The sequence below is a fragment of the Haladaptatus sp. R4 genome (assembly GCF_001625445.1).
Classification (GTDB): domain Archaea; phylum Halobacteriota; class Halobacteria; order Halobacteriales; family Haladaptataceae; genus Haladaptatus.
Window position 1 is genome coordinate 227,969 of record NZ_LWHG01000011.1, and the last position, 112,345, is coordinate 340,313.

Here is a 112,345-nt window from a genome sequence, read left to right on the forward strand (position 1 = left end):
CCGAGGTTTTGCCCGACCACGGTCTCGACGGACATCCCCATCGCCACAGTCGGAAGCCAAACGAGGGAGATGAATCGGGTGCCGATACCGTACGCCGCGACGGCGTCGGTGCTGACGGTAGCGAGGAGCGCCGTCATGACGATGACCGCGATGGATTGGGTGCTCTGGTCGATAGCTCCGGGAACCCCGATTCGAAGTATCTTCCCGACGGTCTCGGATTTCAACCGGAGGTCGTCCAGCGCGAGATGCAGACCGACGCGGCCGCCGAACAACAACCAGAATCCGATGACGGCCGCGATTCCCCGCGAGAGAACGGTCGCTACCGCGGCGCCTGCGACTCCAAACCCGCCGAAGCCAGTGGTGGTAAACAGCGAACGCTGGAGTCCACCGAGACCGAACCATCCGAACAGCGGATTGCCAGTAAATCCGAGGACGAAAAACGGGTCGAGTACGATGTTGAGGCCGACGCTGAGGACCATCAGATACATTGGCGTCTTCGTGTCTCCCCAGCCACGGAGTAGGGCCATGAACACGTAAAAGCCGAAGGTGAACGGCATGCCGAGGACGACGATTCGCGTGTAGGTGACGGCCAATTCGTGGACCTTCGTTCCCGGCGTGGTCCCGATGGCGTGGAGCAATTCCGGGGCGAAGACGACGCCAAGCATCGAAACGGCAACCGAGAGCAATCCGACGAAGCCGACCGTTTGTCCGGCGACGTGCCCGAGTCGATCGTCGTTGCCTGCGCCCGTGTTCTGCGCGATGAGGATGGTTCCCGCGTTCGTCATCCCGCCGCCGACGCTTACGAGCAGGAATATCGGCGGCCACGAGAACGACAGCGCCGCCACCGCATCGGCACCAAGCCGTCCGACCCAGAACGTGTCCGTCAGATTGTACGCCACTTGCAGCAACTGCGTGGCGGTGAGCGGGAGAGCCAACGCGAGAAGCGGCCACAGTATCGACCCGTGGGTGAACCGTGTGGACTTCCCGTTCGAAGCGTCGCTCATGCTCGAATTTTGTATGGTGTACCCACCCGAATAATTCCTCGCGATAGCTGTTAACGTATGACATGAACGATACGACTTGTCAATTCGAATCGTCGTTCCGACCAGCGAACTTTTCACCTCACTCGCGGAGGAACGGGTATGACCGACGAGCGAGAACGACCGTTGGCCCTTCCCACGTACGAGAAACTGGCCGACGAGTACGCCAAACGGGCACCGACGAAGCCGTTCAACGCCGACCTCGAACGCCCGACGACGCTGGGATTGCTCCCCGACATCGAGGGCTTCGACGTACTGGACGCTGGTTGTGGTCCGGGTATCACGGCGGAGCATCTGCTCGAACGGGGAGCGAGCGTCACCGGAATCGACGTGAGTGCCAAAATGCTCGCTCACGCACGGGAGCGTGCCCCCGCGGGGCGATTTCTCCGAGCGGATTTCGGCGAACCCCTTCCCTTCGAGTCGAACCACTTCGACCTCGTGTACAGTTCGTTGGCGTTCGACTACGTCGGGGATTGGGAGTCGCTGTTTTCCGAACTGGGTCGCGTCCTCCGACCCCACGGAATTCTCGTGTTCTCGTGTGGGCATCCGGTCGCGGACACGCTGTACTTCGACCCGGACGATTACTTCGAGACCGAGATGGTGAGCGACGAGTGGACGAGTTTCGGCGACCCGGTGGAGGTTTCCACGTACCGCAGACCGTTAGCGGCGATACTGAACCCCCTGCTGAACGCCCGCTTTCGTCTCGACGGTATCGCGGAGAGTCAACCGACGGAGAAATTCCGTGAGAAATCCCCCGAAACGTTCGAACGGGTGTCCCGCGAACCGACGTTTTTGTCGATCCGTGCCGTGATGACAGCCGACTGAACCCGTCACGTATTTGCGTCCCCCGTCCTGAAGCACAGATGAATGGAGTACCTGATGGCCCGCAGGACGCTCGTCGAAGACCGGTTGGAGGAGGTCGTAGAGCGGGTCGAACCACGTGAACTGTCGGAGCAATTGGCCCACACGGCACTCTCGGGGGGAAAACGGGTCCGGCCGACCGTCGCCATGCTCGTCTGTGAAGCGGCGGGTGGCGACGCCGAGGACGCCGTCGATTTCGGTGTCGGTATCGAACTCGTCCACGACGCGTCGCTCGTCGTGGAGACATCATCGACCGCTCGGACGTGCGCCGCGGCACCGAAAGCGCATGGGCGGAGTACGGCTACGGCCCGGCCATCATCGCCAGTGACGGGATGCTCGGCGAAGCGTTCGAGTTGTTCTCCTCCGATCCACGCGCCATGGAGGTCGTCGCCGAATCGATGATCGAACTCGGCATGGGCGAAGCCTCGGAACTCGTCGCCACGCCGTCGAACCAGCCCGAATACATGGAACTCGCCCGCCGAAAGACCGGTGCGTTGTTCCGCGCCGCCGCCGCGCTCGGAGCCTTGGCGGCCGACACCGACCCCGAAACGGTCGATGCGTTCGGCGAATACGCGGAACGCGTCGGTATCGCCTTCCAGATCCGCGATGACGTGCTCGACGCGACGGCCGACCCCGACGACCTCGGCAAGCCGACCGGACAGGACGAGGAAATCGGTCGCCCGTCCATCGTGCAGGTGACCGACCTCAGCGCCGACGAGGCGAACGAACTCGCCCACGAGCAGTCCGAAGCCGCATTGGCCGCCCTCGACAGGGTCGACGCGCCCGATTCTGCCGCGCTGGACTACCTCCGCGATTTCGCGCAGTTCGTCGTCACACGGGAACACTGAGACGGCTTTTCTCTCCGAGTCGAATGTACGCACCCGCTTTCAGGATGCGCGACGAGTGTGCCCGAGCCATTTCGGCGAGGACACACGAGCATCGGGGAGGGATGGGGGCGTCAAGGAGCGTCGTGCCAGCGGTCGGCACGACGCTCCGCATGCGGTCGCGGTCATTTTCCCTAGCAACTGTCGTCGTCTTCGTCGTTGTAGTTGTCCACTCCTGAACTCACAGACACCCATAAACGAATTGTTGGCACTGTTCGAACTGACGGATATGAAGTCAGTATCGATCGACGAAGCGGATGAATCGGGTGATTCCGAAATTTCACGTCACGAACTGACCGAACCGCTCGGAACGACCCACGTTGCAATCAACTACTATCGCCTTGCTCCTGAAGAAGGACTCCCCGGAGGTCTCCACACGCACATGGACCAAGAGGAGGTATTCGTCGTAATCGAAGGAAAAGCGGCCTTCGAGATGTACCCGTCAATCGACGCTGAAAACGAGGAGGGCAAAACCGTGACCATCAATGCAGGTGAAGCGATCAGATTCGCGCCCGGCGAATTCCGGTCGGGAAAGAACGAATCCGATGACGAACTCGTGATACTCGCGTTGGGCGCACCGCGCGACAGCAATGAGGTGCGTTTCCCCGTGGACTGTCCCGACTGCGGTCTCGGTGAGTTGGGATTCGAGATGACCGACGACGGACCGCTGTTCGTCTGTCCCGAATGTGATACCGAGCGTCTCCCTGACCCGTGTCCCGATTGCGGCGAAGACGGCTTACACGTCGAACTCAGCGATGAAAACCGATCAATCGTCGTCTGTGGCGAATGTGGTGCCGAGTTCGACACGCCCCCGACGACACGCTTATCCGGCGGAACCGAATAGTTCCCGACAAGCGTGGCTATCACGGACAAAATCTACGTCAAAAATCACCGCCAGATCTCCTCGCAGTTGGACACGAACATCCCGAAAGGGGCGTTCAAGGGCGCGACCCTCGATATTCTGTTCCAGGGCGAGGGCCTCCAGAAACTCGACGAGGCGACGCGGGACCGTGTGCTCGACTTCGCCGAGGACTTCCTGGACTGTGACTGCCAGAGCAATCCGTACTGTGGCTGTCCGGAGCGGAAGTTCATGCAGTACCTGCTCGAACTGCGCGAGGGTGGCCTCGGACCGGACGCCATCGTTGACGTGATGACCGACGATTATCTGGTGTACGCGTATCCGGGCGACGTGCTGTCCTTCTTGGACGATTCGGTCCGGACACTCGAAGCCATCGAGGAACTCGCCAACGTGGAGGGCGACGGCTCGATGTCGGAGCGCTCGCGCCAGAAGAAACGGTCGCTGTCGGGCTAATCCCGGTTATCCCAATCGAAACGGTTCGTCGTTCTCCATCTCGTCGTCCAACTCTTCGAGTTGAATGACCTCCTCTTCCTCGACGTCCACCATCGTCTGGAGATGGCGGACGTACTCCTTGTGTTCCTGAAGTTGCTCGCGGAGGTGTTCCGCCTCCAGTTCGAGGCGTTCGTGTTCCCGAACGAAGCTCTTCGGGACCTCGATTTTCGGCGGGAACGACTCCTCGTTGGTCGTCTCGCCGATCTGGTTTTCGGGAACGACTTTGACTTTTCCGTCATGGGCGACCAGCAGGTCCACGTAATCACGGAACACTGCCGACAGCGAGATGTCGCGCTTTTCGGCGATTTCCCGCAGGGTCTCGAACGCGTCCTCGTTGACCCTGAAGGAAATCGTCTTGTTTTTGTTGCCCATCTCAGTGTAGATTAGTGTTGTAAGGGTATTTAACCTTTTGTCAGACATCCACACGGCCGTAACCATGAGATAAGCGCCGTTCCTCATGACCCGATATGCCGGAACATCCCGTCGGTCAATTGGGTGGACCAGTGGGGAAGACCCTCGATAACGCGGCCTTACTGGATAGACTTCCGCAGTACTTCTGGGGTGCCGTGATTTTCTCCATCTCGCTCGCCATCTTTTACCTCGTCGGTCGGTTCGTGTTGGAACCGGCCGTCGAACGAGCGCTCCGAATTCGGAGCGTCAATCGCACCATCCGTGGTGCGATACTGCGCGTCGTTCGTGCGGTGATCTGGTTCGCAGGGATACTCCTCGCGCTCGACCTCGCGGGTGTGGACGTTTTCGGTGCATCCGCGACGCTCGCGGCCGCACTGACCATCGCGGTCGGGTTTGCAACCCGCGATATCGCCGCGAACTTCGTCGGTGGCGTCTTCATCGTCACTGACCCACGATTCAACATCGGTGATTGGATAGCGTGGTCCGAAAACGAAGGCGTTATCGAGGATATCACCTTTCGAGTGACCCGCGTGCGTACCTTCGACAACGAACTCATCACGGTGCCGAACTCCGTCCTCACGACCAACGCCGTGAAGAACCCCGTCGCGGGTGACACGCTTCGCGTTCACCACGAGTTCCCCCTCGCCTACGACGTGGACGTCGATGCGGTGGATGCCATTCTCTTGGAGGAAGCCGACCGTCACGACGACATCATGGACGACCCGGCACCCTCCGTCCACGTCACGGATATGAACGACTCACGGCTCACCGTCGAAGTCTCGTTCTGGATAGACGACCCGACACACGCGGAGTTCGTGGCGGCCCGTTCGAAGTTTTTCCGTCGGGTCAATCGGCGGTTCGACGAGGCGGGAATCGCGCTGGCGGGGTGAGAACTCAGTAGAACGACGCCATTCCGCCGATGAGTTTGTTTTCCGCCCGTCGAAGGTGCTCCTCCAGCGTCCGCCGTTCCACGCCCATCTCGTCCGCGATTTCGGCCGTCGTCGTTTCGCGTGGAATCCGGTAGTATCCCATTTCGACCGCCAGTATCAGTGCCTCCTGCTGACGGGTTGAGAGGCTCGGAAGCGACGTTTCGGGCGTGAGAAGCGGCCGCTCGGCCGACACCGCCGTGATTTCGCGCTTGGCTTCGATGGTCACGGAAAACTCGGTCACGAGGTCACGATACAGCGCGGTCAGGTTCGACGAATCGAGCGACAGGATCCGACACCACTTCTCGCCGTCGAGGTACCGAAGCGGCGGGACGAGCAGGCAGTTGTGGCGAGCGAGAAACGATTCGACGGTATCCCGCTCGCGGTCTTTCAGACACGTCTCGGTCATCGCCAGTCGTTCGTCACCTTCGACCAGTAGCTCTTGGACCTCGACGAGTCGCTCGATGTGATCCAACGTGGCTTCTCCGTCGGGACCGCTGACGTGCAACAGGTCGCAGTGGTCGTTGCACCACAACTCGACGGTCGTCTCGGTTCCGGCGGTGGCTTCCGCCGGAACGCTCGGTTGTTCGATCCGCATCGTCACCTCGTGCATCACCGCCAATTTTCGCCGAATATACTTAAAGAACCCTCCGTAAGCGGGGGCTTGGGTATTTGCGCCTCGCGTGCATACTACAATACATAATGAACGAAGGAACGGAAGCCGACCACGACATCGGCGAACCGAGCGCACAGTGGCGCGAGTATCAGGGCGCGCCGACCGGAACGGACATCGAATGCAGGGGATGGCGACAGGAGGCGGCCCTCCGCATGCTGAACAACAACCTCGACCCGGACGTCGGCGAGAAACCGGAGGAACTCGTCGTCTACGGCGGGACGGGGCGGGCGGCCCGGTCGTGGGACGCCTACGACGCCATCATGGCCGAACTGCGCGAACTGGACGACGACGAAACCCTGCTGGTTCAGTCGGGCAAACCCGTCGGACGGTTCACGACGCACGAACGCGCGCCGCGCGTTCTCATCGCCAACTCCAACATCGTCGGCAAGTGGGACGACTGGGAGCACTTCCACGAACTCGAAGCCAAGGGCCTCATCATGTACGGCCAGATGACCGCCGGGTCGTGGGCGTACATCGGCACGCAGGGCATCATTCAGGGCACCTACGAGACGTTGGCCGCGCTCGCGGACGAACACTACGACGGCGACCTCACCGGTAAAATCGTCGTCACGGGCGGACTCGGCGGCATGGGCGGTGCCCAACCGCTCGCCGTGACGATGAACCACGGCGTCTGCATCGCCGCCGAAGTGGACGAGAGACGAATCGACCGTCGCATCGAGACCGGCTATTGCATGGAGAAGACGGACGATTTGGACGAAGCCATCGAGAAAGCAAAGGAGGCCGCGGAGGCCGGGGAACCGTACTCCATCGGCGTTCACATCAACGCGGCCGACATGCTGGAGGGAATGTTGGAACGGGAGTTCGTCCCCGACGTCATCACCGACCAGACGAGCGCACACGACGAACTGGAGGGCTACTACCCGTCCGGATACACCGTCGCGGAGGCCGACGAACTCCGCGAGGAGGATGCCGAAAAGTACGTCGAGGAGAGTCTCGACACGATGGCCCGTCACGTGCAGGGTATCCTCGACATTCAGGACGCGGGTGCGGTCGCCTTCGAGTACGGCAACAACATCCGCGGCCAGGTGAAAGAACACCGGAACATGCAGCACGCGTTCGACTTCCCTGGCTTCGTTCCGGCGTACATCCGTCCCTTGTTCTGCCAGGGCAAGGGGCCGTTCCGTTGGGCCGCGCTCTCGGGCAATCCGGACGACATCCACCGAACCGACGAGGCCGTCGTGGAACTGTTCCCCGAGAAGGAGCAACTCCACCGCTGGATCGACCTCGCACAGGAGCAGGTCGAGTTTCAGGGGCTTCCCTCGCGGGTTTGTTGGCTCGGATATTCTACTGATGACGACGGCCTTACCGAGCGCGCCCGCTTCGCGCTCCGCATCAACGAACTCGTCGCGGACGGTGAAATCGAGGCCCCCATCGTCGTCACCCGCGACCACCTCGACGCGGGGTCGGTCGCCAGTCCCAACCGCGAAACCGAGGCCATGCGCGACGGCTCCGACGCCGTCGCCGACTGGCCGATTCTGAACGCCCTCCTGAACTGCGCGGCGGGCGCTGACATCGTCTCCGTCCACGACGGCGGCGGCGTCGGCATCGGCAACGCGCTCCACGCGAACAACCACGTCGTGCTCGACGGCACGGACCTCGCGGCCGAAAAGGCCCGTCGCGTCTTCACGACCGACCCCGGAATGGGCGTCATTCGCCACGCCGACGCGGGCTACGACGAAGCGCTCGAACAGGCCGAGAAATCGAACGTCGCGGTTCCGATGCGTGATCGGACATGACCGGATTGAATCCACCGTCCGAATGGCGCGGGACTTCCGGCGACCCGAACGACGAGCAGTTCGGCGACATCGTGGAACCCATCGAAGAACTGGACGACGACGTGCTCGCCCAGTTCGACGCGGTACTGCTCGGCGAACCGTTCGACCACGCCGTCATCGGTCGCAAAGGCGCGGTGGACGGCCCGGCGGCGCTCCGCGAGACTCTCGCGGGCGTGAAAACCCACCACTTCGATGCCGGACCGGTCGAGTCGGTCGGCGACGTTGGCGACGTGATGCTCATGCTCGACGACGAGGGTGAGAAAGTCACCACCGAGTTGCTTCAGCGAAAGGCTGGCGTCCTCGCGAAGCGACTCCACGACGCCGATACGTTGCCCGTCTTCCTCGGCGGGGACAACTCGTTCACGTATCCGAACGCCGCACCGCTCCTCGAAGACTGCTCGCTCGGCGTCATCAACTTCGACGCGCACCTCGACGTGCGCGAGGTGCGCGACGACCCGACCAGCGGCACTCCGTACCGCCAGTTGTTCGAGGCAGGTCTCGATTCCTACGCCTGTGTCGGCGCGCGGCATTTCGAGACGAGTTCGGCGTACGCCGATTACGTCCGCGAAAACGAGGGAGCAATCGTCACGGCCGAAGAGGTCGGCGACGATTCGGTTTCCGCCATCGACACCGCACTGGATTCGATGAGCGACGTGGACGCCATCTACGTCAGCGTCGATGTGGACGTGCTCGACGCCGCGTTCGCACCCGGCGTCAGCGCCCCGACGCCCGGCGGGATTTCCACCCGAGAACTGTTCCGGATGCTCCGCCTCGTCGCGGCCGACGACCGGGTCGCCGGATTCGAAGTCGTGGAATGTGCCCCGTCGCTCGACCACGACGAACTGACGGTGAAGGCCGGTGCACGAGCGATCGCACACTTCCTTTCAACGTACGGAGGTGGCAAATGACCGACTCATCACGATCCGACGAAAACGAGGTAACAGCGGTCGTCCACGACGCGAAACAGATAGTCACCGTCGAGGAGGACGGTTCCCTCGGGATTTACGAGGACGCCGCACTCGCCGCGATAGACGGCGAAGTCGCACGCATCGGTGCGAACGGGCCGGTCACCCGCGAATACCCGCCGGAGAACGCGACCCATTCCGTCGATGGGAGCGGCAAAACCGTGATTCCGGGATTCGTCGACCCCCACACACACGCGCTGTTTGCCGGTGACCGCTCCGACGAATTCGAGGCGAAACTACAGGGCAAGACGTATCAAGAAATCCTCGCGGACGGCGGCGGTATCCTGCGAACCGTCCGAGCCACGCGCGAGGCCAGCGACGAGCGACTGCTGTCGAACCTGCTCTCGCATCTCGACACGATGCTCGCCCACGGGACGACGACCGTCGAGGTGAAATCCGGGTACGGACTCGACACGAAAACCGAACTTCGAATGCTCGACGTCATCGCACAGGCCGACGACCGCCACCCCGTCGACGTCGTCCCGACGTTCATGGGCGCACACGCGATTCCGGAAGGCCGGGACGCGGACGACTACGTGGACGAAGTCGTGGACGAACAGATTCCGGCCGTCGTGGAACAGGGCATCGCGGAGTTCTGCGACGTGTTCTGCGAGGAAGGCGTCTTCACCGTCCCGCAGTCCCGCCGCGTGCTGAAAACCGGCGAGGAATACGGCCTGACGCCGAAAATCCACGCCGAGGAACTCGCGCACATCGGCGGGTCGCAACTCGGCGCGAAACTCGGCGCGACGAGCGCGGACCACCTCCTGTACGCGACGCAGGAGGACATCGACGCGCTGACGGCAGCGGGCGTGGTTCCCGTCCTGCTTCCCGGTACCGCGTTCGGTCTCGGTGCCGAGTTCGCCGACGCGAGGGCATTCCTCGATGCGGGCGCACCCGTCGCAATCGCGACCGACTTCAACCCGAACTGCCACTCCCAGAGCATGGGCTTTGCAACCTCGCTGGCCTGCGTCGAGATGGGCATGACGCCCGCCGAAGCGTTGGTGGCGGGGACGAAACACGCCGCGATGGCGCTCGACATGCAGGACGGAGCGGGCACGCTCCAACCCGGAACGCCCGCCGACATCGCCGTTATCGACGCGCCGAGCTACGTACACGTCCCTTACAACTACGGCGTGAACACCGTCGAAACGGTGCTGAAGGGCGGCGAGGTGGTCCATCGTGAGTAAAATCGAAATCGACGGCGAATCGCTGACGCCCGAGGACGTGGAACGTGTCGCACGCGACGACGCGACCGTACTCGTCCCCGAAGACGCGAGAGAACGAGTTCGAACCGCACGAAAACGAGTCGAAGAGGTCGTCGAGAGCGGCGAAGCCGTCTACGGCGTCAACACCGGTTTCGGCGAACTCGTGGACGAGCGGATTCCCCCGGAAGACATCGAAACGCTCCAGACGAACCTCATTCGAAGCCACGCCGCCGGAGCGGGCCGCGAACTGACCCGCGAGGAAGTCCGCGCCATGATGCTCGGACGGGTCAACGCGCTCGTCAAGGGCTACTCCGGCATCCGTGAAGTCGTCGTGGACCAACTCGTCACGATGTTGAACGAGGGGATTCACCCGGTCGTCAAATCCCGCGGAAGCCTCGGCGCGAGCGCGACCTAGCGCCGCTCGCGCACCTCGCGTTGGTCATCATGGGCGAGGGAACTGCGACCATCGATGGCGAGAAACTGGACGGCGCGGACGCGCTCGAAACCGCCGAACTGGAGCCCATAACTCTCGCGGCGAAGGAAGGGTTGGCGCTCATCAACGGTACCCAGCTTTCGGTCGGCCTCGCCGCGCTCGCCGTGCTCGACACCGAACGGGCGATTCGTGCGGCGGACGTCGCCGGGGCACTCACGACCGAGGTGACGATGGGAACGACCGCCTCCGCGGACCACGTCATCGCCGACGTTCGCCCGCACGACGGCCACGCGAAGACGGCACGGAACATCAAGCGCCTCACCGAGGATTCCGAAATCGTCGAATCCCACCGAAACTGCGACCGGGTGCAGGACGCCTACTCGATTCGCTGTATGCCGCAGGTTCACGGCGCGGTTCGGGACGCTGTCGCCCATCTGCGGTCGGCCGTCGAAGTCGAACTCAACAGCGCGACGGACAACCCGCTCATCTTCCCGGCCGACAGCGTGCACAGTCGCGCGAGCGGTGCGGGCGACGCCGCGGTCCTCTCGGGTGGGAACTTCCACGGCGACCCACTCGCGCTCCCGCTCGACTACCTGACGAACGCCGTCACGGAACTCGCGGCCATCTCGGAGCGGCGGGTGGACCGCATGCTCAATCCGAACGTTCAGGAACCGCACCTCCCGCCGTTCCTCACCGAACACAGCGGCCTGCGTTCGGGCTACATGATCGCCCAGTACACCGCCGCCGCGCTGTTGAACGAGAACCGCTCCATCGGCCGCGCGTCGATGGACAACACGCCCGTCAGCGGCAATCAGGAGGACCACGTCAGCATGAGCGCCCAGAGCGCGTACAACGCGCGCCGCGCCGTGGCGAACACGCTCTCCATCGTCGGCATCGAACTCGTCTGCGGCGCGCAGGCGTCGGAATTCGTCTCGGACGACCTCTCCCACGGCGTCGGAACCGGCGCGGCCTACGATGCCGTTCGTGAAGTCGTGCCGCCGCTCACCGAAGACCGACCCATCCACGAGGATATTGCCGCCGCCGAGACGCTGATCTGGTCCGGGTTGCTCGACGAGCGCGTGGACGACGCGCTCCCCGACCCGCTGGATTAATCGGCCGTCGTTCCGCCCGAATCTCTTTCCGTCCCTTCCGCTCGATTCGGGCTTCCGTCTTGGTCCCGTGACGGGGATTCCCCTCCTTATCGAGCGTCCAGACTCCGTGTTCCTCACATTCGAACACGCGACGAAAGACGGGCGTCGATTCTCGCCGACAGTTGGGGCACGGGTGGACCGGTCCCTCCGCCGAGGTGTCCGCTCCCATCTCCGCGTACACCTCCTGCCAATCCCCGCTGGGTGAAGTTCGCTCGTCAGGCATGATTTGATTCCGTGTGCGTGTCGCCAATATCGATACCCGGCGCTGTTCGACTGTATCTGCACGACCGACGACCGCTGAAATATTGATACTGTCCGCGTTGTTTCGATGAGGGTTCCCCGCCGCGCTACTGCATCGGCGGTTCGTTGTCGTCCGCCACCTCACCGGCGTCATCGCTGGTGCTTCCATCGTTGGCACCGTCGTCGTTTCCGCCACTCGCGCCGCCGGTATCCAGGCTTTCGAGCGCCTGAATCGCGTTGTCGCGGTACGTGTCGATGGGTCGCTCGTACTGCTCTTTCGCCATCGTCGCGTAGCGGTTCGTCTCGTCGTCGAACGTTTCGATGCGTTCGAGCGTCCGCTCGGCGGTTTCGACCACCCAGCGGTCCCGCGTCGATTCGTCCACCACGGTGATGGATTCGGGGCGAAGCGAGACGTTCACCGTTCCGTCGTCCATCTCGAACGTCCGGGGCTTCCCGGCGATGGCGACGTAGGCCGGTGCTTCGAGTTCTCGAAGCATGGCCGCGGCGTCGGGTTGGTACTGCCCTGCGTAGACGAAGAATGTGTCCCCGTTCGGGTCCACGACTCGTCCACGCCAGTATTCGCTGTCCTCGCCGACGTCCTCTTTTTCGGTGAGGGTCCCGACGACGAAGACTCGGTTCGCTCGCTCGCCCGTGGGGAGGAGCAAGTAGACCGGTGCGCGCTCGTCGTCCGATTCCTTGAACGTGTAATTCGCGTCGTTGAACTCCGCCGCGAAGGTGCGGCGTGCGACTTCTCGTGTTGGTGCGCCACTCATGTTACATCGACCTCGCTTTGGTAAGCGCCGCTTCCGCATCCACTGGTCCGGAGAGCAGTTCGACGTCGTTCGCCAACAGGTACCGACCCATCGTCGGTCCCGTCACGCGGTAGTAGTGGCCGAGCGTCATCTCACGCATTTCGTCGGCCACGACGGTCGTGTCGAGTGCGTCCATCGCCATCTGCTTGGCTTCCTCCAGTTCGATGCCGGTCAGGTTCTCGGTCGCCTCCTCGTTGAAGATGACCTCGTGAACGTCGAGGCCATCGTCCAAGACGCCCTTGATTCGGAGGTCGAACTCGCCGTCCTGTTCGCCGTGTTCCGAACAACGGCCGTTCTGGAGGACGCGCGTGCAGTCCTCTTTGGGACAGCGCTTGATGAGGCCACTGCCGGACTGGATGTCCACCAGTGCACCCTCCATCTCGGTGCTGTTGTCGCCGACTTCGATGTCGGTGTCGAGTTCCTCGATGGTGGTCGTACGGTTGAGTTTCACCGAGTAACGGCCCTGGTACTCGTCCGTGACCATGTTGCCGAGTTTGTAGACCTTTCCCTCTTCGAGTTCGGGGAGGTCGGATTTAGCCCACTTGGTGAACTTGATGGTGCCCGTCTCGTCGCCGAGGAGTCCGACTTGGCCCACGGAATCGCTCCGGGGGTCCCAGAGGTCGACGACCTTCGCGGTGAGGTCCACCCACTGCTCGTCGGTTTCGATGTCCTCGACGTGCACGTCGCTGGTGCCGCCGGTTCGAATCTCGTCGCGTTCGAGGCCAGCCTCGTCCAGATAGTGGCTGGTGACGCTTCGCCGTGCCTCTTCCATGGGCACTTTGTACTCGTTGACGAGGCTGTCGAGACGCGAGGCTACGTCGTCAACGGTTACGTCCAGATGGTCGGAGAACTGTTCGTGAATTTCTTCTGCGTGCTGTCGCACATCGGTCATGGTTGCTCCGTCTCCACTTCTTTTTCTATGGGAGACATACCGTGGTTGGTGCGGGATGATATAAAAGGTTACGCGGGCAGAGCGGAAGTGAAAATGGACACCCAAACGACCTTATTTCGTGTCGCCAATTCTGAACGTATGGACGACGTTATCGTGAAGCGACTCCCACGGGAGGAAGCGTTCGAAGTGCTGGCTCACGAGACGAGACTCGGTGTTCTCGATGCGCTGAACGAAGCGGACGAACCGCTTCCGTTCGAGGAACTCCGGACGCGCGTCGGCGTCGATGACCCCGGCCAGTTCAACTACCATCTCGGAAAACTCGTCGGACACTTCGTCGAAAAAGGCGACGACGGCTACGAACTGTCGGAGGCCGGTCTCCGTGTCGTCGGTGCTGTATTGTCCGGCGGCTATACGAGCACGCTCGACGCCGAACCGATTCCCATGGATACCGCCTGCATGAACTGTGGTGCACCGATGGAGGCCCGTTTTCGCGATGCCGGTATCACCATCGGGTGTACCGACTGCACGATGGATTTCATGAACGCCAATGTTCCAGCAGGTGCGCTTGAAGGATGGTCTCGGGAGGACGTTCCGTCCGTCGTTGACCGGTGGATGAAACGATATCTCGCCGCCCTCGATCACGGTTTCTGTGACTTCTGTGATGGTCGTATCGAACGGAACGTCTACACGCCGGACGACGAAATCGCGCCGGAATGGGTCCAAGGTAATAGATTCGAAGCGCGAGTAATATTCTCCTGCCATCGATGCACCCATCAGGCTGATTCGATGATTCCCTATCTAATTCCCATCCATCCCGCCATCGATAGCTTTCATTTCGAACACGGAATCAACGTTCGAGAGACGCCGATGTGGGAACTCGACTGGCTTCATCCCGGTATCACGACTCTCACGAGCGAGGACCCAATTCGTCTCGAAATACCGGTAACGCTCGATTCGGAAACGAGAACGTTCGTCTTCGACGCCGACCTCGATTTCGTCACGACGCGCGAAAAATGACAACTTTCCTTTAGAACTCCGTTTCTGCAACTCACTTCACAGAAATGTATTTCTAATAACAATTAATGGCGGGGAGCGGCTGTTCTCATCCATGTCGAAACTCCGCTCGAACAGGTCGTTCGTGTTGCTGTTTCTCGGTCGGTTCGTGACGAACGCCGGGGACAGCCTCTACTTCATCGGTGCGATGTGGCTCGTCTACTCACTCACTGGATCGTCGTTTTACAGCGGTCTCGCCGGATTTCTCGTTCATTTGCCGAGCGTGTTCCGATTCCTCATCGGGCCGCTCGTCGACCGATGGAAACTACGGCCCATCCTCGTGAGGACGCAGTTCCTCCAATGTATTTGCGTCCTCATCGTTCCGCTCGCCGCCGCGACTGGACATCTTTCGGTTTGGCTCGTCCTCCTCGTCATGCCGCTGTTGACGCTCATCAATCAATTCGTCTATCCGGCACAGACCGCGATACTTCCTCGAATCGTCGAAGGGGAACAACTCGTTCGCGCGAACTCGCTGTTCTCGACCGTTTATCAGGGAACCGAAGTCGTTCTCAACGCCGCAAGTGGAATCGTACTCGCAGTTATCGGTGCGACTACGTTGTTCGTCGTGGACTCGGCGACGTTCGCCATCACTACCGTCCTTTTCCTCGGCGTATCGGTTCCGTCCACGGATTCGGAATCGGACGAGGATGATACGAACGACGCGGACGACGCGAATAACGCAAACGACGACGGTACGTACGTCGTCGAACTCCGGGAAGGAATCGAGTATCTGCGTGGATCGGTTCTCATATCGATGCTCCTCGGCGCGATGGTCGTCAACGTTGGTGGCGGCGCGATGACTGCTGTTCTACCCGCATTCGCCGATTCGATGGGCGGTCCGGAAACGTACGGCCTCCTCATGGCAACCATCGCCGGTGGATCGTTGGCCGGAACGGGCGTCGTGTCGTTGATCGAAGACCGTCCGTACGGTCGCCTCTCGATGGTCATATTCCCCGTATCGGCTCTCGGTTTGGCTGCGGCCTCGGTTGTCCCCGGCTTGCCCGCGACTCTCGCTTTCCTCTTCGTCGCGTTCGTTCCCATGGGCGTTTTCAACGTGTTGTTCTCGTCGCTGCTCCAATCGTCGGTCGACCCGGCGTTTCTCGGCCGCGTTAGTTCCGTCGTCTCCAGCATCAGCATGGGGATGCTCCCACTCGGTACCCTTCTCGGTGGTGTCGCGGGTGACGTGTATGGTCCCGTGTCGATGTTGTATCTCCTCTCGGGACTGCTCGTACTGCTCGCCCTCTACTTCCTTTCCCACCCACGAATACGGTCGCTTCCGTCCGTTAGTGAAACCGACGAGGCGACGCTTGGACTACGGTCATCGGTTAACCGAGCTTCAATTTCGAACGTCAATACTGACTAATGACGAACGACCGTTGTCGAGACGACGAAAGCGCCCATGGTCGGTCGTCCACTCCACCAATCAACATTTGAACCCGCTTGTCCAAATGGAATATATGGACGACCGCTTCGACCGTTTCCTCCGAAACGTCGGCAAGAAGTACGCCGAGGCCCGCCAATCCGCGGACCACCAACTGAGCCAGGCCAAGGAAGCGTACCGAAACGCCCACGATACCGTTCTCGCCGACCTGCCGCGGGACGAACACGGGCGAGCGAAAATCGTCTGCCGACGACACGTCGATAAACGGGCCACACCGATCGACAAGGAGGGACGACCGAAGTGCTTCGACCCCGACCACCCCGCGTGTCGGGGTTGTCTTGAGGACATCCGCGAAGGAACCGTCGAAACGTGGTGATGGTGTCGGAACGTGGTGACGGTCGAACGTCAAATTTCTCGCTCTTTTACACTATCCTGACGGAAATCTAGCCTGTTAGTCCGAAAAAACGGCCAGTCCGAGGCTCAGTACAATGGGATGATTGTCGTACAAATATGATGTCTGTTATGTTCTCCAAAATCCGACTTCGCCTTCTGAACGGCTCTAACTCTTTAAATCTCGGAAAAACGGTCTGACTCTTGGAATTTCCTTCAAATAACCAACACAACTTATATCCTTGGCTGACGAATACGTGATTGGTGAAAATCAAATGAGCACAGAAGTACAAAGCGGTGGGGAGATAGTTTCGGACACCACCAAGCGATCGTGGCGTGCTTCGATGGGGGCAGGGGCGATTATTGCTGTAATCGGTGTCCTCGCCATCTTAGCGCCGTTCGCGGCTGGGGTTTCGTTGTCGATTCTGCTCGGGGCGTTGCTGGTTGTCGGAGCGCTCGTGCACGTCGCTCACGCCTTCTCGGGAGGGTGGAGACGGTTCTTCGTGCAGGGAGTCCTCGCGGTCATCTACGCCGTTGCGGGCATTTCGCTCTTAGCGAATCCGCTCATCGGACTGACGACGCTGACCATCCTGCTGGCCGCGTTCCTGGTCGTCGATGGCGTCCTCGAAATCGTCATGGCGTTCCAGTCCCGCGGTGACCGCGGATGGGGAGCACTCGTCGTGAGCGGCATCTGCGCCCTGATCATCGCCGCGATCATCTGGGTTGGATGGCCTGCTACCGCGGCGTGGGCGCTCGGCCTCCTCTTCGGCGTGAACCTGCTCATCACCGGCATCTCGATGATGTTCATGGCGCAGGGAACCCGAACCGAGACGCGCGAGGGAGCGTCTCCGGAGACCGAACCCCGCGGCGCGGCCTGAACACACTCTTTTAACCACGCGTTTTCGATAGGACGATTTTAGACACAAGCGAGCGATGCTCGGAACATGGACCGCCCGCTCGTCGCGCTCATCATGGCCGGAGGAACCGGGACGCGACTGTACCCCGCGAGTCGAAGTGATCGACCGAAACAGTTTCTCCCCCTTCTCGGAGACGATTCACTCCTCTCTCAAACCGTGAGTAGGGCAGGCTTCGCCGACGAAATCTTCGTTTGCACCGCCGAGGAACACGCCAACCTCGTGCGAAAACACGCACCCGAAGCCGGGATTTTGATCGAACCGGAACCGAAGGATACTGGGCCAGCACTCGTCTATGCCGCACATCGAATCCGCGAACAGGTCGGCGACTGCGTTCTTCTCTGCTTGCCGAGCGACCACCACATCACCGGTGACTTCGAGACGACCGCTCGTCGTGCCGCGTCGGTTGCAGTCGAAACGGAGGGGGTAGTTACGGTCGGAATCGAACCTACTCGCCCGGCAACAGGCTACGGCTACATCGAACCCGGGAACGATCACGACGGGTATTTCGACGTCGCTCAATTTCGTGAGAAACCCGACGAATCGACGGCGAATCGGTTCGTCGATGACGGTTTCTACTGGAACGCGGGTCTGTTCGCGTGGACCCCGGACACCTTTCTCCAAGCCGCACGTGACTCGCCGCTCGAACCCCTGGTCACCGCACTCGAAGACGGTAACCCGGCGGGTGGATTCGACCGTATCGAATCCACGAGCGTCGATTACGCCGTGATGGAACGAACCGACGAGGCGTACGTCGTCCCCGCCGGATTCGAGTGGGACGACCTCGGGTCGTGGGACGCGTTCGACCGGTTCGGCGACGGGGACAACGTCGTTCTCGGCGACGCGCTCACCATCGACGCGACGGGGAACGTCGTCGCCGGGGACAAGCACGTTAGCCTCGTCGGCGTGGACGACCTCGTCGTCGCGGCATACGACGACCGCGTGTTGGTCGTCCCGAAGTCGGATGCCCAACGCGTCCGCGAAGTCGTGGCGAAACTGCGGGAAGAAGACCGATTTTAAACCGGCCGTCAGGTTTCTGCCGGTCCGTCTCGTACCCGGGACGCTATGGCTGACGTACCATCGATCAAGTCGGTCGAAACGGCGGACGAGTACATCCACGTCCGATTCCGCGACCCGGACGTGTTCGATACGATTCGCACGCCCGACTGGGCCGCCAACGCCGCACGGGACATCTCCGAGGGAGCGGAGGTCCGCACCGGAAAACGAAGCGGAAGCGACGACTGGGAGATCCAAAGCGTCCTCATCAAAAAGCAAGCGGGGAAGGAGAAAGCCCGCGACGAAGCGAAGGAAATCGCCGAGAAGATCGAATCCTAACGCGGGTTCGAGTCGGCGCCCTCGCTTGACCAATCCATCGCTTAACTCCGCAGTTTTCCGCCGTCTATCGGCAACGCGACGCCGTTCACGAAACTCGCCCGGTCGCTGGAGAGGAAGGCCACGACGTCCCCGAGTTCCTTCGGGTCTCCCACTCTCTCCATCGGAATACCGTCCGCCCAGTCGGCGAGTCCCTCCTCGTAGTTGTCGTACTCGCCACGTTCGAGGGATTGTTCCACGAGTTCCCGAATCCGCGGGGTTTCGTGCGAACCGGGAAGCACCGCGTTGACCCGAATATCCGGCGCGAACTCGCGCGCTTGCGTTTGCATCAACCCGATAACCCCGCGTCGAACCGCGTTCGAAAGCACGAGGCCGTCTATCGCTTCCCGTACGCTCGTGGACGTGATGTTGACGACGGTTCCCGCGTCGCTGTCCACGAGATACGGATGTGCTTGCTTCGTCAACCAGACGACGCTCATGACCAGCAAGTCGTAGGCGGCGTACCAGTCGCGCTCCGTTATGTCGAGAAACGGTCCGCTCGGCGGCCCTCCAGCCGACGTGACGAGGTGATCGAGACCGCCGAACTCGTCCACGGTCAGTTCGATCAGCGCCTCGATTTCGTCTGGATCGGTGATATCCGTCGGAACCGCGAGCACGTCTCCGCCTCCGAGTTCCTCGATTTCGGCTTTCGCCTCCTCCAGTCCCTCTTCACTTCGAGCGCAGATGACGACGTTGGCTCCTTCCCGCGCTAACGCCTTCGCGCTCGCCAAGCCGAGGCCGCTCGAACTCGCCGTTACCAGTGCCGTGTTTTCCTCCAGTCCGAGGTCCATATTTTCGAATCCGCACGAACCGCTAAAACTCCTCGGGAGCGGATTTCCGAACCGTCACTTCCCCGTCGTGTGTCACGCCGATGAGGAGGGCCGTTCGAACCGTCCGACCCTTGACCGCTTCCCCCGCTTCGTCGCTCACCCGTTTCATGAGTTCCGGGGCCGCCTGGTTCACCTTCACTCCCGCTTCGTCGCAAGCCTCGTACACCCACGACGGAACGTCGTACAGGTCGCTCTCCGGTTCGACTTCGATCCGGACCGGCGCGCGGAGCGCTTCGGCGAACGCCACCGTCTCGCGTGCCTTGCTGATGTTCTCCCGTGCACTCCCCTCGATGCTCGAAACGTTCGCACGCGAGGTACCGAGTCGCTCAGCGATGGTCGATTGTGCCGTGCCCCGCTCACGGAACGCCAGCACTTCCGCTTGTCGTCGTGTCAGGACACTCGTCTCCGCGTCGAATCCCGCCCGTCGGAGAATCTCATCGACGTCCAGTCGCTCACTCATTGTTCCCCCGACATGGTACGGCGTACGCCCCCCACCCGCAAAGGACTGTCCACCCGTGGGTTATCCGCCGCCCCAGAAGTTGTCCCGACTTCCAAGGCGTTCCCGCTCACGTCGACTCTTCCGACGGTCGTCTTTGGCGCTCGGTCTTTCCTCCTCGTCCCCTTCTTCTTCCTCTTCCGGGTCCATCGGCAACCGTTCGATCGGGTCCGCGAGCGCGTGGTTCCCCTTCACGTTCGTGATCTTCACCTTGGCGCGTGCATCGGGGAGGATGCCATCGACGAGAACGATGAAGCCATCCTCCGTTCGACCCACACCCGACCCGCTCTCGTGAATGTCGTCGATTTCCACGACGACTTCCTCGCCCGGTTGCACGGGCGCGGTTTTCAGTTCCCGAATCGGTTGGTTGTAGTGATTGCACCACTCCGCGCCCCCGCGGTCCCCGTAATGGTGGCACCCCATTCCGTTGATTCGCTCTTCGAAACTGGGGCAGTGGTCGGCGAGTGGACAGTCCGGCATGCTTCAGGCTATAGCGGCGCGTGCCTAAACACTTCCGCAACCTTTTGCCGCGGTCGGTAGGCCGAAGGCGCGCGATTTGCGCGCCTTCGGCCAGCCTCCCTGGCAAAAGGTTGATCGAAAGCCTTCTTCCTCCCACCGGAAGACCTCCGGTCTTCCGTGCTCCCACTCGCTTCGCTCGCGGGAACGATGGTCGGTCGTCGGCCCGGAAAATCTTCGATTTTCCGGAGAAACACCGGCGACTGGCGGCTCTGTCACCGGTCGATTTAATGTGGGTGTAGCCCAGTGAAGAGCATGTGAACCCGTCCATTCGAAGCGCAAGGGAGGGTGATGCCCCGCAGTTGGTCGAACTGTATCGCCGGTCGTACGCGGAGAACGCGAAGATTGGTTTTCCGTCGAGTATCCTCGATTGTGACGAGGGAACCATCGAACAGTGGATTCGGAACCGAACGGTGTTCGTCGCCACTCACGACGAGGAATTCATCGGCGCTGTCCAACTGATTCCCCGTCCCGAGTGGGAACTTCCCGAAATCGGTCGCCTCGCCGTCAACCCCGACTGGCAGGAGCAGGGAATCGGCAGGACCCTGCTCGAATCGGCGGAAGAACACGTGAAGTCGGAGGGATGGGGAACGGTTCGTCTTCGAACGCTCTCGGACCACCCCTTCCTCGAAGACTGGTATCGTCGATGTGGCTACGAACGAGTCGGCGTGCAACGACTCGATAACCGTCCGTACGACGCTCCGATACTGGAGAAGAAACTGTAACACCTTCTGGCGAAATCACGCCAACGGCGTCCGCTCCACGACCTGCCACATCCACCTTTTTACTTCGTCGGGTCAGCAAAGCTGACCACTCCTCGCAAAAATCTGCGCCTGGAGAGCTTTGCTCTCCCGAGCCATCCGTTCGCTCCTTCGTCGCTCACGGAGAGACCAAAAACTCCCCGCTCGCTCACGACTCACTGCGTTCGCCGTTCGTCTTGCGAGGCGCTTTGCGCCTCGCGTCGCTCGCGGGAAACTCAGGCCAACGGCGTCCGTTCCACGACTTGACCATCGTACGTCGGATACTGCTCCACGATTTCGCCCTTCTCCACGTCGCCTTCCTCTATCATCTCTTCGAGCAACCACCACGCGACTTCGATGTGCTCGGATTTGACGGTGTAGAACTCCTCGGGGACGCCGAGTGCTGCGAACTCTCCTTCGTCCGCCCACGTCTTTCCGTAAATCAGGGTACCGTCGTCGGTCACGTCGTCGAACTCGCGGCGAATCTGACGGGCCATTCGCTTGAGGCGGTTGCGGTGCTGAGCGGCGTCCTTGAACACCGAAGTGCAAAAGTACGTCCGCGGGTGGTCACCCATCACGTCGAGGATTTTCTCCTTGGAGCCATCGACGGCGGACATGTGGCCCTCCTGCAGTTCGAACCCTTCGGCCTGCATTCTGCGGTAGTTGCCTTGGGACATCTCGAACTCGTTGACGTTGCAGAACTCCGCCGCGCCCTCGTCGAGGAAGTCGAGGAACTCCTCCTCGGCGCGGATTCCCGGAATCTCGAACGCGGGGGTGAGTCCCTCCTCACGGGCGATGTAGAGGATGTCCTCCCATTCCGTTCCGTGCAGTTCTCCCCACTGTTCGTACGGCGGGTGGAATCGAATCTCGTCCAATCCGGCCTCCGACAGTCGACGCATGTTTTCCCGCCCGCCCGTGATTCCGGTGTAGAGGTGCGTGTGGTGGTCCTCGCCGAACTCGTCCTTCAACAGCGAGAGGTACCGACAGGTCTTGTTCATCGCCTCCTGTGGTTCGCCACCAGTGATGGACGTGCCGAGCGCGTTCATGCGCTTTGCCTCCGTAATCACGTCCTCGTCGTCCTCGACGAGTCGCTCGTTGGCGTACACGTCGGTGACGTTCTTCCGGTTTTCACCGAGGGGGCAGTAAAAACAGTCGCGCTGGTCGCAGTAGCCGTAGACGAAGAGAACCATCTTGCCACCTTTGGCACACTGTTCACAGCCCTTGGAAATCATTCGTTGTACCGTTTTGCCCGTCGAGCCTCAAAAAGCGTGCGAATTACGCTACTCTCAGCCACAGACAGTCATGAGCAGGCTGTTCACCATCGACATCACCGCGTTTTCGTTCTCCTCGAAGACGTGCTGACCGTGTGCGCTCCCATCGACCATTTGGTAGCGTTTCGGATTCGACGCGGCCTTCTGCATCTTCTTCGTCGTCTGTACGTACCGCTGGTCGTCGCCCTTGGCCACGACGAACAGCTTCCAGCCCTGCATTTCGCCCGCGGAATCCACGCCGCTCCCGGGAGCGAGTGCGAGCGTCCCGGCGACCGGCACCGACTTCGCCCGTGCGTTCGCCCGAACGACCGCATCCGCACCGGCACCGGCACCGACGAGGACGACGTTTTTCACGCCGACCCGTTTGCGGAGGTACTGACTTGCGGCGAGGACGTACCCCGGTGCCGTGCTGGTGTCGTCCAAGTTCAGACCGATGAGCAGGCACGTGTAGCCCCTGTTCGCCAGTTCCTTCGCCTCCGGGAGCCAGTCCTTCCTGTCGAAGCCGGTGTCGTGTGCGAACACGATGCCACAGTTACCATCGCCCACCAACGTCCCGTGAACCGTCGCTCCGCTTTGGGTGGTGAACTGAACGTCGCCACCGCCCTTCGGTGGCGCCGTTCCGGTCGTCGTTTCCTCGCCCGTTTCCTGAGTGGTGGTTTCCGACGTCGTTTCCTCGTCCGTCGCGGAGTTCGTACTCGTCTCCGTTCCGGATCCTGTCTCCGTCGTTCCCGTTCCCGTTCCCGTTCCAGTTCCTGGCTTCGTCGTTTCGGTCGTTCGCTTACCGTCGGTCGTTCCGGTGCTCTTCGTTTCCTTTTCACCGCCGGACGAACAGCCAGCGAGTGTCGCCGTCGCTGCGACTCCGACCGCTCGGAGGAGACGGCGCCGTGTCGGCGTTTCGCTCATTGGTCGAACACTCCTTCCGGGGGGGTTAATTATACGCGAGCTAATGTCGGTCGCCCAACGAGCGAACTACCGTTTACACCGTTTTCGGACGCTCTCGAACTGTTTCTGTCACTTCGATTTCCGTCGATTTTGAGACTTCGATCGTCGTTTTCTCGCCGTTCCCGAAAACAGTTAACCGTCGGACGCGTACGCACCGCCAATGCTGCTGGTGTTGTGTGTGGATCTCGACGACGACCTCGGCCGAAAGACTGGCTTCGATACGCCGGTCGTCGGTCGGGACGAAGTCGAGGCCGCCGCCGTCGCGCTCGCCACCGCAGACCCCGAGGACAGCGACGTGAACGTCATGTTCGAGGGCGTCCACCTCTACGACCGAATCCAATCCGACGAGAGCGTCGAAGTCGCAATCGTCACCGGCAACGAGGGGAGCGACATCAGCGCCAACCGGAAAGTCGGCGAGGAAGTGGACACCGTGTTGGCGAGCATCAACACCAGCGAGGAGATCACGACCGTCATCGTCACCGACGGGGCACAGGACGAGAGCGTCATCCCGGTCATCCGTTCGCGTATTCCCGTGGACGCGTCCGCCGCGTCGTCGTCCGACAGGCACAGGATTTGGAGTCGATGTACTACACCATCAAGCAGGTGCTGGACGACCCCGAAACCCGCGGGACGATCCTCGTCCCGCTTGGCATCCTGATGCTCATCTACCCCCTCGCGCTCGCGGCCGACCGACTCGGCATGCCCGGCGGGGCCGTGTTCGGCGGGACGTCCGCCCTCCTCGGACTCTACATCCTCTTCCGTGGTCTGGGCCTCGAACGGTTGGTCGACCGCTTCGCCGAGAAAACCCGGGCGAGCCTCTACTCCGGTCGCGTGACGCTCATCACCTACGTCGTCGCCGCCGCGCTGCTCGTCATCGGTGGCGTCAGCGGCGTCAACACCCTCGATTCCATTCAACACCAGAACGGCGGTCACAGCCTAGGCGCGCTTCGCGTCCTCGCGGCGCTCATCTACGGCGCAGTCGTCTGGTTCTCGGCCGCCGGAATCACCTCCAGCCTCGGCCAGATCACCGACGAATACCTCGCCGACGATTTCAAGTGGCGCTACCTCAACGCGCCGTTCTACGTCCTCGCGATCGGCGGCGTCCTCTACGCCGTCAGCGCGTACTTCCTCAGCCGCGCCTCGCTCGAATTCCTCGCCGGGATGCTCACCGCCGGAACCCTGCTCGGCCTGACGAGCACCCTCATCTTCGCCATCGCCGAATCGCGCTATTCGAGGTCAGGACGGGCGCGAGCGAGTTAGGATTTCGGTTTCTGCAACCGCGTCCAGACTGTTTCTACGATTTCGCCCATCCAAGTGGCGCGCGCTGCCGCGGTGGCGAGGTCAGCGAGGTTTCGAAAAACCTCTGGGTGAACGGTGTAATTGCCGAGCAACGCTCGGCAGTCAGCCGGACGAAGTCCGGCGAAATTGCCAAGCGTTGCTTGGCGGTCAACCGGACGGAGTCCGGTGAAACCGCGAACCAGCGGTCCAGCCGAATCGTCGCGGAAAATACGTGCGAGGTCTTCGCGAGCGGTAGCGAGCGAACGGCTCATCAGAGCGAAGCTCTGACGGTGGATGAGTGAGCGACCGGAGGGAGCGAAGGAATCGGCTGGGGAGGCGTGTGGCCTGTTGCGGTGTGGTTTCATTGCCCCCGCTATTTGTAGTCACAGTAAAATCAGCACTCTCTCGTAACGACTGGCCGTTTAAAACCACTAAAGCGCGAAAACCCAACTACCGATCTCTACATGAAGTCCGCGATTCCGGACTGTTTGTTCTTGTCGTTCTCGAACACGCTCTCCAGCGAGCGCTCCAGGATCCGCAACCGTTGTTTGGTGTACTCGCGGCAGTCGTACTCCTCGGCGACCTGAATCGCGGTGTCCATGTACTTGTTCACCGAGCCTTGGTGCACCGTCAGGTTCACCCGGCCGCCGCACTCCCGGCAGTCGCCGGAGAGGGGCATTCGCCGATACTTCACGCCGCAGTCGAGACACCGGGTTTCCTGCCGCGAGAACGCACGAAGGTTCCCGATGAGGTCCGGCAGGAAGTGCCCCTCGATGACCCGCTCGGCCACGTCCGTCTCATCGACTGCACGCGTCTTCCGGGCCAGTTCCAACTGGGCATTCATCTTGTCCATCATCGACCCGAGCGTCTTGTACGCCGAGAGGTCCGGCCCGAGCGCGATGTTCGAGGTGTCGTGCGTGTGCCGGAAGCCGGTGTACTCGCGGTCGGTGCCCAGATACTCCTCCGCGATGGTGATGTCCACGTCCTCCGGGTCCGCCATCTCCAGCGTCGCCTCGTAGAACTCGCGGGGATACCGGTCCACGATGTCCATGTTGTGCGCCTCGTCGTCGATCTCCGAGGGGTCGATGCGCGAGGACATCACCAGCGGCGCGTCCATCTGCCCCCCGCGCTTGTCCGGCAGGAACTCCTTCGAGAAGTTGAGCAGGCCGTCCATCAGGAGCATTACGCAGTCCTCGTCGCCGTCGCACTGCTTCGTCGCAATTCCGTTTGCGACGAGATTATGCGTATCCCGGACGGTGACGCAGTAGGTGTTCGAAACCTCCGACTGGACGATTTCGACTCGCGTTACTTCGTCACGTTCGAAGGAACCCCCGTCCGCCACTGCTCCTGTATTTGCCCTTCCTGCCGAGAAACCGGAATTCACACCGCCGAGGAATCCAGGAACTGAAGTACCGACCTCCAACTCTCGTGCTTCGATTTCTTCGAGATCGTTCCCGTTCCACTGAACCATCGAATGGTCGGGAGTCACCGTAATTTCCCGTCCGCTTCGAGTTTCGATTTCGACTAGATGGTTCGGTGCTGGATGTTTCGAAACCGCTTCGATGGGCTTCCGAACGACGTTCCCATCCTCGTCTATCGACGGCACCAACACCTCACAATCCAGTTCTTGGACGAGAGTGCCGAAATCATCCGTTCGCGGCTCTTCCAACCGCTTCTCGACCAACTGTCGAATTTCGTCGTATCGCCACTCCTCGTCCTCATCTCGATACCAGACCTTGGTTTTCGGATGGAAGCAGTTGCGCCGCTTCGCCGCGTGGAAGTACGGATGTGCGTACCCCACCGCCGCGCTGGTGAAGCCGATGACGCGGCCGACGACGGCGGCGGAGGTGTGGGGTGCCATCCCGAAGACGAGTTCGCCGACCAAGTCTTCCCGTTCGTCCATCTCGTAGAACGGTTCGAGTCCGTAGTAGTCTTCGAGGAGTTGGTCCACGAACTCGGCGGTCTTGAGCAGGTGGACGGCCGCGCCGTCCGAGAGGACGATGTCCTGTACACGCAACTCGACCAGTTGGTCGTCGTGTTGGAGCGGTTCGCCGTGGATGTCCTCCTCGTAGCCGAGCGCGCGGAGTTGGTCGGCTTCCACGTCCAGTTCGGACGGCCTGACGGACGTGACCGGCAGGTCGGTCATGTCGTAGCGAATCGTTCCGTCCTTGAACGCGCTCACGTCGTGTTTCGCCCGGAGAACGCCTTTCTCGATGGGTTCGGGCGTTTTGTGCGCCGAGGTGAGTCCCTTGACGCCTTTGAGCGTATCGAAGACGTTCGAGCGCTCGCCGACCGATTCGAGCGCGTTTCGGAACTCGTCGTTCATCTCGATGGGTTGCCATTCGACGCTGGTCGCCTCGACTTCACACCGCGGGCACTCTGCCCGACCCGCTTGGTCGGGTTCGACCCTCGTTTCACAGTCGGGACATCTGTACACCGGATACGTGTTGCCGCCACACTCCGGGCACTGGCATTTGAACGTCTCCTCGCCGCAGTCCTCACACTCGCGTTGTCCGATTTGGACTTCGATTCGTCCGCGCTTCCCGGACATCCCTTCCGTGTGGGTCGCGGCTTTCGCCACGTCGCGCTGGTCGCCGCCAGCCTCGCCGAGCGGGAAGAGCGTGTGGACCGCGGGACTCATCTCGCGTTTTTCGGACTTCTCGGGGCGGCCCATTCGGTTCCCGATGCGAGTGGGTGCGCGCTCACGGACCTCGAACGGGGCGACTTCGCTGACCGCTTGGATGGCGTTGTCCCCCGGTTCGTCCTCGCCCCACTTGCGAGCGTCCTGTGTTAGTGTATCCCACGCACGCGTAAGGTCATCAATATCGATCCCCAGCGACCGAACGAACGGTTTCCACACCGGTATCTCGATATCCTCGCCCTGTCTGTGCTGAACGAGGAGGTGTTCGAGCGCCGTTCGAACCGTTTCGGTGTTCGAAACGACGAGGGTTCCGTCCCGTATTCCTCCCGCTTCGACGGCCTCCGCCAGTGCCTCGAACTCGGCGACCGAGATGTCGTGCCAGAGATGGGTGTACTTCGGGTGGAGCGGCGCGTCGTATTCGGTCGCCCAGTCGAGCGCTTCCTCGGGAGATGGGTCTTCGAGGTCGATACGTGGGTTATCACGCATCGCCTGCACGTTCGCACCGGCGTGTTCGAAATCCTGTACCCACCACTCGAAGACGTAGGACGCGGGGGGGAGCGGGTGGTTGTTCTCGACGAACTCGCCGTAGTTGACCAGATACTCCCCGAGATCGATGATCTCCACGACGCCGTTACGAACTTCGAGGGCTTCGTCGGTGTCGTCGATTCGGCGCACGTCACCGTTCGCCAACTTGACTGTCGGTCCTTCGATGGTATCGACGGGGATGACGCCGCCCGCCTTCCCGGGGCGTTCGGTCTTTATCTGCGTTCCCGTCGCGAGGAAGTCGTCCACGAGGTGCATCGTCGCGGGTTGCACACCCGCCGTCGCGAACCCGTGGTTCCGCGCCCGACCGTATCGAAGGCGGAAACCACCGGGGCGGCAGGGGTGTGTAAAGACGGGCCGTCCGGCGATGAGGTCGCGGAGAAACTTCGTGGCTTCATCGACGCGCGGTGGACCGTGCAACTCCTGCGGTTCCTCATCTCCCCCTTCTTCCTCGGCTTTTTCGTCGTCCGTTTCGTCTTCTCCCTCCACGCTCTCGTCCGTCTCCTCTTTCCCGTCGTCCTTTCCGATGGTGCCGTCGATGAGGTCCTGCAACCACGGCCAGTCGATCTCGTCCAGATTTCGGGTGTAGCGCTGTATCTTCGGCGCTTTGAGCGCGATACCTTCCGCCATGACGAGACACATTCCGCCACGGGCGCTGTTGGTATCGACGCGGTCCAAGTCGCGGAATCCGGATACCTCCTCGTCCCCTGTCGCCTCCCCGTCCAGCATGACGGGCATGTGTTTGGCGATGAACTTCGACTCCTTGTCCTTCGGCGAGTACTGCAATCCCGTCTCCGAGTCGTAGAGGTTGATCTCCTCGGCGTAGCGTTCGATCTCGTCGTCGCGGGCCTGATACTCACCCACCCCGAGGAGTGCCCGCGTGTAATCCGCAACGAGAACCGACAGCGCCTGTGCGGTCCCACCTGCCGAGCGAATCGGCCCGGCGTAGTAGACGTTGACGAACTCCGTGCCGTCGTCGTTGTCGAGGAGTTCCACTCGGTCGATTCCCTCGATAGGTGCGGCGACGACACCTTCGGTCAACAGCGCGACGGCAGTCCGAACCGCACCCTCGATCTTTCCGGCACGGGTTTCGTAATCACCGACGTTCCCGTCCGCGAAGTCCTTTGCCAGTTCCAGGGCGCCTCCTCGCGGGACATCTGGCCTTCGAGTTCGCGTACGCGTTCGGCGACGTTCTCGATGCCGAGGATGTTCTCCACACGGTCGGCCATGTCCTTTGCGACTGGAATCTCGACCTCCGGTTGCGGGTCGCCGCTGTGCTCCTTGGCCGCCTCCGCCACGTCGAACGCCTCGTCGAGGCGCGATTCCAGCCGTTCGAAGTACTGTCGGTCTTCGTCCCGCATGCTACAGCCAGAGGTCCAAATCGGTCGGTTGGTCGCGTTCCCGAACGAGCGGTTCCTCGAACGTTCGCATGTACAGTTCCCCGGCGAACACCGTCGCGGAATCGAGGTGTCCGGCAAGCGTCTGTCCCGAACGCCGCGAAAGGACGGCGTGCGTGTGTGCGAACCGCTCGCCGTCGAGTAGCGAGATGTTGCCGACACAGGATGCGACTTCGAGCGGTTCGTCGAACTGTACCTCCCGGTACTCCTTCTCGTCTTGGTCGTAGTACCAGATGTCCGCGTCCTGCACCGCGCCCATCGCGATGAACCACGCAGCGTCGACGTCCTCGTCGTCGGCAAGCGATTCTATTTCGGCGCGCCAGTCCGCACCGTGCCCGAGCCGGGCGACGAACTCCTGTTCACTGGCAACCTCCCGATAGTCCATGTCTGCATGAAACCGCGTGGGGAACAAAAAAGGTTCAGTCTCGTCCCCTCACCCTACGGGTCGTCGGTACGGTTAGCTTTCCGACGTACGGTTCCATTTCCTGTCGAATTCCTACCACTTTCTGCAGCTGTTCAGTAGGAACGAAAAGGGGAATCGCGGAAAGAGGGCTGTTTGAGGGTCGAAACTGTTGGGGGAACTACTGCCAATCGGGGAGGGATGCAGTGTCCGTTACTCGCATGCAAATCCATGCATCCTCGCGGGATACATCTGCGATGACGAGTCGCTCCGCCTCTCCGTCATCGTCCACCGAGGCCATAACCTCGGAGTCGTTTGCAACCGACACCGACACTGCTGCCGTATCCGGCGTCATACTTTGAGAGTGTGTACCAAGGAATATAAGCGCACCGAAACGCTGATACGCAATACTATTTCTGATACGAATTTCCGAAAGAATGACTGGTCTATCTGGGTGTAGTGTTTGTAACGAAAATAATAGTACGTTACTCGGCCGATTTCACCGCTGCCTTTCATTTCTCAATGATCTCTTCTATGACAAAAATGGCGAAAAAATCCGGGTTGAATATAATCCCGAATCTGGCGAACTGTGCAATAAACCCGCCGTTTACCGCCGTAATGGTGGCAATCTCAAACGGTAAGTTTATCCACTATGATACACAAGCCGTTGATGGATGACAGATACTGACAACCTAACCCGTCGGCGATTCCTACAGGCAACCGGTGGTGCGGCATCCGCTGCCGCACTTGCTGGCTGTACTGGTGGCGGTGACGGTAACGGTGACGGCGACAACACGAGCAACAACGGCGGCGGTGACGGCACCAGCAACGGTGGAGGAAACAACGGGAACGGTAACACGCTCCAGTTGCTCAACTCCACGATGACCACGCTCGACCCGGTCAAGGCGACTGATACGGCGTCCGGGACGGTCATTCAGCAGGTCTTCGACGGCCTGACGAACTATCCGAACGGCGAGATTGCGGTCGAAAATCTGATCGCTGACTCGCACGAGGTCTCCGACGACCAGAAGACCTACACGTTCAAACTCAAGAAGGGCGTGAAGTTCCACAACGGCAAAGAAGTCACAGCGAAGGACTTCAAATACTCCTGGCGTCGCCTCGCCGAATCGAAGAACTCCCGTCGTCAGTACTTCGTGCTCGACTCCATCGGCATCAAGCACGAGGAGACGACGAAGACCTACAAGGACGACGACGGCAAACACGAGCTGACCGTCGCAAAGGCGGACTCCCTCGCGATCGAGCGCCGGACGACTACACGCTCGAAATCACGCTCGAAAAGCCGTTCCACGCCACGCTCGAAATGCTCGCTTACACGTCCTTCGCAGCGATTCCGGAAGGCATGATCGGCGACATCGACGGCTACGATGGCAAGGTGAAACAGACGAAGTTTGCGACGAAGAAACCCGTCGGTGCCGGTCCGTTCGAGTTCGACCACTGGCAGACGGACGTCGAAGCCGCAGTCTCCAAGTTTGATGACTACTACGGCGACAAAGCGAAAGTCGACGGTATCCACTGGAATATCACATCCGACCCGGACACGAGTTACACCTACGGTATCGTCAACAAGAACGCCGACATGGGGTACGGCAGCGGTATCATCCCGACATCGAAATACGATCCGGAAAAGGTCAAAAACACGAAAGAAGACGACCTCGGTCGAACTGTCGGGAAGTACGGTCCCGTCGAAGGCAGCACGATGGACTACCTCGGCGTCTCCACGATCAACACCTACTACATGGGCTTCAACACGGAGAACGTCCCGAAGCCTGTCCGACAGGCGATCGCCTACGTCACTAATCAGGAGAAAATGGTCGAGGAGATCTTCAAAGGCCGCGGAAAGGCCGCGTATCACTTCACGCCGCCGATGATCTACCCCGGTGGTGCGAAGGCCTACACGAAGCACGCGAAGAGCAAGTACCCGTACGGCTACAACGAGCGCAATATCGAAAAGGCGAAGCAGATCATGAAGGACGCTGGCTACAGCCAGAGCAATAAGTTCAGCTTCACCTTCACCGTTTACCAGAGTTCCAGCACGTGGCCCGCGCTGGGTAAGCGTCTCCGCGACTTGCTCCAAACGGCGCACATCAACATGGAGATCAAGAAGACGCCGTTCAGTACGCTACTCCAGCAGGGTCGCCAGGGCAAGCTCGAAGGCTACTCGCTCGGGTGGGTCATGGACTGGCCAGCCCCGGACAACTTCCTCGGACTGCTCTACCCGCCACTGACGGACACGTCCCAGGATTCGCCACAGTCCTATACCAACTGGTCGGGTACCCCTGCCGCGAAGAAAGCGACCAACGCGTGGGAGACGGTGCAGGACAACACCGGTCCGACGAAGAAAGAAGGGAAGACTCGCGACGAAGCGTACATCAAGATGGAGGAAGCCAACTGGGAGGACGTCACCTTCCTGCCGATGTACCACGGTCTGTCCGAGCGCTTCTCCTACGAGTGGGTCGACGCGCCAAAGTTCGGCGGTGCTGGCTACAGCCGTCAGATGTACAACAACGTCGAACTCAGCAGCCGGAAATAAATAACAAACTTCGGCGTTTATTTTTCTCCCAAACGTCCAGATAGCTGCGGCACTACTAGTGATTTTCCGTGAAATACTATCGCAAGACATAATGAGTGGAACGCGAAATACGTATCCGTATCAGCCATGAACGCGGTTACCATTGGGTGCAACCTACCGCACGACAAGATAACGTTTGACTGGGAGGTGGACTGGACAAAATGAGTCGATGGCACTACTTCGCTCGCCGTCTACTACTGTCCATCCCTATTCTCATCTTCGGAACGACGATCACGTTCGTCGTCCTCCGAATGGGACCGGTCGACCCCGTGGGGGCGATTCTCGGTCCGACGGGAGATCCGCAAGCGTACAACAAGATATCGAATCAACTCGGCCTTAACAAGCCGTTATGGGAACAGTACGTCGACTACATGACCAACATGGTAACGTTCCATTTGGGTCGTTCGTGGGTTCTCCATCCGGATCAAACCGCCTACGACCTCATCGTATCGTATGCCCCCCGAACCCTCTGGTTGGGTTTCTGGTCGGTTCTCATCGCCGTCTTCGTGGGAATCCCCCTCGGATTCTACGCCGGACTCAACCCGAACTCGGGAAGCGACTACTTCGCTTCGTTCGGTGGTATCGTATGGCGTGCGATGCCGAACTTCTGGCTCGCGCTGATCCTGATGGCAGTCCTTTCCCATTCACAAGACGTGCTGTTCGGGTTCAACTGGCAGAACTGGCTCGTTCATACGACCGTTACCGGTGTTCCGTTCCACGACTATCACGAGTTGACCAATCCGCATAACCTGCTAGCCGCCATCAAGAAGATCGCACCGGCAGCCATCGTTCTCGGTTCCGCATCGATGGGGAACGAGATGCGTATTGGGCGAACGGCAGTGCTGGAGACGGCGAACTCCAACTTCATCGAAACGGCGCGTGCGAAAGGCGTTCCGCCGCGCTCGCTCGTCTGGAAGCACATCTTCCGGAACGCCCTCATCCCGCTCGTTCCCATCATCACGGGCGAGGCGTTCCTGCTCATCGGTGGTTCAGTCATCGTCGAAACCGTGTTCAACATCAGCGGTATCGGCCGCCTGTTCTTCCAAGCAGTCATTCAGGGCGACTTACCACTCGTCGGTTCGATGATGTTCATCTTCATCCTCATCGTCGTACTGATAAACATCCTACAGGACTTCCTGTACACAATAATCGACCCCCGTGTCGGTTACGACGGAGGTGCATAACATGAGTACCAATTCCGCTATTCGAGAGGAAAAATCCCTCCGCGAACGTATCGCAGACAACCCACGACCGGCGGCCCTCTGGCTCGCCGGATTCCTCGTGCTCCTCGCACTCGAATTCGGTGCGCTGTGGGGCATGATAATGGCAGTTCCGTGGGGAACGTTTGTCGATAAACTGGCGTTCCTCAAACCCATCGCCGCACCGTTTGCGACCTTCGGTGACGCACTGTCGGACTTGCCGACGCTGCTATCGAGGAGCATCTTCGACAACACCGGCTGGCAATCGCCGTCCGGTGGGTGGAAAGGGACGTTCCTCGGATTGTCCCCGGCAGTCGTCTGGGCCATCCGCGTCGTCCTCGTCTATGCCTACACGCTCGCATTCCTGTACTGGCTCTGGCGCGGCTATCTCACGTTCCGAGAGCACTATCGATACGCCGACTGGACGCCCCGTGACGACATGGTCAACCGGTTCCGCAACCACACGTGGGGACTGTTCGGGTTCGTCGTCGTCTTCATGTTCGTCGTGATGGCGATTTTCGCGCCCGCACTCGGGCCGACGACCCTCGAACGTAATATCCAGGATCCGTACTCCCACCAGATTAAATACCTCGACAAGGATTCCAATCAGGTCAAGGAAGCTCTCATCGGTGACGCCAACTCGGACTCCCAATCGGAAGGTTCAAGCGGAAACGTCGGTCCGATGACCTACGACGACTACGGTCGATATCATCCGTTCGGCACGTTACCGACCGGTAAGGACTTATTTACCTTCATGATGCACGGCGCTCGCGTCTCGCTGTTCATCGGCCTCACGTCCATCATCGTGAGCGGTCTCATCGCGACGGCGTTCGCGCTCCTGACGGCGTACTACAAGGGTGCAGTCGATCTCTTGGTCGTCGTCGTCGGTGACTCTGTGATGTCGATTCCGCGCCTGCTACTCCTCATCCTGCTCTCGTACGTGTTAAAGAGTACGTGGCTCGGGAAGATTTACAACGGCGGTCTGTTGTTCGCACTGCTGTTCGCCGCAACTGGTTGGCCGTTCCTCTGGCGTGCAGTGCGCGGCCCCGCGATGCAGGTATCCGAACAGGAGTGGATCGACGCCGCAAAGAGCTTCGGGCAGAGCCCGGTTACGACCATGAAGAAGCACATGGCTCCGTACATCCTCGGCTATCTGCTCGTCTACTCCTCGATGACGCTCGGCGGTATCATCATCTCCGTCGCAGCGCTGTCATTCCTCGGTCTCGGTATCAACGCACCGACGCCGGAATGGGGTCGTGCAATAAGCGTCGGGCAGACCTACACGACGACCGCCTCGTGGCACATCTCGCTCATTCCGGGCGTACTCATCGTGCTCATCGTCACCGCGTTCAACGCGCTCGGTGACGGTATCCGAGACGCGGTCGACCCACAGAGCGAAACGGGTGACGACGGCGGTGCTGAAGTCGCCGCGACAGGAGGGAGTGGTGCATAATGGCGTCGAGCCAACAACCCACGTCCATCGCCGACAGGGAGCCGATTCTGTCGGTCGAAAACCTTCAGACGGCCTTCTTCACCGACAAAGAGGTCATCCGTGCCTGTGACGGCGTTTCGTTCGACATCAGACCCGGAGAGACGGTCGGTATCGTCGGCGAATCCGGGTCCGGAAAGAGCGTCACTGCACGCTCCATCATGGGCCTCATCAAATCGCCCGGACGCATCCTCGACGGTAGCATCCGTTTCAAGGACGAGGAACTGACGGATAAATCCGAAAAGGAGTACCGACAGATCCGCGGCGGTGACATCGCGATGGTGTTCCAGGACCCACTGACGAGCCTGAACCCCGTCTACAGCGTCGGGAACCAGATCAAGGAGGCACTCCGTCTCCATCAAGATATGACCGGAACCGCGGCGACAAAGGAGGCTATCAATCTCCTCGAAGCGGTCGGTATCCCCGACGCCGGTCGCCGCATCAAGGAGTACCCACACGAGTTCTCCGGCGGCATGCGTCAGCGGGCGGTCATCGCCATGGCGCTCGCGTGTGACCCCGAACTGCTCATCTGTGACGAGCCGACGACGGCGCTCGACGTGACGATTCAGGCCCAGATCCTCGAACTGCTGGATGAACTCCAGGAGGAACGCGACCTCGCGATCATGTTCATCACGCACGACATGGGCGTCATCGCGGAAATCGCCGACCGCGTGAACGTCATGTACGCGGGCGAAATCATCGAAAGTGCGCCCGTCGTGGAACTGTTCGAGAATCCACGACACCCGTACACCCGTGGTCTGCTGCGAAGCATTCCGGGCAACGCCCCCGAGTCGGACCGCCTCGTCACCATTGAGGGTGACGTTCCGACGCCGAACGAACCCGCCACGTACTGTCGATTCGCGCCTCGATGTCCCGAGGCGTTCGACTCGTGCGATTCGGTTCACCCGGTCCCGGTCGAGGTCAACGAAAACGCGGACAGGCACACTGCGGCGTGTCTCCTGTATCCCGAAGACGTGTCACAATCAGAAGCCATCGACGTGCATCGCAATATGGCAACCGAAAGTGAGGACAAACTATGAGCGAAGTACAGAAGAGCAAATCCCCGTCGGTCGAGACAGGCGAAACGCTCGTGGAAATCAACGAGCTGAAAACCTACTACGGCGAGGGTGGTCTCATCGACTCGACCCCCGTCAAAGCTGTTGACGGTGTCTCCGTCGATATTCAACGCGGCGAAACGCTCGGGTTGGTCGGCGAATCCGGCTGTGGAAAATCGACGCTCGGCCGGACGCTCATCCAACTGGAGGAAGCGACGTCCGGCGAAGTGCTGTTCGACGGCACCGACATCACCCAACTGTCGGGCAAAGATCTCAAAAACTGGCGACGAAACAGCCAGATGGTCTTTCAGGACCCCGAATCCAGCCTCAACGACCGGATGACGGTCGGCGAAATCATCCGCGAACCGCTCGACGTTCACGACTGGAAGACGCCGCGGGAGCGTCGTGAACACGTCCGTGAACTACTGGACGTCGTCGGACTCCAACCCGAACACTACTACCGTTACCCGCACCAGTTCTCGGGTGGCCAGCGCCAGCGTGTCGGTATCGCCCGCGCGCTCGCGCTCGAACCGGAGTTCATCGTGCTGGACGAACCGGTCTCGGCGCTGGACGTCTCCGTGCAGGCCCAGATTCTCAACCTGCTCGAAGACCTGCAGAACGAGTTCGGCCTGACGTACCTGTTCATCGCCCACGACCTCTCCGTGGTTCGGCACATCTGTGACCGTGTCGCCGTGATGTATCTGGGTCACATAATGGAACTCGGTCCGACGGAGGAACTGTTCGAGAACCCGAAAAACCCGTACACGATTTCGCTCCTCTCGGCGATTCCGGACCCGGACCCGACGGCCCGCGGTGAGCGAGTCACGCTTCGCGGGACTCCACCGAGTCCACGTGACCCACCGAAAGGCTGTCCGTTCAGTACACGCTGTCCGATGAAGATTCGACCGGAGGAGTTCCAAGACATGGACGACGACCTCTGGGTCAACATCGAAATCTTCCGCGAAGTCGTTCGCGAACGTTCCCGCGCCGAACGTTCGATGACCGATCAGGTGAAGGAGATGCTCGGCATGGATACTCGGTTCTCCGACATCAGTGAGATCCAACAGGAGTTGTTCACCGATGTGGAAGTGCCGCAGAAAGTCCAACAGCACATCGACGAAGCGTCGGGCTACATCGAGAACAACGACGAAGAGCAAGCGCGCGAGTATCTTCGTGACGTGTTCGGAAGCGTCTGTGACTCGGACTCGCCCAGCGACAACGTCGTGAGCGACTCCGGTCGCTTCAGCCACTGTCACCGTCACCTCGAATCGTACGAGGAGCCGGACGAATTCACGCCCTACACGATGCGGTAATGGTCGAACCAGACCAGTCCCCTCGGCGGTTTCGACAGGCGATAGACGCGCTCGTCTACGCTATCGTGGTGACTGGGTTGGTCTTCTTTATCGGCGCTGTCATCTGTTTCGCGCTCGGTAGCGATCTCGTCGGCGTGAAGTACTTCCTGTTTCTCGTCGGTATCTTGTTGTTCGGATACGGTACGTTCGCGCTCTATCCCTCCCGTCGGTGGAAGGTAGACCGGTCGGAGGGACGCGTCGACGTCGATCGGAACACGGAGACCGGTGAGGCCATCGGTGCGCGTGAGGAGACCCGATTTCAGTCGGCGGTACAGCGGGTCCCGCCGCTCCCGCAGTACTCCATCCCGCCCGAGGAACGCCTCTCACCCGGTGCGAAGTTGTTCATCGCCAGCCTTTTCGTTCTCCTCGCGTCGTTTCTCATGGAAGCCGTCTTCGGCGTTGGCGTGTAACAACAGTTTTTACCGTTTCGGAACCTGACATGGCTGTATGCCAGAGACCGGTGACGAAGGCGGAAACTATGCCGAGCGTATCGCGGCCAACGCCGATGCGGAGAAGGACGCGTGGGGGATGACGCTCGAAGACATGAACGCGATGGCGGACGAACTCGAATCCGACGGGTGGAACGTCGTCAAAGTGGCTGCAACTCATACGGCCCCGGAAAACAAGGACGCCGGCGACACCGACCGGTTCGGGTTCGTCTACGTCATCCCGGACAACCACGCCGACGACCTCCGCGAGGCGGTCGAAGCGGGGACGTTCCCACAATATCGGGTCTTCCGAAAGGAGGTCAGTTCGCGTGTGTTCATGCTCACGCAGTTCCTCGACCCCGACACCGAAACGGTGATCCTTCTCGCCGGAACCTACGAGATGATGCACGCGCCAGGCTTGGTGAAAAACGCCATGAACGAGGACGAGATGTTCAGCTACGTCCAGACGTTGGACGGTACCGTCCACGGGACGTTCCGTCACGACGATTACACCAAGTTCTTCCCGAACCCGGAGAAGTACGAGAACTACGTCGTCGAGTCGCCGGTCGGCGATCACCACGAAGAATAGCTCCCGCCTTTTTTCCGATGTCGAAGTCCCGGTTTCGGAGTCTCAGTCCGATTTCACCCCTCACGCTTCGTAGGGTACAAGAAGGGTGAAACCGTATCCGGCGCGTATGAACGTTGCCGAAGCGATGACACCCAGGTCTGATGTGGTCACTGTCGAGCTTCCGGGCACGCGCGACGACGTGCTCGATTACTTGCAGGAACTGTCGTTTTCCTCCGTCCCTGTCGTTAAACAGACGGATGACGGCGAACAGTACCGTGGCCTCATATCGCGCGATGACCTCATCGAAAACCCCGACGAAGACCAACTCGCCATCCTGATGCGGGATGTCGCGACGACGACGCAGGACGCGTCCATCGAGGACGTTGCCGTCCTGATGTTGGAGGAACAAACCCGACGTGTCCCGGTCGTGGACGGTGAACTCGAAGGAATCGTCACCGTCACTGACGTCGTCCGAGCCATCGCCGAGAGCGAAGCGAACGGCGATACGGAAGTCGGCGAACTGGCGAGCCTCGACGTGAACACCTGCTACGTCGAGACGCCGCTGACGGTCGCCGAACGCGAAATCTACTACGCGAACGTGCCGTACGCGGTCACGCTCAACGAAGAGGGTGATATGGACGGAATCCTCACCGAAGTCGACATCATCGAAGTCGTGCGCGTGGTCGAAGGCGAGGACGACACCGGCGGCAGTATCGCGAACGAGGACGACGCGTGGATGTGGGAAGGAATCAAATCGGTCGGAAACAGTTACATCCCGACGCGAAACGTCCAAATCCCGTCCGCACCCGTCAGCGAGTTCATGACGGAGGACGTGGTGACGGTCTCGAAGCACAAGAAAGCGCGCGAGGTCGCCCAGACGATGCTCACGAACGATATCGAACAGGTCCCGCTCGTCAGCGGCGACCAACTCGTCGGCATCGTCCGAGACGTGAACTTGCTGGAGGCGCTAAAATGACGGATCTGGTAGAACTCGCCAAACGACGTGGGTTCTTCTTCCAGTCGTCGGAAGCCTACGGCGGTGTCTCGGGATTCTACGTCTACGGTCCGCAGGGCGCGGCACTCAAACGAAACATCGAGGACTCGTGGCGTGACCGCTTTCAGGTACAGGAGGGCCACCGCGAAATCGAAGCGCCGACCATCATGCCCGAACCCGTCTTCGAGGCGTCGGGCCATCTCGACGGCTTCGACGACATGCTGGTCGAGTGCCCGGAATGTGGCGAGAGCCACCGCGCCGACCACCTCATCGAGGACAACACGGACATCGAGGACGCGGAAGCCCTGCCGCTCGAAGAGGTCGGCGAACTCATCGCCGACAACGACCTCCACTGTCCGACCTGTGATACCCCGCTCGCAGGCGAACCGGTCGAGGATTTCAACCTCATGTTCGAGACGGACATCGGCCCCGGTTCGGGCCAACCCGGCTACCTGCGTCCGGAGACGGCACAGGGCATCTTCGTGGAATTTCCGCGGCTCAAGGAGTACGCCCGCAATAGCCTCCCGTTCGGTATCACCCAGGTCGGGAAGGCGTACCGGAACGAAATCAGCCCCCGGAAATCCATCATTCGCGTCCGTGAGTTCACGCAAGCCGAACTCGAACACTTCATCGACCCCGAAACCGACGAACCGCCGCTCCATCTGGTCGAGGACATCGAGGTGATGCTGTACTCCGCCGTCGAGCAGAACGCCGACGAAGGCGAGTACATCTACACGACCATCGGCGAGGCGGTCGAAGAGGGTATCATCGCCAGCGACTGGATCGCCTACTACCTCGGCGTCGGCCAGGAGTGGTACGAGCGAATCGGCGTGGACATGGACCGCTTCCGGTTCCGCCAACACCTCGAAGGCGAGCGGGCTCACTATTCGAGCGACTGTTGGGACGCCGAAGCGGAAATCGACGGCGACTGGGTGGAGATAACCGGTTACTCCTACCGGAGCGACTACGACCTCTCGAAACACGACACCTACTCCGACGAGGACTTCACCCTCTTCCGGCAGTACGACGAGCCGAAAGTGGTCGAACGTGCGACCGTCGACCCCGACATGAGCTATCTCGGTCCCGAATTCGGCGGGGCGGCCGCCGACATCTCCGAGGCGCTCCAGACGCTCGCGGAACGCGACCGCACCGCGTTCGACGGCGACGCGGTAACCGTCGAAGCCGACGGCGACTCCTACACGGTTCCGGTCGAGAAAACCGGGTTCAGCGTCGACGAAGTCAAGGAATCCGGCGAGCACATCACGCCGCACGTCGTCGAACCGTCCATCGGTATCGGTCGCGTGCTCTACACCGTCCTCGACCACGCGTACGAGACGGACGAAATCGAAGGCGAGACGCGAACGCGGTTGGCACTCGAACCCGAACTCGCGCCGACGACGGTCGGCGTCTTCCCGCTCATGGACAAGGACGGTATGGGCGAGCAGGCTCGGGAAATCGCGGCCGAACTCAGAACGCACGGCTTCGACGCCACCTACGACGATTCGGGTAACATCGGCCGTCGGTATCGCCGACAGGACGAAGTCGGCACGCCGTTCTGCGTGACGGTCGATTACGAAGGGTTGGAAGACGGCACCGTGACCCTCCGTGAACGGGATTCGACCGACCAGGTCCGCGTTGCCGTCTCCGACCTTCCGGATTTCCTCTCCGAACTCCGGAGCGGTGACCGCGCCTTCTCGGACCTCTAACCGTGTCGGGCGAAGTCAAGCGCAGACTGGTACACGTCAGCGGAACCGGACTCCCGGCGCTGTACCTGTTGGGCCTGCTGAAGTGGCAGCAACTGCGCTGGCTTCTCCTCGTCGGTTCGGCTGTCGCGCTCGTCCTCGAAATCCTTCGCCTGTTCGTCGGTCTCGACTGGCGGATTTACGACGAGCTCACGCGTTCGTACGAACAGGACAACCTCGCGGGGTACGCGCTGTACTTCTTCGGAATGACGGCGACTGCGTGGGTGTTCGAACCGCGAATCGCCATCCCGGCGATGCTCATGCTGACCATCGCCGACCCCATCAGTGGTCTCATCGGATCCGGGGAACTGGGAATCAAAGCGGCTCACACCCTTCTCGTCACGTTTGCCGTCTGTCTCCTCATCGCGTCCGTCCTCGGACTGCCGTTCCCCGCCGCAGTTCTCGGCGCAATCGCGGCGACCCTCGCGGACGGCATGAAACCCGTCATCGCGGGCTACGTCATCGACGACAACCTCACGATTCCTCTCGGTGCCGCCGTGGCGATGTTCGTCGCGCTTCGGTATCTGCCGATGCTGTTCTGATCCTCTCACCTCTCAGGTCGTCGTGGTTCCGTCTTCCCGTATAAACCTTTGCCGACCACTTTCACCTCGCTACACGAACCCTTTAACCGAATGACGACCAAACTCACGACGAATGGCGACCACGGACACGGAACAGAACTACGTGGAACACCCCTATCTCGCTCCCTCGTTCATCGAGCGGCGACTCTACCAGATTCAACTCGCCGGAACCGCACGCAACGATCACACGCTCGTCTGTCTCCCGACTGGGTTGGGAAAGACGACCGTTAGCTTACTCGTCACGGCGGAGCGGTTCAACGAGGTGGGTGGCAAGTCCCTCTTCCTCGCGCCGACGAAACCGCTGGTGAATCAGCACGCGGATTTCTATCGGCAAGCCCTCTCGATACCCGACGAGGACATCGTCGTGTTCACCGGCGAGGTCCGCCCGGACGAGCGTTCGAAGCTGTGGAAGTCGGCGAAAGTCATCATCGCCACGCCACAGGTCGTGGAAAACGACATCGTCGGCGGGCGAATCGACCTCGGCCCGGTGACCCACATCACCTTCGACGAGTGTCATCGCGCGACCGGTGACTACGCGTACAACTACATCGCCGAACGGTACCATTCGGACGCACACGACCCGCTCGTTACCGGGATGAGCGCGTCGCCGGGCGGCGACAAGGAGTCGATCATGGAGGTGTGTGAAAACCTCGGCCTGCACGAAGTCGAGGTGATGACCGAGGACGACAGCGACGTTTCGACGTACACCCACGACACGGACGTGGAGTGGGTCCGCGTACAACTCCCCGACAACATCATCGAAATCCGGGATGCGCTGAACGAGGTCATCAAGGACCGGTTGGAACGCCTGAAAACCCTCGGCGTCATCAACACCACGCGACCTGACGTGTCCCAGAAGGACCTGAACAAGGTTCGCGGCGAGTTGCAGAAACTCATCAATAACGACCAGTCGGAGGGGTACAAGGGTATGTCCGCCCACGCGGAGGTGATGAAACTCCGCCGTGCGGTCGAACTCGCGGAGACCCAGAGCGTCGAATCCCTCCGTCGGTATTTCGAACGCCAACGCAACGCCGCCCGCTCGTCGGGTGCGTCGAAGGCGAGCCAACGGTTCGTCTCCGACCCCAAGGTACAGGAGGCGATGCGGAAGGCGACCCAATACGACGACCGACACCCCAAGTTCCGCAAGGCACACACCTACCTCGCCCAGACGCTCGTGGACGGCGGCCAGCGAATCATCGTCTTCACCGAATCGCGCGATACGGCCGAGACGCTGACGGAATTCTTCAACGAAAACTTCGACGCCCGACGGTTCGTCGGACAGGGAGACAAGGACGGGAGCGACGGAATGACCCAGAAGGAACAGCAGGAGGCGCTCGACAACTTTCGGGCCGGCGAGTTCGAAGTGCTCGTCTCGACATCCGTTGCGGAGGAAGGCCTGGACGTGCCGGAAGTGGATTTGGTGCTGTTTTACGAACCCGTTCCGACCGCGGTGCGATCTATTCAGCGCAAAGGACGGACAGGTCGGCAGGCACAGGGCCAGGTTGTCGTCCTGCTCGCCGAGGACACCCGCGACGAGGCGTACTTCTGGATCTCCAAGCGTCGGGAGGACGAAATGGAAGCCGAGTTGCGGAAACTCAAGGGCGTCGCCAAGGAAGTCGAGGAGGAACTGGACGACTCACAGCAGACGCTCGGGTCGTTCGGCGGCGACGGGAACGGGGCGAACGAAGTGAGCCACGGACTACAGGAGTTCGATACGAAGTCGGCGGACGACACGGGTGAGAAAAACGCCGACAGTGACGCTAGCGCGGACGACGAAACCGCCCCCGACGGCGTCGTGGCGACGGCGCGCAAACGCGACAACTCCGACAACGTCGAAATCGTCGCCGACCAGCGTGAACTCGACGCGAACATCGCCCGCGACCTCTCCGCGCGGGACGGCGTGGACGTTCGCCTCGAAACGCTCGCCGTCGGCGACTACGTTCTGAGCGACCGGGTCGCAGTCGAGCGCAAATCGGTGAGCGACTTCCTCGATACGCTCGTCGGAAGCGACCGATCGATGTTCGAGCAAGTCGGGGACATGAACCGCCACTACGCCCGCCCCGTCGTCATCATCGAAGGCGAGGATCTCTACGAACAGCGTAACGTCCACCCGAACGCGGTTCGCGGTGCAATCGCTTCGCTTGCAGTCGATTTCGGCGCGAGCGTCCTCCGAACGGAAGACGAGAAGGACACGACGGATTTGCTCGAAGTCATCGCCACGCGGGAACAGGAGGTCGCACAGCGTGAGGTTTCGGTGCACGGTGACAAACACTCGAAGACGCGTTCCGAACAACAGGAGTACGTCGTCGCCTCCATCGCGGACATCGGTCCAGTCACTGCTCGTGCTTTATTGGAAGCGTTCGGGTCCGTACAAGCGGTCATGACCGCTTCGAAAGACGAGCTTATGGAGACACAGGGCGTCGGCGAGATAACCGCCGACCGAATCCGCGAGGTCGTGGCCGAGGCGTACGACCCGTAACCGGTGGTTACTGCCCGACAGCAGTGGTGTTTACCGACCACATCCGTACAGTCGGTCAGCACAGCCTAAATCCGGTCATTTCCCGCTCGTATGGGACGAATGAACGTGGGTAAACGTCGTGAACAGTCACTACGCTTTAATCCGTCACCCTCATTTACCCGATAGAGAGTAAACTATGTTACCCCGTCCCATGAGGGAGTATGACGAGGAGGAGTGGGAGGTCGAAAAGCGGTACGGAAAACCGCAACACGAGGTTAGCCGCTCGACGAGCGAGCAGGAACTGTACGGCGACCCACAGCACGCCGTAGCGGACGAGCACTCGCACGGCAACTCGGATTTCGACCTCGACCTCGGATACGCCTTGGACGTCACGCGACTCGACTTCGTGCAGGAAGTCAGTAGCACGGAGCACCAACTCCTGTTCGCTGTTGAACGATAGTCGCGAGAATCGTTCGCCTCGACGCTTTTTGATTCGACTTATCGATTCGCCCGGTCGAGCGCAGCGAGCGCTTCCGCCGCTTCTCGCGTTGCGGCCAGCAGTTCACGCGAATAGCCCACATCGTTCGTGCTTTCGGCCTCCCTCGTGAGGGTCGTCAGTTTTCGAACCAGTGCGTTCCGTGCCTCGGTGAGGTCACCCGCTTCACCTGTCGTCTGCGTTCGTCCTGATGTTCGTGGCTCGGGTTGCCGTGGCCGTTCGTCCGCCTCGTTTCCGCTCGTTTGACTCGGCGGCGCACGTCGCGCTCGATGCGTCGGCGGTTGCTGAGACGGTGGGCGCTGTGGGGTCGGATGCGGCGGTTGATTCTCCGGTTGACTCCGCTGTTGTGGCTGGTCCGGTTCCGCCGGTTCGGTCTCGATTTCGCTCACGTTCTGATTCGTGGCCTCAACGGCCGATTCATCCGCGGTCGCTTCCTCGTTTTCCCCCGCCGATTCGGACGCTTCCTGCTGGCACGTCGAACAGAACTCGTTTCCGTCGTAGCGAAAAATGGGGTCACCGCAGGTGTCGCAGTGCTTTCCCGTCATCGTCGCACCTTGCAACAGCAGTTCGCTCATCCGCTGGGTCGACTTTCGCTCCTTCCTATCGTCTTCGTACTGCTGGCGGAGTTTCTCTCGCTCCGCTTCCTTATCGAAGTCACTCATGAGCGAACCAAGACCCTCCAAACTCTTGCCCCTTTCCCTCACCCCGAGGTTTATATACGAAACCGGGGCCAGAACCGCCGTGTCGAAGATTCCATTCAGCGACCTCGAAGCCGCTACGTACTGCCCGCGAAAACTCTACTATCGACGGACGGACGACATCACCGTCCCGGACACCGTCACCGAACGACGCGAACTCGCGTATCAGTACGACCGATTGATCGATGCGCCCACCTCCGAACTCGCGGACCTCCCGTTAGAAGTCTCACCCGACCGATTCCGGGAGAATCTCGAACGCGCAACACACCTTGAAGACTGGGAAACCCTCGCCGACCCATCGGAACGCGACCGACTCGTCGAGGGAAAGGATTGTCGCGGAATCGTTCACAAAGTCCTCGACGGCGACCCGCCAGTTCCGTCGATGATCTTTACCGGAACGCCACCCGAAACGGGTATCTGGGAGCCACAGAGCGTCCGAGTCATCGCCGCAGCGAAGGCGCTCTCGTGGGAGTACGAACGGATGATCGAACGCGCGTTCGTGGAGTATCCGGCACACGGTATCGTGCGTAAAATCGCCCTCTCGACGCGCCGGAAGGCGGCGTATCGGCGCGTTCTTCGCACCGCCCGCGCCATCGACGGCCCACCGCCACGACTGACGAACACGTCGAAATGCGACGCCTGTGAGTATCGAACCGAATGCGGGGTGAAAACCAGAACGCTTCGCTCACTCCTCGGCGGCTAGCCACGCTTCGATCGCGTCGGCGTTTTCGCCGCGGCGGAGGATCTCCCCCCGTTCGATGTTCACCACGGTGCTTCCGGTCCCGCCGGTTTCACCGCCGTCGATGACGACTGCGGCGGCATCCCGAATCTCGTCGTCGAGTTCGTCGAGCAGCGTGACGCTTCCCCGGCCGCTCACGTTGGCACTCGTGCTGGTGATGGGTGAGACTCGCCGGAGCAGTTCCAGCGCGAGCGGTTGGTCCGGAATCCGAATCCCGACGTGGGAGCGCCCGCCCGTGAGGAGGTCCGGAACGACGTCCCGCTTCTCACAGAGCACGGTCACCGGTCCGGGAAGGAATTCGTCCATGAACGCCGTTTCGCGTGTCGTCGGGCGGACGTACTCCCGTGCGGTCTCCACGTTCGGAACCGCGAGCGAAATCGGTTTCTCGCGCGCTCGTCGCTTCGCGTCGAACACACGCTCGATGGCTGTGGAGTCCACCGCGTCGGCAGCGAGGCCGTACACCGTTTCGGTGGGATAGACCACGAGTTCCCCATTTCGGATGGCACGCGCCGCCCTGTCGAGTTCGTCTTCGTGCGTGTCGTCTCGTTCGTCGTTCATACCTGACGTTGTGGGTTCCACGAAAAAAGCGTAGCGTCGTCCGTTCTCGATTCAGCCTTCGATGGCACTTTCGACTTCGTCGTAGTCCGGGAAGTCGGGCCACTCGGTCGCGACCCACGCGTACTCCACGGTGCGGTCCTCGTCCAAGAGGAACATCGCCGGTCGCGGTTCGCTGATGCCTTCCATCCCGTCCAGGTCGTTCACGATGCCGTAGTCTTCCGCGACGTCGTTCGCGGGGTCGCTGAACAGGCTATACTCGATTTCGCGCTCCTCGATGAGGGTCTTGTGCTCGTACGGCGACGAGATCGACAGGCCGACGATTTGCACGTCGTACGTGTCGTCCCACGCGCGGTCACGCAGTTCGTTCCACACGTAGGTCGCCGGGAACGCGCCGTCCATGCTGTGGAAGACGAGCAGGGTCCGTCCGTCGGCCGTGATATCCGACAGGGAGGCGTTCTCCCAGAACTCCGTGTTGACCAGCGGGCGAGTGAAATCGGGGACCGTCTCGCCGATTTCCGGGTGGTCCGCTTCACCGAGTTCGACCACGTCGAAGTCAGGCATTATTCGGCCCCTCCGTAGGTATTTTCGAGGTACTGGACGATGTTCGCGCTCTCGCTCATCGTTACGCCCGTGTTCCCGTCCACGATGGCCGGGACGGTTCGTTTGCCGCTGATGCGTTTGACGACGTTTCGATCCGAGTGCATGGGTTCGATGAATCGCGACTGGTACGGGAGGTCGTACTCCTGTAGTTTTCGAACCACGCGCTCGCAGTACGGACACGCCTGCAGTCGGTACAGCGTGATGGCCGGATTTGTCGCCTCGGTGCTCATACACCCTGATTGGGCCGAAACACGTGTAAGGTCTTCGTTCTCGGCAGTTTCGCTCGATATTTAGCAGGGAAAAGGATAAAGAGTTAATCCCGCTGACGGTCAAGATGGGTTATCAAATGGGACTCTCTCCGACACTCATCGCCCTCTCACAGACTGCGCCACTGAATAGTATGCTGGACGTTCAGCCCAACGGACCGATCGTCCGGTGGGGCGGGATCGTCCTCATTTTCGTGCTTCTCTTACTGTCTGCGTTCTTCTCCTCCTCGGAAATTGCTATGTTTTCGCTCGCGAAGCATCGCATCGACGCGCTCGTCGAAGACGGCGTTCCGGGGGCGAAAATAGTCAAATCGCTGAAAAGCGACCCCCACCGACTGCTCGTGACGATTCTCGTCGGTAACAATATCGTCAACATCGCGATGTCGTCCATCGCGACGGTCATCGTCGGCTACTACTTCGACCCCGGTGTGGCCGTCCTCGTCTCCACGTTCGGCATTACGACGCTCGTCCTGTTGTTCGGAGAGATCGCGCCGAAATCGTACGCGGTCGAGAACACGGAGTCATGGTCGCTCAGAATCGCCCGACCGCTCAAGTACTCCGAGACGCTTCTCATGCCGCTCGTCATCCTCTTCGACCATCTCACGCGAGCGATAAACAGCGTCACGGGCGGCCAATCGGCCATCGAGACGTCGTACGTGACCCGCGACGAGATTCAGAACATGATTCAGACCGGCGAGCGCGAGGGTGTCATCGAGGAGGACGAACGCGAGATGCTTCAACGGATCTTCCGGTTCAACAACACCATCGCCAAGGAGGTGATGACGCCCCGCCTCGACATGACCGCCGTTCCCCAGGATTCGAGCGTTGACGAGGCCATCGAGACGCTCGTCCAGTCGGGTCACGAGCGCGTTCCGGTGTACGAGGGGAGTCTTGACAACGTCATCGGCATCGTCACCGTTCGTGACCTCGTTCGAGAGAAGAACTACGGCGAAACGACGCCGGACGGACTGAAACTCAGCAACCTGATTCAGCCGACCCTCCACGTCCCCGAGAGCAAGAACGTGGACGAACTGCTGACGGAGATGCGCGAAAACCGGATGCAGATGGTCATCGTCATCGACGAGTTCGGAACGACGGAGGGACTGGTCACCATGGAGGACATGGTCGAAGAAATCGTCGGCGAAATCCTCGACGGCGAGGAAGAAGAACCGATAGAGCGCATCGACGAGGACACCGTCATCGTCCGCGGCGAGGTCAACATCGACGAAGTGAACGAGGCGATGGAAATCGAACTGCCGGAGGGAGAGGAGTTCGAGACCATCGCCGGATTCATCTTCAACCGGGCGGGCAGACTCGTGGAGGAAGGAGAGGACATCGACTACGACGGGGTTCGCCTCCACGTCGAACAGGTCGAAAACACCCGTATCATGAAAGCCCGCATCTCGCGCTTGGATGACGATACAATCGACGAAACCATCGAGGAAGGCGTCGAATCCGGCGCGGAATAGCGGTCGCTGATGGCCGTTTACTGATCGCCCGAAAAATGGATGTCGCCCGTCCGAACAACGGGGCGATTTATTCGACCGGCGTTACTTCTTCCTCTTCTCGCACATGCTCTTCCCGCAACTGCTCTTCCTGTGCGTGGTCGAACTGGCCTTCACCGAGCGCGATGAGGAACGTCCCCATGAGGTCGAGCGGCAACGTGAAGAACGTCACCAACCCCAGCACGCCTGCGGTCATGCTACCGTACCAGTTGTGACCGCGATAGGGCCGACGCGCCACCCGCGAACTCGATGACCGAGAACACGAGGACGACCCCACCGGCAGTCGCAGCACCAAGCCCACTCAACCCGAGGAGCGAAATACCCGCACTCGTGATGAGGAGTCCAAGTCCAACGATTGCGCCGATAACCCCCGCTAACATCAGCAGGAAGCCACCTGCTTTGTACGTTCGTGGCGTATACGTTGTTTCTCTCTCAACTACTCGGTCTGTTGTTGCCATACTATTTCCCCCGGGTAGACGGAGGGGAGTTTCGCATTTAGCGCCGTCGTCCGTTTAAGAAATTGGATTCCTTTCCGACTCGCTCTGTCCCCCATTACTTCCATCTGACACAGTACGATTTCGTAAACGAACGTCGTACTTTTGCTGACCAAGCGTCTACAGGAGAAGGTGGTGAATCGATGGTGAATATTCCGCATCTCCGATTTCTGGACGACGACGAACAGGAAGAGCAAGCACATCCACTCGGTATACGAACCCTCCGAAAATCGGGCGGTTCGATAGTCGTCACGATTCCGCCGGACGTAATGGAACTCGTCAATATGAGCGTGGACGACGACGTCGTCATACACGCGGCTTCCGACTCGATTACACTGACGAAGCTTCCAGAACAGGAGTAGCGATTTTGTCGGGGTGGTAATCGACCGTTGAACTGGAACGCGAAATGGCAACTGTTAATAGTCGGGCGTCGCCATTCAATGCAATGAATCTAATTCATATGATGTTGGCGTGCTGGATCGTGCTCTCGCTCGTCGGCGCGACGTTTTTGTACTGGCACAACTCCACGGAACAGCTCACACAGTGGTAACTCTCGGTTCGTGAAGCGTACCGAACAACCACTGCAATCGAGTTAAAACGAAACGTTCGTTTCCATGCCGTCGGTCGCGTCGTCCAAACCGTCCTGCTGGATGTCTCCTGTCATTCTATCCGATATCTCTCGATCCTGTAGGATGTTCTCGAACTCGTTTGTATACTGTTGGTTCATCGCTCTTGCCTCGTCTTTGGCTTCGAGGACGCGTTGATAGTGTCGCACGGTTGCCTCGCTGACGTCGAGTTCCGCCGCGCAATCAGCCGTCGAAACGCCGTCGTTGACGAGCATTCGGAGGCGCTCGATCTCGAACGGAGCCTCGGTATCCGAGAGCGTGAACAGATGGAGATCGATTCGGGAACGGGCCACCGACTCTTCTCGCTCGCCGAGCTCGGCGGCGATTTCGTCGTCGTCTTCACCCGCGTAGAATCGCCGAACGACCGCCGTCAACTGCTCGTCGTCGAGCGTCGTGTCGAACTCGTATCGGTCCCTCATTTCCGTCACGACGGCGAGCAGCTGCTCTTGGATTTTCTCCTCCGTGCTGAGTGAGCCGTGCGTCTCTTCCTGCCGCTCCGTGACTGTCGCCTCGTCCGTCATATTCAGGAACATGTCACGGAGTTCCTCGGTCTTCTTATCCATAGCGCGTAGCTGATGCTTGGATCGTATAAAAACCTGTTGGGCAGTGTGTGATATTTCTCCCTGCCGTCTGAAACAAGCGCTCGTCAACCGAAGTTCTAATACTGGTTGACGGGAGATGGTCTTCCATGTCAACCGAAACCGAGTCCGTCGAACTCGTCGGCGAACAGACCGTCGGGAACATCGCCCGTACCGCGATGTTCGCCGCTATCATCGGTGCGTTCGCGTACGTTTCGTTTCCGAACCCACTGGCACCAAACATTCCCATCACCCTGCAAGTGCTCGGCGTTTTCCTCGCCGGAATCTTTCTCGGCCCACTTTGGGGGTCCGCATCGCTCGTCCTTTACCTCGTCGCGGGTGTCGTCGGTGCGCCCGTCTTCGCCAATGGCTCCGCCGGATTGGCCGAACTCCAGGGTTTGACCGGTGGCTACCTCATCTCGTACCCTTTCGCTGCCTTCGCCATCGGCGCAATCGTTCATAACGGGTTGACGCTCCGCGACCCCAAGTCCGCGAGCATCGTTCGCCTTGTCGGCGGGATGGTCGTCGGAACTGCCATCATCTACGCTTTCGGGACCATCGGGTTCTCCTACTACGGCAACTACGGACTCGCCGATGCGTTCATGCTTTCGGCGGTCGCGTTCATCCCCTTCGAAGCGTTCAAAATCGCCGCCGCGGTCGGCATCGTCCGGAGCGACCGCGTCACGGCCGAATGAAACTCGAACAACGGCGCAATGATAACCACGCAAAATCTCGTCCATCGGTTCGGGGATGCGACGGCACTCGACGGTATCTCGCTCACGATTCCCGACGGGGAGTTCGTCGTGATATCCGGCCCGAACGGGAGCGGCAAGACGACGCTCGTCCGGCATTTCAACGGCCTCCTCACGTCCGACGACGGGGACGTACTGGTGGACGACACGCCGGTCGAGGACGACCTCGTGGCCGCCCGAACCCGCGTCGGCATGGTGTTCCAGCATCCGCGGGACACCTTCGTCTCCGCGACCGTCGGCGCGGACGTGGCGTTCGGTCCGGAGAATTTGGGTTGCTCCCACGAGGAAATCGACCGCCGAGTCGATGAGTCCCTGTCCGCGGTCGGGATGGCCGACCGCCGGGACGCGCGTATCGACACGCTCTCCGGCGGGGAGTGCCAGCGCGTCGCCATCGCTGGCGCGCTGGCGATGGAACCCGACCACCTCGTGCTGGACGAACCGTTCACGGGACTGGACGGTCCCGCACGCGAGTCGGTCGTCTCCCACCTCGCTACCCTCTCGGAACGCGGCACCGGAATCATCGTCGTCACCCACGACCTGCGTGACGTCTGGTCGCTCGCCGACCGGGCAATCGCGCTTCGGGACGGAGAAATCGCGGTCGATGGCCCGCCCGAAAAAATCGCGGACGACCTCTCCCGTCTCGGGATCAACACGCCACACGCTGCAGACACACCACACGCGGAAACACCATGACGCTGGCATTCCGCTCGAACGGAGCGTTCGCCGAGGGAGTCGATGCCCGCGTGAAACTCCTGTTCCAGACGATATTCGCCCTCGCGGCGCTCGCGCACACGACGCCGCTCGGACTTGCAATCCTGACAGGCGTCGTCGCAGTCGTTCTCCTCGGAAGTTCCACGTCGCCGCTGTGGGTCCTCCGCGAGTTTCGGTACGTGTTTCCGTTCCTCCTCGGCGGGCCAGCGTTCGCGGCGCTCACGCTCGGCCCGCCGTGGGTCGTTCCGGCGGACGCCGTCGCGCCCGCATTGGCGAGTTATCGCGTCGTGCTCGTCCTCTGTGTGAGCGCGGCCTTCGTCCGAACCACGCCCGTCCGGGAATCGCGCGCGGCGGTCCAGTGGTTACTCCCCGGTCGCGTCGGCCAGTTTTTGGGAATGGGAGTCGCTTTCGTCTTCCGGTTTCTCCCCGTTCTGCAGTCCGACCTGCGCGCCATTCGGGATGCGATGGCCGCTCGCCTCGGCACCGAACGCTCGCTCGTCGAGCGGATGGAACTCGTCGGGTCGGCGGGACTGGCGCGGGCGTTCGACCGTGCCGACACGTTTTCGCTCGCGCTCCGCGCTCGCTGTTTCGCGTGGAACCCGACGCTTCCCCGTCTGGCGATTTCGCGGCGCGACCTACCGGTCTTCCTGATGACAATATCGCTTCTCGCGTGGACGTTCGTATAAACTCACAACACGTTTTCCATTCTCGCATGACGGCGTGGAGACGGTTGGGTGGCAAGATTTAAGCAAGTAGTCTCCTCCTGATAAAACATGGAAATCTTCGCGCTTTCGGAGGCAGGTCCGACGCGCCCAACGTTCTGGCGAATCGGTCCCATGGGCGAGGCGGTGTTTTACTTCCTCGCTATCGTGACCGTCGTCTACTTCCTCTACGGCGTCTACAACCGTTTCGCGCGGTACACGGACGGCGAAGAGGACTGGTTCGACCGGTTGGACGACCTCCCGGGACGGGTGACCCGTGCGGCGAAAACCGTCATCACGAACGAGAAGCAGTTCAACCGCGACCTGTACGGCGGACTGATGCACTCGTTCATCCTGTGGGGCTTTCTGACCCTGTTCATCGGGACGACTATCCTCGCCATCGACATGGACGGCTACCGAAAATTCACCCACTACTTCCTCGGCGGCGAGAAATCCTTCTTCGTCGGTAGCTTCTATCTGGCCTACTCGCTCGTAATGGACGCCATGGGGCTGCTGTTCGTCGTCGGTATCTCGATGGCGCTCTACCGGCGCTACTGGGTCCACAAGGAACGCCTCTGGGGCAAACACACGGGGCGAGAGGACGACCTGTTCATCTGGACGCTGTTCCTGCTCGGCGTCGGCGGCTACCTGACCGAAGGCGTCCGTATCCTCGGAACCAGTGCCACCAGAAACGTGGACTTCGAGACGGTGAGTTTCGTCGGTTGGTTCGTCAAGGACGTGCTCTCGGCGGCGGGTGTCACCCCGCAGGCGGCCACGACGTGGTATCCGGTCGCGTGGTGGTCCCACGCGCTCATCGCGCTCGTGTTCATCGCCGCGATTCCCTACGCCAAACCGTTCCACATGCTGTCGTCGTTCGCCAACGTCGTCACGCGCGACGAGAAGGCGGGCAAGCGACTCCCGGGCGTTCCCTCCGACGCCAGCCCGGACGAAATCGGTGCGAGTTCCATCGACGACTTCTCGTGGAAACAGATCCTCGACCAGGACGCCTGTACGAAGTGTGGCCGCTGTTCGTCGGTCTGTCCCGCCAAGGCATCCGGCCGCCCGCTCGATCCGCGCGACGTGATTCTCGATTTGAAGCAGTACCGTGAGAACCTCGACGCCGGTCTGACCGACGAAAAGCCCATCATCGCCGACGGGGGTACGAGCGTCATCGACAGCAGCACGATGGAGTCCTGTATGGCCTGCATGGCTTGCATGGACGCCTGCCCGGTCGAAATCGAACATCTCAACTCTTTCACGGAGATGAACCGTCGCCTGACCGAGTCCGGTCAGATGGACGCCAACGTGCAGGACGCGATGATGAACGTCTTCCAGAACGGCAACGCGTTCGGCGACCCCGAGCGCCGCCGTCCCGAGTGGACCGAGGAACTCGACTTCGAGATTCCCGACGCCCGCGACGAGGACGTGGAGTTCCTCTGGTACGTCGGCGACTACCCGTCCTACGACGAGCGCAACCGCCGCGTCGCCCGCTCGCTCGCCACCATCTTCCACGAGACCGGCATCTCCTACGGTATCCTCTACGAGGACGAACAGAACGATGGCAACGACGTGCGTCGCGTCGGCGAGGAGGGCCTGTATGAAATGCTGGTCGAGGACAACGTCGCCGCGTTCGAGGAGTGCGAGTTCGACAAAATCGTCTGTACCGATCCGCACAGCTACAACACGTTCAAAAACGAGTATCCGGAGATGGCTGACGACTTCGACGCGCCGGTCTACCACTACACGCAGGTCGTCGAGGAACTGTTCCGCTCGGACCGACTGGGACTCGCCGGAAACGAACTCGACTACACGGTCACCTACCACGACCCGTGTCACCTCGGACGCTACAACGACGAGTACGAGGCACCGCGCGAAATCGTCAAAGGCACCGGTTGTACGCTGGACGAGATGCCGCGCAACCGCTCCAACTCGTTCTGCTGCGGCGGCGGCGGTGGCGGACTCTGGATGGATTTGGAGGAGACCTCCAAACCGAGCGAGGAGCGCATCCGCGAAGCGCTCGAAGACACCGACGCCGGAGCGGGTGTCGAGAAGTTCGTCGTCGCCTGCCCGATGTGCATGACGATGTACGAGGACGGGAGAAAAACGGGCGGCTACGAGGACGACATCGAAATCATCGACGTGGCCGAACTCGTCGTGGAAGCGCTCGGCGCTGAAGAGAAGATTCAGGTCTCGGCCTGAACTCGTCGATTTTGGTTTCTGGTTTTTACTCGGGCGAGCGACGCCGCCAGTTCGAGCGATGGAGACCCCCACCGACCAGCAGCGCGACGGCGAGTGCTGTCGCTGCCGCGAGCAGTCCCGTCGGATTCGAGACGAACAGCGGTTCGAGTACCGCACCCGCAGAGAGACCGATCAACGCACAAACAACTGTTCGAATCCCGTTTATGTCTATGTCATGATAATACTGGGGTGAAGAAAATCGCTTTCGAACGTTCCGCACTCCGACCGTAACCAGGTTACTCATCTTCCCTCCGAAAATGGTTGGAATCATAATAATTATGCGGAACGAGGCCCACCGAACGGACGATGAACTCCCTCCTCTTCGACCTCGCAGCGTTTAGTTTCATCACGCAACTTGTCGCACTCTACATCCAGTACCGCCAAGAAAAACCCCGAATCGTCCTCGTCACGTGGTCCGGTTACACGCTTTTCTGGGCATACCTCGCTGTGACGCAGTTCTTCGAACTTCGTTTCGCTACCATCGGACTCAGGGTTCTACTGGTGGCTATCCTCGCTCTCACCGCCGTTACCGTTCATCGCCAGTGGTGGAACGACCGAACGCAGTCCGCCTGATTCCTTCCTCTTCGAACTCACTCCCTTTTTTCCTACTCCTCCCGCGCTCCTCCGACCGCACGGGCGATGAGACCGGCCTGTGCGCCCGCTACGAAGCCAGCATCGATGTTTACGGTGGAGAGGACGGTACAGGACTGCAACATCCCCGAGAGCGCCGCCTCGCCGCCGCTAGCGTGGCCGTAGCCGTTCGAAACGGGGAGTCCGATGACGGGCGTGTTTACGAGTCCGGCGACGACCGTTGGGAGGGCACCCTCGCGGCCAGCGGCGACGACGAGCGCGTCCACCGCGCGGAGGGTGTCCACCTCGTCCAGCATCCGGGCGATGGACGCCACGCCGACGTCGTGCAGTTCCTCGACGGTCGCACCCATCTCCGCCGCGATGACGGCCGCTTCCCCGGCGGGAATCGCGTCGCTCGTACCGGCACTGACAATGCCGACCGTCGCGTCGATGTTCGGCAACTCGAACTCCGGCCCGTGCGCGACGAGCAGGTTCGCCCGCTCGTGAATCGTTACGATAGCTTCGGGATGGTTGGCGTCGAGGCGGCGGCGGACGGCATCGACGTGCTCCTCGTCCGCTCGCGTGACGAGTGCTCTGCCCGCCGTTTCGACGGCCGTCGCGGCGAGTTCGGCCACTTCGTTCGGCGTCTTTCCATCGCAGAGAACCGCCTCCGGTACGCCACGACGCGTCTCGCGGGCGGCATCGAACCTCCCGGCACCGTTCGTCGCGTATCCGGTCAACTTCGCTTCCGCTTCGGCGACGCTGACTTCTCCGTCCGCGACCGATTCGAGTAGTTCGCGCATATTCGGGCCTTTGTGGCCCTCCTACTCCGTTCTATCGTCTCCGGCTACTCGATACTACTTCACTTAAAGCTTTTGGCTATCTCGACAGAGTAGGTCACATTCTTCGACTCGTGGCTGTTCACCGCATAATTTGGGAAGCTTTATTAACTGGGCTACGGAACGTGAATCCTGTATGGCAGACCTTATTGTCAAAGCGGCTGTGAAGGAAGCGCTCGACGACAAAAACGTTGCCTCGGACTTCTACGACGCACTCGACGAGGAAGTCGCAGGACTTCTCGAGGACGCCGCACGACGTGCTGAGGAGAACGACCGAAAGACGGTCCAGCCCCGCGACCTGTAAATCGGAAACATCCTTTCATTCATTTTTTGACCGCCGACCAGCGACGGCGTTCCTCGAAATGGCGACTTCGATGCTGCAATCGACGAACTTCGACGCTAGGATCGCCGTACTTCGACGCCATCGTCCGTTCCGACGTGTATCTCGTCGGCCATCCCGACGAACAGTCCGTGTTCGACCACGCCCGGAATCGCCGAGAGTTCACACGCGAGTTCGGCCGGTGAGTCGATGGCTCCGAACTCGCAGTCGAGGACGAGGTTCCCGTTGTCCGTCACGACCGGTCCGTCCTTGTGCGCCGCTTCGCGCAGACTCGGCTCGCCACCCAGGCGGCGAACCTCGTCGCCGACGGTCGTCCGCGCGGCGGGGAGCACTTCGAGCGGGACGGGATGGGTTAATCGCTCGCCAGCCTTGCTCGGATCCGCGACGACGAGGAATCGCTCCGCCGTACCGTCCACGATTTTCTCCCGAGCGTGTGCTCCGCCGCCGCCCTTGATCAGGTCGTCCCCGGCGAACTGGTCGGCACCGTCGATGGCGACGTCGACGGTTTCGACCGAATCGAGATCGGTGAGTGGAATCCCTTCCTCCTGTGCGAGTTGCCGCGATTGGAACGACGTCGGGATTCCTCGTATGTCGAGTCCGGCATCCACCATCCGTCCGAGTGCCCGAATCGCGTGGGCGGCCGTACTGCCCGTCCCCAGTCCGACTACCATTCCATCCTCGACTGCTTCCGCCGCGCTCTCGCCCGCGTTCCGCTTTGCTTCGTCGCTTCCACCCGTCGTTTTCATATTCGTGGAAATCGGTGCACGGCGGAAAAAGGTTGCTAGCCCGAAGGGGAGACGTTTCCCCCGATAAATAAACTGGATTTTCGAAGGGTCAGCTACAGGTTCGTATCTCACGTACGACTATCCGGATGTGGTTCCCCACATTCGGAAGGAGGGAACTCGGTTCCTCTTGTGTTGCGCCCGAGTCGCTCTTCGAACGGGAACGCGCCCGGTTGTACCGACATCTGTCGTCACTCGGATCGAAACGTCGCCCGACCGCGTTCCCGTGACTCATTGCTCCGCGTCGTTCATACCCTGCTTGCGTCAGTCTTCGAACGGTAGAACGCCGGGTTCCTCGACGACGACCCACCAGTGGAAGTCCGCTTTGGGATGTCGGCGCTCCACGTGTTCACGTAGCGTCTCTCCCTGCTCGAAGTCACGCCCGCAGAGGTTACAGCGGTGATGTCGCTTTCGCGCCATGAAACGAGAACGCCGTTGAAACGCTAAAACTCGTCGCCCACTCGTGTACTGTCCCCCTGTTTCCATCGTCTCTCCGCCCGACTCGTCGCGTCATAGATTCCGTCAGCTATCGCCGTCCCCCATAGCACTATTGTTCCCGCTCGCGTACGCTCCCGCATGCCACGCGAAGAACTGGTACACGCAGCAGAGGAACTGAAACACGCCAGTGCCGACGCCTCCGGCGAGGTCAAAGAACGCCTCGAATCACAGGCCGACACGCTTCAGTCGCTCGCTCAGGCCGACAAGGGTCCGGACCACGGCCGACTCGCCCGAATCATGCACGCCCTCTCGGAACTCAAGGAGGACGCGGACGGGGACATAGCCGAGCGTATCCAGAGCGCGTACGACCACGTCGAAGCATATCGCGGGACCGTCAGCGGCGTTTGAAAAGATCTATTTTCCCACTCAGCAGACCGGCTTCGGATTCACGCCCATCGACTCCAGCGACTCGGTGTACTCGTCGTAGGCCGCGGTAATCGCACCTTTTGCAGCCTCTTTCGCTGTTTCCCACTCCTCGTCCGAATCACAGTGTTCGTCTAACAGCGCGAGCGTGTCGTCCAACTGCTCGTCGAGGTCACCGTTCAAATCGCGGAACAACTGGGCCGTCTTCGGGTCGGCCTTTCCGGTAAAGAAGCCGGTCAGCTGTTTTTTCGATTTCTCGCTCGCCAGCGTGCGCCCGACGAATCCGCCGAGGCGCTCGGTAGTGCCGTCCAATCCACGGAGGTACTCGTGCAACGCGGGCGTCTCGTCCGGTTCGTGGTCGTCTACCTTTCCGGAAACGCGCTCGTAGTGGCCGTTCTCGACCTCCGCGATGCCAGCGAACAGTTCGCTCGCGTCCTCGTCTCCCTCGTCGTCGGCCCATCCGTCGAACGTTTGAGCGGCGGCGTACTCGGCGTCGGCGGCGGCGTCGAACACTTCGTCAGCGAATCTCCCCGCCGGTCGCGGCGTAGAGCGACTTCGACGATCCCAGGCGGGAGAGGGCGGTTTCGTTTTCCTTTCGCACGGCGTCGAGGAATTCCTCGGAATTCATACGCCACGGTACGAAGGCGCGCGGCTTGTAATCACCGACCCCGGAAACCGGTTAGTCCATATCGTCCAACGAGACGAACACGTCCGCGTCGGCGGTTATCCAACTCGCCATCCGTTCGAGGCGGGTCGCCTCTTTCGGATAAATCGTACATCTGTCCGGTTGTCCGTCGTACTCCACAACGACGGATGCGAGTTCGAACGACCGTTCGTCGGCGGCGTTCCGTTTCGATTCGGACCGTGTATCGACAGTATGGAAATGTCCTGTCATTTTGTCCTCGGGGGGCGTCCCGGCGACGCCGTACTATTGAGATTCGGCCCGTTCTCAATAACCCCTGCTAGTTGCTCTCAATAGCGCTCGGGAGCGATGGGGAGTTATCGACCGCCTGAGACGTGACTGTCGGGCGTGGGTCGTCCGAAGAAAACGTGCGTCGTTGGTCGCTGACTCAGTTGCCGGTCTCGATGGGCGCATCCACGAGGTTGCCCCACTCCGTCCACGACCCGTCGTAGTTGACGACGTTGTCGTAGCCGAGCAGTTCCGAGAGTGCGAACCACGCGATGGACGAGCGCTCGCCGATACGGCAGTAGGCGACGACCTCTTGGTCGTTCGTGACGCCTTCGCTCTCGTATAGGTCACTGAGTTCGTCGGCGGATTTGAACGTCCCGTCGTCGTTCACGGTGGCCGCCCACGAGATGTTCGATGCGCCGGGGACGTGGCCGCCGCGCTGGGCCGTCTCCTGCAGTCCTGGAGGCGCGAGGATTTCGCCGCTGTACTCCTCGGGCGAGCGAACGTCCACGAGCGGAACGCCGCGGTCGATGGCCTTCTCCACGTCGTCGCGGTAGGCGCGGATGCCTTCGAACGGGCCACGGGCGTCGTACTCGACTTCCGGGAACGACGGGACCTCGTCCGTCGTCGGGTAGTCGTTTTCGAGCCAGTAGTCGCGTCCGCCGTCGAGGAGTTTCACGTTCTCGTGGCCGTAGTACTTGAACTGCCAGTAGGTGTAGGCCGCGAACCAGTTGGAGTTGTCCCCGTAGAGGACGACGGTGGTGTCGTCGTCGATGCCGTGACTGCCGAGGAGGTCCTCGAAATCGTCCTTTTCGAGGATGTCACGCGTGGTCTGGTCCTGGAGCTGTGTCTCCCAGTTGAAGCCGACTGCGCCCGGCGCGTGGGCGTCGTCGTAGGCTTCCGTGTCAACGTCGACCTCTACGAGTCGGTAATCGGTATCGTCGCTCTGGAACTCGTCGAGGTGGTCTTCCACCCAGTCCGCGCTGACGAGTACGTCCTTGGCGTAGTCACTGTTGCTCATGCACGTTCCCCTTTCTACGCTCGGGTTATATTCTTGTTACTGCCGGAAGGTTCCGCCTTCTGTCGAGCTTCCCGGCAAGAATCCCCGGTATCTCGCGGGGGAATCCCCGTTTTGCCGCTATCCGTGGCTCATCGCGCATGAACGACACCTGACAACCGGCAAAATATTCCGGCACCTCCAGTCGAATGCCGGTTTCGACGGAACCCGGAGGGCTAAGACGCTGGCGTCGGTATCGAGGGATAATGAACGAGAACGTCGTCGTCTCCGCCGATTGGCTCGCCGAGCGACTGGACGATATCCACATCGTGGACGTCCGCGACGCGTGGGAATACGAGGGAATCGGTCACCTGCCCGGTGCGGTGAACATCCCGTTCGACGAATTCCGCTCGGCCGATGCGGACGATGCGGGGATGCTCCCCGGTGTCGAGACGTGGTCCGAACTCCTCGGCAACGTCGGTATCAGCGAGGACGATACCGTCGTCGCGTACGACGACATGCACGGCGTGTTCGCGGCGCGGTTCCTCGTCACCGCCGAACTGTACGGCCACGAAGCGCTCCACCTCCTCGACGGCGATTTTAGCGCGTGGCAACGCGACCACGAAACGACGAACAACGTTCCCTCCCCTACTCCCGTTTCCTACGACGTACGGGAACCGGAATCCTCTCCGCTCGTCGCTCGTGAGGAGGTCGAAGCCGCAATCGACGACCCGGATGCCGTTCTCGTCGATACACGCGACCCGGACGAGTTCGCCGAGGGCCATCTCCCGAGCGCCATCAACGTCGATTGGCTCGACCTCGTTGACGACGAATCCCGCGGCCTGAAATCACCGGACGAACTCCGTTCGATTCTCGAATCCAACGGCGTCACCCCCGACAAGCGGGTGATCCTCTACTGCAACACCGCCCGTCGAATCAGCCACACCTACGTCGTCCTCTCCTCGCTCGGCTACGACGACCTCGGCTTTTACGAGGGCAGTCTCACCGAGTGGATGGAGGCCGATGGGGAACTCGAACGGGACTGATTCTTTCTATTTATCCTATATCTGATGGCTGACGAAGAGCGAAATGCGTGTCAGTTTCCATCCCAGTAACGCCCGTTGCCGTCGTTGTAACGCCCAATACGGCTCGGTATCGGTGACGCCCGTATAGTGAGGGGTGCTTGCTCGTGAGAACCTAACCGGGATAGTTTTCCATTGGCACCCGAAACGGTCGCTCCCATTTATCTTCGGCTCCGGCCTATAGCCTGTCACCCCGGGAGGGGGGAAAAGGGATGACTGAGAGAGAACAACAAGACGCAGAAAACGTCGAATCGGAAGAACGTCGCTCGTTCATGAAGAAAGGCGCGCTCGCGACAGGCGCGCTCGCGTTGGGGTTAGGCAGTGCCGGGAGCGCCTCGGCACAGGGCCGAAACGTGTTGGTGTACACCTACGACTACCACCCGAACGTGCAGTTCCGCGTCGTCAACGCGCTGGAGAAATCGACGACCGTTCGACTGCTCGAAAAACCGGGTGGCGGCAACGTCTCCGAGATCAGCCAGCCGGACAACTACAACGGCTACGTCATCCGCTACCTGCTTGGCAGCGGTGGCGGCGGCCAAGGACAGATCACCACGTTCATGTTCGCAGAAGGTGTCTCGCTGAGCCAAGGCGACACCCGACAGTTCAGTGGTGACGCGTCCGTCTTCAGCAGCACGCTCAACCTGCTTAGCACCAACCTGCGGTGAGACGAACCGATTCGAGTCGTATCGGGGGGTAACAAAGCGGTTCAGTACCCATTTTTCGGTGACGTAATTCACGGGAAGAGCCGTAGCGGTACCGACATCACGGGCGGATTTCAGTACACTGGACGAATACATGGACAACGAACACGAAGCGGAGATGCCGCGGTGGAACGCCCGAGTTGACGATTCGGTTCGACCTTCACGACGAACCAAACCGCTGGGAGACGTATTGGTGTTCACCCGGGACTTTTTCCCGCACGTCCCGTTTCGAATCGTCGCTCAGCTTCCGGCACTCATCACGGTGACGATCCTCGATGAACCACCGGACGGGGCTCAGGTGATCTCACAACCCGACGAGTACAACGGCTACGTCATCACCTACGATTTCCATCGGACACCCATCTTCGTCTTTCTGTTTTCCCGACGCTATCTGCCGACGAGCGATCGATACCGATTCGGCGACGATGCGACCTACTTCAGCAGCAACTTGGATCTGCTCGAAGTGTCCGTGGGGGTCGATTGAGGACCGTTTCATTCGCGTCCGTCCGTGCGGACGATCATTCCTTCTTACCTGTTCGTCCAAATTATCTCTATCAAAGCGCTAGAATACATAATACTCCTTGCAGACGTCTGCTCTGCATTCAGGAATATTGATTTTTGCTATGTGTATGTCCATTATCCTTATTATGTGGGCGTTTGTCCGAAATTAGCAGATGAAATCGAATGTCGTGCGATACTCCGATGTACAGGTAGACGATTTCAGGGTGATCGACGAATATGGTTCATAAAAAGGAAGAATGGAAAGGTGAGTTGTACGGCGACGCGGTAAGGGACAAAATTCTCGAATTCGCCAAGAACGGTTGGCAGTCGATTCCGGAAGACGAGCGTGATGCGTGGTTCTCGCGGTTCAAATTCTGGGGCCTGTTTCACCAGCGAACCGGGCAAGAAAGCTACTTCATGATGCGTCTGACCAACTGCGGCGGCATCCTCGAACCAGGGCAACTGCGCGCCATCGGGGAAGTCGCACGTGAGTATGCGACCGGTCCAGCCGAGAACCCCGAGTTCGGGAACGGGTTCGTGGATTTCACGACGCGCCAATCGATTCAGCTCCACTGGATAAAGTTGGAGCACATCCCCGAAATCTGGAATAAGCTAGAAGCCGTCGGCGTCTCGTCTCGCTCCTCCGGTGGGGATACGATGCGAAACATCTCCGGATGTCCCGTCGCGGGTAAAGACGAACACGAGTACGTCGAGACCCGGGAGTTGCTCGACCGAATCCAGTCACAGTTGCGCGACGATGACGTGCTATGTAACATGCCGCGGAAGTTCAACATCTCCGTGACGGGTTGTCGGGAGGGTTGTGCACAGGATTCCATCAACGATGTCGCTTTGGAACCCGCACGAAAGCTCATCGACGGGACGCGAGTGAAGGGATTCAACATGCGCGCTGGCGGCGGTCTCGGTGGACGCGAACCCCGCCGTGCACGGTCGCTCGACGTCTTCGTCACGCCGGATAACGCCTACGAAATCATCCGTGCGTTCGTCGAACTGTATCACGAGGAGGGCAACCGACAGAACCGACGCAAAAATCGTGGCCGCTTCTTCGTCGACGACTGGGGAACCGACGACATCCGCGAGGAACTCACCGAGCGGGTCGACTTTCCGCTCCACCACGCTGGAACGGACCTACGTGACCAGTACACGTACAACGCCGGAAAGCAGGACAAACGAGGAAAACACGATCACGTCGGCGTCCACGAACAAGCCGACGGTGACTACTACGTCGGCCTCAACGTCCCGGTCGGACGCGTCACCGCCGACGAGGCCCTCGACCTCGCCGACCTCGCCGACGAGTACGGGAGCGGCGAAATCAGACTCACTCGACGACAGAACCCGATCATCGTGGACGTAGACGGCGCACGACTCGACGACCTGCTCGCCGAACCCCTGCTGCAAACGCATACGCCCGAACCCACGCCGTTCACTCGCGGGGCGATGGCGTGTACAGGAACGGAGTTCTGCTCGCTCGCGCTCACCGAGACGAAGGCACGGACGGCCGAGATGCTTCGATGGCTCCGGACGAACGTCGAGCTTCCCGACGACGTTTCACAGCTGAAGATCCACTTTTCGGGCTGTACCGCGGATTGCGGGCAAGCCATGACAGCGGATATCGGCTTGCAGGGGATGCGCGCTCGAAAGGACGGAGAAATGGTCGAGGCGATGGATGTCGGCGTCGGCGGCGGAATCGGCGACGAACCGTCGTTCATCGAGTGGGTCCACCAGCGTGTCCCGGCCGACGAGGTGCCCGGACTCATCGCGAACCTCGTCGAAGCGTTCGTCGCACTCCGGGAGGAAGAACAGACCTTCCGCGAGTGGGTCGATGCGACCGGCCACGAGACCATCATCGAACTCGCCGAACCCGAAGAGACGAGCTACGAGGACCCCTGTCTTCACGACGCAAAGCAGGCCTGGTACCCGTTCTCGAACGGCGAAAGTCCGGCTCCGACCGCACCGGACGGCACACCGATCTCCAGTAATGACTGAGCGTAGTCACCGCTTTCGACCCGCCGTTCGGTCGAACTCGAATTTCAACGAGGTAACGCTCACATGAGAAACACTGTCCCGACGACGTGTATGCGGTGTGCGGTCGGCTGTGGTCACGTCAACCAAAGCGTCGACGTTGGCTATGGCATCGACATCGTTCGCGGTGACGTTGCCCATCCGGTTAATCAGGGACTCGCCTGTCAACGCGGTATCCGCGAGAGCAAGGAGCCAGAGGGCAGGTGGCTGACGCGCCCGCTGATTCGGGAGGGTGACGAACTCCTCCCCACGACGTGGGACGTCGCCCTCGGTCGCGTGGTGGAACGATTCGCATCCACCATCGGACGCGACCGGGACGGCCTCGCCGTTCTCGGGAGCGGACAACAGACCAACGAAGCCGCGTACGCCCTCGGAAAGTTGGCCCGCGGCGGGTTCGGCACCCGGTACTACGACGCCAACACGACCCTCTGTATGGCCAGTGCGGTGACGGCCTACTACGACGCCTTCGGGAGCGACGCGCCGCCATGCACCTACGACGACATCCCGGACGCCCGCAGTCACGTCGTCTGGGGAGCGAACCCCGCCGTCGCCCACCCGGTCATGTTCCGCTGGATTCAGGAAAGTGCCAACGACGACGACAGCAGGCTGATCGTCGTCGATCCGGTCGAATCCGAGACGGGAACCGTCGCGGACACACACGTTTCACCCGACCCCGGCGGGGACCTCGCCCTCGCGCGCGCCGTGTTGGCCCGCCTGGTCGAACGGGACGCGATAGACGACGCGTTCATCGACGCCGCGACTACCGGTTTCGACGCACTCCGCGCCAACCTCCCGACGGCAGAGGAGGGGGCGGCGACCGCTGGCGTCGCCCTCGATGTCGTAGACCAACTTGCCGACGCGTTCGCGGACTCGACGCTTCTCTACTGGGGGATGGGCGTCAATCAGAGCACGCAGGGAACCGCGACGGCGGGTGCCCTGATAGACCTCTGTTTGGCGACCGGTAATCTCGGCCCCGGAACGGGACCGTTCTCGCTGACCGGGCAAGCGAACTCCATGGGGACACGCGTCTGTTCGTCCAAGGGAACGTGGCCCGGCCACAGGTCGTTCGACGACCCCGACGAACGGGCCGTCGTCGCCGACACGTGGGATATCTCCCCGGAGCGACTCCCGGACGACGCCGGACCCGGTCCAGTCGGAATCGTCGAAGCCATCGACGACGGGCCGGTCGAAACGGTTTGGACCGTTGCGACGAACCCCGTCGCCGGGTTGCCCGATGCGGGGACCGTCCGCGAGCGACTAGACGAGGCGTTCCTCGTCGTGCAGGATGCCTTCCGAACCGAGACCGTCGAACTGGCCGACGTCGTCCTCCCCGCCGCAACCTGGGGCGAGACGGACGGAACGACCACGAACATGGAGCGACGCGTCTCCCGCGTTCGGTCCGTAACGGGGACGCCGACGGGTGTCCGCACCGACCTCGACATCATCATCGCCATCGCCGAAGGCGTCGTCCCCGGGCTGATGGGTCGCTCGAACCCGAGGGACGTGTTCGAGGAACTGACCACGCTCACGGAGGGCACGTCGGCGGACCTCTCGGGAATCAGCTACCCCCGTCTCGAAGAGGAGAAGGCCGTCCGTTGGCCCGCGCCCGACCCGACATCGAGTGGTGGTTACCGCTATTACGACGACGGGGACTGGTCGTTCCCAACCGCGACCGGTCGCGCCCGATTCTCGGCCGCCACCCATCGAGGCCTCCCGGAACCGGCCAACGAGGAATTCCCGCTCACGTTGACGACGGCACGGACCGCTGACGGGTACAACACCGGCGTCCGCTCTCGACCGCCGGAAGCGGACGCCCCGCCGCTCGTGCGTGTGCATCCGGACACGCTCGACTCCCTCGATATACACGGAGAAACCGCGGTCGTCACCTCCCGACGAGCCGAAATTCCCGTCCGAACCGATCCGGATTCGGCGGTTCCACGGGGTGTCGTTTGGCTCCCGATTCACCATCCGCGGACGAACGAACTGACGCTTCCCGCCACCGACCCTCGATCCGACGAACCGAACTACAAACAGTGTGCGGTACGGCTTGCACCGCGACCGGACGAGCGTACCGCGGCGAACCGAGCGGAGGTGACGGGAGGTGACTAACAAGGTCGAGCAGTTGATAATCGCCACCGTCGGGTTCTTCTGGGCGTTTCTGATGTGGTTCTCCACTGCCGCGTTCAGTACGAGTATCGGGACGTTCTACGGTCTCACGACCGGTCAACTCGCCCTGCTCGCGAGTTCGGCCATCTGGCTCGCGCCGCCCGGACGCGTCATCGCGGGTTGGTTGGCGGACCGCCTCGGCGCGCACAACACGTTCGCGATGATTCTCGCGTACTCCGGTGTGGTGAGTATCGCGTCCTCGTTCGCCGCGAGCTATCAAGTGCTGTTCGTGGAGCGTCTCGTCGTCGCCTCGGCGGGAATCAGCTTCGTCGTTGGCATCCAGCACGTCGCACAGTGGTTCGACGAGCACGAAATCGGGACGGCAGAGGGACTGTACGCCGGAACCGGAAACGTCGGTGCTGGTGTCGGCGCGCTGGTACTCCCACGACTCTACGGCATCCACTTCGGCGATGCCTTCCTCCACCTCGGAATCGGTGCGCTCGTCATCGCGGCCGTCTACAAGTGGCGCGGCCAACCCGCGAAGGACCGTGCGACCGCCGAAGCCGCACGACAGAACACGTCCTTCAGCGACACGATGTACGTCTGGACGCGGTACGCCGCGATTGGACTCATGCTGGCCTACGCGATGTCGTTCGGCTTGGAAATCTCGATGAACTCGTGGTTGCCGACCTACTACGCGGATGGCTTTGCGGCGTCCATTCGGAACTTGGGATTCACCGATACGTCGTCCATTCAGGTCGCCGCGGGAACGTTCGCCGCCGTTCAGTCGTTCAACGCGTCGTTGTGGCGACCGTTCTCGGGCTACATGTCCGACCTCTGGCAGCGAAAGGGATGGACGCCGTATCCGATTCTCGCCACCGACAAGCCGTACTCGCCGCGCATTCACTGGCTGTTGACCGCCCTCATACTCATCACGGTTTTGATGATCGTGCTCACCGTCGTGGGTCTCCTCGGCGTCCTTCCGCTGTCGGTGGTCGTTCTAGCCTTCTCCGGAATCGCGGTGAGCTTCGGTACCGGCGGTGTGTTCGCCATCGTGCCCCTCGTTTTCCCGGACCGTCCGGGGACGGCATCGGGGTTCATCGGAGGCATCTCCACGACCGGTGGTATCGTCTACCCGCTCATGTTCGGCCTCATGCCGAACGTTCACATGGGATACGCTTTCGTCGGCGTCGTGTTCTTCGTTCCCATCATACTGTTTTTCCTGTGGGCGATGCGCTCACAGTCGGGAATCGGTGACCACGGTATCGGCTCCCGAGAACGGTGGCTCGGCGACGGACCGGCACCGAATGCGTCTACGGGAGGTGATGACTGATGACGGAATACGACTCGTGGTACAAGTGGGGAAAAGCAACGCTGTACGTCGAGATGCTGATCGCAGTGCTCGTGACGGTCTTCTCGCTGTACATGGCCTTTAACGGCATGGCGGGATGGTTGGTCTAAAATGACTGTCAACAGAACACCATCGGTGGGTTCCGAACCATGAGCACGACCACGGGTACCGTTTATCTCGTCGGCGCTGGACCGGGCGATCCGGAACTCCTCACGGTCAAGGCCCGGCGGTTGCTCGACGAAGCGGACGTTATCCTTCACGATTCGCTCGTCGGCGACGAGGTCGTCGAATCGCTCCCCGACCATGCGACCGTCGTTCACACGGGAAAACGCGCCGACGGCGAACGAACGTCGCAGGCGGAAATCAACGACACAATGGTCCGGGAGAGTCGTACCGGAAACGATGTCGTTCGATTGAAAGGCGGTGATCCGACCGTCTTCGGGCGCGGCGGTGAGGAGGCGGAATATCTCGCACGCCACGGGATACGGTTCGAAATCGTTCCCGGCGTGACGAGCGCTATCGCCGCCGGTGAAGTTGCCGGTATCCCAGCTACCCATCGCAACTGTTCGTCCACTCTTACCGTCGTTACCGGACACGAGGACCCCACCAAGGACGACACCTCCCTCGACTGGGAGGCGCTCGCCGCGAATATCGAGGCGGGCGGAACGCTCGTGATTCTGATGGGGGTCGGCCGTCTCTCCGACAATGTCGCCGCGCTCAGTTCGCACGAACTCGACACCGGGACACCTGTCGCGATGGTGGAGCGCGCGACTCTGCCCGACGAACGAGTCGTTACTGGGACGTTGGACACGGTCGTCGAACGCGCGAGAACTGCCGACGTGAGGCCTCCGGCGGTCACTATCGTTGGCGACGTGGTCCGCGTCCGCGAAACCGTCGAACACTGTTTGGCCAGTTCCTCCGGGTCGTTTCTTGCATCGTGGACATCATCGCCGTTAGCGGTCGATGAAATCGAAAGCGCGAACCGCGGCGAATAGTTCAACTGGTTCGAAACTACCATCAGCAAGCGAACGAGGAATCGTTCGTCTCGTCCGTCGGTTGTCGACTCGTCTATTTGATATAGCGTTATGGGATTCATTATAGCGCTCACGACTCTCGAACTGACGTTCGTTCGCTCGTTGTATCACGTCCGTTAAGTACCACCGACTGTAACAACCGAGTAATGAAACGACGAACCTATCTCACGGCGACTGGGACGGCATTTGCCGGTCTGGCTGGCTGTCTCGGGAATTCCGACGACTCCGGCAGTTCCGGGGATTCCGGTTCCACGAGTTCGACCGGCGGTAAGTCCGCGAAGACGACGTCACAGACCCAACTCAGCGGCACGCTGAACGTCGCAACGTACAGCGCGCTCGTGGACGCGCCGAGTACATCGCCCGGCGCGTGGCTGAAAAAGGAGTTCGAAAAGAAGTATCCCAAGGCGACGCTCAAGTGGCAAACTCCGGACAGCGAGGTCAACTACTACATCCAGCGAAAGGCACAGCACGTCGATATCGACGCGGACGTGTACGTCGGTCTCAACGTGGACCAACTCATCACCATCGACCAGAAACTGGGCGGGACAAAGTTGTTCACCCCCGTCACCGACTCGCTCTCGAACTACGGTCACGTCAAAAAGGGCCTGAACTTCGACCCGAAAGGACGGGCGTCCCGTACGATACCGGCTACGTCAGCCTCGTCTACGACGAGACGAAAGTCGAGAATCCCGGTTCGTTCGAGGCGCTGACGAAGCCGAAATTCAAGGGTACGCTGCTGACCGAGAACGCCCAACAGGCCGCGACGGGGCGGGCGTTCCTGCTCTGGACGATCCACGAGATGGGCGAGAAGAAGTATCTCGACTACTGGAGTCGGCTCTCGAACAACGACACCCAAATCCTCGGGTCGTGGGACGCGGCCTACACCGCCTACTCGAACGGCGAACGCCCCATCGTCGTCTCTTACTCCACTGACCAGGTGTACGCCCATCGTGAAGGCGAGAACATGAAGAAACACCAGATCGGCTTCCTGAACGGACAGGGCTACGCCAACCCCGAGGGGATGGCGAAGTTCGCCGACACGGACTCCCCGAAACTGGCCGACGCGTTCCTCGACTTCATGCTCTCCAAGAAAGCCCAGTCGAAGGTTGCAACCCTCAACGTCGCGTTCCCATCGACCGACTGGCCGACCTCGGCAAGGAGTTCGACAAGTACGCCAAGGAACCCGACGAACCGGTCACCTACTCCTACGATCAACTCAAGGGCAACCTCGAAGGATGGGTTGATGAGTGGGCGCGCCAGATTGCGAGCAAGTAGATGGATACCGGGCGCTGGCTCGAACGACACGCACTCGCCCTTCTCGGGATCGCGACCAGCGCCCTGCTCGTCGTTCTGTTCTACTATCCCGTCGCCATCGTTTTCGCCGACGCGGGCGGCATTTCTGCGTTTCTCGACGTACTGACCGACCACTTCTACGTCTTCGACATCTTCGGGTTCACGGCGTATCAGGCGCTCCTTTCCACGATTGCGAGCGTCGCCGTCGGCCTCCCGGGTGCGTACATCCTCTCGCGTTACGAGTTCCCGGGTCGGCGGACGATTCGCTCGTTGACCATCCTCCCGTTCGTCATGCCGTCCATCCTCGTCGCCATCGGCTTCGTGGCGATGTTCGGTCAGAACGGGTTGTTCAACGATATCGTCGGCGTCGTGGGTCTCGGACCGTACTCCCTCCTGTACAATCTACCCGCAATCGTCGCCGCACACGCCTTCTACAACGCGCCGCTCGTCGCCCGCGTGACGAACGCGGCGTGGGAGAGCGTCGATGCCCGCGAAGTCGAAACCGCCCGGAGCCTCGGCGCTGGCCGCTTCCGCGCGTTTCGTGACGTGCTCATCCCACAGCTCCTTCCGGCGATTCTCACTGGAGCGCTTCTCACGTTCATCTTCACGTTCATGTCGTTCCCCATCGTCCTCGCGCTGGGCGGGTTCCAGTACCAGACTGTGGAAGTCTGGGTGTACACGCTCGTCCAGCGTCTCGACTACTCGCAGGCCGCCGTCCTCGCCATCCTCGAAACCTCTCTCTCGCTCGCACTGACCTACGCCTACCTTCGCTACGAGGCTCGGCAAGCCGCCGCCTCGCGCGCCAGCAGGCCGCTCGCCCGAAAACATCTCCTCTCGGGCGATACCGGTTTCGTCGAAACGCTCGAACGGACCGGCGTCGCGCTGTATCTCGTCGTCGTCCTCGTGCTGTTTCTCGGGCCGCTCGTCAGCACGGTTCTGGAAAGCGTCACCGGCCCGTCTGGTTTCACCCTGCGCTACTACCAGTTCCTCGTGACGCGGCAAGTGTCCGGCGCGTCCTTCCAGACGAAACCCGGCGTCGCCGTCCGTAACTCGCTCACGTTTGGTATCGGAACCCTGTTTATCGCGCTCCCGATGGGCGTCGTCATCTCCGTCCTGACGCGGGCGCGAAAGAGCCGAATCGTGGAAGCGGTGGCGATGGCCCCGCTCGCGGTGAGCGGCGTGATGGTCGGGTTGGGTATGCTCCGAGGTCTCGTCTTCGGGATTCCCATCGCCGGAACTCGAATTCAGGTGAGCGGCGCGATGGCCATCGTCGCGGCCCACGCCGTCGCCGCGTACCCGTTCGTCACGCGAAACGTCTCGCCCATGCTCGCCGGAATCGACCAGCGAACCGTCGAATCCGCCCGCTCGCTCGGCGCGACCCGCGTCCGGACGCTCATCGACGTCGAACTCCCGCTCGTGGCGGTCGGATTGGCCGCCGGGGCGGCGTTCGCCTTCGCCATCAGCATCGGCGAGTTCGACTCGACAGTTATTCTTGCCACGGGCAGTAGCAGTTACACGATGCCCGTCGCAGTGCAGCGCTTCCTCGGAAAGCAAACCCTCGGTCCAGCGACGGCGATGGGGACCATCCTCCTCCTCGTCACCGCCGTCAGTTTCGTCATCATCGACCGCCTCGGCGGGAGGTGGGAGAGTGGTTGAAGTCTCCCTCTCCGCCGTTCGAAAGGAGTACGACGGTGTCACGGCCCTGAACGACGTGTCGTTTCAGGTCGCGGACGGCGAGTTCTTCACCCTCGTCGGCCCATCCGGATGCGGGAAGACGACGACGCTTCGAACCATCGCCGGGTTCGAGGACCTCACCGCCGGTGCGGTCCGATTCGGCGACCGCGAGATGGACGGCGTCCCGCCCGAGGACCGCGACATCGGTCTCGTCTTCCAGAACTACGCGCTGTTTCCACACATGAGCGTCGCGGAGAACGTCGGTTACGGCCTCCGTTTCCGCGACCCGCCGGGGGCGCGGACTCGCGACGAGCGAGTGTTCGAACTGCTCGAACTCGTCGGACTGGAGGGTTTCGAGGACCGCGACCCGGACGAATTATCGGGCGGTCAGCAACAGCGCGTCGCACTCGCCCGTGCACTCGCGCCCGGACCCGAGTTGCTCCTGCTTGACGAACCGATGAGCGCACTGGACGCCCGTCTGCGCGACGACCTGCGAACCCAAGTGTCGCGCATTCAGTCCGACCTCGGAATCACGACCATCTACGTCACTCACGATCAGGAGGAAGCGCTCGCCATCAGCGACCGCGTGGCCGTCATGAACGACGGGCGAATCGAGCAGACCGGCCGCCCGCAGGACGTGTACCGCAGACCCGAATCCCGCTTCGTCGCGGAGTTCGTCGGCGAGAACAACGTCTTCGACGGGGAGACCGTCTCACGAGACCCGAACGGTTCGCGTGTCGTCGTGCGCGACCACGAGTTCCTCCTTCCCGGTTCGACGGCCGACGCCGTGACGTTCTGTGTCCGTCCCGAAGCGTTGCGGTTGGGCGGCGGCGAAAATTCGTTCACGGCGGCCGTCGAGGACGTCGAGTTCCTCGGCGAGGCGTTCCGCGTCCACCTCGACTGGATGGGGGAAACCGTTACACTCCGCGTTCCCGAGGCTCCCGAGGGCGAGCAGGTTCGCGTCGGGTTCGACCCGGCCGACGCACACGTCATTGACGGCGCATCCGCCGAACTGGTCGAACAACGTTGACGAACTCTCATCCGTCGAAGACGATCGAAAAAAGTCGATTCCGTTATCCCATTCTGAAACGACGGTTAGTACCTCGTCGTCTCGGTGCCGTTCGTTCCGGTCGTGTACGTGTTGTACGTCCCGGTGGTACGGGTGTTATACGTTCCCGTCGTCCCGGTGGTGTAGCTTCCTCGGTTCGTCGTGTAGGTTCCGTTATTCGTGTTCGTATTCGTCCCGGACGTTCCAGTCGTGAACGTGCCGCCACCGCCGAACTGTCCCGACCGATTGATCCGTCCTCGCATACTGTCCGGGTGGAACCGACACCGATACCGCCGGATTCTGTCTGTCGGCTTGAACGTCAGCACACGTGTCTCTCCCGCTTTCGACGACCGGCCGGTTCGATAGAGCACCTGTCCGTTATCGCCGTTTTTCTGCCCGAGTATCTGGAACTCGTGTTCCTTCCCGTCGAGGTTTATCCAAATGATCCTGTACCGCTCGGTCGGAACGAGTCCGAGCGTCGGATTTCGAGCCCCTTCGATCTCTTTCGGTGCCAACCCGAGCCAGTGGCCGACGCGCGCTCCGAGGATGATGGTCCGTTGATTTCCACTACCTCCGCCACCGCCCCCGTTCGTCGTACCGGTCTGATTCGACGTTTCGACCGTGCTCGTTTGGTACGTCGTCCCGTCGCTGCTGGTATCCTGTGCCATCGCCATCCGTCCGAGCGCACCCACTCCGGTCAGTGCACCCGCCGCTTTCAGTAGCGTTCGACGCTGTGATTTCGGTGTCCCCGTCATATATTCCTCCGAACGTGGAACACCTCCGGAAACCAAAAAGCGCCCAGACCGTTCGGTCCGATAACTCGAAATTATACGGCCGAAACGGCGGTTATTTGCCGTTTCTCGCCGGGAAATTTTCGACTGGCCGTCATCCTACGGCGAACGGAATCGTCCGAGAGGTCGAACACGGCCATCGATTCGACGATAGGCGAACGGTGACGGTCCACGATTCGACAGGTGCTGTGGAACCGTATTTCAGTCGTCGTCCCAGAACCGTTCCAACCCGAACGAGAGCATGTCCGGGCTGACCGGTTGAAACTCCTCCCGTTCGACGGGCGGGAAGAACTCCCTGACGCTGTTCCACGATTCGCGGGCGTATCGCCCGTCGACCAGCACTCGAATTCCCCGTTCGTCGGAGCCACGAATGACTCGTCCCAGCGCCTGCCGTGCTTTTCTGACGGCCGGAACGGTCAGCGCGTAGGTGAACCCGTCACCGAACTGTCGTTCGTAGGCGGTTCGAACCGCTTTCGTCCGCGGACTGGCGGTGTTGATGATGGGTACACCGCAGACGACGGCGGCCCGGAGTCGGTCACCACGGTAATCGACGCCCTCGGTCAGCGTGCCGCGTAGGCTCGTAACCAGTACTTTCGCCTCGCCGCCGAAGAACTCGTCTTTCAGATTCTCGGTCGCCTCGTCCGCGCTGCTCTCGTCCAGCAACACCGGCTTGTCCACCGTGTTCCGCAAGTGTTCGGCAGCCCACGTCGCCTCCGCGTAGTTCGGCATGCCGACGAGGACGTTGCCCGGCGAACGCGCCACGTCCCGAATCGCGTCGGCGTACACCTGCCGCGTCCCCGTCTCGTCGCCCGGCGCGCCGCGGTTGTCGTAGGTGAACTTCGGTGCGTCCACCGCGAAACTCTCACGGTTCGATTCGGGGAAGTTCAAGCCGTAGGTCCGTTCTACGATCGGTCTGCCGTCCTTCTCCAGATGACCGAGTCCGGACACTTCCTCGAAAATCTCGATCGGTTCGAGCGTCGCGCTCATCAGGATACCGCCGCCGAACTTCCCGAGTTCCTCACCGATGGCGTCGCTCGGGACGCAGTTCTGCATGGCGAGTTGGGCGTTGTACGCCCGTCGCCACGAATCGTTGGGCTCGCGGTCGTTCCACGTCCGTTCGAGGACGATCTCGCGGAAGTACTTCTCGTGGTCGTTGCGGTACCACTCACCCAGCGCACGCCCGGCGGGCAACGCGGCGCGTTCCCTGTCCTCGTCCTCGGCTTCATCGAGAATGCGGGCGACGACCGCCCCGACGGCCTCCGCACGCGCCCACGTCCCGCCGTTGTAGCCTCGATTTTCCGCCCACTCCGAAATCTCGTCCTGTCCCGGAACGGTCGGGTCACGCAGCGGAATCTCTTCATCGGGGAGGTCGGTGATGTTCGCCCGCCATCCCTTGTGTTCGCGCTCCAGGTGTTTCCGCACGCGCCGGTCGATCTCCTCGCGCAGTTCGCCGATGAACTCGCGGGTCTCCTCCAGTTCGAACAGCGTGACGCTCGCGTCTTCGAGTTCCGCCCGGACGAGGTCGGCGTCGGCGGTCATGTGTCCGGAATCATCGTCGTCGAACTTGACGGGTTGAATGACTCGTGTGAGTTCTGATTCGGCGTCACGGAGCGTCGAATCGCCGACCGACTGGCTCACGAGGTCGCGGACGCGCGGTTCCAGCATGTGCGCTTCGTCGCAGACGAGGAACGTCGAGTCGTCGATGAGTGCGCCCGTGAACGTCGCCGCCGTCACCGGGTCGAAGGCGTGGTAGTAGTTTCCGACGACGACCTCGACGTGGCCCAACAGCGCGCCCATCATCGAGTGCGGGCAGGTGCCCCACTGCACCGAGTTGGCCACCAAATCGTCGGGTTCGATGAGGCCCATGCTCTCGAAGTCGAACGGAACTGCCTCGATGGGGTCGCCATCTTCGGGCATATCCTCCAAGAACTGCGCGTAGAACGGGCAGTACTCCACGTCGTTGTACTCCGGCATCCGCGGCGGGTACGGCGTCGGTTCCCCCGCCGTTTCGAGGTAGGACGCGGCGGCCCCTCCCTTGCCACTGTCGGCCAGTCCCGTCTGCTGTGTTCTGGCTTGCGAGGCGAGATTTTGGGCCGTGACGGAACCTCCTTCGCCGGTCAGGTCTCGGGTGCGCTCCCGGAGGCCCTCACAGCGGTCGTACACCGACTGGCTGTCGATGTCGCCCGCATTTTCGCGGCTGTACGGGCACACGTCGGCCTTCCCGACGAGGGTCAGCGCCGATATAGGGTTCCAGTCGTCGGGCAGGTTCGCGTTGATGGTCTTCAGGTCGGTTTCGAACTGGCGGAGTTGTTGTTTCACGCTCGTCAGCACGAACACGCGCTCGTACTGGCTGTCCGGGTCGCGGACGAGATCGAGTCCGGCCGTCAGCGCCAGCATGGTCTTGCCAGTCCCGCAGGCACCTTCGATGACGGTAAAGCCGTCGTCGCGGGCGGTTTCGATGGCCGTCTCGATACCGTCCCGTTGCTCGTCGTATGGCTCGTCGTGTCCGAATATCGTCCGCCAGTCCGACATCATTCTGTCTCTGTTTCCCCCCTGCTTAGGGCTGTTGTCCTGAGTTGCTCCCGTCTCGGTATTTAAACCTCAGCACGGGGCGGAAGTGATGCTGCGAAACGGAGTTGGTAGAATGCGATGAGTCGTACTTGGTTGTTCTACGATCCCAGCGACTGGGAAGCGGACCTCAAATGCTTTCTCCCCTCTTATCACCGACTCAGTAGCTTCCCCCACCAAGCTCGGTGGTCGCAGTCCAGCGGTACACTGGCTCACGAATCTGTTCGCGGGCGGATTCGGGGAGGTGCCGGAACATCGCCACCGCGTAGCGCGACGGGTCGTCGAGTCGGGCGAGGGTTTCCTCCATGGCCGCGCCACACGAGTACACCCGCTCGTCGGTGAGCAGGTGGGCGCACGACTCGAAGTCGGGTGGGGGGCGGGCGCGCTGGTCGGGCGTGAGGTCGGCGAAGCCGACGAGTTCGAACTCGCCGTGCGCGTCGGCGTACTCGGCGACCCACGTGCAGAAGCCACAATCGTCGTCGTAGACGAGTCGAGGCGGTGACGGAGGGACCGATGTCGACGATGGCCGCGATGCCGACGAGAATCGTTCTCCCATATCCGTCCATTCGAGGGTCGCTCGGATACGATTTCTGGCGACAAGATACGGGCTACAATACCGCTCCGTTTAGGAGTCATGTGTCAGCAATCCACACGCTATCGTTCCGAACGCTTACCTGATTTATCAGTAAACGAACTCCTACCCGAGTCTTTATTTAGGAGGTGGTATATAAATTACCCATGCGCCGTAGAAGATTTCTGACGGCGTCCGGAGCGACACTCGGCTGGGGGGCCTTGGCGGGGTGTACGGGTTCCGGACCGAACAGCGGCGGGAATGGGGATAGCTCGAAGAACAAATCGAAGGGCGGGTCGGGTAACGCTACCGAATCGACTTCGGACGGCACCGACGACGGGAGCGCCGACAGTGGTGGAATCACCACTGCCAACGGCTTCCAACTCGTGTCCGCGAAGGTACCGAAGAAGGTCACGATGGGGAAGCAGTTTACGCTCAAACTCACCATCAAAAACGTCGGTGACAGTTCGAAGGCGTTCGAATCCGCGGTGTCGGTCGAAGGCAACGCGCCGGGGTCCCAGCAAATGGGACACATCCAAACCGACAAAATCGCGCCGGGGAAGACGACGACGTGGTCCACCAAACTCACGTATCCGTACGTGGCGACGGTCAACTACCACATCGCGGAACTGAAGAAGACGTTCTCCATCGATATCGTCGGCGAAACGCTCTCCTTCGGCGAGTCGTTCCTCAGTCCGAACGAGATCGCCGTGACGGTGCAGGATGTCACCCTCACCGACCACTATCGCTACAAACCGGACAGCGGCGGGTCGGAGGATGTGGAGGCCAGCGACGGCAGCCAGTGGGCCTTCGTGACGGTGAAAGCCGAAAACAAGTTCCGAATGAAACAGACGCTTCCGATGGGCAATCAGTTCGTCCTCCATACAGGAGGGAAGAAGATCAAACCGACGGACCACATCGCCAAGGAAGACGGGAAGTACAAGGTGAACAAGTTTGGCGACCGAACCGTCGCCTCCGGCGAGAGTCTCGCCGGGTGGCTCGCCTACGAACTCCCTGCGGACGTCTCGGAGCAGGACATAACCATCGAGTGGCACGGTAACGACGACGAAGGCTCGTGGTGGACACGCTGGAACCAGTAGGCTAGTTCCACGCGGCCGCGTCCGGGTCGATAACTCTTTTTTGACGGTCGATTGCCGCGATAGCGTCCATGTCCTCGACGTCGAGTTCGAGGACGGAGCGGTTTTGCCGGAGGTGGTCCTCACCGGTCGCCTTCGGAATGGGGACGACGTTGCCCAGTCCCTGCAACCACGCGATGCTGACTTGGCTCGGCGTCGAATCGTGCTTTTCGGCGATGTCCTGAAGTTCGGGGACATCCCCGACACCGCCCCGCATGAGCGGCGAGTAGGCGACGAGCGTCATGTCGTGGTCCGATGCGTACGCTCGCAGTTCCTCCTGTTGGAGCAGCGGATGCATCTCGACCTGATTGGCGACGATGGGGGCATCGAGCAGACCACGGGCCTCGTCCAGCAGTTCGGGCGTGAAGTTACTCACGGCGATGTCGGTGGCGGTTCCATCCTCGCACAACTCGTCGAACGCCGGGAGCGTGTCCTCCGCGTCGTAGGCCTCCATCGGCCAGTGGACGTACAGTAGATCGACGTACGCCGTCCCGAGTTTGTCGAGGCTTTCGTCCACGCTCGAAAACACGTCGTCGTACGCGAGGTTGGCCGGGAGAACCTTCGTGGCGAGGAAGATATCCTCACGGGACACGTCCGAACGGGCGATTCCGTCGCCGACACCCGCCTCGTTCTCGTACATCTGTGCGGTGTCGATGTGTCGGTAACCGACGTCGAGCGCCGTCCGGATCGTCTCGGCGCACTGCTCGGGATCCTTGTTTTGGGACGTTCCCAACCCAGGCGATGGAATCTCTATCACGAACTCGGAGAAGGACGCGAGAGCGAAAAAGGTCCGTATCGCGGAAGCGAGGGTGGGGTAGGCGTCCCTTCCGTTTCGTCCCGCCCCATTCTCCCTCGTCACCACTTTCGCTCTCGAACAGAACTTTCGACGTCCTCCGCTTCCCCGTTCCACCGGAAACTGTGGGGTAGCAAAAATCCCGAAAAATCGCATGTCTGACGCCTGTCGTCCGCCGATTACCCCTCCTCGAAAACTGCCCTTTTCGACCGTCGTTTTCGACCGCGGGGGTGGGGTTTGTGAGTCCGTGACGAACCCCTCCGTTTCCGGTGGAAAAGTTACACCGGGGTTTCCCGTCGGTTGTGTTTCGTTTGCAACCGGATTTCGATGGATCAAGGCCATCGTTTCCGGTGGAACCCCACCGTAAAACGCTCCGCGCCCTCGATTCATGAACGGTATTTGTACAGACCGAACGAGAACACGAGAAAGAGCGGGATGATCGGCGCGACGACATCTAGCGGGAGCAAAACGAGCAGTACCGCGGAGACGACGACGAATTGGAGGGCGACGAAGACACTGAAGGCTTCTCGTTGTGTAGCCATTCGTCTATCGTCCTTTCTTGTCCCGTTTTATGAATGTATTCCCGAAGAATCAACTACCCGACCGATCAGTAAAATCGACCGGTTTCCGCGCCGCAGTCCGAACAGATGGTGACGAGCGCTTCCTTGTCGCCGACCATCTCTATCTCGTTCTGCGTTCGTTCGCCACACTCCGGACAGTCGCGATACATCTCCACGTTTTCGGTGTCGCGCGGCGCGCCAAGCGCAAGGGCGACGACGCGGTCGTCACCTTCGTTGACGCCACGTTGGAACTCGCCGCGCGCGAAGCGAATCGCTTCGCCCGCTCCGACGACCACGTCGCCGTCTTCGGTTTCGAACGTCGCGGTGCCGGACTGGATGTAGAAGACTTCCTCCTGGTCGTCGTGTGCGTGATACCCGAACGCGAAACTGTCTCCCGGTGCGAGTTCGTAGTAGTTGATGGCCATGTCCTCCGTTCCGAGCGCCTTCGAAACCGGCCGTCGAACGTCCGCCGCGCTCATCTGCCCCGCTACGTCCTCGACGTGGACTTTCTCCATGCGCGTTTCTTCGTCGGTGATACCGTAAAACCTCCCACCGACTCGTTGTGGTATTTAAACCCATCGCACGCTCAAATCCCTACTCTCGCTGCTCGGGGCCTCTCCCGCCAGTTTTTAGCCCAACCTAAAAATTGAACGTGGTGCAAACCTTTAAGTAAAGTACTTGGTTTTAAGTACTCCTTTCGCGTTTACCCGTGTAGGTGAAACACTGATGGCTATCGACCCACAATTCCACGAAAACCGCGAAAAAGTAGACGAAAATGATGGCGTCGCCGTTTGGGGTCCGGTGGACGAACCGGAAACGCTTGGCATCCACGGTACCCACGTCGCAGTCGACTTCGACCTCTGTATCGCCGACGGGGCGTGTCTCGAAGACTGTCCGGTCGACGTGTTCGAGTGGACCGACACGCCGGGCCACCCGGAAAGCGAGAAGAAAGCAGAACCGGCCAACGAAGCGCAATGTATCGACTGCATGCTCTGTGTTGACGTGTGCCCCGTCGATGCCATCGACGTGGACGCTGGTCGCGCCTAAAGACGAAAATTCTTCTTTGTGTTTTCCGCTGTCTATTTATATATCGGCCGTAAATGGCCTGTATGAATCTCCGAAGCCCTCCCCACTTACTCGATAGGTGGAAGCCGTGAGTCCGACGGTGGAGCGAAAATCGGACGACGTTCTCGACCTCGACCTCGACGAATCGGAATCTCCGTTCGAACCGGTCGACGTTCTCGGCACGGAGCACGAGGGTGATACGCTCACGATCTACACGATGAGCGGCGGTGGCGCGTCCCTCGTCCTCTCCGTGAAGGAAGATGCGCTCTCACACCCCGTTGCGGTCGGCGAATCCGACTTGACGACCCCGCTTCGAACCGGACTTTCGTATCTCTTCAGGGACGGTATCCGAACCGTCCGCGTCCGTGTGTCGCCCGATTCGGCTACCGATGCGCTCGCGACGCTCGACTCCGCATCCCTCTATCGCTACGACGAACTGCTGTTCACCGCGAAAATCGAAAACTAGTCCCTATCGGTCCCGTCGATGTCCAGTTGGTTCCGCAACTTCTCCATCATCTCCGAATCCGAGAGTGATTCGAACTGCTCCCGGAAGTGGGCATCACAGAGGCCGACCTGGACGCCATCCACTTCGGGTGCGAACGTCGCTTCTCGGTCACAGTAATGACACCGCATGGCCGTGATTACGTTCCCCACACAAGTCAACCCACCGTTTGTGAACGACCGCTCAAAGCGTGACCGCGCTTCTGAAGTGACGGTATTCCGCCTTCGAGAGTCCGGCTTTTCCGAGCACGTCACCGTGGGCGTCGCTTCCGCCAGTCGGCACCAAGTTGTGGTCGGCAATCGCCCGCTCCAGCGGTCGCGTATCCACCTCGCGTCCGTAGGGATAGTATCGCTCGACGGCATCCAGTTCGCTGGTGAGGGCGAGCGCCGAAGTGGGGTCGTCGTACCGATACGGGTGGGCCAAACCGACGAGGCCGCTCGCGTCCGAGAGCAGTTCGACGCCGCGCTCGAACGTCGGTACGTCCCGTGCGACGTAGCACGGTCCGCCAGCGCCGATGAGTTCGTCGAACGCGCCGGAAAAATCGTACTCGGTCTCCGGATGTGCTTCGATGGCGCGAGCGATGTGCGGGCGTCCGAGCCCTTCGCGCGATTCGAGTCCGAGGTCGATATCGAGTCGGTCTTCGACGGAGTCGATGATGGCCTGTCCGCGTTCCTTGCGGTCGGCTTGCAGGCACTCCAGTTCGTCGGCGAGTTCCGGTGTCGGATAGACGCCGTAGCCGAGCAAGTCGAGATGCTGGCCATCGGGTGCGCTCACCCGCAGTTCGATGCCGTGAACGACCGTAACACCATCCACGACGCTGACCGGCGTCGGTAGTTCCGGATGCAGTCGGTCGTGGTCCGTGATGGCGACGACGGACACGTCCGCCGACCGCGCGGCCGCCGGAACGTCGGACAGTTCCATCGATCCGTCGGAGTTAGTGGTGTGGACGTGCAGATCCGCAAAAACGCTCATGTCCTTCCTCCGGTAGCTCGAACGAAGGTGTTTGTGGTTCGACCGGCGATTTTTGCGGGACGGAGCGGCGACGATGCATCGTATCTATACCGATTGTACATCCTTATATTCTCCGTACCCCCTTGGCGGAAATGTTTATAATGGTCTTTGGTTTAGAACTGTTCGTAATGACGCTCAAGAACGCAAGCCAACTGCTCGATGACCATCAGTATCCGACCGACACGGAACGGTTGATCGCGTCCCACGGCGACTACGTCATCGACCTCCCCAACGGGACTGAAACCCTCGAAGAGGTGTTCAGCCGTACCGGAGATGAAACGTACGAGTCGTCACAGCAGGCCCAAGAAGCGATGTACAACGCCATCAGCCACAAGGCCATCGGTCGCCGGTACTACAGCGACCGCGACCCGACGACGATGGGAACGTCCGGTCCCGACCAAGTCTCGTTCTAGACCCAGTCGAGCGCACGGTTCAGCGACAGCGGCACCGACCCTTTTTCGTACGCTTCGATCTGTCCGGACGGCCGAGCGCGGAAGACGACCGCGGGTCGATGACGGACGCCCGGTTGCTCGCCGACGACGGCGGCCCACTCGTCGTCCCGGAATCCGGTGCAGTCCACGAACAACACCGCGCCGCCACCGTGCTCGCTCAGTTGCCCATTCGTCTTCGTTTCCGCGGTCTCGCGCACCGCCGCGACGGGCGTATCCGCGGCCCGCCGAGTCGGCGGACGCGGACGGGTCACTTCGACCAGCGTTGACTGGTTGCCGTCGGCGGGGTCGGCACGGAAATCGAGCGAATGGCCGGTCGTCACCTCGATTTCGGGTTCGACGGCGTACTCGGCGTCGGTCAGTATCTTCGCGACGGTGAACTCGCTCATCGTCGAACTCATGCGGTTCTCGTCGAAGTACTCGCTCGTCCCGAGTTTCGACGCCATCGTGTATCGGTAATCGTCCAGCGCACCCGTGCTGAGAAATCGCTCGTAAAACGAGAGCGCCTGGTCGCGCGTCGCGTCGGGGAATCCGGCGGCGTACTTACGGAAAAACGCTCGCGAGGTTTCGCGGCCGTCCTTCGAGAAGAAGACGGGAAGGAAGAACCACGAGAGGTAGTCGTACTCGGCCAGCCACGGCGATTCGACGGCGAGATCCGCGAGGAGTTCGCGTTGACTCCACCGCGCGATCGGATACGGAATCTCGTCGAAGGTGTACTTGTTCGTGCGCCAGAGTGCGGGCGGCGTCTCGGTGTTCCCGAGCCAGTAGGCGAGGTCGTCGTTCCAGACGAACAGCGCCACGTCGCCGTTATCCATCTCGAAACGCCGCGCCTCGAAGCCGTTCGGTTCCACGTAGTGTGGTGTCGTCGAACGCGCCCCGAGGTTCGAGTCGAGGTGCGAATACAACTCCGTCGTTATGCGGTCGTCGTCCCACCGCTCCGTAGAGCGGCGAAAGCGGAGCGGGCTTGCCACGGGATGACCTAGTAACCGAGAATGTTTACGTGTTATGCACCACACCGGTCGTCACGACTACATCTCTCCTCTCAGTTCCGTCGTCTTTTCCATCGGTTCGTCCGCTCCGTTTCTTCGAGTACCTCCTTCCGTCTGACGATAGTCCATCGTGAACGTATGATGTGATTATCCGTTACATTAATAACTGCCCCTCGCCAAGTATGGGTGTGGTTGTCATGTCAATGGGTGCCTATGACGAAGAAGAACACGAACGCCGTGAGCGGAAGAACAGTAGCGTCGATACGACCGCCGATGATGTACGATCGGAGTATCACGGGACTGTCGAATACGACTCCGGCGATTCAGCCGAAGATCTGCTCAAACAGTTCCAGAAGATGAAATCCGAGTAGAACGGCTCTTCTTCGCAGTTGTTTACCAACCGGGAGTGGACGGTGCGCCGCGCTCCGCTTCGACCCGCTCCGCGACCGACGGGTCCGGTTCGTCGGAGTTCTCGGCCATCGCTTCCCACTCCCGAATGGAGCGGCCGACCCACGAGTCGGCCGCTCGCGCTTGTTCCAGTACGGTTTCGTACACCGCCCGATTGTGTTCCGTCGTTCCGGGACCGCTTGCGGCGGCGCTCGCAACGAAGTGGGCACGGTCCTCGTCGGTCAACTCGTCCGCGAGCATGCGGTCGACGACGGGGGATAACTCGTCGGGTTCCGGATAGACGAACACCTTTTCGCCGATTGCCTGCGGACCGAGAAGGAGTCCGGAGAGCGCCTCCGGCGGTTCCGAATCCAGCAATCGCTCCCCGCCGAACGCCTCCTCGACCCGCTCACATTCGGTTTGCTGTCCCAGCTTGCAGTTGTGGCCGGGGTACTCCGCACACTCCATCGGATACAGGTCGGTCCCGTGAATCCGACACTGCAGCGTCTCCGGGTCGAGGAAAGTGCAGGTCGGCAGCCACTCCGATTCCCCGATTTCGAACGGCTCGACGGGTTTCGGCGGCTTGCGAAGTCCGAGAAAGAACGCGGGTTTCCCCCCGATCGCCGCCAGTCGTTCGCCGCCGATTTCGATCCCGGAGTCGTCGTGCCAGAGGCGCGGGGTCATGGCGTCGCCGAGTCCGGCCTCCACGAACGCTTCCACTTCCTCGCGCATGAGGGGGACGAGATTGTAGGCGTCGTCCAACGGTCGGCGCGGTCCACGCCGCTCGTGGTCCGAGGAAGTCGGCGCGATGGCTCGCCAGTCGATACAGCATCCAGCACATCCCTCGCAGTTCACCTCCATACCGACCACAGTACGGTAGTTAGTACCATAAACCGTCGGGTGGAACTATTTCCTTCCGGAACCGATAGAAGATATGGATACCAGCGACGACGTGCGCGTGTGGCTCGTGGAGCGGACGTATTCGGACGACGAGCAGAACCTGATCATCCTCGTGTACGCGACGCCGGACGGAAAACGCTACTTCCGCAAGGAGCGTGCGCTCACGAGCTTCACCGGTGCTGCGCGCGAAACCACGGCCGCACTCGACGTGTCCCCCGATCAGTTGGGAACGGTCGAAGACGAGGAAACACGTGAGCGCTACGCCACCGAAGCGAGCCGAATGATGGACGAATACGCTCCGGACGATGCCGTATAGAACCGTGTGAAACGTAGGGATACGTTGTGCACATAGCTGTATATATTCTTTCGACAGCAGATTAAAACAAAACACGAAAATGCAATAATTTATGTCTCTGCAATTTTTTCGTTCATTCGATGCGAAGACGAACGTTTATGTCAGCGCTCGCAGCAGCAACGGCAGCGGGACCAATCGCCGCAACGGGTAGTTCCGAAGTACGGGCCGCTTCGGGCGGGATTCCCGCAATCGAATTCCACTCGACGTCGAGCCTCCTCGACTCCTCCGGGGGGGAGTTGACCGATAGCTCGATCATCTCCGTCTGGGCGGAGGACACGGCCAGCAACCACGATGCCGACTCGAACGGCGACGCGACCATCTACAGTAGCGGCACGTCGATTCCGCTGGCAGCCACCGAGTCGAACGTCGTCGCGTTCGGTTCGATGCTCGTCGAGGATGACACCGTCTGGCAGCACGGGAACGAGGAGTTCGTCCTGAACGCGTGGGACGCCCAACTCGGCGGTTCCGGCACCGTTCTCTTCGACGAGGGCCACGACCAGTACTACGACCTCGCGTCGTTCTCGAAGTTCGAGAGCTACGCCGAGAACAACGGCTACACCGTGACGGCAACGCCGAGTCTCTCGTCCGACCTCGGGAGCGCGGACGCGGCCGTCATCACGTCGCCTGCCACCGCGTTTTCGTCCTCCGAACTGAGCGCCCTCTCGGACTTCGTCGCGAGCGGCGGCACGCTGTTCGTCCACGACCAGTCCGACTACAACGACAACGACACGACCGCGAACCTGAACGCCATCGCGTCCGCGCTCGGCCTCTCGTTCCGGTTCAACGACGACGAAGTCGTCGACGCGACCAACAACGGCGGTTCGGATTACCTGCCGCTCACGAGCCAGTTTAACACCGATTTCGACTACTTCACCGACCGCGAGGGACTCGGACTGGACAAGTCCAAGACCTACACCGTGGACGTCACCAAAGTCTCGGACGGCGACACCGCGACGGTGGAGTTCTCCGACGGCACGACCGAGAGCATCCGTATCCTCGGCATCGACACGCCCGAACTCTCCTCGCACAGTTCCGCCGAGCGGATTCAGGAGTGGGAGGGTATCGAGGACCTCAGTTACCTCCAGACGTGGGGTGACAACGCGAAGACCTTCGGACAGGACGAACTCGGCGGGAAGACCGTCACACTCGCGTTCGACGAGAACGAGCCGATCCGGGACACCTACGACCGCGTTCTCGGCTACCTCTACTACGACGCGGACGGCGATGGGAACCGCGACGACCTGTACAACTACCACGCAGTCGAGCAGGGCTACGCCCGCGTTTACGGTTCCGGTCTCTCGAAGCACGACGAGTTCTGGCGTGCGGAGGACGCCGCACGGTCCGACAGTCTCAACGTGTGGAGCGAAAGCGCACCCGACGAGGCTCCGGAAATCCGCAACCGTGCGGTGGACGACCTGTTCTTCCCGCAAGCCGCGAGCGTCAAGACGGAATCGGGCGGCGTCGCCGACTCCCGCGTTCCGGTCTCCGCCGAGAGCACCGCCACCCAGAGTGGCGGCTACAGCTACAGCGGCGACATCCCGCTCACCGCGGTGGACGAGGACGCCAACGTCGCCATGGTCGGGGGCCCGCTCATCGACGAGAGTTACGAGAGCTCCGAAGGCTTCGCCGTCGATACCTCCGACTACGAGAACTTCGTCTTCCTCACCAACCTCATCGACTACATCACGGACCGGAGCGGCGACGTCCTCATCGACGGTGGACATGGTCAGTTCGACGCCTCCTACGCCCTCTCGAACGACGACGCGGCGTACTACGGCCGCTACCTCGAAGGCGTCGACCTCTCGTTCGACCAAGTCAACCATCTCGACGCGTTCGACCTCTCGCGTTGGCAGGCGGTCATCGTCACCACGCCCGTCAGCGCGTTCACGAGCGCCGAAATCGACGCGCTCACCTCGTTCATCGCGGACGGCGGCGCTGTCGTCCTCGTCGGTGCGGGGACAGCACCGTCCGGCGCTCGTTCCAACCTGAACAGTCTCGCGTCCTCTCTCGGAACCGACCTGCGCATCAACGGCGACCAAGTCACCGACGGGACGAACAACGTCAATGGCGATTCGGGCATCCCGACGACCACCGTCTTCGACACGTCCTTCCCGCTGTTCGACGCCTACGACGGCTCGACCGGCGGCGGCGATGGCGGCAGCGGCGACGGCGAGATTTCGATCGCCCAAATCCACGAGGACGCGTCGGGCAACGACAACAACAACCTCGACGACGAGTACGTCGTCTTCGAGAACACGGGAACTGGCTCCATCGACCTCACCGGCTGGACCGTCGAGGACGAGGCCTCCCACACCTACTCGTTCCCCGACGGCTTCACCTTCGACGCCGGTGCGCAGGTGACGCTCCACACCGGCACCGGGTCGGACACGAGCACCGACCTCTACTGGGGCAAAACCGGCTCCGCGGTCTGGAACAACGGCGGCGACACGGTGTCCGTCTACGACGACAGCGGCGCACTGTCCACCAGCAAGTCCTACTGAAACGGACGACCCCGCTCTTCGCTGTTTTTCGTACACCGTCCCGAGGACTTCGAAAAATTCGAAGGGAACAGCCGCGCTACTCCCCGTCGCCCGATTCCGGCGTCACGTCGAACGCCGCGGGATTCGCATCCGCGACGGCGGGGAGCCGTCGGAGTCGCGGCCGTACGAGTATGTACAGCCCCGTGAACCCGAAACCGAACGCGGCCAGTCCCATCGTCGTCGTCGTTCCCAGCACCTCGGCGACGACGCCGCCGACCAGCGAACCGAGCGGTAGCGTGGCACCCGAGGCGGTTCCCTTGATGGACGATATCCGAGCGAGTCGGTCGGCCGGAAACACGGTCTGATTCAACGTCGCCGTGAGCACGCCGTTGACGCCCGCGGGTATCCACGCGGCTCCGAACAGGACCACCGTGAGCGCCGCCGACGGCGCATAAACGGCGGCGAACCAACAGCACGCTCCCAGCGAATTGCCGACGAGGAGCAACCGTCCGTACGAGACGCCTTCGAAACGGGGCGCGACTACCGACCCGACGAGTCGGCCGATGCCAAGCGCACCGAGTAGCAGGCCGTAGACCGCGGGACCTCCCAGACCGTCGCCGAAGGCCGGGAGGATGGCGAGCGTCACGCCGGTCGCCAGGTTGACCACCGCGGTCGTGAGTATCAGTTCGACGAAGACCGTTCCACGGAGGACGTCGGCCCCCGCTCGCAGGTCGGCGACGTACGAGCCGAGCAGCGGTTCGTCGCCCCCTTCCGATTCGCCGACGGTGTCCACCGCGGTCACGGTGATTCCCGCGAACAGCATCCCGGCGACGGCGAACGTGACCGAGTCGAGCAGGAACAGCGTCGTCGCCCCGAAGACGGCGATGAAGGCACCACCGAGGGCGTCGAACACCATGTCGAGTCCGAGCGTGACGGTCGCGAGCGCCGAGTTCGCCCTCGACAGTCGTCGCTTGGCCACGATACGGGGGACCAGCGTCGCCTGCATCGGCTCCATCAGCAGGTTCGCCAGCGTCAGTATCGGGACCACCATGAGCAGGACGCCGACGTTCATCCATCCCATCGCCGCGGCAAGCGGAAGTGCGAGGACGACGACGCCCTGTACCACTTGTGACCCCACGAGCACGGGTTTGAGCCGTAGTCGGTCCACTATCGGTCCGGCGAACATCTGCAGGAGCCACGGGAGCAACAACAGCGAGTTGGCGATTCCCGTGAGGACGGTCGAACCGGTGAGGTCGAAGACGAGCCACAGGACCGCGACGGTGTAGAGGCTGTCCCCGGCATTTGTCACAAATTCCCCGGCGAAGAACCGCCGGAAGTCGTTATTCCGCCACAGCGACGGGTTCGTGGCGTTCACGTCCGCCGACGTTCCGCTCGTGTCGGCTGTATTCCCGTCCGCGTCCGCCGTGGTCATTCGCGACCACCTCCGACGGTCGTCGATTCCGGTTCGAACCGTCCGAGGGACGGTGAGCGATGCGTCTTTCGTTCGAGCGACGATGCGCTGACGAGTGAGTCGCGGCGACGTGCCGACGACTCGGTGGATATCGGCATATGCGTGTGTGTTCGGTCGAGAAACTGCGGCTACGAGATGTAGCGGAACGAAACCCGAGTGCTGCGGCTATCGGGCCCCGCTCCTCGGCGTGAGCGCGAGCGGTTCGAACACCGGACGACACGCGAACCGATGAGTCATAGAACGCTTCGTGAAAAGATCGAGTCACATCCGTCATAGTTCTGACGGTACTGTGTCACTTCAACGCACACCGATGACGGCCTCCGGAGTTCCGTTTCTGGTTCCCGCCACCGCATCGTCCGAACCGTCCACGCCAAACGCTCTTTGCCCCTGACTCACAACTGGTTCCAATGAGTACCGACAAGTGCGACGGCTGTGGGGCGGACGTGCCGATTGCGGGAGGGATTGGCAACTTCTGGACTGCGAGTCCAAAGACCACCGGCGGAATGACGCTGGAGTTCGAGGACGGCAGCGAGCACTTCCTCTGCTATGCCTGCATCGAACAGTTGCCGGACTATCCGTCGGCGGAGGACGTGGTGGCGCTCGAACCGTCCGAGTAGCGTCGTTCGACCGGTTCCAAGTCCTTCCAACCGCGGATTCGATTCCGTCGGAAACGACGGTACCGGCGCAAAACTGACGCTCGTTCGGGTTCTCTAGGGAATGCTATGAGGTGGGGAAGAATCGGGTCGATATGGGGGATTCCGATTTTCATCGACATCAGCCTCGTGCTGGCGCTCCCCGTCATCGGATGGTGGATTCAGCGTGGCGTCTCGGTCCGTACGTGGGTGGCGGTGCTCGCGTCCCTGTCGCCGCACACGGTCCGGTACGCATCGATAGACGTCGGTCTCACGCCGTGGTTGGTCGGCGTGGTGGTGTTCTTCGGCTTCCTGTCGAGCCTGCTCGTCCACGATTTGGTGCGAACGTGGGTCGCCCGGCGTAACGGCGTCGAAACGAACTACATCATTCTCTGGGTGTTCGGTAGCCTCTCGCAGTTCGATTACAGCCGTCGCTACTTCGAACGCGAACCCACCATCGCGTTGTCAGGAATACTGACCAGCGCGGCTCTCACCGCCGTCTTCACCGCTCTTCTCTGGCTCCTCCCCAGTAACCCGCCGGTCGTCGTGGTCGTAGTCGGTCTGCTGGCGATGTTCAACGGCACCGTCTGGATCGCCAATCTCCTCCCCATCTTTCCGTTCGACGGCGCGCTCCTGCTTCGCTCGCTCTTCGGTCGCGCCACCTCGACCCTGCTGGCGACGCGAATCGTCAGCGTCCTCGGGCAGTTGCTCGCCGTCGCCATAATCTTCTACGCCGCATTCGTGCTCGAACACATCCTTCTCGGACTCGTCGCCGTGTTCTTCTTCTTCTCGTCCATGGACGAGCGGCAGTTCGTCACGAACCGACTGTTCCTTGCCGACACGCCCGTCTCGGAGTTCGTCCGAGGGCGTAAATCGTGCGTGCCGTCGAAGACGTTGGCCGACGACTTTCTCGCGGAGAACGCCCCGACCTGAGCGACGACGACGCGTTTCCGATCTGCGACGGCGATGGGACTCCGGTCGGTGTTCTGACGACGGACGCACTTCGGTCGTGGCGCGAGCGGACGAGCGTGTCGGCGACGACGAACGTCGGGAAACTCGTCTCAGAGGATATCGTCTTGGTCGCCCCCGACGAAACCGCCCTCAGCGTTTACCTGTTGTTCCGAGGCGGAACGGACTACGTCCTTGTCGGTTACTCGAACGATGTCGGAGTGTTGACGCCGTCAGAGTTCTCCCACATGGTGGACGTTCGTCGGCAGATCGCAGGCGTTCGACCGAACGCACCGTAGACGGTTCGCTCGTCGCCCGCTCACCGTCGAGCGGACAAGGTTATATGCGTCGATGACTCCGGAACTCAGTGCGAACGGTCTCCCACGGGGGTGGGGAACGATGATAGCGACAGTCACTACCGCCACGAACGTGCTACCACCGCTCAGTGAACACCAACTCCTCTACCTGTTCTTTCATCTGTTCCTGCTGCTGTTCACCGCGCGCCTCCTCGGAGAACTAGCCAAATTCGCGGGCATGCCGTCCGTGCTGGGTGAACTGCTCGCGGGTATCGTGTTGGGGCCGTCTATTCTGGGCGCTCTCGCACCGGGCCTGTTCGTCGTCGTCTTCCCACAGGAGGCGCTCCAGTATCACCTGATAGAGGTCGTTTCGTGGCTCGGACTGACAATGTTGCTCGTCGTCACCGGCTTCGAGACGGATTTGGATCTCATCTCCAGACGGGCCAAACCCGCGACCTACACCGCGGCCGCGGGCATCGTCGTCCCGTTCGCGTTGGGGTTCGGAATAGCGTACCTTCTCCCGGCGGAGTTCCTCGCGGCGGACGACCAGCGACTCGTGTTCAGCCTGTTCATCGCCACGGCGCTCTCCATCTCGGCGATTCCGGTCATCGCGAAGGTGCTCATCGAGATGGGGGTGATAAACCGGGACATCGGGCAGATAACCATCGCGTCCGGGATGATAAACGACACAGTTGGCTGGCTTCTGCTCGCCGTCGTGGCTAGCCTCGCACGGAGCGGCGGCGGGGAGGCGGCGAGCACCGCCGGGGAAACCATCGTCTTGCTGGTCGCGTTCCTCGGCGTCGCCTTTACGATCGGTAACCGCGCGGTCAGAGGGACGCTCCGGTGGGTGGACAACACGCTCGGCGGCGACCTCTCGATGGCGACGACGGTGATGATACTTGCTCTGGGCGTCGGGACGGTCACCCAGTATCTCGGTCTGGAAGCCGTGCTCGGCGCCTTCGTCGTCGGAGTCCTCGTCGGGCAGGTCAAGCGGTTCGACCGCGCGGCGCGACACACCTTCGAGGTGATCACCCTCAGCATCTTCGCGCCAATCTTCTTCGCCACGGCAGGATTGCGCGTCGATTTGACGACGCTGCTGGAGCCAACCGCGTTTCTCGCCGGACTCGCGGTCCTCACCGTCGCCATCGTCGGCAAGTTCGCCGGGTCGTTCATCGGTGCGAAGGCGTCGGGGCTGTCGAACTGGGAGGGAATCGCCATCGGGTCCGGATTGAACGCTCGCGGCGCGCTGGAGATAATCGTCGCCACCATCGGCATCAGCGTCGGCGTCCTGACCGGGACGATGTACACCATCATCGTGATGGTCGCCATCATCACCTCGCTGCTCGCACCGCCGCTCCTGCGGAGTTCGTTGGCGAACATCGAACTGTCCTCGTCGGAGGCGGCGCGATTGGAACGTGAGGAGCTGGATGCGGAGGGATTCCTCGGCAACGTCGTTCGAATCCTCCTCCCGACGCGCTGTAGCCCGGATTCTCAATTGGCGGCGCGGTTGGTCGGCTACATCGCCCGGAACCGCGAGATGGAGGCGACGACCATGTACGTCTCCATCGGAGCGGAATGGGCGACGACCGGCGGATGGCTCTCGCGGCGGGTGAAACGCCTTTTCGGTGGCGGTTCACCGGGCGTCAGAACGGAAAGCGATGGCGGAACGGTCGGAAACGACGATGGAACTGGCGGCTCGGACGCGCGCGTCGAGACCGATGATTGTCTGGAGACGATGGGGGAACGACTCGACCTCACGTCCGACAAGTGGCGGACAGTCGTCAGGACCGTCGAGGGCAGTGCGAGCGAAACGGTCGTCGCCGAGGCGGCCGACGGTTACGACCTGTTGGCGCTCGGTACTGGCCAGCGACGGCCGAACGCAGGGGGGTTGCTGTTCAGCACGGAAATAGACGACATGCTACGGACGAGTCCGTGCCCCCTCGTCGCCGTGCGCGCTGGGGAGTCGGCGAGGCGGTCGCCGGACGAGCCGATACGGCGAATCCTCCTCCCGACGGTCGGCACCCAGTACAGCCGCCACGCCGCAGAGATCGCGTTCGCCGTCGCGGCGGAGTGCGGCGCGCGGGTCGAAGTGTTGCACGTCGTCAACCGCCCGCAGACCGAGGAGTTGTTCGAGGACGCCACGAACCTCTCCGAAGCCGTTCGGATCGGGGACGGAATCGTCGAACGGGAGGCGGACCTGGGTCGTCGGATGGATGCTCGCGTCTCGACGCGGGTGACCGTCGGCGAACGACCCGAACGGACCATCGTCGAGCGCGCGATGCTCGACGACATCGACCTCATCGTCCTCGGATCCGAGATTCGTTCCGGTTCCCATCGGGCGTTCCTCGGTCACCGAGTCGAGCACGTCCTGAAGAACGCGCCGTGTTCGGTGGCGGTCGTCAGTTCGCTGTAACTGCGGATCGGCCTGCCCCTTGCCCGCCCGAGACCAGCAGGTTTTACGGCCCTCCTCGTCGTTCTACTAACAGTGAATCCCGAGCGGATTTTAGACGAGTTCCCCGCACCTTCCTTCCGTGGCAACCAGCAGGAGGCGCTATCGGACATTCGGGAAGCGTTCGAGGGCGAAAACGACGTGGTGTTGGTTCGCGCACCGACGGGGAGCGGCAAGTCCCTGCTCGCTCGGGCGATTGCGGGGTGTGCACGACGGGTCGACGAGGCTGACCCCACCGATTCGACGGGGGCGTACTACACGACGCCGCAAGTCTCGCAGTTGGACGACGTGGCCGAGGACTCCCTGCTGGACGACCTCAAAATCATTCGCGGGAAGCGAAACTACTCCTGTATCCTGCCGGGCGAGCACGACACGCCGGTCAATCGCGCGCCCTGTGCCCGCGAGAAGGGCTACGACTGCTCGGTGAGACATCGCTGTCCGTACTTCTCCGACCGCGCCATCGCCAGCAACCGGGAAATCGCGGCGATGACGCTGGCGTACTTCATGCGAACTGCTGGTTCGGAGGTGTTCCGCAAGCGCGACGTGGTGGTCATCGACGAGGCCCACGGACTCGCCGAATGGGCCGAGATGTACGCCGCCATCGATATAAACCCGCGGACGGTGCCGATCTGGGACGATATGAAGGTCCCCGAAATCACGGGTCTCGACAGGGCGGTGGAGTACGCGGAACGACTCGGCGGCACCCTCAAGCGACGAAAAGACGACCTCGTGGCGCAACCGGAACTCACGCCCACGGAGGTCGCCCGCCGCGACCGGTTTCAGGAACTCGTCTCGGAACTGGACTGGTTCGTCGAAGACTACCGCAACCCCGACAGCGCGACGGAGTGGGTCGTGGACCAACCGGACGGGAAGGGAACCGCGATCACCATCAAACCGATGAACCCCGAGCGGTACCTCGCCCACACCGTCTGGGAACGGGGGAACAAGTTCGCGCTCCTCTCGGCGACGATCCTGAACAAGGAGGCGTTCTGTCGGCAGGTCGGTCTGGACCCGGACCGCGTCGCCCTCGTGGACGTCGGCCACACCTTCCCGGTGGAAAATCGGCCGCTGTACGACGTGACGCAGGGGAAGATGACGTACGAACACCGCGAGGACACGCTCCCGAAGATCGCGCGAACCATCGTCCGCGTCATGCAGGAGCATCCCGAAGAAAAGGGAATCGTCCACGCCCACTCCTACCACATCCAGCAGAAACTCGCCGAACACCTCGACGCCTTCGGGGTCGGCGGACGGGTGCGCGCCCACGGTCGCGATTCGCGCGACGCCGACCTCGATTCGTGGAAGGCGACGGACGACCCGGACGTGTTCCTCTCGGTGAAGATGGAGGAGGCGCTCGACTTGAAGGGGGACCTCGCCCGCTGGCAAGTGCTCTGTAAAGCCCCGTTCCTGAACACCGGCGACTCGCGGGTCGCCCACCGACTCGAACACGGCCAGTGGGCGTGGTACTACCGCGCCGCGCTCCGCACCGTAATTCAGGGCTGCGGGCGCGTGGTCCGCGCCCCGGACGACTACGGCGCGACGTATCTGGCCGACTCCAGCCTCCTGCAACTGTTCGACCGCGCCCGGACCGACATGCCCGACTGGTTCGCCGAACAGGTCGATCTGATGTCGTACCCGGAACTCCCCGAGTTCGATCCCGGCGACGCGGGTGGCGACGGCAGTATCGGCGGCCTCGGCGGCGGAAGACATCGAACCGAATCGCCGAGCCAATCGACCGACGATCAGTCGCAGTCGAACTCCCAATCCAGCCAATCCCACCAATCCTCACGCTCGCGGCGTTCCGGCCGCAAAAAGAAGAGTCCGATGGCGGACGTGTGGGACACCGAGTAGATTTAACCACTCAGTTCGACCGTTGTTCGTTCATGCTAGGTTGATAATTTATCCCACATTGAGGCTGAATCAGAGTGGATATGCACGAAACACGACGAACGATTCTCAAGACCATCGGCGGTATTGCGGGTGCTGGCGCGCTCTCCGGACAGGTGACTGCAAATCGAGCGTCTCGGCTTTCGGCGGCGGCGACGAAACCGGTGGCCGACTGGGCACCGGCGGACGAATCGAACTACAGCGAGGCGAACCGCGAATCCGACCTCGACATCTGGTGGTTCATCGTTCACGTCGCACAGGGCGACGCTGACGGCACCGTGAACTGGTTTCAGAATCCCAAATCGAACGTGAGCGCCCATTACGTCGCGGATCACCGGACTGGCAATCTCACACAGCAGGTGGACGAGTCGGACATCGCGTGGCACGCCGGAAACTGGCCGTACAACCAGCATTCCATCGGTGTGGAACACTCGGGGTGGGTGGATCAGACGCAGTTTTCGGACGAACTATACGACGTCTCCGCGCGTCTCGTTCGCTGGGAAGCCACGAAATTCGACTTCCCGAAACGGGTTCGCCGCTACGATATCGCACCCTGCGACGCGATGGACGGTGAGGGCGGTATCATCGGCCACGTACAGGTTCCCGACCCGTACGACTGCTCGCAACCGGGCGGCATCAGCGGTCACACCGACCCCGGGTCGCTCTGGAACTGGGGCCGCTACGAGGGGTTCGTTCGGCGCTACGATATCGAATCCGGCGAGCACGCGGTGATGCTGTCCGACGACGCCGTCCATCACGGGGCCGACGGACGTTCGAGCACGCTGGATGTTCTGACAGGTGCGGTCGGCACCGCCACCGGAAACGTCCATGTCCACCACGGTGAGCAGTGGTACAAACTCGCCTTCGGTGGGCGTCACGGATGGGTCGCCGCAACCGACCTGCTGTACGCCCGATTCGATTCGGGGTCCACAATCGAAACCACGAGCGGGCTGAGCGTCAGGGACGAACCGAGCGATACCCGACTCGCAACCGTTCCGGAAGGTACCGCGGGAACGGTTGTGGACGGTCCGGTCGACACCGGCGGCTACCGCTGGTGGAAGGTCGCCTACGAGGGCGGCGAAACCGGTTGGTCCGCCGGGTACTGGCTCAGATGAGGGTGACCGCGTACGCCACTCCTGAGCCCAGCATCAGCAGGACGAAGAACAGCGAGATAAGCTTCTGTCGATCCATACCGGCCATATGGTGCTCGATCTGATAAGTGTTGTTGACGATCGGTTTTGGAGCGGCCTCTTCCCCGTTCCTTTGTTGGCGCTGCAACCCGTTTAGCCGCGTGTTCCCCATCGTCCGAACGGGATTGAGTATTGTTAGCACACAATCGGTCGATTGAATACGGAACGGCGGAGACCCCCCCTGCATCGATGAACCCACTTGCCGCCGTCGATACGAACGTGATCCTCTCGGGGAGAAGCGATTGGATCGGAACGGATACCGCGGAAACCCTCTCCGAGTATCCGTTGGAGTCCATCGAAACCGAGTTTCCCCACTTCGTCGGTTCCGTGGACTCCCCGAACGGGGTCGAACGGCCGAAGGAGCGACATCCGGTGTTTTTCGGCTGTTACGACTGGCACTCGTCGGTACACAGCCACTGGGCGTTGATCCGTCAACTTCGCCTGTTCGACGACCATCCCGCGGAGTCCGAGATCAGAGCGCGTATCGGCGCTCGGTTTACGCCCGAGAACATCGAACGGGAGGTCGAATACTTCGAGGCCAACCCGTCCTTCGAGAAACCGTACGGGTGGGCGTGGCTCCTCCACCTCGCCTCGGAGTTATCTCGGTGGGAAGACGACGACGCGAACGAGTGGCGGTCGGTTCTCGTGCCGTTGGAACACGAGGTCGTGACCCTCGTCGAATCCGAGTTCCTCCCACAAAAACGCCCGTTCAGGGTTGGAACGCATCAAAACTCCGCGTTCGCTCTCCACTGTATCCTCGATTATGCGAGAACGACGGACAACGAGTCGTTGGAAGCGGCCGTTTGCGAGACGGCAACCGAATTCTTCGTCGACGACCGCGACTATCCCGTCGAGTACGAACCCCTCGCGTGGGATTTTCTCTCCCCCGCGCTGACGGAGGCGGACCTCATGCGACGCGTCTACGGCCGTGACGAGTTGGAGGCGTGGCTCGACCGTTTCCTTCCGGACGTGACCACCGCCCCCACGAGACGATTCTCGAACCCGTTCACGTGGCGTCTAATCCGGACGAAGGTGTCGCACTGCATTTGGCCGGGCTCAACGTTTCGAAGGCGTGGTGTCTGGCGGGACTCGCGTCGGCCCTCGACGGACACCGATACGCCGATGTATTCGAGCGGAGTGCCAAGCGGCATACTGAACGCGGCTTGAACCAGGCGTTCACCGACGACTACGCCGGGTCGCATTGGCTCTCGTCGTTCGTGCTGTACTTGCTCACCAGAAACGACGGCGGTATCGCACCGGCGTGATCGGTGACGAACGTCGCGGAGTCACTCGATTCGCGCGTCCACCACGACGTGCCACACGCCTTCGCTGTGACTTTTCACGCGGCGCGTCTCCAGAATTTTCGCGTCCCGTCCCCGACTCTCCGCGGCCGATTCGAGTCGTGAAACCGGTCGTTCCCATAGTCGGTTTTCTGGCGTCGTCTCGTGCATGTGAACGATGCCGCCGGGTTCGAGGGCGTCGAGCGCCGTGTCGAGATACTCGTGGGCGTCGTAGTAGCCCATGACGACGCGTTCGGCGCTCACGTCCGTCATCTCCCGGCAGTCGGCCCGGTAGGCGTCGATGCGACCCGGAACGTCGTTCAGCATCGCGTTCTCCACGAGGAACTTGAACGACGCCGGATTTCGCTCGACGGCCGTCACCTGCGCTCCGGCACGGGCCATCGGGAGCGTGAAGTAGCCGATTCCCGCGAACATGTCGAAGACGCGTTCGTCGGGGGAGACGACCTCGCCCATCCGGGCGCGTTCGCGCTGGTTGCCGGGCGCGAACATCACCTTTCGGAGGTCGAGTCCGTACTTCGTCCCGTGTTCGGTGTGGACGGTTTCGGTGTCCCCAGTCCCCGCGATAACGGTCACGTCGGGTTCCCGGTGCTCGCCGGAAATTCCGCCGCGGGCGAGGACGGTTTCGGCCTCGCCGTGCAGGTCGAGCAGTTCCTCGCCGACATCTTCGGGGCGGGGACAGTCGTCCAACTGGACGAGAATCACGCTGCCGATGACGGCCCACGATTTGGGTGCGCGCTGGAGTTCTTCGTCCGTCCACCCGCGCGCCGAAAGGAGCGCTTCGAGGTCAGTTCCTCGGCGCTCGGGGTCGTCCTGTTCGATGAGTTCCTCGATTTCGATTCCCGTCGGTCGCTCCGTCACCGGCAGTTCGACCAGTTCTTCGTCGTGTTCGCGGACCTTTCGGGAATCGTCGTAGACGCCTTCGGCTTCCAGTTCGCCGATGGTATCCTCCGCCTTCGGCTTTCGTACGAGAACGGCGAGGTCACGCATCCGGAACCACGTACAGTCCGTCTCGACTCTTGAACACCGGCACCATCTCCGCGTCCTCGTCCATGTACGACGGTTTGGCAATCGTCTTCGTCTGGTACGTTTCGGGGTCGAGCACCTGCACCGCGTGTTCGTCCGTAACGGCGACCAGCGTCGTCTCCTCGGCGTCGTCGATGCTCCCCAACTTGCTGGCGTCGGCGGCGTCCTCGTTTCCGAACTTGGCCTCGTACTCCTCGCCGGTGGTAATCCGTCGACCCTTCAGGTTTCCTTGTACGCTCCTGACGAGAACTGGCCCGTCGTCGTCGGGACTGATGATGTCGCCAGGGGTGAACGGCGGCAGGCGGACGGCGTAGGTCACGCGATACACTCCGTTGCCGTCCTCGTCCTCCGTGACGAGGGTTTCCGCATCGGAAAAGCTCCCGCCGAACTCCTCGACCAGTTTGCTCGAAATCTTCTTGCCGATATTGGTGGTCGAGACCTTGATGTTCAGTCCGTCGGGCGTTTCGTCCATCTCGGTGACGAAGGCGTTCCGGTCGCCCGTTGCCTCCATGTCCGCGACGATTTCGTTGGCGATTTCTTTGGCCCGTTTTTCCTCCGTCGGGGTCGGCGTCCTATCGACGCCTCGAACCTGCACGATGCTGGCGTAGTAGTCGCCCGCAATCCGCCCACAGCGCGTACACGTCTGGCGGGCGATCATGACGGGAACCATGATCTCCTCCTCCATCAGCGTGTCACGGACCATCCCGGAGAAATAACAGTGCATCCGGATCGTGTTCGGATCGATCTGCTCGGGTTCCACCTGCCACGATACGTCGCGGGCATCGACGTGGACGGCGAGCGCTTCGCTCACTTCCTCGATGGCGATGTCGGTGTAGTCGCGTGCGCCGACGTCGACCCATCGACGGCCGCGATAGACGGCACCGCACTGGGCACACACCCGAACCTCGATCCGCTCGGGGGCGTCCACGAGGTCGAAGCGGTCGAAATAACAGGAATCACAGAGCTTCCGCTCGCGCGGGGATGCGGACGTCGGATACTCCCGGTCCGTGATATCGACCTCGATGGGGTCGCCACAGTTCGGGCAGAATTCGCGAGAATCGGTCATTGTCGGCTCTATGTCGTTCTCGCTTTTAAGCCTGAAGATGACGAAGACGCCGAAGCTACTGACGATGGCTCACTGAAAGACGAACTCGTCGTCGTCCACCGTATCGCGCCACGAGTGGGTCGGTTCCCACCCGAGCATCGACTGAGCTTTCGCGGTCGAGAGCGCCGAATCCGTCCCCGAAATCGTACACGAGTCGGGAACGTCGTGGAAGAACTCGGACAGCGCCCGCTCGATGGGTTCGTCGAGGTAGTTGTCTTCCGCCGAGACGATGAACGGTTCGTGGCCGGAGAAGTCAGCCGAGATGGCTCGCTCGATGGCGGTCGAAACGTCCCGAACGTCCACGTACGACCAGAAGTTCCCGGCGCCGGTGGCGAGGTTGGTTCGGGCGTCGAGACAGTCGTACTCGTCGGGAAACTGGACCCACGACCCGCGAATCGACGCCACCGGGACGTCGTAGCGGCGGGCGACCATCGCGCCGATTTGCTCGCCCACGACCTTCGACGTCCCGTACGGGTCCTCGGGCCGGAGCGGATGTTCCTCGTCCAGCGGAAGGTACTCCGGAAGCGACGGTTTTCCGGCGAGTTGGAAGCCGTAGGCGCTCTCGTTCGACGCCCACGCGATTCGGGCGTTCGCCCTCCCCGCGGCCGTGAGAACGTTGTACGCGCCGACGACGTTGTTCTCGAATATCCGCATTCCAGCGTGGCGTTCGGGCGACGGAAGCGAGGCCCAGTGAACGACCGCATCCGGATTTTCGGTCGAGATGGCTTCCGCCGTCTCGACCTGTTCGGTCAGGTCGGCCGAGCGGAACGAAAGCCCCCGATACCCCCCCAGTTCCCACTCTGAACGGGAGAGACTCATGCAAGTAACGTCCCACCCTTGCTCGGCGAGGTGCGTGGCGAGCCATCGGCCGGAACGGTCGAGGCTCCCAGCTAAGACGACCGTTCCGGTCATCGATGTACCCTCGTCGGTTCAAACGAGAACATACACCGTCTAACCCGTCTCTCGGGGTAAGCGTTCCGGCCTTGACAAACGTGATACTTCTATTATTTTGGTACGTATTTAACCGTGTATAAAAATCACCCCCTCCTCGTATGCTACTTACCCGCACAACGAATCTGTGAACTACCCTGTCCTACTCGCTTCGCGTGCTGAGGACGGGACTTCCTGCTTCCACGACGCGCTTTGCAGACACAACAGTGTCCATAGGGAGCGCAGTCTCCACAGGCGTTGACGAATCGCAGAGCGATTCGTTCGCCAACCAGAAATCTTTGATTTCTGGTGACGTTGAATCGGAGTGAACCACTCCTACTTTGTCGATACCGCGAGATAGGATATTCCACGCCGCATTCGCGTCTCTGTCCGCTTCAAAACCGCAGGTGGGACAGGAGTGTTCACGGACCCACAACGGCTTATCCGTCTTCACACCACAGGACGCACATTCCTTCGTCGTGTTCCGTGGGTCTACAGCGACGAAGTACGTTCCTTCGCGTTCACACTTGTATTCGAGCATCCGGAGAAACGTACCCCATGCGGCGGCTGCTCGGTTGCGTGAATTTGAATCGAACTGCATCATCCCGGCGACGTTCAAGTCTTCGACTGCTACGAGGTCATACTCTTTCGCGTAGTAGTTCGAGAGTTTGTGCAAGAAGTCACGGCGCTTCCGGCGGAGGTCGGCGTGGCACTCCGCAACGCGACGGCGTTGTTTCTCGTAGTTGTTCGACCCATGTTCCTTCCGCGAGAGCTTCCGTTGTTCGCGTTCCAGCCGCTCGCGTTCGTCCGAGAGATCGAGGCTCTTGATTGCATGTCCATCCGTGTCGTGAGCATACTTCAAGATACCCACGTCAATCCCGACGCACTTCTCGGGCGTCCTTGGTTTCTCGGGCGTTTCTTCGTCAACGTCGATAGCGAACGTGGCGAACCACTCACCCGTCGGTTCCCGCTTGACTGTGACCTGTTTAATAGTCGCGTTCTCGGGGATATCTCGGTGGAGATGAATCGGTATCTCACCGAGTTTGCTCAACCACAATACTGGCCGACCGCTCGTATTCTTGAGCTTGAAGCCGGACTGGTTGTAGGTGAGCGAGTGGTAGTCACGAGGTCGCTTCCACTTGAGCATCCCAACGGCCCGTCCGTTCTCTTTCTGCGCTTTCAGCCTTGACAGGTTGTCGTAGACGCGTTTGACGACCATCTGTAACACCTTCGAGTGAACGTCTCGGAGGTCGTCCCACCACGATTTGAGGTCAGGGAGTTGCCCCTGTAGCTCGTATCGGGCAGGTATCTCGTCAGATTCGTTGAACTTGAACAAGCAATGGTTGTACAGTTGCCGACAAATATCGACGTGGTACAGAAGCTCGTCGCGGATGGCATCTGTCGGTTGGAGTCGATATTTGTAGTTGTACTGCATGGTCTATTCGTTGGAATTGGAGTGAGAGACACGAACGACTTTCACGTCGGCTCCGCGCCAGCGTTTGGGAACGAGGACGTGGGCGCTGTTTCCGGACGGTTTTGCCGTTCCGTCAAGGATTCATGCCCTTCGATTTCAACCTACCAATTATATTGTATAGATTATTAATTGGCATGAAACTACCGATTGACCTGTGAGACAGCCGGAGTACTGTGTACGAAAGACAACGACGGTATTGTCAGGTTTCACCGAAATCTGATTGTAAATAAGGAATCAAATATTTCTGATGGCGATCTTGTGAACGCTGTATCCCCCTCCCTACTCGCTCCGCACCGCGCTCGCTCCTTGAGGTAGAGGACTTAGCGTCTGAAAACAGTTAAACGGTCGGAATACCTAGACTGAACCATGGAATGGAAGGCAGATTGGGGACTTCGTGCCAGGATGGGCCTCACGATGTTCCTCCTGTTCGCCCTGTATATCGTGTTCGTCGGAGTGATGGAACATTTCTTCTATGGTACTGGCGTCTTCACCATGGTAATCATCGGTACTGTTGTGTTCGGCATCAGCCAGCTGTTCTTCAGCGACAAACTGGCGCTGTGGAGCATGGGCGCACACGAGGTGAGCGAGGACGAGTATCCGGACCTCCACGCGACCGTCGGTCGGCTCTGCCAACAGGCCGACCTGCCGAAGCCGAAGGTCGCCGTTGCTGATACGCGTGTTCCAAACGCGTTCGCAACCGGACGCTCCCAGAAGAACTCCGCCGTCTGTGTGACGAGCGGACTCCTCCAGACGCTGAATCAGGAGGAACTGGAGGGCGTGCTCGCCCACGAACTCGCGCACGTCAAGAACCGCGACGTGATGGTCATGACCATCGCGTCGTTCCTCTCGACCATCGCGTTCATGATCGTCCGCTGGGGTTGGCTGTTCGGCGGCGGCCGCAACAGTCGGGACGGGAATCAGGTTCCCGTCTTCGTCGCCATCGCCGCATCGCTCGTCGTGTGGATCATCAGCTACTTCCTCATCCGGGCGCTCTCGCGCTACCGCGAGTTCGCCGCGGACCGCGGCGGGGCGACGATCACTGGCAAACCGTCGGCGCTCGCCTCGGCCCTGCTGACCATCGACGGTCGGATGGACAAGGTTCCGAAGGAGGACCTCCGCGAGTCCTCCGAGATGAACGCGTTCTTCATCATCCCCGCAAAAGCAGGCTTCATCAGCAACCTGTTCAGCACGCACCCGAGCACGGAAAAGCGCGTCGAGCGCCTCCGTGACATGGAGCGCGAGATGGAGTCGTACTAACGACTCTCGGCGTCTACTAACGCCTTACGGCGTTTTGATGTAGGCGTATCCCTTCTTCGCCTGCAGTTTGGTGAGTTCGCCGACTCCGGCGGGAACGATTTCGACACCCGAAAGGAGGTCCTTTTTCGTATAATTGAACTTGTTCATGCTGTTGTGGCATGCCTTGAACTTCACGCCCTTTTCCACGAGGGAGTTGACTTTGTCGGCCACCGTGGAGTCCTTCGAAACGAGTTTGACGCCGCTGCCGTTGGCGACGAGCGCGATCGTCTCCGTGTCCGTCGAATCGTCGCTCAGGAGGTTGGCGACGTTCGCCACCGCGTGTCCCTGTTTCTCTTCTCCGCTGCTGTAGTGAAATACCGTGCTCATTTTGACATTCTGGGAATCTTCGTCGGTCTGGGTCGTTCCCTCTTCAGTCGTGGTTTCAGTCGTCGTATCGGTTTCCGTGGTGGACGTGGAGGCACCTTTCGCGTCCTCCGTCGGGCCGCTCGAACACCCCGCGAGCGCGATGGCGGTGCCGGCACCTGCCAGTTCGAGAAACCGGCGTCGGGAATGCGTTCCCATCGGTTCCACTGACGGGTGCGAGGACCTTTATTAACAGCGACATAAGTATCGCGTCCCTTTTTCCTCCCCGCCTCCGTAGGCCCCGATATGGGATTACTCGATGGAATCCGCGAAGTGCTCGGCATCCGCGCCGAGACGGATGCCGGACGGGCGGCCGACCCCGAAGACCTCTTCGGCATGAGCACGGCCTACGTCACGATGGAAGCCGACCTCGGCTACGAATCGGTCGGGCAGGCCGCGCTCTGTTTCTCCGAAGTCGATAGCACCGACTTCCAGAACGCGGTGGACGAGGTACACGCCATCCTCGAAGCCGGAAAGGAAGAGACGGGAACCGAGGCGACCGCACACGTCGATAGCCACGGGTACTCGTGGTTCGTCCTCGAAGACGACGACCCCGAGGACCTCGTGACGAGCCTCCACTTCGCGGCCGACACGTTCGTCGAGGAGGGCTACGGTTCCCGCCTCCTCGCAGCGATTTTCGGCTTCGAGCGCGACGGCAACTACGTCTATTGGCTGTACTCGTTCCGCCGTGGTGCCTACTACCCGTTCGCGCCGAAACGCGGCCACGAGCGCGACTCGGCCGCCGAGTTCAAACTCCAGAGCAACTTGGACGGGGAACTCGAAATCGAGTCGGACGAACAGTACTGGTACCCGCTCTGGCCCGACCGCACCGGAAAACATCCGTGGGAATAAATCCCACGACACTCTTTCTTCGTATCTAAAGGCTTTCCTTCCGATTCAAACATCCCGCTTACGCCGTCCATTTTCACTTTCACTCCGGTGTTAACGGGGGTTTATATGATGAGGGGAACAAGGCAGAAGTACAATGGCAGACGTAGACCTCGAAGCACTTCCCGGCGTTGGACCGGCAACAGCAGAGAAACTCCGAGAAGCGGGATTCGACTCCTATCAGAGCCTCGCAGTCGCGAGCCCTGGCGAACTGAGCAACACCGCAGACGTCGGCGAGAGCACGTCCGCCGACATCATTCAGGCCGCACGGAAGGAGGCCGACATCGGCGGGTTCGAGACCGGTTCGCAGGTTCTCGAACGACGCGAGCGAATCGGTAAACTCAGCTGGCAGATCGACGAAGTGGACGAACTGCTCGGCGGCGGCGTCGAGACCCAGTCCATCACCGAAGTGTACGGCGAGTTCGGTGCGGGGAAATCCCAGATCACCCACCAGCTTTCGGTGAACGTCCAGTTGCCCGCCGAACAGGGCGGCCTCCACGGCAGCGTCATCTTCATCGACTCCGAAGACACGTTCCGTCCCGAGCGTATCGACGACATGGTTCGCGGCCTGCCGGAAGAGGCCCTTCAGGCCACGATGGACGACCGCGAAATCGAGGGAACGCCGGACGACGACGAGGCGATGCAGGAACTCATCGACGACATCCTCGACAAGATTCACGTTGCCAAGGCGTTCAACTCCAACCACCAGATGCTCCTCGCCGAGAAGGCACAGGAACTCGCTGGCGAACACGAGGACGGCGACTGGCCCGTCCGACTGGTCTGTATCGACAGCCTCACGGCCCACTTCCGCGCCGAGTACGTCGGCCGTGGTCAGCTCGCGACCCGTCAGCAGAAGCTCAACAAACACCTGCACGACATCGACAAGGTCGGAAACCTCTACAACACGGCCGTCGTGGTGACGAACCAGGTTTCGTCCAACCCCGACTCGTTCTTCGGCGACCCGACTCAGCCCATCGGTGGGAACATCCTCGGACACAAATCCACCTTCCGGATGTACCTCCGCAAGTCGAAGGGCGACAAGCGTATCGTCCGCCTCGTGGACGCGCCGAACCTCGCCGACGGCGAGGCCGTCATGCGCGTGCAGGACGGCGGTCTGAAGCCCGAATAATCGGGCGGTTCGAAAACGCGTTCTCCCCCTTGTTTTTCTTTCTCGATACCCGGATAGCTTCCGCTCACTCGCAAATCGTCACGTCGAACTCGAACGCCCGGCACCGCAAAATCGGAACTCCGTCGATTGTTTCAAATCCGTCGCTTATTCCGTCGTCGTCCGTCCTTCTTCCTGCTCGCCCTCGTAAATCTCCGCCCCGTCCTGTACGATTTTCTCGGCCAGCACGGCGCATTTGACCCGCATGGGGCTGATATCGACGCCGAGCATGTCGATAACGTCGTCCCGGTCCATCGCCGCAACCTCGTCCAGACTCATGCCGGGAAGCTTCTGGGAGAGCATGCTGGCGCTGGCTTGACTGATCGCACAGCCGTCGCCGCGGAACGCGACGCGTTCGATGGTTTCACCGTCGTCTTCGAGGGAGACGTCGAATTCGAGTTCGTCGCCACAGGAGGGGTTGACTCCCTCGTGACTGAACTGGGCGTTTTCGAGTTCCCCGTAGTTTCGCGGGTTCCGGTAATGGTCGAGAATCTGCTGTCGGTACATGTCCGAACCCATGCTCATAGTTGAATCTGGGTAGGAGAGATTCACCTAAAAGGATTCCGACGGTTCCGCCCCGGCGGCCGTCGAGAGTCCGTACTCCTCGCCACCCAGGTCGTCGAGGGTTGCGATCGCTCGAAGTCGCGGATTGACCAGCCAGCAGAGGGCGATACAAAGGAAGCCGAATCCGGTGGTCGTCATGACGACGGTATTTCCGAGTGCGTCCCCGCCCAGGCCGCCGAGCAGCGACCCGAGGGGCATCGCACCCACGGAGGCACTCGAAAGCACCGACGAGACGCGGCCCATCAGGTGTTCCGGAACGACGGATTGGATCATCGCCGCGAAGATGACGTTCGTCGCGCCGACCGGAATCCACGCCAGGAAAAACAGTCCGAGCGTCGCCGGGAACCACCCAGCGGCGACCGCGGCGAGCCACACGACTCCACCGAAGACGAACCCGCCGATGCTCAAGGCGGCGAGTGAAAATCGTTCGAGGGGCGACGCCGCGAGCGACCCGATGAGCATTCCGCCGACGACTGCGGCGAGGAGAAACCCGTACGCATCCGACCCGCCGTGTGCTTTCGCGTACGCCGGGAGAACCGCAAGTGTGCTTCCGATAGCCGCGTTGACGACGAGGCTTCCGGCGAGCACCCACACGAGTATCGATCCGCGAACGTAGTCGATGCCGTCACGGAGTTGGGCGAGATAGTCGTCGAGGGCGGACGTGACGTTCTCGGGGTCGTCGTTTTCGGCTTCCTCTTCCGTTTCTTCACCGTTCGACTGCGATTCCGCGGCCGGTATTTTCACGCCCAGAAAGACGAGCGTCGCCGCGAGGAACGTCACTGAGTCGACGAGGTAGAGGGCGATTGCACCCATCGCGGCGATGACGATGCCGCCGAGCGCGGTGAACGCGAAATCGACCCCTTGGTAGGCGAACGAAAAGGCCGAGTTGGCTTCCACGAGTTCGTCTTTGTCCACGAGCGCGGGGGAGGGCGGCCTGCTCCGCGGGGTAGACGAACTGGTTGAGCAGCGAGAGGATCGGCATCACGACGAGGACGACCCACACCGTCAGCCATCCCATCGCGTAGGCCACCGGGATGGTGAGGACGAAGATTCCCTGTGCGAGTTGTGTTCCGACGAGAATCCGCCGAATCCGCCAGCGGTCCACCAGCGGTCCGGCGAGAAATTGGAGCGTCTGGGGAAGCATCGTGAGAAAGCCCGCCAGTCCCGTGTAAAACGACGAGCCGCCGAGTTGGAACGCCAACCACATCGCCGCGACGGCGTACGCACTGTCCCCCGCGTTCGTGATCAATCGACCGAGGAACAGTCGACTGAAGGTCCGATTTTCGAATAGAGAGCGCATGAAACGAGACTGGAGGGGGAGCGAGATATATGATTCCAGAAATACAGTTCTGTTGCGGAAATATCCGAAACTGAGTTCTGTATGATGTCTGTCAATCTTCGACGTGAACGGCGAGTTCCTCGTCCACGGTTAGCGTGAGTTCGTCGCCGTCGAGCGTGACGACGCATTCGGCAACGAGCGGGGCCTCCGAGACGAGACGTTCGTTATCCCCGCTGAGCCATTCGAGTTCCCAGACGGTCGCTTTGGTGAGGTCGATACCGTGGTCGTAGTGGAACGCGACCACCGCCGGATGTCGGAGGAGATACGTTCCGAGATTGCCGGATGCGCGGTCCCCACAGCGCTCGCAGACGAATTCGATGCCGACCTCTTGGTTGCTGTAGAAGTACTCCGACTCGGTGATGAGCGACCCGATAGTCTTCCCGGAACACCGAAGACAGACGCCGTCTGCCATGAGCGAAAAGACGTTGAGAAGCCAGCGCTCGAACGTCCGCTGTAACTCCGACTCGTCACGCCCCTCGAACGCTCCTGGTGGTAACCCGAACGTCGACCGATCCTCGTCGCACGTTTCACAGCGAATCGTGACACGTTCCTCTTCGTACGTCGCGGTCAGTTCCGTCCCGCAATCCGGGCAGTTGGCGTCGAGTTCGAACCGCTCCGTTTCGGCACGCTGCGTGTAGGTTCCCGAGAGAATCGCGCCGATGACCTGCGAGCCCGCAAACGTGAGTTCGTACTTCCCGTCCACCTGCCGGACGAACAGGCCGACGAGTTTGTTCAGATGGTAGTTGAACTGCCCGCTGTCACGGATTTCGACTCGGTCGTGGAGGTCGGAAAACGACAACGGCTCGTCCGCCTTCCAGAGGGCCTGAATGATTCCGATGCGGGTGTCGTTTCCGAGCAGCGAGAACGCTTGCTCCGGGGACACCTCTCGCTCGTCCGCGTCCATGCCCCGTCATCGGTCTGGGCGCGTGAAATACTTTTCAACACCATCCCGTCCAACCCGCCTCTCACCCACGTACCCGACGTTAGGACAACTGCGTCACGCTGTCGCCGACCCGAATTTCGCCGGATTCGACGATACTGGCGCGAAGCCCGCCGCGGTGGACGAGCGCGCGAGCGTCCCCTTTTCGGTTAGCGATTCCAGATGCGAACACGGTTCACAGAGTTCGACGCCCTCGCAAATCGCGTCGCCGACACGGAACCGCTTCCCGACGAGGTGATTCAGCGCGGCGTTGCGCGTCGTCACGTTGCGACGGTGTTCCCCGGGTTCGAGCGCGATTCCGGCCTCCTCCTCGATGGCCTCGACGGCTTCGGCTTCGATGAGCGTGATGTCGTTGCCCGAAACGTCGGGGTCGAAGTGCCGGTCACCGCGCAGGCCCGCCCCCGCCACTGCTTCGACCGTTTCGACTTCGTCCGTCTCCGCCGCCGACTCGTCCGCGATGTGAATCGCCTCGATTTCGCCGATTCCGTCCATGCACGCTGATTGCGTGCTGACAGTATAAATTCGTGGTAGACGAGGATGCTCCGGCGAGCGCTCGCTACGGCTTCGTCTCCAAGGAGTCGATAGTCTCGTAGACGTACTCCCGGAAACCGCGGGCGGTCCGAGCCGATTCTTGTCCGGTCTGCTGACGCTGGAGGAAGAGCGACCGGAAATAGGAGACGGCGTTCACCATCCAGTAGAGTTCCCTCCGTCGGTCGAATCCCGCCGGTAACGAGCGAACCGACTCGTAGCCGATACGAAAGGCCTCGGCCAGCGCGTCGTTCGTCCCGCTCGGTCCCGTAAAAATCGGAAGCGCCGTCCGCCAGTAGTCGTACTCCCCCGGGGCGACGATAGCGTGTTCGAAGTCGATGACGCACGTCACCTCGTCACCGTCGGTCCCCACGTGTTCCGGAAGGAAGTTGCCGTGACAGAGGACCGGGTCGCCCGCCCCGTCGAACAGACCCGGATTCTTCCGGACGAATTCGAGCGCGTCGGTTGCCACGTCGCCGTAGCCGAACGGTTCGACGAACTCGCGCCGGGACGCGAGAAATTCACAGACGGTCCCGTGCCACGTCTCGTCGGCGTCGAGTGCGAGGTCACCGTCGTCGTTCCGAAGGAACCCCGTCGCCTCGAAGGCCGTTTCGTCGTGGAGCGTCGCCAGTCCGGCACCCATGGCTCGGGCGCGTTCCTCGTCCACGCTCGTCTCCTCCGGCACTTCGTCGTGCCATTCGGCGATGAAATAGTCACTACCAACTCCCAGAATCTCGGGGACCGGAACCGACGTATTCCTTGCGACGTGACGGATGACCTCGGCTTCGACGGCTGGATTACCGTCCGAACTCCGTGCCCGTTTGTAGACCGCTCGCTTTCCATCCACCCGAACCTCGTGCGTGACGTGCGGCGGTACGTCGTGTAGCTTCCGGACGACTTCGTACTGTTTTGCGTGCGATACAAGTTTCTCACGTACATCGCGTACGTCTCGTTCGTCTTCTTGCATGGTGTTCGTCGCGTGACGTGCGACGACCGGTCGGGGCGAGCAGTCCGATTCGCGCGGGGGCGCTGTCGCTCCGACCGAAAAATGGACAGCCAACTCTTCAGCAACCAACTATTTGAAGTCACCGACAGAGAACAGGTTGCAAGCAATGGAAGTCGAACAGACCGTCCAGTTCCCAGAATCCAGTCAAACTCAGAACCAGCATCCGCGCGAACACAGTGAGCGCGGTTCACGACGGCGAAACGAAGTGAGCCGTCGGCCTTTTTAGCGTAGATTTTTGCGAGCGGTTCGACGAGATGCGCGAAGCGCATCGAGGAGGACCGAATAAATTGGTACTACTCGAAGGCGGCGATGCCGGTGAGATCCTGCCCCAGAACCAGCGTGTGAATGTCGTGGGTGCCCTCGTAGGTGTACACCGTTTCCATGTTCGCCATGTGGCGCATCGGCGGGTAGTCCGTGGTGATGCCGTTGCCGCCGAGCATCTCGCGGGCGACGCGGGCCTGGTCGCGGGCCATCCGGACGTTGTTTCGCTTCGCCATCGAGACGTGTTGTGGACGGAGGTCGCCGCGCTCTTTCAACTCGGCGAGGCGGTGAACCAGCAGTTGGCTCGTCGTGATTTGGGTCGCCATCTCGGCCAACTTGTCCTGCTGGAGTTGGAACCGGGCGATGGGGCCGCCGAACTGGTCGCGTTCGGTGGCGTAGTCGCGGGCCGTCTCGAAGCAGTCGCGGGCCGCGCCGATTGCCCCCCACGCGATGCCGTAGCGGGCCTGCGTGAGACAGGAGAGCGGTCCCTTCATCCCGGTGACGCCGGGCAGGACGGAATCTTCGGGAATCGTGACGTTCTGGAGGCTGATTTCGCCCGTGATGGACGCACGGAGCGAGAGTTTGTCGTCGATCTTGTTCGTCGTTACGCCGTCACGGTCGGTCTCCACGAGGAAGCCGCGAACCGGCGAGTCCTCGGCCGAGCGGTCACGCGCCCAGACGACCGCAACGTCCGAAATCGGGGAGTTGGTGATCCACGTCTTCGAACCGTTGAGGACGTACTCGTCGCCCTCCTTTTCCGCGTAGGTTTCCATCGCCGACGGGTTCGACCCGTGTTCGGGTTCCGTCAGGCCGAAACAACCGACCGCTTTCCCCTCGCCGAGGTCGGGGAGCCAACGGTCCTTCTGGGCCTCGGACCCGTAGGCGTGGATGGGGTACATCACGAGCGCGCCCTGTACGCTCGCCATCGAGCGCAGGCCGGAGTCACAGGCTTCGAGTTCCTGCATCAGTAGGCCGTAGGCCGTCTCGCTCAGGTTCGGCAGGCCGTAGCCATCGAGGTTCGGCGCGTAGAAGCCCAGTTCACCCATCTCGGGGATGATCTCCTCCGGAAACGTTCCCGCCTCGAAGTGATCGCCGATGTCCGGTTTGACGTGCTCCTCCACGAACTCGCGGGCGGTGTCCCGAACCATCCGCTCTTCCTGTCCGAGGTCGGCCTCCAATTCCACGTAATCGAGCATGCAAAACTCTCCGGAGGGGAGGCTAAAAAGCTCTCCTACTCCGGGGGCAAGCGGATACTCGAAGTGGGGAACAGGCGAACATTGATTAGTTTAGCTGACGAATTGTTACACGTACAAATGGCGGCCCACAACCAGCGTGCCACGAGCGATGATGACGAACTCGCAACCGTCATCGGACTCTAT

Annotated in this window: 114 protein-coding genes and 9 pseudogenes (2 of these 123 cut by a window edge); 69 read left to right on the top strand and 54 right to left on the bottom strand. The window is 61.2% G+C overall.

All coding sequences use genetic code 11. From position 1 onward, the window contains the following. Positions 1-1,004 carry the 5' portion of an MATE family efflux transporter gene (locus A4G99_RS04800; RefSeq protein WP_066140094.1) on the bottom strand. The gene continues 502 nt to the left of window position 1, outside the view, so the window shows 1,004 of its 1,506 coding nt (coding positions 1-1,004); its start codon is at positions 1,002-1,004; the stop codon falls past the left edge of the window. A 138-nt stretch (positions 1,005-1,142) separates the two neighbouring features. Between A4G99_RS04800 and A4G99_RS04805 the strand changes: the two genes are divergently transcribed. From A4G99_RS04805 to A4G99_RS04820, 4 genes and pseudogenes are all read left to right on the top strand, one after another. Next, positions 1,143-1,865 (top strand): class I SAM-dependent methyltransferase, encoded by a 723-nt coding sequence (locus A4G99_RS04805; protein ID WP_066140097.1) that lies wholly within the window; start codon positions 1,143-1,145, stop codon positions 1,863-1,865. A 42-nt stretch (positions 1,866-1,907) separates the two neighbouring features. Continuing rightward, positions 1,908-2,749: pseudogene (locus A4G99_RS04810) on the top strand (polyprenyl synthetase family protein). Positions 2,750-3,014: 265 nt separating this feature from the next. Then, positions 3,015-3,629: a cupin domain-containing protein gene (locus tag A4G99_RS04815; RefSeq protein WP_066142333.1), complete on the top strand. Its 615-nt coding sequence runs from the start codon at positions 3,015-3,017 to the stop codon at positions 3,627-3,629. 12 nt (positions 3,630-3,641) lie between these two features. Beyond that, positions 3,642-4,097, top strand: coding sequence for a DUF5814 domain-containing protein (locus A4G99_RS04820; protein WP_066140100.1), 456 nt, complete (start codon positions 3,642-3,644; stop codon positions 4,095-4,097). Positions 4,098-4,103: 6 nt separating this feature from the next. Here the strand turns inward: A4G99_RS04820 and A4G99_RS04825 are convergent, their stop codons facing one another. Then, positions 4,104-4,508 carry a ribbon-helix-helix protein, CopG family gene (locus A4G99_RS04825; RefSeq protein ID WP_066140103.1) on the bottom strand — a complete coding sequence of 135 codons (405 nt, stop codon included), beginning with the start codon at positions 4,506-4,508 and terminating at the stop codon, positions 4,104-4,106. 131 nt (positions 4,509-4,639) lie between these two features. Between A4G99_RS04825 and A4G99_RS04830 the strand changes: the two genes are divergently transcribed. Beyond that, positions 4,640-5,437, top strand: coding sequence for a mechanosensitive ion channel family protein (locus A4G99_RS04830; protein WP_190303686.1), 798 nt, complete (start codon positions 4,640-4,642; stop codon positions 5,435-5,437). Positions 5,438-5,441: 4 nt separating this feature from the next. On the opposite strand, the gene A4G99_RS04835 is transcribed toward A4G99_RS04830, so the two are convergent. Next, positions 5,442-6,086 (bottom strand): helix-turn-helix domain-containing protein, encoded by a 645-nt coding sequence (locus A4G99_RS04835; protein ID WP_066140110.1) that lies wholly within the window; start codon positions 6,084-6,086, stop codon positions 5,442-5,444. 89 nt (positions 6,087-6,175) lie between these two features. Between A4G99_RS04835 and hutU the strand changes: the two genes are divergently transcribed. The 4 genes and pseudogenes from hutU to hutH all read left to right on the top strand — a co-directional run bounded on the left by hutU (position 6,176) and on the right by hutH (position 11,660). Further along, positions 6,176-7,906: a urocanate hydratase gene (hutU, locus tag A4G99_RS04840; RefSeq protein ID WP_066140113.1), complete on the top strand. Its 1,731-nt coding sequence runs from the start codon at positions 6,176-6,178 to the stop codon at positions 7,904-7,906. Further along, on the top strand, positions 7,903-8,853 hold the full coding sequence (gene hutG / locus A4G99_RS04845) for a formimidoylglutamase (protein WP_066140117.1): 951 nt from the start codon (positions 7,903-7,905) through the stop codon (positions 8,851-8,853). The genes hutU and hutG overlap by 4 nt, the downstream gene beginning before the upstream one ends. Beyond that, positions 8,850-10,097: an imidazolonepropionase gene (gene hutI / locus A4G99_RS04850; protein WP_066140120.1), complete on the top strand. Its 1,248-nt coding sequence runs from the start codon at positions 8,850-8,852 to the stop codon at positions 10,095-10,097. The genes hutG and hutI overlap by 4 nt, the downstream gene beginning before the upstream one ends. Next, positions 10,090-11,660, top strand: a pseudogene (gene hutH, locus A4G99_RS04855) (histidine ammonia-lyase). Before hutI ends, hutH begins: the two are co-directional and overlap by 8 nt. Positions 11,661-12,046: 386 nt before the next feature. Here hutH and A4G99_RS04860 read toward each other — a convergent pair. Next, a complete protein-coding gene (locus A4G99_RS04860) occupies positions 12,047-12,712 on the bottom strand; it encodes an RPA family protein (protein WP_066140122.1) in 666 nt (221 codons plus the stop codon). 1 nt (position 12,713) lies between these two features. After that, positions 12,714-13,643 carry a replication factor A gene (locus tag A4G99_RS04865; RefSeq protein WP_066140124.1) on the bottom strand — a complete coding sequence of 310 codons (930 nt, stop codon included), beginning with the start codon at positions 13,641-13,643 and terminating at the stop codon, positions 12,714-12,716. A 138-nt stretch (positions 13,644-13,781) separates the two neighbouring features. Between A4G99_RS04865 and A4G99_RS04870 the strand changes: the two genes are divergently transcribed. The 6 genes from A4G99_RS04870 (at position 13,782) to A4G99_RS04895 (ending at position 18,716) form a co-directional block, all read left to right on the top strand. Further along, positions 13,782-14,660: a helix-turn-helix domain-containing protein gene (locus tag A4G99_RS04870; protein WP_190303687.1), complete on the top strand. Its 879-nt coding sequence runs from the start codon at positions 13,782-13,784 to the stop codon at positions 14,658-14,660. Positions 14,661-14,751: 91 nt separating this feature from the next. Continuing rightward, complete coding sequence (locus A4G99_RS04875) at positions 14,752-16,059, top strand: MFS transporter (RefSeq protein WP_066140127.1); 1,308 nt, start codon at positions 14,752-14,754, stop codon at positions 16,057-16,059. Positions 16,060-16,153: 94 nt separating this feature from the next. After that, positions 16,154-16,453 carry a hypothetical protein gene (locus A4G99_RS04880; RefSeq protein WP_066142338.1) on the top strand — a complete coding sequence of 100 codons (300 nt, stop codon included), beginning with the start codon at positions 16,154-16,156 and terminating at the stop codon, positions 16,451-16,453. Positions 16,454-16,742: 289 nt separating this feature from the next. Beyond that, entirely contained in the window at positions 16,743-17,345 is a 603-nt protein-coding gene (locus tag A4G99_RS04885) for an HdeD family acid-resistance protein (protein WP_066140130.1), read from the top strand. A 66-nt stretch (positions 17,346-17,411) separates the two neighbouring features. Beyond that, a complete protein-coding gene (locus A4G99_RS04890) occupies positions 17,412-18,401 on the top strand; it encodes a mannose-1-phosphate guanylyltransferase (RefSeq protein ID WP_066140133.1) in 990 nt (329 codons plus the stop codon). Positions 18,402-18,446: 45 nt separating this feature from the next. After that, entirely contained in the window at positions 18,447-18,716 is a 270-nt protein-coding gene (locus tag A4G99_RS04895; protein WP_066140136.1) for a hypothetical protein, read from the top strand. Positions 18,717-18,757: 41 nt separating this feature from the next. Here A4G99_RS04895 and A4G99_RS04900 read toward each other — a convergent pair whose 3' ends face one another. From A4G99_RS04900 to A4G99_RS04910, 3 genes are read right to left on the bottom strand one after another with little or no spacing between them, the layout of a single operon-like run. Continuing rightward, positions 18,758-19,543 (bottom strand): SDR family oxidoreductase, encoded by a 786-nt coding sequence (locus A4G99_RS04900; protein ID WP_066140138.1) that lies wholly within the window; start codon positions 19,541-19,543, stop codon positions 18,758-18,760. Positions 19,544-19,565: 22 nt separating this feature from the next. Further along, positions 19,566-20,042, bottom strand: a complete 477-nt coding sequence (locus A4G99_RS04905; protein ID WP_066140142.1) for a Tfx family DNA-binding protein — start codon at positions 20,040-20,042, stop codon at positions 19,566-19,568. Between the two features lie 60 nt (positions 20,043-20,102). Continuing rightward, on the bottom strand, positions 20,103-20,558 hold the full coding sequence (locus tag A4G99_RS04910) for a TRAM domain-containing protein (protein WP_066140146.1): 456 nt from the start codon (positions 20,556-20,558) through the stop codon (positions 20,103-20,105). Positions 20,559-20,851: 293 nt separating this feature from the next. On the opposite strand from A4G99_RS04910, the gene A4G99_RS04915 reads away from it, so the two are divergent. Next, a complete protein-coding gene (locus A4G99_RS04915) occupies positions 20,852-21,319 on the top strand; it encodes a GNAT family N-acetyltransferase (protein WP_066140151.1) in 468 nt (155 codons plus the stop codon). Between the two features lie 251 nt (positions 21,320-21,570). On the opposite strand, the gene A4G99_RS04920 is transcribed toward A4G99_RS04915, so the two are convergent. After that, positions 21,571-22,566 carry a radical SAM protein gene (locus tag A4G99_RS04920; protein ID WP_066140156.1) on the bottom strand — a complete coding sequence of 332 codons (996 nt, stop codon included), beginning with the start codon at positions 22,564-22,566 and terminating at the stop codon, positions 21,571-21,573. A gap of 54 nt (positions 22,567-22,620) precedes the next feature. Continuing rightward, positions 22,621-23,508: a S9 family peptidase gene (locus A4G99_RS04925; RefSeq protein WP_066140160.1), complete on the bottom strand. Its 888-nt coding sequence runs from the start codon at positions 23,506-23,508 to the stop codon at positions 22,621-22,623. 199 nt (positions 23,509-23,707) lie between these two features. On the opposite strand from A4G99_RS04925, the pseudogene A4G99_RS04930 reads away from it, so the two are divergent. Further along, a pseudogene (locus A4G99_RS04930) lies at positions 23,708-24,807 on the top strand (DUF373 family protein). On the opposite strand, the gene A4G99_RS25695 reads toward A4G99_RS04930, so the two are convergent. The 4 genes and pseudogenes from A4G99_RS25695 to A4G99_RS25700 form a co-directional block, all read right to left on the bottom strand. Next, complete coding sequence (locus A4G99_RS25695) at positions 24,804-25,097, bottom strand: hypothetical protein (RefSeq protein ID WP_066140165.1); 294 nt, start codon at positions 25,095-25,097, stop codon at positions 24,804-24,806. The pseudogene A4G99_RS04930 and the gene A4G99_RS25695 overlap by 4 nt on opposite strands. Positions 25,098-25,285: 188 nt before the next feature. Continuing rightward, positions 25,286-29,370: pseudogene (locus A4G99_RS04940) on the bottom strand (DNA-directed DNA polymerase II large subunit). 1 nt (position 29,371) lies between these two features. Then, a complete protein-coding gene (locus A4G99_RS04945; RefSeq protein ID WP_066140167.1) occupies positions 29,372-29,791 on the bottom strand; it encodes a PPC domain-containing DNA-binding protein in 420 nt (139 codons plus the stop codon). A 196-nt stretch (positions 29,792-29,987) separates the two neighbouring features. Then, positions 29,988-30,161 (bottom strand): hypothetical protein, encoded by a 174-nt coding sequence (locus tag A4G99_RS25700; protein ID WP_190303688.1) that lies wholly within the window; start codon positions 30,159-30,161, stop codon positions 29,988-29,990. 319 nt (positions 30,162-30,480) lie between these two features. On the opposite strand from A4G99_RS25700, the gene A4G99_RS28585 reads away from it, so the two are divergent. From A4G99_RS28585 to A4G99_RS05010, 13 genes are all read left to right on the top strand, one after another. Next, on the top strand, positions 30,481-31,170 hold the full coding sequence (locus tag A4G99_RS28585; RefSeq protein WP_255359046.1) for an ABC transporter substrate-binding protein: 690 nt from the start codon (positions 30,481-30,483) through the stop codon (positions 31,168-31,170). Then, positions 31,092-32,357, top strand: a complete 1,266-nt coding sequence (locus tag A4G99_RS04955) for an ABC transporter substrate-binding protein (protein ID WP_255359076.1) — start codon at positions 31,092-31,094, stop codon at positions 32,355-32,357. The genes A4G99_RS28585 and A4G99_RS04955 overlap by 79 nt, the downstream gene beginning before the upstream one ends. A 200-nt stretch (positions 32,358-32,557) precedes the next feature. Further along, positions 32,558-33,580 carry an ABC transporter permease gene (locus tag A4G99_RS04960; protein ID WP_066140175.1) on the top strand — a complete coding sequence of 341 codons (1,023 nt, stop codon included), beginning with the start codon at positions 32,558-32,560 and terminating at the stop codon, positions 33,578-33,580. A gap of 1 nt (position 33,581) precedes the next feature. Further along, positions 33,582-35,048 carry an ABC transporter permease gene (locus A4G99_RS04965; RefSeq protein WP_066140178.1) on the top strand — a complete coding sequence of 489 codons (1,467 nt, stop codon included), beginning with the start codon at positions 33,582-33,584 and terminating at the stop codon, positions 35,046-35,048. Further along, positions 35,048-36,124 (top strand): ABC transporter ATP-binding protein, encoded by a 1,077-nt coding sequence (locus A4G99_RS04970; protein ID WP_066140184.1) that lies wholly within the window; start codon positions 35,048-35,050, stop codon positions 36,122-36,124. The genes A4G99_RS04965 and A4G99_RS04970 overlap by 1 nt, the downstream gene beginning before the upstream one ends. After that, positions 36,121-37,452: an ABC transporter ATP-binding protein gene (locus tag A4G99_RS04975; RefSeq protein WP_066140186.1), complete on the top strand. Its 1,332-nt coding sequence runs from the start codon at positions 36,121-36,123 to the stop codon at positions 37,450-37,452. Before A4G99_RS04970 ends, A4G99_RS04975 begins: the two co-directional genes overlap by 4 nt. Next, positions 37,452-37,901, top strand: a complete 450-nt coding sequence (locus tag A4G99_RS04980; RefSeq protein ID WP_066140191.1) for a hypothetical protein — start codon at positions 37,452-37,454, stop codon at positions 37,899-37,901. The genes A4G99_RS04975 and A4G99_RS04980 overlap by 1 nt, the downstream gene beginning before the upstream one ends. A 37-nt stretch (positions 37,902-37,938) precedes the next feature. Beyond that, the gene (locus A4G99_RS04985) at positions 37,939-38,508 is read left to right on the top strand and encodes a hypothetical protein (protein ID WP_066140193.1); all 570 of its coding nucleotides are present in this window, start codon (positions 37,939-37,941) and stop codon (positions 38,506-38,508) included. Positions 38,509-38,614: 106 nt separating this feature from the next. Further along, on the top strand, positions 38,615-39,463 hold the full coding sequence (locus tag A4G99_RS04990; protein ID WP_066140195.1) for a CBS domain-containing protein: 849 nt from the start codon (positions 38,615-38,617) through the stop codon (positions 39,461-39,463). Next, positions 39,460-41,187 (top strand): glycine--tRNA ligase, encoded by a 1,728-nt coding sequence (gene glyS, locus A4G99_RS04995; RefSeq protein WP_066140202.1) that lies wholly within the window; start codon positions 39,460-39,462, stop codon positions 41,185-41,187. Before A4G99_RS04990 ends, glyS begins: the two co-directional genes overlap by 4 nt. A 2-nt stretch (positions 41,188-41,189) precedes the next feature. After that, on the top strand, positions 41,190-41,765 hold the full coding sequence (locus tag A4G99_RS05000; protein WP_066140205.1) for a dolichol kinase: 576 nt from the start codon (positions 41,190-41,192) through the stop codon (positions 41,763-41,765). 112 nt (positions 41,766-41,877) lie between these two features. Further along, positions 41,878-44,283: a DEAD/DEAH box helicase gene (locus A4G99_RS05005; protein ID WP_066140207.1), complete on the top strand. Its 2,406-nt coding sequence runs from the start codon at positions 41,878-41,880 to the stop codon at positions 44,281-44,283. A gap of 190 nt (positions 44,284-44,473) precedes the next feature. Further along, on the top strand, positions 44,474-44,722 hold the full coding sequence (locus A4G99_RS05010; RefSeq protein ID WP_066140208.1) for a hypothetical protein: 249 nt from the start codon (positions 44,474-44,476) through the stop codon (positions 44,720-44,722). A 38-nt stretch (positions 44,723-44,760) separates the two neighbouring features. On the opposite strand, the gene A4G99_RS05015 is transcribed toward A4G99_RS05010, so the two are convergent. Continuing rightward, entirely contained in the window at positions 44,761-45,420 is a 660-nt protein-coding gene (locus A4G99_RS05015; RefSeq protein WP_066142340.1) for an Sjogren's syndrome/scleroderma autoantigen 1 family protein, read from the bottom strand. A gap of 79 nt (positions 45,421-45,499) precedes the next feature. On the opposite strand from A4G99_RS05015, the gene A4G99_RS05020 reads away from it, so the two are divergent. Beyond that, positions 45,500-46,159, top strand: a complete 660-nt coding sequence (locus A4G99_RS05020; protein WP_066140211.1) for a hypothetical protein — start codon at positions 45,500-45,502, stop codon at positions 46,157-46,159. Here A4G99_RS05020 and A4G99_RS05025 read toward each other — a convergent pair. The 3 genes from A4G99_RS05025 to A4G99_RS05035 are packed head-to-tail and all read right to left on the bottom strand — an operon-like array spanning position 46,142 to position 47,583. After that, positions 46,142-46,753, bottom strand: coding sequence for an L-threonylcarbamoyladenylate synthase (locus A4G99_RS05025; RefSeq protein WP_066140214.1), 612 nt, complete (start codon positions 46,751-46,753; stop codon positions 46,142-46,144). The two genes, A4G99_RS05020 and A4G99_RS05025, sit on opposite strands and share 18 nt — an antisense overlap. A 51-nt stretch (positions 46,754-46,804) precedes the next feature. Beyond that, entirely contained in the window at positions 46,805-47,314 is a 510-nt protein-coding gene (locus A4G99_RS05030; RefSeq protein ID WP_066140218.1) for a redoxin domain-containing protein, read from the bottom strand. Continuing rightward, the gene (locus A4G99_RS05035) at positions 47,314-47,583 is read right to left on the bottom strand and encodes a glutathione S-transferase N-terminal domain-containing protein (protein ID WP_066140220.1); all 270 of its coding nucleotides are present in this window, start codon (positions 47,581-47,583) and stop codon (positions 47,314-47,316) included. Before A4G99_RS05035 ends, A4G99_RS05030 begins: the two co-directional genes overlap by 1 nt. Before the next feature lie 116 nt (positions 47,584-47,699). On the opposite strand from A4G99_RS05035, the gene A4G99_RS05040 reads away from it, so the two are divergent. Beyond that, positions 47,700-49,088, top strand: coding sequence for a hemolysin family protein (locus A4G99_RS05040; RefSeq protein WP_082837710.1), 1,389 nt, complete (start codon positions 47,700-47,702; stop codon positions 49,086-49,088). Positions 49,089-49,155: 67 nt separating this feature from the next. Here the strand turns inward: A4G99_RS05040 and A4G99_RS25705 are convergent, their stop codons facing one another. Both A4G99_RS25705 and A4G99_RS05045 read right to left on the bottom strand, forming a co-directional pair. Beyond that, positions 49,156-49,320: a hypothetical protein gene (locus A4G99_RS25705; protein WP_190303689.1), complete on the bottom strand. Its 165-nt coding sequence runs from the start codon at positions 49,318-49,320 to the stop codon at positions 49,156-49,158. Position 49,321: 1 nt separating this feature from the next. Then, positions 49,322-49,582 carry a hypothetical protein gene (locus A4G99_RS05045; protein WP_150123038.1) on the bottom strand — a complete coding sequence of 87 codons (261 nt, stop codon included), beginning with the start codon at positions 49,580-49,582 and terminating at the stop codon, positions 49,322-49,324. Between the two features lie 179 nt (positions 49,583-49,761). Between A4G99_RS05045 and A4G99_RS05050 the strand changes: the two genes are divergently transcribed. Beyond that, positions 49,762-49,980 (top strand): AbrB/MazE/SpoVT family DNA-binding domain-containing protein, encoded by a 219-nt coding sequence (locus A4G99_RS05050; protein WP_150123039.1) that lies wholly within the window; start codon positions 49,762-49,764, stop codon positions 49,978-49,980. Positions 49,981-50,210: 230 nt separating this feature from the next. Here the strand turns inward: A4G99_RS05050 and A4G99_RS05055 are convergent, their stop codons facing one another. After that, complete coding sequence (locus A4G99_RS05055) at positions 50,211-50,807, bottom strand: conditioned medium-induced protein 4 (RefSeq protein ID WP_066140231.1); 597 nt, start codon at positions 50,805-50,807, stop codon at positions 50,211-50,213. A 125-nt stretch (positions 50,808-50,932) separates the two neighbouring features. On the opposite strand from A4G99_RS05055, the gene A4G99_RS05060 reads away from it, so the two are divergent. The 4 genes from A4G99_RS05060 to A4G99_RS05075 all read left to right on the top strand — a co-directional run bounded on the left by A4G99_RS05060 (position 50,933) and on the right by A4G99_RS05075 (position 55,185). After that, positions 50,933-51,517 carry a biotin transporter BioY gene (locus A4G99_RS05060; protein WP_066140234.1) on the top strand — a complete coding sequence of 195 codons (585 nt, stop codon included), beginning with the start codon at positions 50,933-50,935 and terminating at the stop codon, positions 51,515-51,517. An 18-nt stretch (positions 51,518-51,535) separates the two neighbouring features. Next, positions 51,536-52,267, top strand: coding sequence for an energy-coupling factor ABC transporter ATP-binding protein (locus tag A4G99_RS05065; protein ID WP_066140238.1), 732 nt, complete (start codon positions 51,536-51,538; stop codon positions 52,265-52,267). Continuing rightward, positions 52,264-52,971, top strand: a complete 708-nt coding sequence (locus A4G99_RS05070) for an energy-coupling factor transporter transmembrane protein EcfT (protein ID WP_066140241.1) — start codon at positions 52,264-52,266, stop codon at positions 52,969-52,971. The genes A4G99_RS05065 and A4G99_RS05070 overlap by 4 nt, the downstream gene beginning before the upstream one ends. Positions 52,972-53,058: 87 nt before the next feature. Continuing rightward, positions 53,059-55,185: a (Fe-S)-binding protein gene (locus tag A4G99_RS05075; protein ID WP_066140244.1), complete on the top strand. Its 2,127-nt coding sequence runs from the start codon at positions 53,059-53,061 to the stop codon at positions 55,183-55,185. 25 nt (positions 55,186-55,210) lie between these two features. On the opposite strand, the gene A4G99_RS25710 is transcribed toward A4G99_RS05075, so the two are convergent. Beyond that, complete coding sequence (locus A4G99_RS25710; protein WP_190303690.1) at positions 55,211-55,360, bottom strand: hypothetical protein; 150 nt, start codon at positions 55,358-55,360, stop codon at positions 55,211-55,213. A 170-nt stretch (positions 55,361-55,530) separates the two neighbouring features. Between A4G99_RS25710 and A4G99_RS05080 the strand changes: the two genes are divergently transcribed. Continuing rightward, on the top strand, positions 55,531-55,797 hold the full coding sequence (locus A4G99_RS05080) for a hypothetical protein (protein WP_066140247.1): 267 nt from the start codon (positions 55,531-55,533) through the stop codon (positions 55,795-55,797). A gap of 32 nt (positions 55,798-55,829) precedes the next feature. Here A4G99_RS05080 and larB read toward each other — a convergent pair whose 3' ends face one another. Continuing rightward, the gene (gene larB, locus A4G99_RS05085; RefSeq protein ID WP_066140250.1) at positions 55,830-56,597 is read right to left on the bottom strand and encodes a nickel pincer cofactor biosynthesis protein LarB; all 768 of its coding nucleotides are present in this window, start codon (positions 56,595-56,597) and stop codon (positions 55,830-55,832) included. A gap of 172 nt (positions 56,598-56,769) precedes the next feature. Between larB and A4G99_RS05090 the strand changes: the two genes are divergently transcribed. Next, on the top strand, positions 56,770-56,937 hold the full coding sequence (locus A4G99_RS05090) for a DUF1931 family protein (protein ID WP_066140253.1): 168 nt from the start codon (positions 56,770-56,772) through the stop codon (positions 56,935-56,937). A gap of 95 nt (positions 56,938-57,032) precedes the next feature. Here the strand turns inward: A4G99_RS05090 and rpiA are convergent, their stop codons facing one another. Both rpiA and A4G99_RS25715 read right to left on the bottom strand, forming a co-directional pair. Then, positions 57,033-57,719: a ribose-5-phosphate isomerase RpiA gene (gene rpiA, locus A4G99_RS05095; RefSeq protein ID WP_066140255.1), complete on the bottom strand. Its 687-nt coding sequence runs from the start codon at positions 57,717-57,719 to the stop codon at positions 57,033-57,035. A gap of 300 nt (positions 57,720-58,019) precedes the next feature. Further along, the gene (locus A4G99_RS25715; RefSeq protein ID WP_190303691.1) at positions 58,020-58,175 is read right to left on the bottom strand and encodes a hypothetical protein; all 156 of its coding nucleotides are present in this window, start codon (positions 58,173-58,175) and stop codon (positions 58,020-58,022) included. Positions 58,176-58,331: 156 nt separating this feature from the next. Here A4G99_RS25715 and A4G99_RS05100 point away from each other — a divergent pair, with 156 nt between their 5' ends. Beyond that, the gene (locus tag A4G99_RS05100) at positions 58,332-58,601 is read left to right on the top strand and encodes a hypothetical protein (protein ID WP_066140258.1); all 270 of its coding nucleotides are present in this window, start codon (positions 58,332-58,334) and stop codon (positions 58,599-58,601) included. Positions 58,602-58,619: 18 nt separating this feature from the next. Here the strand turns inward: A4G99_RS05100 and A4G99_RS05105 are convergent. The 3 genes and pseudogenes from A4G99_RS05105 to A4G99_RS05115 form a co-directional block, all read right to left on the bottom strand. Continuing rightward, a pseudogene (locus A4G99_RS05105) lies at positions 58,620-59,244 on the bottom strand (rubrerythrin family protein). 51 nt (positions 59,245-59,295) lie between these two features. Next, a complete protein-coding gene (locus A4G99_RS05110; protein WP_066140261.1) occupies positions 59,296-59,511 on the bottom strand; it encodes a hypothetical protein in 216 nt (71 codons plus the stop codon). Between the two features lie 175 nt (positions 59,512-59,686). Beyond that, positions 59,687-60,547, bottom strand: coding sequence for a sulfurtransferase (locus A4G99_RS05115; RefSeq protein ID WP_066140264.1), 861 nt, complete (start codon positions 60,545-60,547; stop codon positions 59,687-59,689). Between the two features lie 242 nt (positions 60,548-60,789). Between A4G99_RS05115 and A4G99_RS05120 the strand changes: the two genes are divergently transcribed. The 11 genes and pseudogenes from A4G99_RS05120 (at position 60,790) to A4G99_RS05165 (ending at position 73,335) form a co-directional block, all read left to right on the top strand. Beyond that, entirely contained in the window at positions 60,790-61,569 is a 780-nt protein-coding gene (locus tag A4G99_RS05120) for a sulfurtransferase (RefSeq protein ID WP_066140267.1), read from the top strand. A 248-nt stretch (positions 61,570-61,817) separates the two neighbouring features. After that, positions 61,818-62,270 (top strand): twin-arginine translocation signal domain-containing protein, encoded by a 453-nt coding sequence (locus A4G99_RS05125; RefSeq protein WP_066140270.1) that lies wholly within the window; start codon positions 61,818-61,820, stop codon positions 62,268-62,270. Positions 62,271-62,400: 130 nt separating this feature from the next. Then, positions 62,401-62,790: a hypothetical protein gene (locus A4G99_RS05130; protein ID WP_066140272.1), complete on the top strand. Its 390-nt coding sequence runs from the start codon at positions 62,401-62,403 to the stop codon at positions 62,788-62,790. Between the two features lie 254 nt (positions 62,791-63,044). After that, entirely contained in the window at positions 63,045-64,811 is a 1,767-nt protein-coding gene (locus tag A4G99_RS05135) for a nitrite/sulfite reductase (protein WP_066140275.1), read from the top strand. A gap of 63 nt (positions 64,812-64,874) precedes the next feature. Further along, complete coding sequence (nasA, locus tag A4G99_RS05140) at positions 64,875-66,956, top strand: assimilatory nitrate reductase NasA (protein ID WP_066140278.1); 2,082 nt, start codon at positions 64,875-64,877, stop codon at positions 66,954-66,956. Continuing rightward, positions 66,949-68,286 carry an MFS transporter gene (locus tag A4G99_RS05145; protein WP_066140280.1) on the top strand — a complete coding sequence of 446 codons (1,338 nt, stop codon included), beginning with the start codon at positions 66,949-66,951 and terminating at the stop codon, positions 68,284-68,286. Before nasA ends, A4G99_RS05145 begins: the two co-directional genes overlap by 8 nt. After that, positions 68,286-68,414, top strand: a complete 129-nt coding sequence (locus tag A4G99_RS28590) for a hypothetical protein (RefSeq protein ID WP_255359047.1) — start codon at positions 68,286-68,288, stop codon at positions 68,412-68,414. Before A4G99_RS05145 ends, A4G99_RS28590 begins: the two co-directional genes overlap by 1 nt. 39 nt (positions 68,415-68,453) lie before the next feature. Further along, positions 68,454-69,299: a uroporphyrinogen-III C-methyltransferase gene (gene cobA, locus A4G99_RS05150; RefSeq protein WP_066140283.1), complete on the top strand. Its 846-nt coding sequence runs from the start codon at positions 68,454-68,456 to the stop codon at positions 69,297-69,299. 185 nt (positions 69,300-69,484) lie between these two features. Next, positions 69,485-70,613, top strand: a pseudogene (locus A4G99_RS05155) (thiamine ABC transporter substrate binding subunit). Beyond that, entirely contained in the window at positions 70,614-72,287 is a 1,674-nt protein-coding gene (locus tag A4G99_RS05160; protein ID WP_066140286.1) for an iron ABC transporter permease, read from the top strand. Continuing rightward, on the top strand, positions 72,280-73,335 hold the full coding sequence (locus tag A4G99_RS05165) for an ABC transporter ATP-binding protein (RefSeq protein ID WP_066140289.1): 1,056 nt from the start codon (positions 72,280-72,282) through the stop codon (positions 73,333-73,335). The genes A4G99_RS05160 and A4G99_RS05165 overlap by 8 nt, the downstream gene beginning before the upstream one ends. Positions 73,336-73,400: 65 nt before the next feature. On the opposite strand, the gene A4G99_RS05170 is transcribed toward A4G99_RS05165, so the two are convergent. The 3 genes from A4G99_RS05170 to A4G99_RS05180 all read right to left on the bottom strand — a co-directional run bounded on the left by A4G99_RS05170 (position 73,401) and on the right by A4G99_RS05180 (position 77,268). Next, complete coding sequence (locus tag A4G99_RS05170; protein WP_066140292.1) at positions 73,401-74,108, bottom strand: hypothetical protein; 708 nt, start codon at positions 74,106-74,108, stop codon at positions 73,401-73,403. A 237-nt stretch (positions 74,109-74,345) separates the two neighbouring features. Next, positions 74,346-76,679: an ATP-dependent DNA helicase gene (locus tag A4G99_RS05175; RefSeq protein ID WP_066140295.1), complete on the bottom strand. Its 2,334-nt coding sequence runs from the start codon at positions 76,677-76,679 to the stop codon at positions 74,346-74,348. 193 nt (positions 76,680-76,872) lie between these two features. After that, positions 76,873-77,268: a DCC1-like thiol-disulfide oxidoreductase family protein gene (locus A4G99_RS05180; RefSeq protein WP_150123040.1), complete on the bottom strand. Its 396-nt coding sequence runs from the start codon at positions 77,266-77,268 to the stop codon at positions 76,873-76,875. Between the two features lie 182 nt (positions 77,269-77,450). Here A4G99_RS05180 and A4G99_RS05185 point away from each other — a divergent pair, with 182 nt between their 5' ends. Continuing rightward, positions 77,451-78,383: a DUF4352 domain-containing protein gene (locus A4G99_RS05185; protein ID WP_066140298.1), complete on the top strand. Its 933-nt coding sequence runs from the start codon at positions 77,451-77,453 to the stop codon at positions 78,381-78,383. A 1-nt stretch (position 78,384) separates the two neighbouring features. Here the strand turns inward: A4G99_RS05185 and A4G99_RS05190 are convergent, their stop codons facing one another. From A4G99_RS05190 to A4G99_RS05195, 3 genes are all read right to left on the bottom strand, one after another. After that, positions 78,385-79,176, bottom strand: a complete 792-nt coding sequence (locus tag A4G99_RS05190; RefSeq protein ID WP_066142344.1) for an aldo/keto reductase — start codon at positions 79,174-79,176, stop codon at positions 78,385-78,387. A gap of 422 nt (positions 79,177-79,598) precedes the next feature. After that, entirely contained in the window at positions 79,599-79,754 is a 156-nt protein-coding gene (locus A4G99_RS25720; RefSeq protein ID WP_190303692.1) for a hypothetical protein, read from the bottom strand. Positions 79,755-79,819: 65 nt separating this feature from the next. Beyond that, entirely contained in the window at positions 79,820-80,287 is a 468-nt protein-coding gene (locus A4G99_RS05195) for a cupin domain-containing protein (protein ID WP_066140301.1), read from the bottom strand. A 211-nt stretch (positions 80,288-80,498) separates the two neighbouring features. Here A4G99_RS05195 and A4G99_RS05200 point away from each other — a divergent pair, with 211 nt between their 5' ends. Continuing rightward, positions 80,499-80,819, top strand: a complete 321-nt coding sequence (locus A4G99_RS05200; RefSeq protein WP_066140304.1) for a ferredoxin family protein — start codon at positions 80,499-80,501, stop codon at positions 80,817-80,819. A 106-nt stretch (positions 80,820-80,925) separates the two neighbouring features. After that, a complete protein-coding gene (locus A4G99_RS05205; protein WP_066142346.1) occupies positions 80,926-81,303 on the top strand; it encodes a hypothetical protein in 378 nt (125 codons plus the stop codon). On the opposite strand, the gene A4G99_RS25070 is transcribed toward A4G99_RS05205, so the two are convergent. Beyond that, positions 81,300-81,491, bottom strand: a complete 192-nt coding sequence (locus A4G99_RS25070) for a DUF6757 family protein (RefSeq protein WP_150123041.1) — start codon at positions 81,489-81,491, stop codon at positions 81,300-81,302. The genes A4G99_RS05205 and A4G99_RS25070 overlap by 4 nt on opposite strands. A gap of 31 nt (positions 81,492-81,522) precedes the next feature. Beyond that, complete coding sequence (locus tag A4G99_RS05210; RefSeq protein WP_066140307.1) at positions 81,523-82,311, bottom strand: PHP domain-containing protein; 789 nt, start codon at positions 82,309-82,311, stop codon at positions 81,523-81,525. Positions 82,312-82,478: 167 nt separating this feature from the next. Here A4G99_RS05210 and A4G99_RS05215 point away from each other — a divergent pair, with 167 nt between their 5' ends. Next, complete coding sequence (locus A4G99_RS05215; RefSeq protein WP_066140310.1) at positions 82,479-82,763, top strand: hypothetical protein; 285 nt, start codon at positions 82,479-82,481, stop codon at positions 82,761-82,763. On the opposite strand, the gene A4G99_RS05220 is transcribed toward A4G99_RS05215, so the two are convergent. Beyond that, on the bottom strand, positions 82,760-83,770 hold the full coding sequence (locus A4G99_RS05220; protein WP_066140313.1) for a DUF5784 family protein: 1,011 nt from the start codon (positions 83,768-83,770) through the stop codon (positions 82,760-82,762). The genes A4G99_RS05215 and A4G99_RS05220 overlap by 4 nt on opposite strands. Positions 83,771-83,985: 215 nt before the next feature. On the opposite strand from A4G99_RS05220, the gene A4G99_RS05225 reads away from it, so the two are divergent. Continuing rightward, entirely contained in the window at positions 83,986-84,159 is a 174-nt protein-coding gene (locus tag A4G99_RS05225) for a DUF5786 family protein (RefSeq protein ID WP_223301795.1), read from the top strand. 22 nt (positions 84,160-84,181) lie between these two features. On the opposite strand, the gene A4G99_RS05230 is transcribed toward A4G99_RS05225, so the two are convergent. Next, positions 84,182-85,036, bottom strand: a complete 855-nt coding sequence (locus A4G99_RS05230; RefSeq protein ID WP_066140318.1) for a zinc/iron-chelating domain-containing protein — start codon at positions 85,034-85,036, stop codon at positions 84,182-84,184. A gap of 73 nt (positions 85,037-85,109) precedes the next feature. On the opposite strand from A4G99_RS05230, the gene A4G99_RS05235 reads away from it, so the two are divergent. Together A4G99_RS05235 and A4G99_RS05240 are read left to right on the top strand one after the other, a co-directional pair. Beyond that, positions 85,110-85,391, top strand: a complete 282-nt coding sequence (locus A4G99_RS05235) for a hypothetical protein (protein WP_066140320.1) — start codon at positions 85,110-85,112, stop codon at positions 85,389-85,391. Positions 85,392-85,528: 137 nt separating this feature from the next. Next, positions 85,529-87,931 (top strand): DUF4350 domain-containing protein, encoded by a 2,403-nt coding sequence (locus tag A4G99_RS05240; protein WP_223301723.1) that lies wholly within the window; start codon positions 85,529-85,531, stop codon positions 87,929-87,931. A 76-nt stretch (positions 87,932-88,007) separates the two neighbouring features. Here the strand turns inward: A4G99_RS05240 and A4G99_RS05245 are convergent, their stop codons facing one another. Beyond that, a complete protein-coding gene (locus tag A4G99_RS05245; protein WP_066140326.1) occupies positions 88,008-89,342 on the bottom strand; it encodes an MFS transporter in 1,335 nt (444 codons plus the stop codon). Then, positions 89,339-89,479: a hypothetical protein gene (locus A4G99_RS25725; RefSeq protein ID WP_190303693.1), complete on the bottom strand. Its 141-nt coding sequence runs from the start codon at positions 89,477-89,479 to the stop codon at positions 89,339-89,341. Before A4G99_RS25725 ends, A4G99_RS05245 begins: the two co-directional genes overlap by 4 nt. A gap of 309 nt (positions 89,480-89,788) precedes the next feature. Here A4G99_RS25725 and A4G99_RS05250 point away from each other — a divergent pair, with 309 nt between their 5' ends. The 6 genes from A4G99_RS05250 (at position 89,789) to A4G99_RS05275 (ending at position 96,708) form a co-directional block, all read left to right on the top strand. Next, the gene (locus tag A4G99_RS05250; RefSeq protein WP_066140329.1) at positions 89,789-89,998 is read left to right on the top strand and encodes a hypothetical protein; all 210 of its coding nucleotides are present in this window, start codon (positions 89,789-89,791) and stop codon (positions 89,996-89,998) included. A gap of 105 nt (positions 89,999-90,103) precedes the next feature. Beyond that, complete coding sequence (locus A4G99_RS05255) at positions 90,104-90,946, top strand: hypothetical protein (RefSeq protein WP_066140331.1); 843 nt, start codon at positions 90,104-90,106, stop codon at positions 90,944-90,946. Then, positions 90,889-91,260: a CBS domain-containing protein gene (locus tag A4G99_RS05260; RefSeq protein WP_066140333.1), complete on the top strand. Its 372-nt coding sequence runs from the start codon at positions 90,889-90,891 to the stop codon at positions 91,258-91,260. The genes A4G99_RS05255 and A4G99_RS05260 overlap by 58 nt, the downstream gene beginning before the upstream one ends. Positions 91,261-91,360: 100 nt before the next feature. After that, complete coding sequence (locus tag A4G99_RS05265; protein ID WP_066142349.1) at positions 91,361-93,670, top strand: cation:proton antiporter; 2,310 nt, start codon at positions 91,361-91,363, stop codon at positions 93,668-93,670. 72 nt (positions 93,671-93,742) lie between these two features. Continuing rightward, complete coding sequence (locus A4G99_RS05270; RefSeq protein WP_066140336.1) at positions 93,743-95,557, top strand: helicase C-terminal domain-containing protein; 1,815 nt, start codon at positions 93,743-93,745, stop codon at positions 95,555-95,557. A gap of 80 nt (positions 95,558-95,637) precedes the next feature. Beyond that, a complete protein-coding gene (locus A4G99_RS05275; protein WP_066140339.1) occupies positions 95,638-96,708 on the top strand; it encodes an N-acetylmuramoyl-L-alanine amidase in 1,071 nt (356 codons plus the stop codon). Here A4G99_RS05275 and A4G99_RS05280 read toward each other — a convergent pair. Beyond that, positions 96,701-96,895, bottom strand: coding sequence for a hypothetical protein (locus A4G99_RS05280; protein WP_150123043.1), 195 nt, complete (start codon positions 96,893-96,895; stop codon positions 96,701-96,703). The genes A4G99_RS05275 and A4G99_RS05280 overlap by 8 nt on opposite strands. A gap of 77 nt (positions 96,896-96,972) precedes the next feature. Between A4G99_RS05280 and A4G99_RS05285 the strand changes: the two are divergent. Further along, positions 96,973-98,048: pseudogene (locus A4G99_RS05285) on the top strand (DUF2891 domain-containing protein). A 21-nt stretch (positions 98,049-98,069) separates the two neighbouring features. Here the strand turns inward: A4G99_RS05285 and A4G99_RS05290 are convergent. The 5 genes from A4G99_RS05290 to A4G99_RS29260 all read right to left on the bottom strand — a co-directional run bounded on the left by A4G99_RS05290 (position 98,070) and on the right by A4G99_RS29260 (position 102,697). Continuing rightward, entirely contained in the window at positions 98,070-99,071 is a 1,002-nt protein-coding gene (locus A4G99_RS05290; protein WP_066140345.1) for a class I SAM-dependent methyltransferase family protein, read from the bottom strand. Next, the gene (locus tag A4G99_RS05295; protein WP_066140349.1) at positions 99,064-100,173 is read right to left on the bottom strand and encodes a 60S ribosomal export protein NMD3; all 1,110 of its coding nucleotides are present in this window, start codon (positions 100,171-100,173) and stop codon (positions 99,064-99,066) included. The genes A4G99_RS05290 and A4G99_RS05295 overlap by 8 nt, the downstream gene beginning before the upstream one ends. Positions 100,174-100,242: 69 nt before the next feature. Beyond that, the gene (locus tag A4G99_RS05300; protein WP_066140353.1) at positions 100,243-101,124 is read right to left on the bottom strand and encodes an NAD(P)-dependent oxidoreductase; all 882 of its coding nucleotides are present in this window, start codon (positions 101,122-101,124) and stop codon (positions 100,243-100,245) included. Positions 101,125-101,305: 181 nt separating this feature from the next. After that, positions 101,306-102,577 carry an RNA-guided endonuclease TnpB family protein gene (locus tag A4G99_RS05305; protein ID WP_066140356.1) on the bottom strand — a complete coding sequence of 424 codons (1,272 nt, stop codon included), beginning with the start codon at positions 102,575-102,577 and terminating at the stop codon, positions 101,306-101,308. Positions 102,578-102,580: 3 nt separating this feature from the next. After that, positions 102,581-102,697, bottom strand: coding sequence for a DUF2080 family transposase-associated protein (locus A4G99_RS29260; RefSeq protein ID WP_150123076.1), 117 nt, complete (start codon positions 102,695-102,697; stop codon positions 102,581-102,583). Positions 102,698-102,982: 285 nt separating this feature from the next. Here A4G99_RS29260 and htpX point away from each other — a divergent pair, with 285 nt between their 5' ends. Continuing rightward, positions 102,983-103,873 (top strand): zinc metalloprotease HtpX, encoded by an 891-nt coding sequence (gene htpX / locus A4G99_RS05310; RefSeq protein ID WP_066140358.1) that lies wholly within the window; start codon positions 102,983-102,985, stop codon positions 103,871-103,873. A 24-nt stretch (positions 103,874-103,897) separates the two neighbouring features. Here the strand turns inward: htpX and A4G99_RS24290 are convergent, their stop codons facing one another. Next, positions 103,898-104,434 carry a DsrE family protein gene (locus A4G99_RS24290; RefSeq protein WP_082837711.1) on the bottom strand — a complete coding sequence of 179 codons (537 nt, stop codon included), beginning with the start codon at positions 104,432-104,434 and terminating at the stop codon, positions 103,898-103,900. 87 nt (positions 104,435-104,521) lie between these two features. Between A4G99_RS24290 and A4G99_RS05320 the strand changes: the two genes are divergently transcribed. Beyond that, positions 104,522-105,127: a hypothetical protein gene (locus A4G99_RS05320; protein ID WP_066140361.1), complete on the top strand. Its 606-nt coding sequence runs from the start codon at positions 104,522-104,524 to the stop codon at positions 105,125-105,127. Positions 105,128-105,260: 133 nt separating this feature from the next. After that, positions 105,261-106,292 carry a DNA repair and recombination protein RadA gene (radA, locus tag A4G99_RS05325; RefSeq protein ID WP_066140363.1) on the top strand — a complete coding sequence of 344 codons (1,032 nt, stop codon included), beginning with the start codon at positions 105,261-105,263 and terminating at the stop codon, positions 106,290-106,292. A 144-nt stretch (positions 106,293-106,436) separates the two neighbouring features. Here radA and A4G99_RS05330 read toward each other — a convergent pair whose 3' ends face one another. The 7 genes and pseudogenes from A4G99_RS05330 to A4G99_RS05355 form a co-directional block, all read right to left on the bottom strand. Continuing rightward, a complete protein-coding gene (locus A4G99_RS05330) occupies positions 106,437-106,853 on the bottom strand; it encodes an iron-sulfur cluster assembly scaffold protein (protein ID WP_066140366.1) in 417 nt (138 codons plus the stop codon). A gap of 27 nt (positions 106,854-106,880) precedes the next feature. Then, a complete protein-coding gene (locus A4G99_RS05335; protein ID WP_255359048.1) occupies positions 106,881-107,789 on the bottom strand; it encodes an MFS transporter in 909 nt (302 codons plus the stop codon). An 82-nt stretch (positions 107,790-107,871) separates the two neighbouring features. After that, a pseudogene (locus A4G99_RS28595) lies at positions 107,872-108,192 on the bottom strand (MFS transporter); the annotation flags it as partial. A gap of 91 nt (positions 108,193-108,283) precedes the next feature. Further along, positions 108,284-109,135 carry a helix-turn-helix transcriptional regulator gene (locus A4G99_RS05340; RefSeq protein ID WP_066140369.1) on the bottom strand — a complete coding sequence of 284 codons (852 nt, stop codon included), beginning with the start codon at positions 109,133-109,135 and terminating at the stop codon, positions 108,284-108,286. A 79-nt stretch (positions 109,136-109,214) separates the two neighbouring features. Continuing rightward, positions 109,215-109,663 (bottom strand): annotated as a pseudogene (locus tag A4G99_RS05345) (MOSC domain-containing protein). Positions 109,664-109,727: 64 nt separating this feature from the next. Further along, a complete protein-coding gene (locus tag A4G99_RS05350; RefSeq protein WP_066140371.1) occupies positions 109,728-110,666 on the bottom strand; it encodes an aminoglycoside phosphotransferase family protein in 939 nt (312 codons plus the stop codon). A gap of 332 nt (positions 110,667-110,998) precedes the next feature. Next, positions 110,999-112,162, bottom strand: a complete 1,164-nt coding sequence (locus A4G99_RS05355) for an acyl-CoA dehydrogenase family protein (protein WP_066140374.1) — start codon at positions 112,160-112,162, stop codon at positions 110,999-111,001. A gap of 117 nt (positions 112,163-112,279) precedes the next feature. On the opposite strand from A4G99_RS05355, the gene A4G99_RS05360 reads away from it, so the two are divergent. Then, positions 112,280-112,345, top strand: the 5' portion of a protein-coding gene (locus A4G99_RS05360; protein WP_066140376.1) for a UPF0175 family protein. Its footprint extends 159 nt past the window's final position; 66 of the gene's 225 nt are visible here — the first part of the coding sequence; it begins with the start codon at positions 112,280-112,282; its stop codon lies off the right edge, out of view.

Coding starts and splice junctions, on each gene's coding strand:
- A4G99_RS05170 (WP_066140292.1), bottom strand. CDS start 74,108: ATGACGGGGACACCGAAATCACAGCGTCGAACGCTACTGAAAGCGGCG.
- A4G99_RS05255 (WP_066140331.1), top strand. CDS start 90,104: ATGAGGTGGGGAAGAATCGGGTCGATATGGGGGATTCCGATTTTCATC.
- A4G99_RS04875 (WP_066140127.1), top strand. CDS start 14,752: ATGTCGAAACTCCGCTCGAACAGGTCGTTCGTGTTGCTGTTTCTCGGT.
- htpX (WP_066140358.1), top strand. CDS start 102,983: ATGGAATGGAAGGCAGATTGGGGACTTCGTGCCAGGATGGGCCTCACG.
- A4G99_RS05050 (WP_150123039.1), top strand. CDS start 49,762: ATGGTGAATATTCCGCATCTCCGATTTCTGGACGACGACGAACAGGAA.
- A4G99_RS05210 (WP_066140307.1), bottom strand. CDS start 82,311: ATGAGCGTTTTTGCGGATCTGCACGTCCACACCACTAACTCCGACGGA.
- A4G99_RS04990 (WP_066140195.1), top strand. CDS start 38,615: ATGAACGTTGCCGAAGCGATGACACCCAGGTCTGATGTGGTCACTGTC.
- A4G99_RS05295 (WP_066140349.1), bottom strand. CDS start 100,173: ATGACCGATTCTCGCGAATTCTGCCCGAACTGTGGCGACCCCATCGAG.
- A4G99_RS25720 (WP_190303692.1), bottom strand. CDS start 79,754: ATGGCTACACAACGAGAAGCCTTCAGTGTCTTCGTCGCCCTCCAATTC.
- A4G99_RS05240 (WP_223301723.1), top strand. CDS start 85,529: ATGTCAGCGCTCGCAGCAGCAACGGCAGCGGGACCAATCGCCGCAACG.
- glyS (WP_066140202.1), top strand. CDS start 39,460: ATGACGGATCTGGTAGAACTCGCCAAACGACGTGGGTTCTTCTTCCAG.
- A4G99_RS28590 (WP_255359047.1), top strand. CDS start 68,286: ATGACGGAATACGACTCGTGGTACAAGTGGGGAAAAGCAACGCTGTAC.
- A4G99_RS04945 (WP_066140167.1), bottom strand. CDS start 29,791: ATGGACTATCGGGAGGTTGCCAGTGAACAGGAGTTCGTCGCCCGGCTC.
- A4G99_RS04870 (WP_190303687.1), top strand. CDS start 13,782: ATGGACGACGTTATCGTGAAGCGACTCCCACGGGAGGAAGCGTTCGAA.
- A4G99_RS05265 (WP_066142349.1), top strand. CDS start 91,361: ATGATAGCGACAGTCACTACCGCCACGAACGTGCTACCACCGCTCAGT.
- cobA (WP_066140283.1), top strand. CDS start 68,454: ATGAGCACGACCACGGGTACCGTTTATCTCGTCGGCGCTGGACCGGGC.
- A4G99_RS05125 (WP_066140270.1), top strand. CDS start 61,818: ATGACTGAGAGAGAACAACAAGACGCAGAAAACGTCGAATCGGAAGAA.
- A4G99_RS05175 (WP_066140295.1), bottom strand. CDS start 76,679: ATGATGTCGGACTGGCGGACGATATTCGGACACGACGAGCCATACGAC.
- A4G99_RS05045 (WP_150123038.1), bottom strand. CDS start 49,582: ATGGCAACAACAGACCGAGTAGTTGAGAGAGAAACAACGTATACGCCA.
- A4G99_RS25715 (WP_190303691.1), bottom strand. CDS start 58,175: ATGGCGCGAAAGCGACATCACCGCTGTAACCTCTGCGGGCGTGACTTC.
- A4G99_RS05080 (WP_066140247.1), top strand. CDS start 55,531: ATGAACTCCCTCCTCTTCGACCTCGCAGCGTTTAGTTTCATCACGCAA.
- hutG (WP_066140117.1), top strand. CDS start 7,903: ATGACCGGATTGAATCCACCGTCCGAATGGCGCGGGACTTCCGGCGAC.
- A4G99_RS05100 (WP_066140258.1), top strand. CDS start 58,332: ATGCCACGCGAAGAACTGGTACACGCAGCAGAGGAACTGAAACACGCC.
- A4G99_RS04885 (WP_066140130.1), top strand. CDS start 16,743: ATGAGCACAGAAGTACAAAGCGGTGGGGAGATAGTTTCGGACACCACC.
- A4G99_RS05025 (WP_066140214.1), bottom strand. CDS start 46,753: ATGAACGACGAACGAGACGACACGCACGAAGACGAACTCGACAGGGCG.
- A4G99_RS05355 (WP_066140374.1), bottom strand. CDS start 112,162: ATGCTCGATTACGTGGAATTGGAGGCCGACCTCGGACAGGAAGAGCGG.
- larB (WP_066140250.1), bottom strand. CDS start 56,597: ATGCGCGAACTACTCGAATCGGTCGCGGACGGAGAAGTCAGCGTCGCC.
- A4G99_RS05070 (WP_066140241.1), top strand. CDS start 52,264: ATGACGCTGGCATTCCGCTCGAACGGAGCGTTCGCCGAGGGAGTCGAT.
- A4G99_RS05180 (WP_150123040.1), bottom strand. CDS start 77,268: ATGGGAGAACGATTCTCGTCGGCATCGCGGCCATCGTCGACATCGGTC.
- A4G99_RS05055 (WP_066140231.1), bottom strand. CDS start 50,807: ATGGATAAGAAGACCGAGGAACTCCGTGACATGTTCCTGAATATGACG.
- nasA (WP_066140278.1), top strand. CDS start 64,875: ATGAGAAACACTGTCCCGACGACGTGTATGCGGTGTGCGGTCGGCTGT.
- A4G99_RS05060 (WP_066140234.1), top strand. CDS start 50,933: ATGTCAACCGAAACCGAGTCCGTCGAACTCGTCGGCGAACAGACCGTC.
- hutU (WP_066140113.1), top strand. CDS start 6,176: ATGAACGAAGGAACGGAAGCCGACCACGACATCGGCGAACCGAGCGCA.
- A4G99_RS05305 (WP_066140356.1), bottom strand. CDS start 102,577: ATGCAGTACAACTACAAATATCGACTCCAACCGACAGATGCCATCCGC.
- A4G99_RS05065 (WP_066140238.1), top strand. CDS start 51,536: ATGATAACCACGCAAAATCTCGTCCATCGGTTCGGGGATGCGACGGCA.
- A4G99_RS05250 (WP_066140329.1), top strand. CDS start 89,789: ATGAGTACCGACAAGTGCGACGGCTGTGGGGCGGACGTGCCGATTGCG.
- A4G99_RS05090 (WP_066140253.1), top strand. CDS start 56,770: ATGGCAGACCTTATTGTCAAAGCGGCTGTGAAGGAAGCGCTCGACGAC.
- A4G99_RS04880 (WP_066142338.1), top strand. CDS start 16,154: ATGGACGACCGCTTCGACCGTTTCCTCCGAAACGTCGGCAAGAAGTAC.
- A4G99_RS05230 (WP_066140318.1), bottom strand. CDS start 85,036: ATGGAGGTGAACTGCGAGGGATGTGCTGGATGCTGTATCGACTGGCGA.
- A4G99_RS05195 (WP_066140301.1), bottom strand. CDS start 80,287: ATGGAGAAAGTCCACGTCGAGGACGTAGCGGGGCAGATGAGCGCGGCG.
- A4G99_RS05350 (WP_066140371.1), bottom strand. CDS start 110,666: ATGCAAGAAGACGAACGAGACGTACGCGATGTACGTGAGAAACTTGTA.
- A4G99_RS25705 (WP_190303689.1), bottom strand. CDS start 49,320: ATGACCGCAGGCGTGCTGGGGTTGGTGACGTTCTTCACGTTGCCGCTC.
- A4G99_RS04825 (WP_066140103.1), bottom strand. CDS start 4,508: ATGGGCAACAAAAACAAGACGATTTCCTTCAGGGTCAACGAGGACGCG.
- A4G99_RS05040 (WP_082837710.1), top strand. CDS start 47,700: ATGGGACTCTCTCCGACACTCATCGCCCTCTCACAGACTGCGCCACTG.
- A4G99_RS04975 (WP_066140186.1), top strand. CDS start 36,121: ATGAGCGAAGTACAGAAGAGCAAATCCCCGTCGGTCGAGACAGGCGAA.
- A4G99_RS04815 (WP_066142333.1), top strand. CDS start 3,015: ATGAAGTCAGTATCGATCGACGAAGCGGATGAATCGGGTGATTCCGAA.
- A4G99_RS04965 (WP_066140178.1), top strand. CDS start 33,582: ATGAGTACCAATTCCGCTATTCGAGAGGAAAAATCCCTCCGCGAACGT.
- rpiA (WP_066140255.1), bottom strand. CDS start 57,719: ATGAAAACGACGGGTGGAAGCGACGAAGCAAAGCGGAACGCGGGCGAG.
- A4G99_RS04890 (WP_066140133.1), top strand. CDS start 17,412: ATGGACCGCCCGCTCGTCGCGCTCATCATGGCCGGAGGAACCGGGACG.
- A4G99_RS05115 (WP_066140264.1), bottom strand. CDS start 60,547: ATGAGCAACAGTGACTACGCCAAGGACGTACTCGTCAGCGCGGACTGG.
- A4G99_RS05185 (WP_066140298.1), top strand. CDS start 77,451: ATGCGCCGTAGAAGATTTCTGACGGCGTCCGGAGCGACACTCGGCTGG.
- A4G99_RS05075 (WP_066140244.1), top strand. CDS start 53,059: ATGGAAATCTTCGCGCTTTCGGAGGCAGGTCCGACGCGCCCAACGTTC.
- A4G99_RS05135 (WP_066140275.1), top strand. CDS start 63,045: ATGGTTCATAAAAAGGAAGAATGGAAAGGTGAGTTGTACGGCGACGCG.
- A4G99_RS05160 (WP_066140286.1), top strand. CDS start 70,614: ATGGATACCGGGCGCTGGCTCGAACGACACGCACTCGCCCTTCTCGGG.
- A4G99_RS05340 (WP_066140369.1), bottom strand. CDS start 109,135: ATGGACGCGGACGAGCGAGAGGTGTCCCCGGAGCAAGCGTTCTCGCTG.
- A4G99_RS04925 (WP_066140160.1), bottom strand. CDS start 23,508: ATGAGCGAAACGCCGACACGGCGCCGTCTCCTCCGAGCGGTCGGAGTC.
- A4G99_RS25695 (WP_066140165.1), bottom strand. CDS start 25,097: ATGAGCCGTTCGCTCGCTACCGCTCGCGAAGACCTCGCACGTATTTTC.
- A4G99_RS04835 (WP_066140110.1), bottom strand. CDS start 6,086: ATGCACGAGGTGACGATGCGGATCGAACAACCGAGCGTTCCGGCGGAA.
- A4G99_RS05130 (WP_066140272.1), top strand. CDS start 62,401: ATGGACAACGAACACGAAGCGGAGATGCCGCGGTGGAACGCCCGAGTT.
- A4G99_RS05275 (WP_066140339.1), top strand. CDS start 95,638: ATGCACGAAACACGACGAACGATTCTCAAGACCATCGGCGGTATTGCG.
- A4G99_RS25700 (WP_190303688.1), bottom strand. CDS start 30,161: ATGACGCCGGATACGGCAGCAGTGTCGGTGTCGGTTGCAAACGACTCC.
- A4G99_RS05015 (WP_066142340.1), bottom strand. CDS start 45,420: ATGAGTGACTTCGATAAGGAAGCGGAGCGAGAGAAACTCCGCCAGCAG.
- A4G99_RS05005 (WP_066140207.1), top strand. CDS start 41,878: ATGGCGACCACGGACACGGAACAGAACTACGTGGAACACCCCTATCTC.
- A4G99_RS05010 (WP_066140208.1), top strand. CDS start 44,474: ATGAGGGAGTATGACGAGGAGGAGTGGGAGGTCGAAAAGCGGTACGGA.
- A4G99_RS04985 (WP_066140193.1), top strand. CDS start 37,939: ATGCCAGAGACCGGTGACGAAGGCGGAAACTATGCCGAGCGTATCGCG.
- hutI (WP_066140120.1), top strand. CDS start 8,850: ATGACCGACTCATCACGATCCGACGAAAACGAGGTAACAGCGGTCGTC.
- A4G99_RS04900 (WP_066140138.1), bottom strand. CDS start 19,543: ATGGACCTCGGACTGGAGGAAAACACGGCACTGGTAACGGCGAGTTCG.
- A4G99_RS04905 (WP_066140142.1), bottom strand. CDS start 20,042: ATGAGTGAGCGACTGGACGTCGATGAGATTCTCCGACGGGCGGGATTC.
- A4G99_RS04860 (WP_066140122.1), bottom strand. CDS start 12,712: ATGAGTGGCGCACCAACACGAGAAGTCGCACGCCGCACCTTCGCGGCG.
- A4G99_RS04895 (WP_066140136.1), top strand. CDS start 18,447: ATGGCTGACGTACCATCGATCAAGTCGGTCGAAACGGCGGACGAGTAC.
- A4G99_RS25725 (WP_190303693.1), bottom strand. CDS start 89,479: ATGCCGATATCCACCGAGTCGTCGGCACGTCGCCGCGACTCACTCGTC.
- A4G99_RS05300 (WP_066140353.1), bottom strand. CDS start 101,124: ATGACCGGAACGGTCGTCTTAGCTGGGAGCCTCGACCGTTCCGGCCGA.
- A4G99_RS05245 (WP_066140326.1), bottom strand. CDS start 89,342: ATGACCACGGCGGACGCGGACGGGAATACAGCCGACACGAGCGGAACG.
- A4G99_RS04805 (WP_066140097.1), top strand. CDS start 1,143: ATGACCGACGAGCGAGAACGACCGTTGGCCCTTCCCACGTACGAGAAA.
- A4G99_RS05320 (WP_066140361.1), top strand. CDS start 104,522: ATGGGATTACTCGATGGAATCCGCGAAGTGCTCGGCATCCGCGCCGAG.
- A4G99_RS05215 (WP_066140310.1), top strand. CDS start 82,479: ATGACGCTCAAGAACGCAAGCCAACTGCTCGATGACCATCAGTATCCG.
- A4G99_RS05110 (WP_066140261.1), bottom strand. CDS start 59,511: ATGACAGGACATTTCCATACTGTCGATACACGGTCCGAATCGAAACGG.
- A4G99_RS04960 (WP_066140175.1), top strand. CDS start 32,558: ATGAGTCGATGGCACTACTTCGCTCGCCGTCTACTACTGTCCATCCCT.
- A4G99_RS28585 (WP_255359046.1), top strand. CDS start 30,481: ATGACAGATACTGACAACCTAACCCGTCGGCGATTCCTACAGGCAACC.
- A4G99_RS05290 (WP_066140345.1), bottom strand. CDS start 99,071: ATGCGTGACCTCGCCGTTCTCGTACGAAAGCCGAAGGCGGAGGATACC.
- radA (WP_066140363.1), top strand. CDS start 105,261: ATGGCAGACGTAGACCTCGAAGCACTTCCCGGCGTTGGACCGGCAACA.
- A4G99_RS04910 (WP_066140146.1), bottom strand. CDS start 20,558: ATGCCGGACTGTCCACTCGCCGACCACTGCCCCAGTTTCGAAGAGCGA.
- A4G99_RS04865 (WP_066140124.1), bottom strand. CDS start 13,643: ATGACCGATGTGCGACAGCACGCAGAAGAAATTCACGAACAGTTCTCC.
- A4G99_RS05235 (WP_066140320.1), top strand. CDS start 85,110: ATGGATACCAGCGACGACGTGCGCGTGTGGCTCGTGGAGCGGACGTAT.
- A4G99_RS05225 (WP_223301795.1), top strand. CDS start 83,986: ATGTCAATGGGTGCCTATGACGAAGAAGAACACGAACGCCGTGAGCGG.
- A4G99_RS05280 (WP_150123043.1), bottom strand. CDS start 96,895: ATGGGGAACACGCGGCTAAACGGGTTGCAGCGCCAACAAAGGAACGGG.
- A4G99_RS05035 (WP_066140220.1), bottom strand. CDS start 47,583: ATGAGCACCGAGGCGACAAATCCGGCCATCACGCTGTACCGACTGCAG.
- A4G99_RS05030 (WP_066140218.1), bottom strand. CDS start 47,314: ATGCCTGACTTCGACGTGGTCGAACTCGGTGAAGCGGACCACCCGGAA.
- A4G99_RS05120 (WP_066140267.1), top strand. CDS start 60,790: ATGAACGAGAACGTCGTCGTCTCCGCCGATTGGCTCGCCGAGCGACTG.
- A4G99_RS04980 (WP_066140191.1), top strand. CDS start 37,452: ATGGTCGAACCAGACCAGTCCCCTCGGCGGTTTCGACAGGCGATAGAC.
- A4G99_RS05200 (WP_066140304.1), top strand. CDS start 80,499: ATGGCTATCGACCCACAATTCCACGAAAACCGCGAAAAAGTAGACGAA.
- A4G99_RS04970 (WP_066140184.1), top strand. CDS start 35,048: ATGGCGTCGAGCCAACAACCCACGTCCATCGCCGACAGGGAGCCGATT.
- A4G99_RS04920 (WP_066140156.1), bottom strand. CDS start 22,566: ATGATTTCCAAGGGCTGTGAACAGTGTGCCAAAGGTGGCAAGATGGTT.
- A4G99_RS24290 (WP_082837711.1), bottom strand. CDS start 104,434: ATGGGAACGCATTCCCGACGCCGGTTTCTCGAACTGGCAGGTGCCGGC.
- A4G99_RS05330 (WP_066140366.1), bottom strand. CDS start 106,853: ATGAGCATGGGTTCGGACATGTACCGACAGCAGATTCTCGACCATTAC.